The organism is Streptomyces roseoviridis (assembly GCF_039535235.1).
Taxonomy (GTDB): Bacteria; Actinomycetota; Actinomycetes; order Streptomycetales; family Streptomycetaceae; genus Streptomyces; species Streptomyces roseoviridis.
The window spans coordinates 1,484,409-1,597,452 of record NZ_BAAAWU010000001.1 but is presented as its reverse complement, the minus strand read 5'-3'; the positions used below and the strand labels follow the sequence as shown (position 1 = coordinate 1,597,452).

Annotated in this window: 100 protein-coding genes and 4 pseudogenes (1 of these 104 running past the window's edge); 55 read left to right on the top strand and 49 right to left on the bottom strand. The window is 73.4% G+C overall.

All coding sequences use genetic code 11. The features are described from left to right. Nucleotides 1-769: the 5' portion of a helix-turn-helix domain-containing protein gene (locus tag ABD954_RS07255; protein WP_345484960.1), read on the bottom strand. Its footprint begins 59 nt before the window's first position; only the first 769 of its 828 coding nucleotides appear in the window; the start codon lies at nt 767-769; its stop codon lies beyond the left edge, outside the window. Between the two features lie 129 nt (nt 770-898). On the opposite strand from ABD954_RS07255, the gene ABD954_RS07250 reads away from it, so the two are divergent. Beyond that, nucleotides 899-1,363: an ATP-binding protein gene (locus ABD954_RS07250; RefSeq protein ID WP_345484959.1), complete on the top strand. Its 465-nt coding sequence runs from the start codon at nt 899-901 to the stop codon at nt 1,361-1,363. Next, nucleotides 1,360-2,103, top strand: a complete 744-nt coding sequence (locus tag ABD954_RS07245) for a hypothetical protein (protein ID WP_345484958.1) — start codon at nt 1,360-1,362, stop codon at nt 2,101-2,103. The genes ABD954_RS07250 and ABD954_RS07245 overlap by 4 nt, the downstream gene beginning before the upstream one ends. Before the next feature lie 440 nt (nt 2,104-2,543). Here ABD954_RS07245 and ABD954_RS07240 read toward each other — a convergent pair whose 3' ends face one another. The 3 genes from ABD954_RS07240 to ABD954_RS07230 all read right to left on the bottom strand — a co-directional run bounded on the left by ABD954_RS07240 (nt 2,544) and on the right by ABD954_RS07230 (nt 4,031). Continuing rightward, nucleotides 2,544-2,897 carry a hypothetical protein gene (locus ABD954_RS07240; RefSeq protein ID WP_345484957.1) on the bottom strand — a complete coding sequence of 118 codons (354 nt, stop codon included), beginning with the start codon at nt 2,895-2,897 and terminating at the stop codon, nt 2,544-2,546. An 82-nt stretch (nt 2,898-2,979) separates the two neighbouring features. Beyond that, nucleotides 2,980-3,384 (bottom strand): VOC family protein, encoded by a 405-nt coding sequence (locus tag ABD954_RS07235; protein ID WP_345484956.1) that lies wholly within the window; start codon nt 3,382-3,384, stop codon nt 2,980-2,982. Between the two features lie 74 nt (nt 3,385-3,458). Beyond that, on the bottom strand, nt 3,459-4,031 hold the full coding sequence (locus ABD954_RS07230; RefSeq protein ID WP_345484955.1) for a GNAT family N-acetyltransferase: 573 nt from the start codon (nt 4,029-4,031) through the stop codon (nt 3,459-3,461). 1,050 nt (nt 4,032-5,081) lie between these two features. Here ABD954_RS07230 and ABD954_RS07225 point away from each other — a divergent pair. The 4 genes and pseudogenes from ABD954_RS07225 (at nt 5,082) to ABD954_RS07210 (ending at nt 7,142) form a co-directional block, all read left to right on the top strand. Further along, nucleotides 5,082-5,597 carry a hypothetical protein gene (locus ABD954_RS07225; RefSeq protein WP_345484954.1) on the top strand — a complete coding sequence of 172 codons (516 nt, stop codon included), beginning with the start codon at nt 5,082-5,084 and terminating at the stop codon, nt 5,595-5,597. Nucleotides 5,598-5,697: 100 nt separating this feature from the next. Continuing rightward, nucleotides 5,698-5,790: pseudogene (locus ABD954_RS07220) on the top strand (IS5/IS1182 family transposase); the annotation flags it as partial. 103 nt (nt 5,791-5,893) lie between these two features. Continuing rightward, the gene (locus ABD954_RS07215) at nt 5,894-6,529 is read left to right on the top strand and encodes a nucleoside/nucleotide kinase family protein (RefSeq protein ID WP_345484953.1); all 636 of its coding nucleotides are present in this window, start codon (nt 5,894-5,896) and stop codon (nt 6,527-6,529) included. 52 nt (nt 6,530-6,581) lie between these two features. Next, nucleotides 6,582-7,142 carry an isochorismatase family protein gene (locus ABD954_RS07210; RefSeq protein WP_345484952.1) on the top strand — a complete coding sequence of 187 codons (561 nt, stop codon included), beginning with the start codon at nt 6,582-6,584 and terminating at the stop codon, nt 7,140-7,142. On the opposite strand, the gene ABD954_RS07205 is transcribed toward ABD954_RS07210, so the two are convergent. Continuing rightward, nucleotides 7,114-7,908, bottom strand: coding sequence for a CTP synthase C-terminal region-related (seleno)protein (locus ABD954_RS07205; RefSeq protein WP_345484951.1), 795 nt, complete (start codon nt 7,906-7,908; stop codon nt 7,114-7,116). The two genes, ABD954_RS07210 and ABD954_RS07205, sit on opposite strands and share 29 nt — an antisense overlap. Nucleotides 7,909-8,005: 97 nt before the next feature. Here ABD954_RS07205 and ABD954_RS07200 point away from each other — a divergent pair, with 97 nt between their 5' ends. The 4 genes from ABD954_RS07200 (at nt 8,006) to ABD954_RS07185 (ending at nt 11,851) form a co-directional block, all read left to right on the top strand. Further along, complete coding sequence (locus ABD954_RS07200; protein WP_345484950.1) at nt 8,006-8,539, top strand: tetratricopeptide repeat protein; 534 nt, start codon at nt 8,006-8,008, stop codon at nt 8,537-8,539. Nucleotides 8,540-8,738: 199 nt separating this feature from the next. Next, nucleotides 8,739-9,629 carry a LysR family transcriptional regulator gene (locus ABD954_RS07195; RefSeq protein ID WP_345484949.1) on the top strand — a complete coding sequence of 297 codons (891 nt, stop codon included), beginning with the start codon at nt 8,739-8,741 and terminating at the stop codon, nt 9,627-9,629. A 51-nt stretch (nt 9,630-9,680) separates the two neighbouring features. Next, on the top strand, nt 9,681-10,640 hold the full coding sequence (locus tag ABD954_RS07190) for a DUF1444 domain-containing protein (protein WP_345484948.1): 960 nt from the start codon (nt 9,681-9,683) through the stop codon (nt 10,638-10,640). A gap of 71 nt (nt 10,641-10,711) precedes the next feature. Further along, complete coding sequence (locus ABD954_RS07185) at nt 10,712-11,851, top strand: aminopeptidase P family protein (protein ID WP_345484947.1); 1,140 nt, start codon at nt 10,712-10,714, stop codon at nt 11,849-11,851. Between the two features lie 202 nt (nt 11,852-12,053). Here ABD954_RS07185 and treZ read toward each other — a convergent pair whose 3' ends face one another. Together treZ and ABD954_RS07175 are read right to left on the bottom strand one after the other, a co-directional pair. Continuing rightward, complete coding sequence (treZ, locus tag ABD954_RS07180; protein WP_345484946.1) at nt 12,054-13,805, bottom strand: malto-oligosyltrehalose trehalohydrolase; 1,752 nt, start codon at nt 13,803-13,805, stop codon at nt 12,054-12,056. Between the two features lie 134 nt (nt 13,806-13,939). Next, entirely contained in the window at nt 13,940-14,914 is a 975-nt protein-coding gene (locus ABD954_RS07175; protein WP_345484945.1) for a GNAT family N-acetyltransferase, read from the bottom strand. 142 nt (nt 14,915-15,056) lie between these two features. Between ABD954_RS07175 and ABD954_RS07170 the strand changes: the two genes are divergently transcribed. Together ABD954_RS07170 and ABD954_RS07165 are read left to right on the top strand one after the other, a co-directional pair. Further along, nucleotides 15,057-15,614: an FHA domain-containing protein gene (locus tag ABD954_RS07170; RefSeq protein ID WP_345484944.1), complete on the top strand. Its 558-nt coding sequence runs from the start codon at nt 15,057-15,059 to the stop codon at nt 15,612-15,614. A 161-nt stretch (nt 15,615-15,775) separates the two neighbouring features. Further along, entirely contained in the window at nt 15,776-16,867 is a 1,092-nt protein-coding gene (locus ABD954_RS07165; RefSeq protein ID WP_345484943.1) for a cytochrome P450, read from the top strand. 176 nt (nt 16,868-17,043) lie between these two features. Here ABD954_RS07165 and ABD954_RS07160 read toward each other — a convergent pair whose 3' ends face one another. After that, nucleotides 17,044-17,556 (bottom strand): SsgA family sporulation/cell division regulator, encoded by a 513-nt coding sequence (locus ABD954_RS07160; RefSeq protein WP_345484942.1) that lies wholly within the window; start codon nt 17,554-17,556, stop codon nt 17,044-17,046. A gap of 186 nt (nt 17,557-17,742) precedes the next feature. On the opposite strand from ABD954_RS07160, the gene ABD954_RS07155 reads away from it, so the two are divergent. Continuing rightward, a complete protein-coding gene (locus ABD954_RS07155; RefSeq protein WP_345484941.1) occupies nt 17,743-19,920 on the top strand; it encodes a TerD family protein in 2,178 nt (725 codons plus the stop codon). A 110-nt stretch (nt 19,921-20,030) separates the two neighbouring features. Here the strand turns inward: ABD954_RS07155 and treY are convergent, their stop codons facing one another. Beyond that, nucleotides 20,031-22,382 carry a malto-oligosyltrehalose synthase gene (gene treY / locus ABD954_RS07150; protein WP_345484940.1) on the bottom strand — a complete coding sequence of 784 codons (2,352 nt, stop codon included), beginning with the start codon at nt 22,380-22,382 and terminating at the stop codon, nt 20,031-20,033. 81 nt (nt 22,383-22,463) lie between these two features. Between treY and ABD954_RS33585 the strand changes: the two genes are divergently transcribed. Next, a complete protein-coding gene (locus tag ABD954_RS33585) occupies nt 22,464-22,997 on the top strand; it encodes an MFS transporter (protein WP_382746070.1) in 534 nt (177 codons plus the stop codon). Between the two features lie 8 nt (nt 22,998-23,005). Continuing rightward, the gene (locus ABD954_RS33580) at nt 23,006-23,710 is read left to right on the top strand and encodes an MFS transporter (RefSeq protein WP_382746071.1); all 705 of its coding nucleotides are present in this window, start codon (nt 23,006-23,008) and stop codon (nt 23,708-23,710) included. Here ABD954_RS33580 and glgX read toward each other — a convergent pair. Continuing rightward, the gene (gene glgX, locus ABD954_RS07140) at nt 23,679-25,799 is read right to left on the bottom strand and encodes a glycogen debranching protein GlgX (RefSeq protein WP_345484939.1); all 2,121 of its coding nucleotides are present in this window, start codon (nt 25,797-25,799) and stop codon (nt 23,679-23,681) included. The genes ABD954_RS33580 and glgX overlap by 32 nt on opposite strands. A 201-nt stretch (nt 25,800-26,000) precedes the next feature. Here glgX and ABD954_RS07135 point away from each other — a divergent pair, with 201 nt between their 5' ends. The 4 genes from ABD954_RS07135 to ABD954_RS07120 all read left to right on the top strand — a co-directional run bounded on the left by ABD954_RS07135 (nt 26,001) and on the right by ABD954_RS07120 (nt 30,325). Continuing rightward, nucleotides 26,001-26,774 carry a Tat pathway signal sequence domain protein gene (locus ABD954_RS07135; protein WP_345492009.1) on the top strand — a complete coding sequence of 258 codons (774 nt, stop codon included), beginning with the start codon at nt 26,001-26,003 and terminating at the stop codon, nt 26,772-26,774. A gap of 50 nt (nt 26,775-26,824) precedes the next feature. Continuing rightward, a complete protein-coding gene (locus tag ABD954_RS07130; RefSeq protein WP_345484938.1) occupies nt 26,825-28,129 on the top strand; it encodes a copper amine oxidase in 1,305 nt (434 codons plus the stop codon). Nucleotides 28,130-28,260: 131 nt separating this feature from the next. Then, nucleotides 28,261-29,511: an SAV2148 family HEPN domain-containing protein gene (locus tag ABD954_RS07125; RefSeq protein ID WP_345484937.1), complete on the top strand. Its 1,251-nt coding sequence runs from the start codon at nt 28,261-28,263 to the stop codon at nt 29,509-29,511. Nucleotides 29,512-29,599: 88 nt separating this feature from the next. Then, on the top strand, nt 29,600-30,325 hold the full coding sequence (locus ABD954_RS07120; RefSeq protein ID WP_345484936.1) for a 3'-5' exonuclease: 726 nt from the start codon (nt 29,600-29,602) through the stop codon (nt 30,323-30,325). A gap of 4 nt (nt 30,326-30,329) precedes the next feature. Here ABD954_RS07120 and ABD954_RS07115 read toward each other — a convergent pair whose 3' ends face one another. Then, on the bottom strand, nt 30,330-31,160 hold the full coding sequence (locus tag ABD954_RS07115; RefSeq protein WP_345484935.1) for an alpha/beta fold hydrolase: 831 nt from the start codon (nt 31,158-31,160) through the stop codon (nt 30,330-30,332). A gap of 62 nt (nt 31,161-31,222) precedes the next feature. Then, on the bottom strand, nt 31,223-32,080 hold the full coding sequence (locus tag ABD954_RS07110) for a phosphotransferase enzyme family protein (RefSeq protein ID WP_345484934.1): 858 nt from the start codon (nt 32,078-32,080) through the stop codon (nt 31,223-31,225). A gap of 145 nt (nt 32,081-32,225) precedes the next feature. Here ABD954_RS07110 and ABD954_RS07105 point away from each other — a divergent pair, with 145 nt between their 5' ends. The 7 genes and pseudogenes from ABD954_RS07105 (at nt 32,226) to ABD954_RS07075 (ending at nt 39,332) form a co-directional block, all read left to right on the top strand. Next, nucleotides 32,226-33,170 carry a carbohydrate ABC transporter permease gene (locus ABD954_RS07105; RefSeq protein ID WP_382746073.1) on the top strand — a complete coding sequence of 315 codons (945 nt, stop codon included), beginning with the start codon at nt 32,226-32,228 and terminating at the stop codon, nt 33,168-33,170. Then, nucleotides 33,167-34,006, top strand: coding sequence for a carbohydrate ABC transporter permease (locus tag ABD954_RS07100; protein ID WP_345484933.1), 840 nt, complete (start codon nt 33,167-33,169; stop codon nt 34,004-34,006). The genes ABD954_RS07105 and ABD954_RS07100 overlap by 4 nt, the downstream gene beginning before the upstream one ends. Next, entirely contained in the window at nt 34,006-35,319 is a 1,314-nt protein-coding gene (locus ABD954_RS07095) for an ABC transporter substrate-binding protein (protein WP_345484932.1), read from the top strand. Before ABD954_RS07100 ends, ABD954_RS07095 begins: the two co-directional genes overlap by 1 nt. Nucleotides 35,320-35,347: 28 nt before the next feature. Continuing rightward, a pseudogene (gene mgt, locus ABD954_RS07090) lies at nt 35,348-36,599 on the top strand (macrolide-inactivating glycosyltransferase). 191 nt (nt 36,600-36,790) lie between these two features. Further along, complete coding sequence (locus ABD954_RS07085) at nt 36,791-38,002, top strand: S8 family peptidase (RefSeq protein WP_345484930.1); 1,212 nt, start codon at nt 36,791-36,793, stop codon at nt 38,000-38,002. Nucleotides 38,003-38,110: 108 nt separating this feature from the next. Beyond that, nucleotides 38,111-38,659 carry a DUF1697 domain-containing protein gene (locus ABD954_RS07080; protein WP_345484929.1) on the top strand — a complete coding sequence of 183 codons (549 nt, stop codon included), beginning with the start codon at nt 38,111-38,113 and terminating at the stop codon, nt 38,657-38,659. Nucleotides 38,660-38,726: 67 nt separating this feature from the next. Continuing rightward, entirely contained in the window at nt 38,727-39,332 is a 606-nt protein-coding gene (locus ABD954_RS07075; RefSeq protein ID WP_345484928.1) for a mycothiol-dependent nitroreductase Rv2466c family protein, read from the top strand. Between the two features lie 10 nt (nt 39,333-39,342). On the opposite strand, the pseudogene ABD954_RS07070 reads toward ABD954_RS07075, so the two are convergent. From ABD954_RS07070 to ABD954_RS06985, 19 genes and pseudogenes are all read right to left on the bottom strand, one after another. Continuing rightward, nucleotides 39,343-39,556 (bottom strand): annotated as a pseudogene (locus tag ABD954_RS07070) (IS630 family transposase); the annotation flags it as partial. A 115-nt stretch (nt 39,557-39,671) separates the two neighbouring features. Next, entirely contained in the window at nt 39,672-40,340 is a 669-nt protein-coding gene (locus ABD954_RS07065) for a phosphotransferase (protein WP_345484927.1), read from the bottom strand. 63 nt (nt 40,341-40,403) lie between these two features. Further along, nucleotides 40,404-41,138, bottom strand: coding sequence for a DUF6193 family natural product biosynthesis protein (locus ABD954_RS07060; RefSeq protein ID WP_345484926.1), 735 nt, complete (start codon nt 41,136-41,138; stop codon nt 40,404-40,406). Nucleotides 41,139-41,308: 170 nt separating this feature from the next. Then, complete coding sequence (locus tag ABD954_RS07055) at nt 41,309-41,686, bottom strand: hypothetical protein (RefSeq protein ID WP_345484925.1); 378 nt, start codon at nt 41,684-41,686, stop codon at nt 41,309-41,311. Nucleotides 41,687-41,765: 79 nt separating this feature from the next. After that, nucleotides 41,766-42,548, bottom strand: coding sequence for a sirohydrochlorin chelatase (locus ABD954_RS07050; protein WP_345484924.1), 783 nt, complete (start codon nt 42,546-42,548; stop codon nt 41,766-41,768). A gap of 5 nt (nt 42,549-42,553) precedes the next feature. Next, nucleotides 42,554-43,450 carry an ABC transporter permease gene (locus tag ABD954_RS07045; protein ID WP_345484923.1) on the bottom strand — a complete coding sequence of 299 codons (897 nt, stop codon included), beginning with the start codon at nt 43,448-43,450 and terminating at the stop codon, nt 42,554-42,556. Next, nucleotides 43,437-44,234 (bottom strand): ABC transporter ATP-binding protein, encoded by a 798-nt coding sequence (locus ABD954_RS07040; protein WP_345484922.1) that lies wholly within the window; start codon nt 44,232-44,234, stop codon nt 43,437-43,439. The genes ABD954_RS07045 and ABD954_RS07040 overlap by 14 nt, the downstream gene beginning before the upstream one ends. Before the next feature lie 36 nt (nt 44,235-44,270). Further along, entirely contained in the window at nt 44,271-45,380 is a 1,110-nt protein-coding gene (locus ABD954_RS07035; RefSeq protein ID WP_345484921.1) for an aliphatic sulfonate ABC transporter substrate-binding protein, read from the bottom strand. A gap of 204 nt (nt 45,381-45,584) precedes the next feature. After that, nucleotides 45,585-46,937 (bottom strand): sulfate adenylyltransferase subunit 1, encoded by a 1,353-nt coding sequence (locus ABD954_RS07030; RefSeq protein ID WP_345484920.1) that lies wholly within the window; start codon nt 46,935-46,937, stop codon nt 45,585-45,587. After that, nucleotides 46,937-47,872, bottom strand: coding sequence for a sulfate adenylyltransferase subunit CysD (cysD, locus tag ABD954_RS07025; protein WP_345484919.1), 936 nt, complete (start codon nt 47,870-47,872; stop codon nt 46,937-46,939). Before cysD ends, ABD954_RS07030 begins: the two co-directional genes overlap by 1 nt. Continuing rightward, on the bottom strand, nt 47,869-48,435 hold the full coding sequence (gene cysC, locus ABD954_RS07020) for an adenylyl-sulfate kinase (protein WP_345492005.1): 567 nt from the start codon (nt 48,433-48,435) through the stop codon (nt 47,869-47,871). Before cysC ends, cysD begins: the two co-directional genes overlap by 4 nt. Continuing rightward, nucleotides 48,435-49,142 carry a phosphoadenylyl-sulfate reductase gene (locus ABD954_RS07015; protein ID WP_345484918.1) on the bottom strand — a complete coding sequence of 236 codons (708 nt, stop codon included), beginning with the start codon at nt 49,140-49,142 and terminating at the stop codon, nt 48,435-48,437. Before ABD954_RS07015 ends, cysC begins: the two co-directional genes overlap by 1 nt. Further along, the gene (locus ABD954_RS07010) at nt 49,139-49,318 is read right to left on the bottom strand and encodes a hypothetical protein (protein ID WP_345484917.1); all 180 of its coding nucleotides are present in this window, start codon (nt 49,316-49,318) and stop codon (nt 49,139-49,141) included. The genes ABD954_RS07015 and ABD954_RS07010 overlap by 4 nt, the downstream gene beginning before the upstream one ends. A gap of 37 nt (nt 49,319-49,355) precedes the next feature. Further along, nucleotides 49,356-51,053 (bottom strand): nitrite/sulfite reductase, encoded by a 1,698-nt coding sequence (locus tag ABD954_RS07005; protein WP_345484916.1) that lies wholly within the window; start codon nt 51,051-51,053, stop codon nt 49,356-49,358. 125 nt (nt 51,054-51,178) lie between these two features. Continuing rightward, on the bottom strand, nt 51,179-51,262 hold the full coding sequence (locus ABD954_RS33575) for a putative leader peptide (RefSeq protein WP_352077884.1): 84 nt from the start codon (nt 51,260-51,262) through the stop codon (nt 51,179-51,181). Between the two features lie 173 nt (nt 51,263-51,435). Continuing rightward, on the bottom strand, nt 51,436-52,005 hold the full coding sequence (locus tag ABD954_RS07000) for a GNAT family N-acetyltransferase (RefSeq protein WP_345484915.1): 570 nt from the start codon (nt 52,003-52,005) through the stop codon (nt 51,436-51,438). Nucleotides 52,006-52,271: 266 nt separating this feature from the next. After that, the gene (locus ABD954_RS06995; RefSeq protein WP_345484914.1) at nt 52,272-52,781 is read right to left on the bottom strand and encodes a hypothetical protein; all 510 of its coding nucleotides are present in this window, start codon (nt 52,779-52,781) and stop codon (nt 52,272-52,274) included. A gap of 190 nt (nt 52,782-52,971) precedes the next feature. Next, nucleotides 52,972-54,291 carry a helix-turn-helix domain-containing protein gene (locus ABD954_RS06990; RefSeq protein ID WP_345484913.1) on the bottom strand — a complete coding sequence of 440 codons (1,320 nt, stop codon included), beginning with the start codon at nt 54,289-54,291 and terminating at the stop codon, nt 52,972-52,974. Nucleotides 54,292-54,817: 526 nt separating this feature from the next. Beyond that, the gene (locus ABD954_RS06985) at nt 54,818-56,482 is read right to left on the bottom strand and encodes an acyl-CoA dehydrogenase family protein (RefSeq protein ID WP_345484912.1); all 1,665 of its coding nucleotides are present in this window, start codon (nt 56,480-56,482) and stop codon (nt 54,818-54,820) included. A gap of 17 nt (nt 56,483-56,499) precedes the next feature. Here ABD954_RS06985 and ABD954_RS06980 point away from each other — a divergent pair, with 17 nt between their 5' ends. Together ABD954_RS06980 and ABD954_RS06975 are read left to right on the top strand one after the other, a co-directional pair. Beyond that, on the top strand, nt 56,500-57,624 hold the full coding sequence (locus ABD954_RS06980; RefSeq protein ID WP_345484911.1) for a YihY/virulence factor BrkB family protein: 1,125 nt from the start codon (nt 56,500-56,502) through the stop codon (nt 57,622-57,624). A 204-nt stretch (nt 57,625-57,828) separates the two neighbouring features. Beyond that, nucleotides 57,829-58,683, top strand: a complete 855-nt coding sequence (locus ABD954_RS06975) for a helix-turn-helix domain-containing protein (protein WP_345484910.1) — start codon at nt 57,829-57,831, stop codon at nt 58,681-58,683. Here the strand turns inward: ABD954_RS06975 and ABD954_RS06970 are convergent. Beyond that, nucleotides 58,674-59,168: pseudogene (locus ABD954_RS06970) on the bottom strand (VOC family protein); the annotation flags it as partial. The gene ABD954_RS06975 and the pseudogene ABD954_RS06970 overlap by 10 nt on opposite strands. A 126-nt stretch (nt 59,169-59,294) precedes the next feature. Then, on the bottom strand, nt 59,295-60,239 hold the full coding sequence (locus ABD954_RS06965; RefSeq protein WP_345492003.1) for a helix-turn-helix domain-containing protein: 945 nt from the start codon (nt 60,237-60,239) through the stop codon (nt 59,295-59,297). Nucleotides 60,240-60,399: 160 nt separating this feature from the next. Here ABD954_RS06965 and ABD954_RS06960 point away from each other — a divergent pair, with 160 nt between their 5' ends. From ABD954_RS06960 to ABD954_RS06950, 3 genes are all read left to right on the top strand, one after another. Then, nucleotides 60,400-60,795 carry a cupin domain-containing protein gene (locus tag ABD954_RS06960; RefSeq protein ID WP_345484909.1) on the top strand — a complete coding sequence of 132 codons (396 nt, stop codon included), beginning with the start codon at nt 60,400-60,402 and terminating at the stop codon, nt 60,793-60,795. Nucleotides 60,796-61,057: 262 nt separating this feature from the next. Continuing rightward, nucleotides 61,058-62,176: a ribosome small subunit-dependent GTPase A gene (gene rsgA / locus ABD954_RS06955; protein ID WP_345484908.1), complete on the top strand. Its 1,119-nt coding sequence runs from the start codon at nt 61,058-61,060 to the stop codon at nt 62,174-62,176. A gap of 1,343 nt (nt 62,177-63,519) precedes the next feature. Continuing rightward, nucleotides 63,520-64,944 carry a DNA-3-methyladenine glycosylase 2 family protein gene (locus tag ABD954_RS06950; RefSeq protein ID WP_345484907.1) on the top strand — a complete coding sequence of 475 codons (1,425 nt, stop codon included), beginning with the start codon at nt 63,520-63,522 and terminating at the stop codon, nt 64,942-64,944. A gap of 296 nt (nt 64,945-65,240) precedes the next feature. Here ABD954_RS06950 and ABD954_RS06945 read toward each other — a convergent pair whose 3' ends face one another. The 3 genes from ABD954_RS06945 to ABD954_RS06935 form a co-directional block, all read right to left on the bottom strand. Then, the gene (locus ABD954_RS06945) at nt 65,241-65,723 is read right to left on the bottom strand and encodes a DUF456 domain-containing protein (protein WP_345484906.1); all 483 of its coding nucleotides are present in this window, start codon (nt 65,721-65,723) and stop codon (nt 65,241-65,243) included. A gap of 63 nt (nt 65,724-65,786) precedes the next feature. Next, nucleotides 65,787-66,221, bottom strand: coding sequence for a hypothetical protein (locus ABD954_RS06940; protein ID WP_345484905.1), 435 nt, complete (start codon nt 66,219-66,221; stop codon nt 65,787-65,789). A 110-nt stretch (nt 66,222-66,331) separates the two neighbouring features. Then, nucleotides 66,332-67,315 (bottom strand): helix-turn-helix domain-containing protein, encoded by a 984-nt coding sequence (locus tag ABD954_RS06935; RefSeq protein ID WP_345484904.1) that lies wholly within the window; start codon nt 67,313-67,315, stop codon nt 66,332-66,334. Between the two features lie 234 nt (nt 67,316-67,549). Here ABD954_RS06935 and ABD954_RS06930 point away from each other — a divergent pair, with 234 nt between their 5' ends. The 4 genes from ABD954_RS06930 to ABD954_RS06915 all read left to right on the top strand — a co-directional run bounded on the left by ABD954_RS06930 (nt 67,550) and on the right by ABD954_RS06915 (nt 75,028). Continuing rightward, nucleotides 67,550-71,326, top strand: a complete 3,777-nt coding sequence (locus ABD954_RS06930) for a S8 family peptidase (RefSeq protein WP_345484903.1) — start codon at nt 67,550-67,552, stop codon at nt 71,324-71,326. Between the two features lie 135 nt (nt 71,327-71,461). Next, nucleotides 71,462-72,766 carry a protein phosphatase 2C domain-containing protein gene (locus ABD954_RS06925; protein ID WP_345484902.1) on the top strand — a complete coding sequence of 435 codons (1,305 nt, stop codon included), beginning with the start codon at nt 71,462-71,464 and terminating at the stop codon, nt 72,764-72,766. A gap of 27 nt (nt 72,767-72,793) precedes the next feature. Beyond that, nucleotides 72,794-74,536 (top strand): pyruvate dehydrogenase, encoded by a 1,743-nt coding sequence (locus tag ABD954_RS06920; protein ID WP_345484901.1) that lies wholly within the window; start codon nt 72,794-72,796, stop codon nt 74,534-74,536. 87 nt (nt 74,537-74,623) lie between these two features. Next, nucleotides 74,624-75,028 (top strand): ATP-binding protein, encoded by a 405-nt coding sequence (locus tag ABD954_RS06915; RefSeq protein WP_345484900.1) that lies wholly within the window; start codon nt 74,624-74,626, stop codon nt 75,026-75,028. A gap of 22 nt (nt 75,029-75,050) precedes the next feature. On the opposite strand, the gene ABD954_RS06910 is transcribed toward ABD954_RS06915, so the two are convergent. Together ABD954_RS06910 and ABD954_RS06905 are read right to left on the bottom strand one after the other, a co-directional pair. Continuing rightward, nucleotides 75,051-76,139 carry a DUF2637 domain-containing protein gene (locus tag ABD954_RS06910; RefSeq protein ID WP_345484899.1) on the bottom strand — a complete coding sequence of 363 codons (1,089 nt, stop codon included), beginning with the start codon at nt 76,137-76,139 and terminating at the stop codon, nt 75,051-75,053. A gap of 208 nt (nt 76,140-76,347) precedes the next feature. Then, on the bottom strand, nt 76,348-77,205 hold the full coding sequence (locus ABD954_RS06905) for a (2Fe-2S)-binding protein (protein WP_345484898.1): 858 nt from the start codon (nt 77,203-77,205) through the stop codon (nt 76,348-76,350). Between the two features lie 150 nt (nt 77,206-77,355). Between ABD954_RS06905 and ABD954_RS06900 the strand changes: the two genes are divergently transcribed. Both ABD954_RS06900 and ABD954_RS06895 read left to right on the top strand, forming a co-directional pair. Beyond that, the gene (locus ABD954_RS06900) at nt 77,356-78,138 is read left to right on the top strand and encodes a GntR family transcriptional regulator (RefSeq protein ID WP_345484897.1); all 783 of its coding nucleotides are present in this window, start codon (nt 77,356-77,358) and stop codon (nt 78,136-78,138) included. A gap of 47 nt (nt 78,139-78,185) precedes the next feature. After that, nucleotides 78,186-79,715, top strand: a complete 1,530-nt coding sequence (locus tag ABD954_RS06895) for a WD40 repeat domain-containing protein (RefSeq protein ID WP_345484896.1) — start codon at nt 78,186-78,188, stop codon at nt 79,713-79,715. Nucleotides 79,716-79,835: 120 nt separating this feature from the next. On the opposite strand, the gene ABD954_RS06890 is transcribed toward ABD954_RS06895, so the two are convergent. Beyond that, complete coding sequence (locus ABD954_RS06890; protein WP_345484895.1) at nt 79,836-80,585, bottom strand: hypothetical protein; 750 nt, start codon at nt 80,583-80,585, stop codon at nt 79,836-79,838. A gap of 219 nt (nt 80,586-80,804) precedes the next feature. Continuing rightward, nucleotides 80,805-82,499: a PucR family transcriptional regulator gene (locus tag ABD954_RS06885; protein ID WP_345484894.1), complete on the bottom strand. Its 1,695-nt coding sequence runs from the start codon at nt 82,497-82,499 to the stop codon at nt 80,805-80,807. A gap of 312 nt (nt 82,500-82,811) precedes the next feature. On the opposite strand from ABD954_RS06885, the gene ABD954_RS06880 reads away from it, so the two are divergent. From ABD954_RS06880 to ABD954_RS06860, 5 genes are all read left to right on the top strand, one after another. Beyond that, a complete protein-coding gene (locus ABD954_RS06880) occupies nt 82,812-83,702 on the top strand; it encodes an FAD binding domain-containing protein (protein ID WP_345484893.1) in 891 nt (296 codons plus the stop codon). Nucleotides 83,703-83,704: 2 nt separating this feature from the next. Further along, entirely contained in the window at nt 83,705-84,307 is a 603-nt protein-coding gene (locus tag ABD954_RS06875) for a (2Fe-2S)-binding protein (protein WP_345484892.1), read from the top strand. Between the two features lie 2 nt (nt 84,308-84,309). Then, nucleotides 84,310-86,709: a xanthine dehydrogenase family protein molybdopterin-binding subunit gene (locus ABD954_RS06870; protein WP_345484891.1), complete on the top strand. Its 2,400-nt coding sequence runs from the start codon at nt 84,310-84,312 to the stop codon at nt 86,707-86,709. A gap of 242 nt (nt 86,710-86,951) precedes the next feature. Further along, nucleotides 86,952-88,418, top strand: coding sequence for an NCS2 family permease (locus tag ABD954_RS06865; protein ID WP_345484890.1), 1,467 nt, complete (start codon nt 86,952-86,954; stop codon nt 88,416-88,418). Between the two features lie 42 nt (nt 88,419-88,460). Continuing rightward, nucleotides 88,461-89,612, top strand: a complete 1,152-nt coding sequence (locus ABD954_RS06860; protein WP_345484889.1) for an XdhC family protein — start codon at nt 88,461-88,463, stop codon at nt 89,610-89,612. A gap of 329 nt (nt 89,613-89,941) precedes the next feature. Here the strand turns inward: ABD954_RS06860 and ABD954_RS06855 are convergent, their stop codons facing one another. Further along, entirely contained in the window at nt 89,942-90,547 is a 606-nt protein-coding gene (locus tag ABD954_RS06855) for a TetR/AcrR family transcriptional regulator (protein ID WP_345484888.1), read from the bottom strand. 134 nt (nt 90,548-90,681) lie between these two features. Between ABD954_RS06855 and ABD954_RS06850 the strand changes: the two genes are divergently transcribed. The 4 genes from ABD954_RS06850 to ABD954_RS06835 all read left to right on the top strand — a co-directional run bounded on the left by ABD954_RS06850 (nt 90,682) and on the right by ABD954_RS06835 (nt 94,140). Continuing rightward, nucleotides 90,682-91,830 carry an acyl-CoA dehydrogenase family protein gene (locus tag ABD954_RS06850; protein ID WP_345484887.1) on the top strand — a complete coding sequence of 383 codons (1,149 nt, stop codon included), beginning with the start codon at nt 90,682-90,684 and terminating at the stop codon, nt 91,828-91,830. A gap of 246 nt (nt 91,831-92,076) precedes the next feature. After that, the gene (locus tag ABD954_RS06845; protein WP_345484886.1) at nt 92,077-92,838 is read left to right on the top strand and encodes an SDR family NAD(P)-dependent oxidoreductase; all 762 of its coding nucleotides are present in this window, start codon (nt 92,077-92,079) and stop codon (nt 92,836-92,838) included. Between the two features lie 75 nt (nt 92,839-92,913). Then, a complete protein-coding gene (locus tag ABD954_RS06840) occupies nt 92,914-93,618 on the top strand; it encodes a TetR/AcrR family transcriptional regulator (protein WP_345484885.1) in 705 nt (234 codons plus the stop codon). Between the two features lie 120 nt (nt 93,619-93,738). After that, on the top strand, nt 93,739-94,140 hold the full coding sequence (locus ABD954_RS06835; protein ID WP_345484884.1) for a Zn-ribbon domain-containing OB-fold protein: 402 nt from the start codon (nt 93,739-93,741) through the stop codon (nt 94,138-94,140). Between the two features lie 71 nt (nt 94,141-94,211). Here the strand turns inward: ABD954_RS06835 and ABD954_RS06830 are convergent, their stop codons facing one another. Genes ABD954_RS06830 through ABD954_RS06820 form a run of 3 tightly spaced genes read right to left on the bottom strand, consistent with a single transcriptional unit; the run spans nt 94,212 to nt 97,167 of the window. Continuing rightward, nucleotides 94,212-95,168: an electron transfer flavoprotein subunit alpha/FixB family protein gene (locus ABD954_RS06830; protein ID WP_345484883.1), complete on the bottom strand. Its 957-nt coding sequence runs from the start codon at nt 95,166-95,168 to the stop codon at nt 94,212-94,214. Between the two features lie 33 nt (nt 95,169-95,201). After that, entirely contained in the window at nt 95,202-95,987 is a 786-nt protein-coding gene (locus ABD954_RS06825) for an electron transfer flavoprotein subunit beta/FixA family protein (protein ID WP_345484882.1), read from the bottom strand. 28 nt (nt 95,988-96,015) lie between these two features. Then, nucleotides 96,016-97,167, bottom strand: a complete 1,152-nt coding sequence (locus tag ABD954_RS06820; protein WP_345484881.1) for an acyl-CoA dehydrogenase family protein — start codon at nt 97,165-97,167, stop codon at nt 96,016-96,018. Nucleotides 97,168-97,340: 173 nt separating this feature from the next. Here ABD954_RS06820 and ABD954_RS06815 point away from each other — a divergent pair, with 173 nt between their 5' ends. Both ABD954_RS06815 and ABD954_RS06810 read left to right on the top strand, forming a co-directional pair. Beyond that, nucleotides 97,341-97,679, top strand: a complete 339-nt coding sequence (locus ABD954_RS06815) for an ArsR/SmtB family transcription factor (protein ID WP_345484880.1) — start codon at nt 97,341-97,343, stop codon at nt 97,677-97,679. A 70-nt stretch (nt 97,680-97,749) separates the two neighbouring features. After that, nucleotides 97,750-99,315, top strand: a complete 1,566-nt coding sequence (locus tag ABD954_RS06810; protein WP_345484879.1) for an MFS transporter — start codon at nt 97,750-97,752, stop codon at nt 99,313-99,315. Nucleotides 99,316-99,390: 75 nt separating this feature from the next. Here the strand turns inward: ABD954_RS06810 and ABD954_RS06805 are convergent, their stop codons facing one another. Next, entirely contained in the window at nt 99,391-100,836 is a 1,446-nt protein-coding gene (locus ABD954_RS06805; protein ID WP_345484878.1) for a glyceraldehyde-3-phosphate dehydrogenase, read from the bottom strand. A 309-nt stretch (nt 100,837-101,145) separates the two neighbouring features. Here ABD954_RS06805 and ABD954_RS06800 point away from each other — a divergent pair, with 309 nt between their 5' ends. The 3 genes from ABD954_RS06800 (at nt 101,146) to ABD954_RS06790 (ending at nt 104,001) form a co-directional block, all read left to right on the top strand. After that, nucleotides 101,146-102,333, top strand: coding sequence for a hypothetical protein (locus tag ABD954_RS06800; RefSeq protein ID WP_345484877.1), 1,188 nt, complete (start codon nt 101,146-101,148; stop codon nt 102,331-102,333). Between the two features lie 157 nt (nt 102,334-102,490). Next, entirely contained in the window at nt 102,491-103,198 is a 708-nt protein-coding gene (locus ABD954_RS06795; RefSeq protein ID WP_345484876.1) for a phosphoribosylanthranilate isomerase, read from the top strand. 86 nt (nt 103,199-103,284) lie between these two features. Further along, complete coding sequence (locus ABD954_RS06790) at nt 103,285-104,001, top strand: alpha/beta fold hydrolase (protein WP_345484875.1); 717 nt, start codon at nt 103,285-103,287, stop codon at nt 103,999-104,001. Nucleotides 104,002-104,335: 334 nt separating this feature from the next. On the opposite strand, the gene ABD954_RS06785 is transcribed toward ABD954_RS06790, so the two are convergent. Beyond that, entirely contained in the window at nt 104,336-104,746 is a 411-nt protein-coding gene (locus ABD954_RS06785) for a DUF4345 domain-containing protein (protein ID WP_345484874.1), read from the bottom strand. Between the two features lie 86 nt (nt 104,747-104,832). On the opposite strand from ABD954_RS06785, the gene ABD954_RS06780 reads away from it, so the two are divergent. Continuing rightward, on the top strand, nt 104,833-105,474 hold the full coding sequence (locus ABD954_RS06780; RefSeq protein WP_345484873.1) for a TetR/AcrR family transcriptional regulator: 642 nt from the start codon (nt 104,833-104,835) through the stop codon (nt 105,472-105,474). A 349-nt stretch (nt 105,475-105,823) separates the two neighbouring features. On the opposite strand, the gene ABD954_RS06775 is transcribed toward ABD954_RS06780, so the two are convergent. Continuing rightward, entirely contained in the window at nt 105,824-106,141 is a 318-nt protein-coding gene (locus ABD954_RS06775) for a DMT family transporter (protein WP_345484872.1), read from the bottom strand. 60 nt (nt 106,142-106,201) lie between these two features. Continuing rightward, nucleotides 106,202-106,684: a DMT family transporter gene (locus ABD954_RS06770; RefSeq protein WP_345484871.1), complete on the bottom strand. Its 483-nt coding sequence runs from the start codon at nt 106,682-106,684 to the stop codon at nt 106,202-106,204. A gap of 103 nt (nt 106,685-106,787) precedes the next feature. Between ABD954_RS06770 and ABD954_RS06765 the strand changes: the two genes are divergently transcribed. Further along, nucleotides 106,788-107,219, top strand: coding sequence for a MarR family winged helix-turn-helix transcriptional regulator (locus ABD954_RS06765; RefSeq protein ID WP_345484870.1), 432 nt, complete (start codon nt 106,788-106,790; stop codon nt 107,217-107,219). A gap of 73 nt (nt 107,220-107,292) precedes the next feature. After that, nucleotides 107,293-108,714: a chondroitinase-B domain-containing protein gene (locus ABD954_RS06760; RefSeq protein ID WP_345484869.1), complete on the top strand. Its 1,422-nt coding sequence runs from the start codon at nt 107,293-107,295 to the stop codon at nt 108,712-108,714. Between the two features lie 88 nt (nt 108,715-108,802). Here the strand turns inward: ABD954_RS06760 and ABD954_RS06755 are convergent, their stop codons facing one another. After that, entirely contained in the window at nt 108,803-110,098 is a 1,296-nt protein-coding gene (locus tag ABD954_RS06755) for a serine hydrolase domain-containing protein (RefSeq protein ID WP_345484868.1), read from the bottom strand. Between the two features lie 485 nt (nt 110,099-110,583). Here ABD954_RS06755 and ABD954_RS06750 point away from each other — a divergent pair, with 485 nt between their 5' ends. Continuing rightward, on the top strand, nt 110,584-113,031 hold the full coding sequence (locus ABD954_RS06750) for a SpoIIE family protein phosphatase (protein WP_345484867.1): 2,448 nt from the start codon (nt 110,584-110,586) through the stop codon (nt 113,029-113,031). The last annotated feature ends 13 nt before the right edge of the window (nt 113,032-113,044 follow it).

Genomic DNA, 113,044 nt, shown 5'->3' with positions numbered 1-113,044 from the left:
GTGACCGCATCCTGGCATACCGCATCTGGAGGATGCCGACGACTTTGGAGTCCGAGATCAGCACGCCGCTCTCCTGGCCTTCGGCGTAGGCGTACCAGCGGTTCTCGGGCGTCTCCAGTAACCGCATCGACCCATCGAGTCCCGCATGGTGCGCGCGGCTCAGCGGCATCACCTGGATCTCGATGTTGCGCTGCTCGGACATCCGCAGGATGTGCTCGATCTGCGCCCGGTGCACCTCCGGTCCGCCCGTCTCCCTCCGCAGCACGTGCTCCTCGATGATGAAGCTGTACGAGGTGTTGGGCCGCTCCGTGAGGAGTTTCTGCCGCTTCATGCGCGCGACGAGGTTCTCCTCGATCTCGGCGTCGCCCATCGGCGGCAACTGCTCCTCGAAGAGCGTCCGCGCGTACGGCTCGATCTGGAGCAGACCGGGAATCAACCGGCTCTCGTACGTGTAGAGGCACAGCGCGTTCCTCTCCAGCGCCGCCCACCGCCGGAACCAGTTCGCGAGCCCCGGTTCCCGCGACAGGTGCTTCGCCGCCCCCTTGATCGCCCCGAACCCGTCGAGGACCTCCTCCGACTTGTCCACGAGCTTCGGCGAGGGAAACCGCCGGCCCTGCTCCACGGAGGAGACCGTCTCCACCGAGTAGCCCACCTGCGGCGCGAACTCCTCCTGGGTGAGCCGCGCCCGCTTGCGGAACGCCTTGAGCACCTCCCCGAAGGTCTTCAGGCTGTCCGAGGTCTCAGGCTCCGCGTTGTCGTCCGTCGTCATCACGCACACCTCCCACCCCGTATGGTCACGGGCCGTGATGAGTACTGTCCACACTTCGTACCCGTACGCTTACGCAGCGTACGAGTTTCTGACCTGGGAGACCGCCCCGCACGGCGCCACATTGGCCCCATGACCCCCTCGCAGACCCGCCAAGAGCCGGTTACCGTACGTGTGTTCACCCAGCGCTTCAGCTCCACCCCGCGCGGCGCCCGCCTCGCCCGCCGGCTCGCGCTCCACCAGCTCGACCGCTGGGGCCTCGCCCACGGCACCGCCGTCTCCGACGCCGCCGCCCAGATCGTCGCCGAACTCGCCGCGAACGCCGTCACCCACGGCCGCGTCCCCGGCCGGGACTTCGAGCTGGCCCTCGCGTACGAGCCGGAGCGCCGGCTCCGCGTCGACGTCTCCGACACCCGCACCGAACGCCGCCCCGGCCTCTCCCCTTCGTCGCTCCTCTCGGAGGCCGGCCGCGGCCTCCTCCTCGTCGACGCGCTCGCCTCCCGCTGGGAGACCCTGGACCGCCTCCCCGTCGGCAAGACCGTCCGCGCGGAACTCGACCTCCGACGGGGTCCGGGCGGGCTAGTCTTGATCAAATGACGCGCAGTCACATAGCCCTGGTCTCGGCCCTGGTGGCCTGTTTCGCCCTCTCCGCCTGCTCGACGGACAAGGCCCCGCAGGCCCCGGCGCCGCCCTCGCACGCCGGGAAGCCGTCGGGTGGTGCGAGGGGTGGCGCGGGTGGTGCGACGGGCGAACCGCAGCCGTTCAAGGACGACTCCGACGTACCGCTGGCCAAGCAGCTCCGCCTGAGCGACTTCACCCTGGCGGTCCCGGACGCCGGGGACGTCGTCCCGGGCTACTACCCCGGCAGCCTGCACAAGAGCATGCCGGGCGAGGCCGACGACTGCGCCCCGTCGGACGGCCCCGCGTCGCCCGGCTGGCAGCGGTCCGTCCGCGGCGACTACGACTACCAGGGCTCGACCGTCTCGCGCGGGATCGACCTGGACGTGTGCCAGTTCGACACCGTCGCGCACGCGAAGGCGGCGTACGACCGGATGCCGGACAGGAGCGAGACGGCGCCGCCGGTCGAGGCGCCCACCCCGGTCGGCGAGGAGTCCCTCTTCCTCCAGCACACCGGATCGAGCGGCACGGTCTACGGATACACGCGGTCCGGCACCGTCGTCGCGCGGGTCGAGGTCGAGGACGCCTCCGGCGACGCCACCGACGCCCGCCACGTCCTCGCCGCCACGATCAAGCGCCTCCAGCAGGTCCAGGCGGGCCGGCCCCCGACGGCGACCGCGGTCGAGATCGCCGACCTCGACCGCGCTCGCCGGCGGTGACCTGAGCCGCCCGCGCCGCCTGAGCCGCCCGCGCCGCCCGCGCCGCCTGAGCCGCCTGAGCCGCCCGCGCCGCGCGCGCCGGCGGCGCGGCGGGGCATGAGCGCGGCCGGGTGCCACGGGCCGCCCCGCTCGCGGAGGCCGTGTCTCGTTGCCGGGCCGTCGCCCGTCCCGTTCGTGACGGATGCGTGCGTGCCGTACGAGTGGACCGGGGCGGTCCCGCGGTCCGTACGCTGCCCGAGCCGGCCCGCGCCCATCTGCGCGCGAGCGGCCGGCGCCGCCCCCTGCTGACGGACCCCTGGCGGGGAAGGCGTGCCGCGGCTTCCGTGCGGGCGGACACCTGGTGCCGCACCGGGCGGACCGGCGCGTCACCTTCGAGGAGTTCCTCGCGCGGCGGGGCCGGCAGGACGGGGCCGAGCCGGTGGGGCGGGGCCCGGCGGCCGTCAGCGGAACTCGTGGACGACCTCGATCGTGCCTACGATGTGGGCGTTGAACGCGTCGAGCTCCTCGGCCGGCACCCACAGCTCCAGGATGGTCTCGCCGCCCGCCTGTCGGACCGGATAGCGGGCCAGGAACGCGGTGTCGACCTCGAAGCGGGTCACGTAGCCGACGCCGCTGTGCGGCACGTTCCAGTCCCGCGCGATCCGGACCGCGTAGTCCTCGTTCAGGACCGGGTAGAAGATCGGCTGCTCGGGCAGCCGCGGCGGCCACGCCCGCCACTCCAGCTCGCGCACGAGCTCCAGCTCCTCGGGGCCCGTGGGGCGCCAGAGGGTGGTGGTCGCGGGGCGGCTGGTCATGGCTGCGCTCTCTCTCGTGCAGAGGGGGGAGCGGGGACGTTACCGGGGCGCCGGGGACGGGGCCACGGAGTTTCCCGCCCGGTCACCCAGCGGCGGGCTGGAGCAGGTCCCAGCGGTTGCCGTACAGGTCCTCGAAGACGGCGACCGAGCCGTACGGCTCGTGGCGCGGCTCCTCCAGGAACCGCACTCCTGCGGCGGTCATCCGGGCGTGGTCGCGGCCGAAGTCGTCCGTGTGGAGGAAGAACCCGACCCGACCGCCGGTCTGCGCGCCGACGGCCGCCGCCTCCGCCTCGTTCTTGGCCCGGGCGAGCAGCAGCCCGGTGCCCTGCCCGGCGCCCCGGGGCCGTACGACGACCCAGCGGCTGCCGTCACCGCGGTCGGTGTCCTCGACCAGCTCGAAGCCGAGGGCGCGGGTGTAGAAGTCGACGGCCTCGTCGTAGTCGCGCACGACGAGGGTGACGAGGGCGAGGATGGAGGAGGAGGTCATGGAGCCAACGTAATACGTATGACGACCGGCGTGCCAACCCGTCGTCGGGGAGGGCGGGCGGCGGGCGGGGGCGGTCAGCGCAGGTCGAGGCGCATCAGGACGCGGGGATGCCCCGCGAGCACCGACGTGGTGTCGGTGACGTGCACGAACCCGGCGCGCTCGAAGTTCTTCCGCAGCCCGGGATACGCCATGGTCAGGTCCACGCGTGCGTCGCCGTTGTCCAGCGGATACGCCTCGACGGCCGGGGCGCCGTGCGCGCGGGCGAACTCCACCGCGCCGGCGATCAGGGCGTGCGAGACGCCCTGCTTCCGGTGGCCGGGCCGGACGCGGACGCACCACAGCGACCACACGGGCAGGTCGTCGACGTGCGGGATCTTCCGGTTGCGCGCGAACGTCGTCTCCGCGCGCGGCGCGACGGCGGCCCAGCCGACCGGCTCGTCGCCGTCGTACGCGAGCACTCCCGGCGGGGTCCCGGCCCGGCACAACTCGGCGACGTAGGCGCCCCGGGCTGGGCCGACCAGCTCCCTGTTCTCCTTGGAGGGGATCCGGTAGCTCAGGCACCAGCAGACGTTGGCCGTGGGGGACTTCGGGCCGATGACGGCACGGACGTCCTCGAAGGCCGAGGCCGGGCGGACTTCGATGGTCATGACACCACGATGGCACGGAGCGCGTGGGGACGGAGGGCGAGGGGGGTGAGAGGGGTGCCGGGGACGGGAGGGGTACGAGGGGCGCCTGGGCCCACGAGGTCACCTGAGATGCCGGGGCACCGCTGGTGCCACAGGCACGACAGACTTTTCCATGCCGATGTCAACCGCAGTGGGTGCTGACCAAACGGGGTTACGCATCTGGTGCAACGCTCACCGCGATGGCTCGTCCACGAAGGTGAACCGCCAGGATCTCCATCTCGACGAGCGTGCCGATGAGACCGGTCCCGGCAAGTTCCGCGGCCTGCGCGCGTGCTTCCCCCACGGACAGCTCTCGCGCACTCCGGAGGGCTCGCAGCACGGGAACGAGGCTCGACACGTCTCCAGACAGGCGAAGCCTCGCGGGCCCATGCGCTTTCAGCAGTGCTTGCCGAATGTGCTCGGGCGTGACGGGACCGCTGTCCTGCTCGCACCACCCATGAGGGCAGTCCGCGCACCGTCCTTCGGTGCCCCAGCGAAGCATGCCACGGTCGAAGAACTGACCGATGTCGCAGGTCGTGATCCCTCCGCAGGCACTGCAGCGGCCTGTGACCCGTACTCCTTGCGTGATCACAGGCGGCTCCTCGGCGTCATTGGTCCATGCTGACGGGATCCTGCCCTGAGAAGTGGGCTCACGTCGATCAGGTTTGCGATCGGCGAGCAGCTCTATGGGGCTGTCGCCGCTGGTGGCGGGAGTTCGTAGTGCCGCTGGTCTCGGAGAAGTGCCCACCGTACGTCGACTCGCCGAGTACCGAAGTGATTCCGACACCAGGTGATGCTTCGCATGGCTGCCAAGGGCTGTCCCGTAACCGTTGGTCACGGGTGGGATGAGACCGAGCAGCCCGGTTGGCATCTGCGTACTCGGATCGGCAGCCGTACGCATTCCAGTCGGCACGGGGGCTCCTGCACGCTGCACTGGGTAATTTGCAGGCATCCCGTCCGGCGTTCCTCCTATCCTGTCCGCTGCCGTCCATGCCGGGACGGGCTCGACGAAGGGGCGGCGGAGTGCCGGACGTGTACAAGATCATGCTGGATGCCGAGTTGAGTAAGGCGTTCGACGTGTGGTCCGGCTATCTGAACGCCCGGATCGGCGAGGATCCCCAGGTCCGTGCGCGACTGCGCTCCACGTTGGAGTCGGCCCGCGAGGCAGCGGCCGAGGGCGATCTGGCGTCTGCACGCGCCTTGGTGACGGAGATGTACGACGACGCCCGAGAGGCCGGCCTTCGCTGGGCTCCCGTGCAGCCCGGACCCTGCATGGCGGACCGGCAGGCGCGCGACTACGCCAAGGACGGACTGCGGCAGGTGCTTCCTGTGCAGCTGCGTGAGGATCTCGAGAGCATCGCGCTCTTCCTGCGCGTCACGGGCCGCCGCCTCCAGACCGCCCCCGGCCTCGACGCCGCCACGCGCCAGGACATCCTCTACATCTCGGCCCGCGCCGAGATGGCTCTTGATCTCGCCCACCCGACGGCAGCGCGACGGGAGCTCGAACGCCTCAAGGTAATTGCGCGACGCTGCAACGTGGCGGCCTGAGAGCCGAGCAGCCCGGTTGGCGCGATGCCCACTCGGATGCCCAGTCACATGGGACGATCTCGGTGTCGCTGGTGTGATCACGGCGTCGGATTCATCCCGGATGGCCCCGTTCAGCGGGCTGCGCCCTCGCAACTTCGGCAAGCTGGTGACCGTCCTGCGGCGGGCAGGCGGGGATGGAGTCCGCTCGCGGCGGAGGTCACCCCAGGCGCCTGGGCACCGCTGGTGCCGTAAGGGCCACGGACATCACCCGCATCACTGGCATCATCCGCGCCCCCTCCCGGCCTCCTGGTGGGAGAATGCCCCGCATGGACGCGCGGGACATGGAAGGACTCACCCGGCGGGCCCGCGAGCTCGCCGGTGACGGGCGGCGGCGGGTGCTCGGGATCACCGGGCCGCCCGGAGCCGGCAAGTCCACGCTCGCCGGACGGCTCGCCGACCGGCTCGACGGGCTCGCCGTCCTCGTCCCCATGGACGGCTTCCACCTCGCCCGAGCCGAGCTGGAACGGCTCGGCCGCGCCGGACGCAAGGGCGCGCCCGACACCTTCGACGCGGCCGGGTACGCCGCCCTGCTCACCCGCCTCCGCGCCCCCGAACCCGGCGTCACCGTCTACGCCCCCGCCTTCGACCGCGCCCTGGAGGAACCCGTCGCCGGAGCGGTACCCGTGGAGCCCGAGGTCCCGCTGGTGATCACCGAGGGGAACTACCTGCTCCACGACGAGGGCCCCTGGGCCGCCGTACGCCCGCTGCTCGACGAGGTCTGGTACCTGGACCTGGACGACCGGTGCCGGGTGCCCCGGCTCGTCGCCCGGCACGTCGCCTTCGGCAAGGAGCCCGCGCACGCCGAACGCTGGGTCGCCGAGTCGGACGAGGCCAACGCCCGCCTGGTGGCGCGCGGCAGGGACCGCGCGGACCTCGTCGTACGGATGACCTGAGCCCGCGCCCGACTCCGTGCCGCGGCCGCTCCCCGGTCGGTAGCGTGGCGCCATGACCCACGCGCCGGCGCTCCTCGTCATCGACATGCAGAACGCCCTCGCCGACCTCGCCCACCGGGCCGGCGACACCATCGCCGTCATCGCCGCCCTCCGGGCCCGCGCCCGGACCGCCGGGGTCCCCGTCGTCACCGTCCAGCACCACGGCGGCGGCCTGGCACCCGGCACCGACGGCTGGCGGATCGTGCCCGAACTCGCCCCGGCGGACGGCGAGCCGGTCATCGCCAAGACCAGCGCCGACAGCTTCCTCGACACCGACCTGGACTCCACCCTCCGGGCCCTCGGCACGACCGAGCTCGTCGTCACCGGTTTCGCCACCGAGATCTGCGTCGACACCACCGCCCGTCAGGCGCTCAGCCACCGCTACGACCTCGTGCTCGTCGCCGACGGCCACACCACCTCCGTACGGGACGCCACCGGGCCGTACGCGGCACCCGACGCGTCCGTCGCCCACCACAACGAGATCTTCCGCCACCTCGACTTCCCGGGACGGTCGATCCGCGTACTGCCCGGCGCGGAGGTGGACTTCAGCCCACCGGGACCGGCGTCTTGGTGACCGCGCCCCGGGCGGGCGCCGCCGCCCGCTCGGCGGCGGCCCGCGCGAAGGCCCGGACCACCGGGTGCGGCCGGGTGCCGTCGCCCGCCAGTTCCGGCTGGAAGAGCGTGGCCATGAAGAACGGGTGGCCGGGCAGTTCCAGGATCCGCACCTGCCCGTCCTCGTCCTCGCCCGTGAACCGCATCCCGTGCGCCCGCAGGGTGTCCAGGTGGCGGCTGTCGGGACCGTAGTTGCAGTGGTAGCGCTCGGTCGTCCGCTCGGCGCCGAGGACGGAGGCCGCGAGCGAGCCGGGGGTCACGCGCACGGCCCCCTCGTGGCCGACGAGCGAGCAGGCGAGCGGGGCGACGAGGAGATCGCCGGCGTCGGCCGCCGGGTCGTTCTCGGCGTGCGCGGCCCGGGTCAGACCGCACACGCCCCGGGCGTACTCGATGAGGGCGTGCTGGAAGCCCGCGCAGGTGCCGAGGAAGGGGACGCCCTCCTCGCGGGCCGTACGGACGGCGGCGAGCGCCCCCGCCTCGCTCGCGTACGGGCTGCCGGGGATCAGCCACACCGCGTCGAACCCCCGCACCGCGCCCGGATCCCGCGCGTCGCCGCTCGGGATCCAGTACGCGTCGAGGACGAGCCCGTCGCGCTCACCGAGCGCGTCCAGCAGCCGGGGGATGCGGACGTGGGACTTCACGTGCGGGGACCGGTCGCCGACCAGGGCGATGCGGGGGACGCGGGGAACGGGGGGAGTGCCGTCGGGGGCGGGGATGCGTGTGTTCATGGGCACCATCCTTGGCGCGCCCGCCCGTTCACGTCCAACGATGAAGACTGCACCCGTCATCAGGAACGCTTATGCCGCCCGGGGATAGGGTGCCGCCATGACCACCAGCGACATCGAGGACTGGGAGCGGCGCCTCGCCGCCCTGTGGGACGAGCTCGACACGTACGAGGACCCCGCCGCGTTCCGCGCCCGGGTCGCGGAGCTCGCGGGGGAGCGTCCCGCCGACGACCCCGTCGGCCTCTTCGAGCAGGGCGCCGCCCACGACTCCACCGGGCAGCCGGAAGAGGCCGTACGGTTCTACCAGCGGGCCCTCGACGGAGGACTCACCGGACTGCGCCGCCGCCGGGCCGTCATCCAGCTCGCCAGCAGCCTGCGCAACCTCGGCCGCCCCGACCGGAGCGTCGAACTCCTCACCGAGGAAAGGGCCGTTCCCGCCGACCGGCTCGACGCCGAGGAGGCCGCGCTCTCCGCAGCGGTCGACGCCTTCCTCGCCCTCGCCCTCGCCGACACCGGCCGCGACCGCGAGGCCGCCTCCCTCGCCCTGGGCGCCCTCGCCCCCCTGCTGCCCCGCTACAACCGCTCCCTCGCCCACTACGCGAAGGACCTGCTGGCCGGCCCGGACGGCTCCTGAGGACCGGCCGGACGGCAGCGTGTCGGACAGCGGCCCGCCCGGGGTAGCCCGTCGCCTCGGCCCGCCCCGGTTCAGCCCGTCGCTTCGGCCTGCCGCTTCGGCCCGTCGCCTCGGCCCGCCCCGGTTAAGCCCGCCGCTTCGGCCCGCCAAGGCTCAGCCCGCTGCTTCAGCCCGACCGAAAGCAGTCCGCACCCCGCACATGGACCCGCACCTCCTCCGTACGTACGTCACCGTGGCCCGGCTCGCCTCCTTCTCGGAGGCGGCCCGCGTCCTCGGCTACACCCAGTCCGCCGTCTCCCAGCACATCGCCGCCCTGGAGGGCGACCTCGGCCTGCCGCTGCTCACCCGCAGGCCCGTCGCCCCCACCCCGGCGGGGGAGCGGCTGCTGGAACACGCGGGCTCGCTGCTGCTGCGGCTCGACGCGGCACGCGCGGACCTCGCCCGGTTCGCCGCCGCGCCCCGCGAGACGCTGACCCTCGTCGCCTCCCCGCTCGCCCTCCCACCCCGTACGCTCGCCGCCCTGCCCGCCTCCGGGGTCACGCTGCGGACCCTGCCGCGCGACGAGGTACCGGCCGCCGTCGCCACCGGAGCCGCCGACCTGGGGTTCGTCGACGGTGCCGTCGCGCCCAGCGACCCGCTCCGGCTCCCCGACGTCGCGCCGCTCACCGCCCGCAAGGTCGCCGAGGAACCCCTCGCGGTCGTCCTGCCCGCAGGCCACCCGCTCGCCGGACGCGCCGGGCTGGACCTCGCCGACCTCGTCGACGCCCGCTGGCTGGACGCCCCCGACGCGGGCATCCCGCTCGACCGGCTGCGCGCCGCGCACGGCGGCCCGGCAGGGCACGGGTTCCGGGCCGCGCTGCGCTTCGAGGGCACCGAGCCCCGTACCGTCGCCGCCCTCGCCGCCGCGGGCCACGGCCTCGCGCTGCTGCCCCTCTCCGCCGCGCACGGGACCCCCGGCGCGGCCCTGGTCCCGCTCGCCGCGCCACGCCTGGTCCACCGGGTCGAAACGCTCCACGCGGGTGGCGAACCCGTCGGCCCGGCCGTCGAGTTGGTCCGCCGGCTCACCACCCGCCCGGGCGGTGGTCGCTAGGCTGGCGGGGAAGGCGGAGAGAACGGCGACGGCGAGGAAGGGCGGGGTGACGTGGGGTGGTTGCGACGAGGGCCCAGGCGGGACGGCGAGGACGCGCCGCGGGACCCCGAGTTCTCCTTCTTCTCCGAGCGCGAGGCCGCCCTCTTCCGCGGCCGCGTCCGCACGGCCTTCGCGGAACAGGGCCTTGAGGTCACCGTCTACGCCGACTCCGTCGTCGACGACGCCGGCCGCCGCTTCGGCCTCGGCAACCTCGCCGCGGTCTGCCACCAGGACCCGCGCGGCACCCGGATCTGGCCCCAGCTGATCGCCCGGCACGTCCGGCTCGTGGTCCGGGCGCTCGACGGGCCCTCCGCCCTCGACACCCTGCCGCCCGAGCAGATCCGCGCGCAGCTCTACCCGCGGGTCGTGAGCGGCGAGGGCATCGACCCCGGCACCTTCGGGTACGCGCGGGCGGTCGCCCCGGGACTGTACGAGGTGCTCGCCCTCGACCTGCCGGAAAGCGTCATGACCCTCACCGACGAGGCCCTGGAACGCCTCGGCGATCCGGCCCGGCTGCGCGAGCGGGCCCTGAACAACCTGCGCGGTCTGCCGGTCGAGGGGCACGAGACGGTCAAGGACGCCGACGGCATGCGCTTCGAGGTCATCCTCGGCGACTCCTTCTACACCGCGAGCCGCGTCCTGGACCTGGACGCCGTCGTCCGCCGGGTCACCGGGCGCCCGCTCGGCGAGGACGGCGCGCTTGTCGCCCTGCCGTTCCGGCACCAGCTCGCCTTCCACCCCATCCGGGACACCACCATCGTGCCCGCGCTGGGCGCGATGGCCTCCTTCGCCGCGTCGGGCTACGAGGACACGCCGGGCGCCATCAGCCCGTACGTTTTCTGGTGGCGGGCGGGCACGCTCACCCAGCTCAGCGAGCACGACGAGGAGGACGGCAGGCTGCGGATCGTGGTGGGGGAGGAGTTCCAGGAGCTCCTGGAACGGCTCATCGTGCGGAACCCCGAAGCGTCCTGAGCCGGTCGGGATTCCCGGTCGCGGCGGCCCGGACCGCCCGGCAGGATGCTGTACGTCGAGGAGGAGATCCCATGCCCGAGAGCCCCGCCCCCGCCCCCGCCCCCTTCACGGCCGACGACTACGGGGCCCGGCTGGCCCGCGCCGCCGACGCCGCCGCGCAGGCCGGTCTCGCCGGGATCCTCGTCGCCCCCGGCCCGGACCTGGTCTACCTCACCGGCTACCAGCCCACCGCGGTCACCGAGCGGCTCACCGTGCTCGTCGTCGCCCCCGGGCAGGACCCGGTCCTCGTGGTCCCCGCCCTGGAGGCCCCGGACGCCGAGAAGGCGCCGGGCGCCGCGGCGCTGACCCTGCGCGACTGGACCGACGGCAAGGACCCGTACGCCGTCACCGCGCCGCTGCTCGACGTCGACGGCCGCTTCGGCGTCAGCGACAACGCCTGGGCCATGCACCTGCTCGGCCTCCAGCGCTCCCTGCCGGGCACCTCGTACGTGTCGCTCACCGAGGCGCTGCCGATGCTGCGGGCCGTCAAGGACGAGCACGAGCTGGCCCGGATCGCCGCGGCGGGCGCCGCCGCCGACCGGGCGTACGAGGAGATCCTCCGCGTCCGCTTCGCGGGCCGCAAGGAGACCGACGTCGCCGCGGACCTGGCCCGCCTGCTCCTGGAACACGGCCACTCCCAGGTCGACTTCACCGTCGTCGGCTCGGGCCCCAACGGCGCGAACCCCCACCACGAGGCCGGCGACCGGGTCATCCGGCCCGGCGACATGGTCGTCCTCGACTTCGGCGGCCTCAAGCACGGCTACGGCTCCGACACCACCCGCACGGTCCACGTCGGCGAAGCCACGGCCGAGGAACGCCTCGTCCACGACATCGTCCGGGCGGCCCAGCAGGCCGGCTTCGAGGCGGTCCGCCCCGGCGCCGCCTGCCAGGACGTCGACCGCGCGGCCCGCGCGGTCATCACGGACGCGGGCTACGGCGAGTACTTCATCCACCGCACGGGCCACGGCATCGGCGTCACCACCCACGAACCCCCGTACATGATCGAGGGCGAGGAACGTCCCATCGTCCCCGGCATGTGCTTCTCCGTCGAACCGGGCATCTACCTCCCCGGCCGCTTCGGCGTCCGCATCGAGGACATCGTCACCCTGACCGACCAGGGCACGGGCCACCGCTTCAACGACACCCCGCACGAGATGGCGATCGTGGAGTGACCTCCACGGCCCGGGGCCGAGCAGGGAGCGGTGTCAGACGGTCCGGACCGACCCACCGCCCCGTCCCCGACGTCACCATCATCGGCTTCGCGGAACGCCGCGCCGAGGCCCTCTACCGCCTGGACCAGGAAAAGTTCCGGCACCCTCCCCGTGGTCGACCTGACGGGCACCGAGACCTTCGTCCCCAGTCGGAGGCCGGTGCTCAGCCGTCCGTCAGGACCACCGCCGACTCCGCGGCAAGGTGCAGGAGGCCGTCCGGGCCCGGGGGGTCGGTGGGGGTCCAGGTGGCGAGGATGCGGTCGTGGCCGTTGGAGCCGAGGGGGACGGCCGCGGGTTCCTTGCCGAGGTTGACGGCGACGCGGATGTCACCGCGGCGGAAGACCAGCCAGCGGGCGTCCTCGTCGTAGGCGACCTTCACGCCCGCGAGGTCGGGGTCGGTCAGGTCGGGCTGGGCGCGGCGCAGGGCGATGAGTTCGCGGTGCCAGGCGAGCAGGCGCTTGTGGGGGTCGCGTTCGCGCTCCGTGCGGTCCAGGACCGAGCGGTCACGGGTGGCCGGTTCCTGGGGGTCGGGGATGTCCTCCTCGGCCCAGCCGTGGGCCGCGAACTCCCGGCGGCGGCCGCGCCGTACGGCCTCGGCGAGCTCCGGGTCGGTGTGGTCCGTGAAGTACATCCAGGGCGTGCCCGCGCCCCACTCCTCGCCCATGAAGAGCATCGGCACCGAAGGGCCGGTCAGCACCAGCGCCGCCGCGCAGGCGAGCAGGCCGGGGGAGAGGGTGGCCGAGAGGCGGTCCCCGGTGGCCCGGTTGCCGATCTGGTCGTGGGTCTGCGCGTAACCGAGGAAGCGGTGCGCGGGCGTGCGCTCGCGGTCGACCGGGCGGCCGTGGTGGCGGCCCCGGAAGGAGGAGTAGGTGCCGTCGTGGAAGAACACCCGGGTGAGGGTCTTGGCGAGCGCGGCCATCGGGGCGCGCGCGAAGTCGGCGTAGTAGCCCTGGGCCTCGCCGGTCAGGGCGGTGTGCAGGGCGTGATGGAAGTCGTCGTTCCACTGGGCGTGGATGCCGAGGCCGCCGGCCGTGCGCGGCGTGGTGGTGCGGGGGTCGCCCTGGTCGGACTCGGCGATGAGGAAGTGCTGCCGGCCCTGCTCCTTCGCCAGCTCGTCCACGGCCGCCGACAGCTCCTCCAGGAAGGTCAGGGCGCGGGTGTCGGCGAGCGCGTGCACCGCGTCCAGGCGCAGGCCGTCGACGCGGTAGTCCCGCAGCCAGGCCAGCGCGCTGCCCAGGAAGTACGCGCGCACCTCGTCCGAGCCGGGCGCGTCCAGGTTCACGGCGGCGCCCCACGGCGTGTGGTGGGTGTCGGTGAAGTACGGGCCGAAGGCCGGCAGGTGGTTCCCGGACGGGCCGAGGTGGTTGTGCACCACGTCCAGGACCACACCGAGCCCCAGCCCGTGCGCGGTGTCCACGAACCGCTTGAGCGCCTCCGGGCCGCCGTACGGCTCGTGCACCGCCCACGGCGCGACCCCGTCGTACCCCCAGCCGTGCACCCCGGGGAACGGGCACAGCGGCATCAGCTCCACATGGGTGATGCCGAGGCCCGCGAGCTCCCCGAGGCGCTCCGCCGCCGCGTCGAGCGTGCCCTCGGGGGTGAAGGTGCCGACGTGCAGCTCGTACAGGACGGCACTGCGCAGCCGTAGCCGCGGGGTGTCGTTCCGCCAGGCGTACGTGTCGTGGTCGACGACCGCGGCGAGACCGTCCGGGCCGTCCGGGAGGCGGCGGGCCCGCGGGTCGGGCAGCAGCGGCCCGTCGTCCAGGGCGAAGCCGTAGCGGTCGCCGTCGGCCGCGGGTGCGGTCCCGGTCCACCAGCCGGGGCGTTCGGCGTCCCGCTCCAGCGGGTGACGCTCGCCGTTGAGTTCCAGCGTCACCCGGTCACGGGCGTGCGGCGCCCACACTTCGAACAGCACGCGACGGTCCCCTCGTCGATGGCGCGCGGATGAGTGGATCCCTTCCCTCGGATAAGGGTTCCACCTATCGGATCCCCTATCCGGGATCCGATATCCGCACACCTGGATCCACGGCTACGGGACCATCCTGGCAGTCAGTCGCCCGACGTGCCCGGCGCGTCCCAGACGAAGTTGATCGCGCGCCCGAAGGTGACGTAACCGGCCCGGGCGAAGGACTGCGCCATCGGCACGTTGCCGACGTCGGTCGCCGCCCGGATCCGCGGCACGTCCTGGGCGGCGAGGACACGGGTGCCCTCCGCCAGGATGTCGTCGATGTGGCCCCGGCCGCGGTGCGCGGGCAGCACACCGATGTACGCGATGATCGCGTGGTAGTTGTTCCGCGCCGGGACGACGAAGCCGACCGGCTCACCGGTGCCGGGCAGCTCCGCGATCCGCCACCAGTCGCGGGGCGTGGTGTAGTGCGCGAGCTCCTCGTCGTAGTGCAGCTCGGCCGCCTCGCGCGGGGAGAGGCCCGACGCCAGGTCGGCCCGGCCGTGGGCGTCGAGGGTGCCCTCCATCACCGGAGTCATCAGCGCGAGGAGGTCCTCGCGGTCCCTCACCGGACGGAAGACCAGGCGGTCGCCCGGCGCCGGCACGGGCGTGCCCGGCCGCCACTCCAGGCGCAGCCGCTCCACCAGCGGGCGCGCGCCCGAGGCCGCGAGGACCCCGAACAGCGTCTCCAGCCGCGCCCGGGTCTCCGGCACCTCGTGCCAGTCCGCCGGCATGAACCGCCCGAACTCCGGCCGGGGCCCGTCGCCGAGGACGGCGGCGGTCGCCGTCTCCAGCAGGCGGCGGCCGATCTCGGCGGCCTCCTCGGCGGGCAGTTCCGGATCGAGGTCCAAGACGTCCAGGGCCTGCGGCTCGGTCCCGGGCCGTCCGGTCCACCAGCCGATGCGGCCGACGAGCCGGTCTCCGCGCAGCGCCACCCACATCCAGTCCGGGACGCGGCGGCCGGTGGCGAGGTCGTCGGCGAGCTCGTCGTCGAGCACGTAGTCGAGGCGGTTGAAGAGGTCGAGCTCCTGCGGTCCGGACAGCGGCCGGACGACGAGCGGCGCAGGGTCATGCGTCATGTAAGGGTTCCCCCAGGTAGTCGAACAGGCGGCCGACCGTAGCAGTGATCGCCGCCAGAAGCGCGGGAGTTGTGGGGCGGGCCGAGGGGCTGTCGGGGACCCTTCTGGACACTCGCGGCCCTTCCGGCCGACAATCCTGGATGTGACGACCCCATTCGAGCTCCCGGCGGGCCCGCCGGACGCCCCTCGGCTGACCGACGCCGAACGGGAACGCGCGCTCGCGGTGCTGCGCGAGGGCGCCGCGCAGGGGCGTCTGTCGCACGACACGTTCCTCTTCCGGATGGAGCGGGTGCTGGTCGCCCGCCGCCCCGACGAACTCGCGCTGCTCACCGCCGATCTCACGACCGAGTCCACCTGGACCCGCCGGGTGGTGGGGGCCGTCGAGAAGATGTCCGCGTTCACGGCGAAGCTGGGCCGCGCCTGGCAGGCCGAGCGGCTGCCGAAGCTGCTCCTTCCGCAGCCGGGGCCGCACCCGCTGCGCATCGGGCGCGACCCGGTGAACGGCCTGAGGCTCAGTCACGAGACGGTCTCCCGGCTGCACGCCGAACTCTTCCAGCAGGGCGGCATGTGGGTGCTGCGGGACCTCGGGTCCACCAACGGCACGACGGTCAACGGGCGCCGGGTGACCGGCGCGGTGGTGGTCCGGGCCGGGGACGCGGTGGGCTTCGGCCAGATGGCGTTCCGGCTGTCTCTGAACTGACGGCCCGGGGCGGGGCGGCTCGGAGCGGGGCGGCCCGGGGTGGGATGGGGAGGCATGGAGTCGGCCCCGTAATTCACCCGTTCGGCGGTGTACCTGCTGCGACCCTCGCCACCCGGTGGTGGGCTGGGGTGACGCACGCCGCTGACCTACGAGGGGGCCGGATGAGCGACGAGTCGAAGCCCGTACCGCGCCACGCGCCGCACGACCCTGCTCGCCGTGCGCCGCACGACGCCGCCCGCCCCGGGATGCACCGTCCGCCCTGGCGGGACCACTGGGCGGCCCTGCCCTCCATGGCCCGCGCCGCCGGCCCGGCCGCCACGGCCGCGGTGGACCGCACCGCACGCCGGGTCGCCCCGAGCCCCCTGGAGCCGGGCGCCGGCCGCGACCCGTACCGCACCTACCGGGTGCTGCGCGAGGAGTTCCCGCTCACCCACGACCCGCTGCTGCGGGCCTGGGTGCTCAGCCGGTACGCGGACGTGGCGAGCGCGCTCACCGACGCCCGCTTCACCCACGGCCACCGGCCCGGCGACCCGCCGTGCGCCGAAACCCACACCGACGTCGACGAGGCCGAGCTGCGGGAGGTCGCCGAACGCACCGCGCTGGTCCTCGCCCGCCGCATCGCCGACCGGCCGCAGGCCGATCTCGTCGCCGACTTCTGTCACTGGCTGCCCGCCGGCACCGTCGCCGCCGCCGTCGGCGTTCCCTACCGGGACATGATGCGACTGGTCCGGGGCCGCGCCGCGTCCGCCCTCGCCGGGCAGTGCACGGGCCAGATCGCCGTACGGGAGAAGGCCCTGGCCGGTTTCCTCGCCGACGTCCTCACCGACCCCGACCTGGTCGCCGCGCTCCGCGACGCCCCCTCAAGCCTCGTCGCCCGCGCCTGGACCGAGTCCCTGCGGCGCGAGCCGCCCGTGCAGGTGGTCGTGCGCCGCACCCGCGGCGACGTCCGGGTCACCGGCGGCACCATCCCCGCCGGCGCCTCCGTCGCCCTCCTGATCGGCGCCGCCGGCCGCGACCCCGAACGCTTCCGCGAACCGGACCGCTACGACCTGCTGCGCGACGACTCCGGCCAGCTGACCTACGGCTCCGGATACTGCCCCGCCGTCACGCTCGCCGCCCTGGAGGCCGAGTACGCCCTGCGCGCCCTCTTCGACACCATGCCCCGCCTCCGCCTCGCGGACGGCTTCCGGCCCGAACGCACGGGCCTCATCACCCGGGCGCCCAGGAGCCTCATGGTCCGCCCGAGGGGCTGACCGACCGGCACTCCTCGGCGGGGCCGGCTCCTCGGGCGATGTTCCTCGGCGCGGCACGTTCCTCAGCGCGGCCGGCTCCGCGACGGGGCCGGCTCCGCGACGGGGCCGAGCCCCCCGGGCGGGACCGGCCTCCTCCGAGGCCCGCCGCCACCTGCCGCCGCCCGCCTCAGATGTCCTCAGATGTCCCCGTACCCCGACGCCTCGCCCCGGCCCGCGTCGCGCTCCACCTCCGGCGCGACGCCCGGACCGATGTGCTCCGCCTCCGCCGCCCAGTCGATCCGCGCCGACTCCGTGCCCGCCGGGACCGCGTGGAAGGTGGCCGACAGCCAGCTGCGCAGCGCCGAGCGGTCGACGTCGACGAGGACCGGAACTCCCGTACCGCCGAGCCGGATCCGCAGCCGGCCCTGCAGGCCGCCGCGCCGCATCGGCCACAGCTGGACGTCACCGACCCCGCACGACGTGCGGGTGCCGGCGTGCAACAGCTCACGCGAGAGGGTCCAGTCGACCGCCCCGCCGACCTGTCCGAAGCTGGCCCGGACCGCCCACGGGTCGGCCGGGTCGTAGGAGAACACCACCTCGATGGGGACCTCGAGGTCGCCGTGCACCCGGTGTCCCGTCGTACGCCACGGGGCCACCGGGGACTCCGCCGTGCGCCCCGCCCTGTCGTCGCGCCGCCGCGGCTCGGACATGTCGCTCTCCTTTCTCCGCCTGCTCTCGCCTCCTGTGCGCGTAACCGCTGCGGCCTGACCTATGCGTACACGTGAGGGGGAAATGCGGGGGACGGGGTGCGCGGCGGTCGACGAGGCGGAAAGCACGGGGGAAAGCGGGACGAAAACCGTGTGCGGCGGGAGGCCCGCGCCTGGGAGCATGCGCGCATGGTTTCCGCACTCGAACGCCTGGTCGTCGCGCACACCCTCCGGCTCCCCGCCCCGGCCGGGCCCGCCGGGGACGGGGCAGCCGCCGCACGGCAGTTCGACGTCGCCCTGATGTCCGTCGGGTTCAAGCTCTCGGCCCGGCTCCTCGCCGAGCTGTCCGGACGGTCCGAGGAGACCGTCGTCGCGACCGCGGCCCGCACCTTGGACACCGTCCGCGTCCTGGTCGGCGACCACGTCCGGCACAACGTCTACTTCGTCGACTTCCCGGCCAACGTGCCGGACACGGCCGACTTCTGGGCCGAGTGCGTCGCCCAGGCCCTGTCCGCCGACGACACGACCCGCGCCCGGACCCTCGCGCAACTGCGCGCCGGGCGCGTGAACCTGCTGACCCTGCCCGCGTACGGCCGCTACCGGCACAGCTACGAGGAGATGGCCGCCGCCCACGACGAGCTGATCGCCTCGGCGGCCGACCGCGTCACCGTGCTGCACCCCGGTGCGTCCCTGGACGAGGAGGTCACCGCCCTCTACCTGGCCCTCGCCGGCAGCGTCACCCCGCTCGGCCCGGAGCACCTGGCCGACCTGGCCGTGCTCGCCGAGCACCGCGCGGACGGTCCCCGCCCCGGGGCGATCCCGGTCCGCGAGAGCCGCGCCGTCGTCAACCGGGCCCTGCTCCGCGCGGGTCGGGACCTCTTCCTGGACACCGTCACCGACGTCCTGCGCCTCGCGTGCGCCCTGTCGGACGGCGACGTCACGCTGCGGGAGCGCACCCGCTTCCGCGCGCCGTCCCGGCCCCACCGCCGTGCCCTCCTCGCCGGACTCGACGCGGTCGTCGCCGCGAACCCGGCCAAGCTCGCCGACGTCGCCGCCCACCGCGAGGCGTGGAAGCGGCTCGGGGAGCGGCTGCACCCGCACGAGTACCCGCAGTGGCCGCACGCCGCCGAGGTGTTCGCGGTCGCCCGCGGTGAGCGGAGGGTGCCGACGCTCGCCGGACGCGTCGAGGACGTGCTCGGCCGGGACGGGGCCGCGGGGGCGGCCGGACTCCTCGCCGACGCGGCCCCCGGCATGCTGTTCCGCTCGCTGGACCGCCTCCTGCGCAGCGCCGCCGACGACAAGGAGCGCGACGGCGTCCTCGCCGCCGCCGAGCGGGCCGCGCCGCGCGTGTCCGGCCGGCTGGTCCTCTCGCTGCGCGAGCACGTCCAGAACCGTACGGGGCGGGGCGCGCCGCGCCGCGTGTTCGTGAACCGGACGGGCGGCGCGTGGGTCACCGACGACACCCGCGACCCCCTTCCGCCCGCCGTCGCGGACCGGCTGACGGCGCTGCTGGACGCCGAGACCCTGCGCCGCCTGGACGTCCCCGAACGGCTGCTCGTCGACCCCGCCGTCCTCGACGTGGCCCTGCCCCTGAGCGGCCGGGCGAGCGCGGCCGGCCTCGGCGTCCTGCCGCGCGGCTCGGTCTCGCCGGTCGAGGGCGACCTGCTGCGGTTCTTCACGTACTGGAAGCAGGCCGTGCAGAGCACCGACCACGACCTCTCCGCGCTCGTGCTGGACGAGGACTACGACGCCGTCACCTGGCTCTCGTACACCTCCCTCGCGACCGTCGAGGGCGTCCACTCCGGTGACGTCACGGACGCGCGCGACGGCGCCTCGGAGTTCATCGACCTGCGTCTCGGGGCCGTGCGCGGCTCCTTCATCGTCCCGCAGGTGCACGTCTACAGCGGCGAGCGCTTCGACCGGGTCCAGGAGTCCTTCTTCGGCTTCATGCTGCGCGACGCCGGCCAGGAGGGCCGGCCCTTCGAGCCGCGCACCGTCCGCATGAAGTCCGATCTGCGCGGGCCCGGCCGGATCGCGCTGCCGCTCGCCTTCCGGCGGGACGAGGACGGTCGCTGGCAGGCCCGCTGGCTGCACCTCTACCTCAAGGGCGAGCCGGCGGAGAACCGCGTCGAAGGGCACCTGGTGACCTTCGGGGTGCTGGTCCGCGCGCTCGTCGAGCGGACCCCGCTGACGGTCCGGCACCTCACGGAACTGATGGCCGCGGCGGGGACCCCGGTCACGCCGTGGGAGGGAGGGACCCCGCCCGGGGAGCCGGTCACCTTCATCGGTCTGGAGCGCCCCGACGGACTGGCCCCCGGCTCGCGCGTGATCACCCCCGAAAATCTGCGCGACCTGATACCGGCCTGAGTGTTACGGTCCTGGAGGGGCGAGGCCATGAAGGGGCTTCCTTCTACGAAACCAATCGTCCGCAGTCCCTTCGCTCTCCTCGCCCCCTCAGCCCCTGCTCAGTCCCCCCCTCACGCCCGTACGAGCAGCGCCACCGGCCGCTCCTCGAACAGCTCCGCGAGCTTCACGGGCGTGTCGGGGCCGCCGGTGAACTCCCGGATCCCGTCCAGGAGATCGGTCCAGCGGCCCTCCGGAAGCCGCAGCGCGGTGTCCTGCCAGCCGCCCGCCTCCGCCAGCCGCAGCGACAGCCTCGTCACGGCGGTCAGCACCCGCTCCGCGCGCGTGAAGGCCAGGCAGTGCGGGGCCGCCGGACCGGTCGCGGCCAGCGGGGCGTAGCCGCTCCCGGGACCGAAGAGCTCCGGGTAGGCGTGGCGCAGCCGCAGGGCCGCCCGCACCACGGCCGTCTTGTCGTCGTCGGGCCCGACCGCGAACGGCGTCCGGTTGTCCGGGTCGACGAGCGCGCGGTACTCCCGCTCGGTGTTCTGGTACAGCTCCGGCACGCCCGGCATCGTCAGCTGGACGAGGGCCGCGCCCAGGACGTGGGAGCGGATGTGGGGCTCCAGGGCGAACGCGGCCTCCGACGCCTGCCGCAGCGGGATGCGGCCGGGCCCCGCCGCCACGAACTCGGCCACGGCCCGCTCGTAACCGGCGTCCTGCTCGGTCCAGCTGGTGTGCAGCCCCGCCTCCCGTACGGACTTGAGGATCGCGGGCCCGAGCCGCGCCGCGTCCGGGGTGCCGAGACCGAACGCGGTCTGCCACGCCGTCCACGCCAGATGCGGATCGGGCGCGGGCACCCCGGCGACCTCCTCCAGCAGCTCCGCCCAGCGCTGCGGGCACTGGGACAGGACCGCGATCCCGGCCCGTACGTCGCCGCTCCGCTTGGTGTCGTGGGTGGTCAGCACCGTGCCGGTGCCGGGCCAGTCGCGGGCGATCCGGGCGCAGAAGGCGTGGAACTCGTCGGGCGCCACGGCCGGCCGGCCCGGGTCGCCGCCCACCTCGTTCGCCGACAGCAGCGGCGTGTACCGGTAGAAGGCGGTGTCCTCCACGGACTTGGCCCGCAGCGCCGACGAGGTCTGCGCGAAGCGGGCCCGGAAGGCCCGGTGCTGCGGCCCGTCGCCGCGCAGGCCGAGGGCGAGGTCCCGGACCACGTCCACCGCCGCCGCCTCCTCCGGCACCGCGAACGCGGCCTTCGCGCCCCGCGCCGCCTCCGGTGTGAGCACCCGCTCCCCGCCGGTGCGGTACGGGCGGTAGACCGGGACGCGGACGAGGAGTTCGCGCACCGCCGTGTGCAGCGCCCAGGGCGCGTGGTCGCGCAGGGCCGGGTCGGCGGCGCAGATCCGCTCCGCGATGCGGGTCAGCGCGGCGGTCTCGGCGGCCAGTTCGTGGGTCACCACCTTGTACGCGGCGCGCCGGGCGGTCGCCTCCCAGTAGCCGCCCCGGTCCCCGGCGCGGCCGGCGAACTCGCGGTAGACGTCGGCGAGCTCGTCGGCTCCCACCGGGTCGGTGAACAGGCCGTCCACGTACCGCAGGGCGTCGTAGCCGGTGGTGCCGTCCACGGGCCAGGACGGCGGCAGCGGCTCGGTGCCGGTGAGGATCTTCTCCACCACCGTCCAGCACCGCCCGCCGGTCGCCTCGGCGAGCCGCTCCAGATAGCCCTCCGGGTCGGCGAGGCCGTCCGGATGGTCGATCCGCAGCCCCTCGACGACCCCGTCCCGCACCAGCTCCAGGATCTTCCCGTGGGTGGCCTCGAAGACCTCCGGGTCCTCGACCCGCACCCCGATGAGGTCGGAGATGGTGAAGAAGCGGCGGTAGTTGAGCTCGGTGCGGGCGAGCCGCCACCACGCGAGCCGGTACCACTGGGCGTCGAGCAGCTCCTCCAGCGGGAGCCGCTCGGTGCCCTCCCGCAGCGGGAACTCCTGTCCGTCCAGGCTGAGCCCCCGGTCCGTGACCCGCATCCGCTCCCGCACCTCGGAGAGCCGGCCGGGCAGCACCGGCAGCAGCATGCGCCCGCCGCCCGCCGCCCAGTCGATGTCGAACCAGCGGGCGTACGGCGAGTCGGGACCCTCGCGCAGCACCTCGCGCAGGGCGTGGTTGTGCCGTGGCGAGGCCGCCATGTGGTTGGGCACCAGGTCGACCACCAGGCCGAGGCCGTGGGCCCGGGCGGTGGCGGCGAGTGCCCGCAGGCCCGCCTCGCCGCCCAGTTCGGCCCGCACACTGCGGTGGTCGGTCACGTCGTAGCCGTGCGTGGAGCCGGGGACCGCCTCCAGGACCGGCGACAGGTGGAGGTGCGAGACCCCCAGCGCGGCGAGGTGGGGCACGGCCCGCTCGGCCGCGGCGAACGGGAACTCCGGCTGCATCTGGAGCCGGTAGGTGGCGGTGGGCAGCGTCCGCTCAGAGGAGGGGCCCGGCGAAGAGGACGTCATGCGAACGTACGTACCCCGCGCGGAGGCTTCCGTGTCATCGCCCCATGCATCCGTTCGTGTGCATCGCGTTACGTTCGCGTGATGCTCCGGATGTATCGCGACACCCTCTCGCTGCTCGGCCCGGTCCTGCCCGCGGTGTCCTTCCTCGGCCGGCTGCCGACCGCCATGTGCCAGCTCGGCAGCCTCCTGCTGGTCGCCGAGACCAGCGGCTCGCTCACCACCGCGGGCCTCGCGGGCGGGGCGCTCGCCGCCGGCCAGACCGTCGCCGGACCGCTCGTCGGACGGCTCGCGGACCGGCGCGGCCAGCGGCCGGTGGTCCTCGCCGCGTCACTCGCCAACGCCGTCGCCGTCACCGCCCTGGTGCTCGCCGCCCTCGGCCAGGCGGCGACCGGCCTGCTCGTGCTGCTCGGCGCCCTCGCCGGGGCCACCGTCCCGCAGGTCGGCCCGCTCGCCCGGACCCGCTCGGTCCGCCTGGCCCGCGCGGCCGGCGCCGACGACCGCGCCGTGGCCACCGTGCTGTCCTTCGAGGGCACCCTCGACGAGGTCTCCTTCGTCCTCGGCCCGCCCTCGTCGGTCTCGCCGCCGCCGTCGCCCACCCCGCGGCGGCGCTGCTGACCGCCGCCGTGCTCCTCGCGGGCTGCGGCACCGCGTTCGCCCTCCACCCCACCGCCCGGGCGTCGGCGACGGACCCCGGGGCCGTCTCGAAGGCCACCCGAACGAGTGCCGCCGAACGGAGCAGGCTGCCCGCCGCCACGTACGCCCTGCGGGCCACGATGGTCCTCCAGGGCGCGATGTTCGGCGCCTCGCAGGCCGGGATCACCGCCCTCACCGAGCGCCTCGGCACGCCCGGCCAGGCCGGCCTCGTCTACGCCGCCATGGGCGTGACCAGTGCCCTCGCCGGGTTCGCGACGGCCGCCGTGCCCGCCCGGATCGGCCTGACCGCCCGCTGGCGTGCCTCGACCGCCGCGCTCGTGGTGCTCGCCGCGCCCCTGGTCCTCGTCGACGGCCTCGGCGGGCTGTACGCGGGCGTGGTGGTCCTCGGCGTCGCCTACGCCCCGCACCTCATCACCGTCTTCGGCCTCACCGAGCGGACCGTGCCGCCCGCCCGGCTCGCCGAGTCCATGGCGTTCCTCACCAGCGGCATCGTCGGCGGACAGGCCCTCGCGCTCGCCGTGTCGGCCCGGCTCGCCGACACGCACGGCGCCCCGGCCGCCTTCACGGTGGCGGCCGGGGCGGCCGTGGCGTGCGCCGTGCTGTCCTGGACCGTGCGGGTCCCGGCGGCCCGGGGTCAGGAGGTCAGGCCGGCCGTCTCAGCACCGTCAGCGTGAGCGGCGGGAGCGTCACCCGCTCGCCGGCCGTCACCCGCGGGCCGTCCTCCGGCGGCATGCCCTCCGGGTGGGAGGTGTCCACCACGACCCTCCAGCACTCGCCGTGGCTGTCCGGCACCTCGAACTCCAGCTCCTGCGACGAGGCGTTGAACATCAGCAGGAAGGAGTCGTCCGCGATCCGCTCGCCCTGCGGGCCGGGCTCGGAGATCGCGTTGCCGTTGAGGAAGACCGTCAGCGCCTTGGCGTGCGCGGCCTGCCAGTCCCGTGCCGTCATCTCCTCGCCCTGCGGCGTGAACCAGGCGATGTCGGTCAGCTCGTCGTGGGTGCCCTCCACCGGCCGCCCGTGGAAGAAGCGGCGCCGCCGGAAGACCGGGTGCTCACGGCGCAGCCGCACCATGGCCCGGGTGAACCGCAGCAGCGTGGCCTCCGGTTCGCTGCCCGCCTTCGGCCAGTGCACCCACGCGATCTCGCTGTCCTGGCAGTAGGCGTTGTTGTTGCCGCCCTGGGTGCGCCCGAACTCGTCGCCGTGGCTGAGCATGGGCACCCCCTGCGACAGCATCAGCGTGGCCAGGAAGTTGCGCATCTGGCGGGCCCTCAGCTCACGGATCCCGATGTCGTCCGTGTCGCCCTCGGCGCCGCAGTTCCAGGACCGGTTGTGGCTCTCGCCGTCCCGGTTGCCCTCCCCGTTGGCCTCGTTGTGCTTCTCGTTGTACGACACGAGGTCCCGCAGCGTGAAGCCGTCGTGGCAGGTCACGAAGTTCACCGAGGCCAGCGGCCGCCGCCCGTCGTCCTGGTAGAGGTCGGAGGAGCCGGTCAGGCGCGAGGCGAACTCGGCGAGCGTCCGCGGCTCGCCGCGCCACAGGTCCCGCACGCAGTCCCGGTACTTGCCGTTCCACTCGGCCCACTGCGGCGGGAAGTTGCCCACCTGGTAGCCGCCCTCTCCCAGGTCCCACGGCTCGGCGATCAGCTTGACCTGGCTGACCACCGGGTCCTGCTGGACCAGGTCGAAGAACGACGACAGCCGGTCCACCTCGTGGAACTGGCGCGCCAGGGTGGCCGCCAGGTCGAAGCGGAAGCCGTCCACGTGCATCTCGGTCACCCAGTACCGCAGGCTGTCCATGATCATCTGGAGCACGTGCGGGGACCGCATGAGCAGCGAGTTCCCGGTGCCGGTGGTGTCCATGTAGTAGCGCGGGTCGTCGGTCAGCCGGTAGTACGAGGGGTTGTCCAGGCCCCGGAAGGAGAGCGTCGGCCCCAGGTGGTTGCCCTCGGCGGTGTGGTTGTAGACCACGTCGAGGATCACCTCGATGCCCGCCCGGTGCAGCGCCCGCACCGCCGACTTGAACTCCAGGACCTGCTGGCCCCGGTCGCCCCAGGAGGCGTAGGCGTTGTGCGGGGCGAAGAAGCCGATCGTGTTGTAGCCCCAGTAGTTCGCGAGCCCCGCGTCCGCCAGCCGGTGGTCGTTCACGAACTGGTGCACCGGCATCAGCTCGAGCGCGGTGACTCCCAGTTCCTTCAGATGGCCGATCACCGCCGGGTGCGCGAGCCCCGCGTAGGTGCCGCGCAGCTCCTCCGGGAGGTCCGGGTGGAGCATCGTCAGGCCCTTCACATGGGCCTCGTAGATCACCGTGTGGTGGTACTCGGTGCGCGGGCGCCGGTCGTCGCCCCAGTCGAAGTACGGGTTGACCACCACCGAGGACATCGTGTGCGGCGCCGAGTCCAGGTCGTTGCGCGAGTCCGGCCGCCCGAAGTGGTAGCCGTACACCGCCTCGCCCCAGTCCACCGTGCCCGACACCGCGCGCGCGTACGGGTCGAGCAGCAGCTTCGCCGCGTTGCAGCGCAGCCCGCGCTCCGGCGCGTACGGCCCGTGGACCCGGAAGCCGTAGCGCTGGCCGGGCATCACGCCCGGCAGATAGGCGTGCCGCACGAAGGCGTCGGTCTCGCGCAGCTCCACCGCCGTCTCCGAACCGTCGTCATGGAGCAGACACAGCTCGATCCTGTCGGCGGCCTCCGAGAAGACCGCGAAGTTGGTACCGGCGCCGTCGTAGGTGGCGCCCAAGGGGTACGCCTGTCCCGGCCAGACCTGCATAGACGAAACTCTTCCATTTCCGATCCGCGGACAAGGGTCCTGCTTCGGCCAGATCCTGCCCGAAACAGGAGCAACCTCCTAGGACTTCGACCCGTCCTACCGGGTGACCATCGCTCCATAGGGGGAAAACGTGAACATATGGGGGGAAGTGTGTTGAAAACAGTGCGCCGTCACCTGGGGAAGGTGGTGGCGGGCGCCGCCATGGCCGTCACCGGGACGGCCGTCGCCGTCGCGGTCACCCTGCCGGGCAGCGCCGGCGCCGACGAGGCCCCCGGCGCGCCGCCCGGCGGCACCGGACAGGCCGCGTCCGGCACGCCGGGGAGCGACCCCTCGGCCGACGGCCGGCCGCCCGGCCCCGCCACCCTGGCCTCCGCGCCGCCCGAGGGGAAGAAGGGCATCGGCACCGACCCGCTCACCGACGACGAGCTGAAGCGGGCCGAGGCCCTGGCGCTGACCCCGCCCGCCGCCTCGGCCCAGAGGAACGCCGAGGGCGGCCGGGGCCCGCAGCACCTGGCCACCGAGCTGGCCGACCCCCGGCCCGGCGAGCAGGCCGGCGCCCCGCGCCGCGCGCAGGTCCGCTTCTACGACTACACGAGCGACACCCTGCTGACCCGCACCGTCAACCTCGACACCGGCAAGGTCGAGGAGAGCGGCGCCCAGCGCGGGGTGCAGCCCTCCGCCCATCCCGAGGAACTGCGCGCCGCGCTGCGGCTGATCCTGGACAGCCCGCTGGGCAAGGGCGTCAAGGAGGACTACAAGGACGCCACCGGTAAGGACCTCACCTCCACCGACCAGCTCTGGTTCAACGGCGACGTCTACCGCACCTACCGCGAGAAGGACGTCCCCGCGAGCCTCGCGAAGTGCGGCGAGCACCGGTGCGTCCGCCTCGTCACCAAGGTCCTGAACGGCTCCTGGATCGACACCCGCAACCTGATCGTCGACCTCAGCGCCCAGACCGTCACCCGCGTCGGCTGACCACCGCCGCGGCCCGCTCCGCACGCCCGTACCGAGGGAGTACACGACCCATGTCCTCTTCGCGACTTCGGCATGCCCGCACACCGGGCACCGTCCTCGCCGCCGGCGCCCTGCTCGGCACCGTCGCCCTGACCGGCGCCTCGCCCGTGAGCGCCGCCGCCCCGGCCGCCCCCGCCCCGCCGCCGGCCGACTGCTCCGCCGCGTACCGCATCGAGCAGAAGCTCGACGGCGGCACCGTCTGGCGCATGTGCTGGCGCTACTCCACCGACTCCGGGCTCATCCTGGACAAGGTGACCTACCAGCCGCCCGGCGAGCGCGCCCCCATCCGGGTCCTGAACAGCGCCAAGCTCGCCCAGATCCACGTCCCGTACGACGACGGGAACGCCGAGTACGACGACCTCACCGGCGCCGGATTCGGCTGGGGCCTGCAGGGCCTGAAGCCCGGCGAGTGCCCCGGCGGCACGATCACCTCCGTCAAGGTGCCCGAGGTGGGCAAGGTCAACGGCCTGTGCACCACCACCCGGGCCCGCGGCCACGCCTACCGCATGGCCGCCGACGAGGGCGGCAAGGTGTGGGCCGCCCAGGGCAAGGACCTGCTCGTCTACACCGTCAACAAGGTCGGCTGGTACGAGTACATCACCGAGTGGCGGTTCTCCTCCGACGGCACCATCGGCGCCAACGTCGGCGCCACCGGCAGCCTCTCGCCGGTGGACTACAACGCCACCGACGGCCGCGGCTGGCCCATCGGCAAGGGCGCCCGCGACTACGCCACCAGCCACGCCCACAACGTCTTCTGGAAGCTGGACTTCGGGCTGGACGGCAGCTCCAAGGGCCGGATCGAGCAGTACGACTCCAAGGTCACCCCGCCCGCCCGGGGCGGCAGCCCGACCGTGAAGACCACCCGCACCACCGTCACCAAGGAGCTCGCCGGTGACGCGAAGAACATGCGCTGGTGGCGGGTGGTGAGCGAGACCGGCAAGAACAAGGACGGCCACCCGCGCTCGTACGAGATCGTGCCCGGCCACACCAACACCTACGGCGGGCGCCCCTACACCCGGCACGACGTCTACTTCACCCAGGCGCGGGCCTGTGAGCAGTTCGCCAGCAACAACATCCTGAACTGCGGTCAGGGCGCCCCGGACAGCGTGGACAAGTGGGTCAACGGGGAGACGCTGAAGAATCCGGCGGTCTGGGTCAACATCGGGTTCCACCACGTCGCCCGGGACGAGGACCAGCAGCCGATGCCGGTCCACTGGCAGGGATTCCAGCTGGCGCCCCGGGACGTAACCGCTATGAATCCGCTCACTCCGGCCGATCTCGCCGGCCAGAACGGAGCTCCGCGCCAGGGCAGTTGAGCAACGGGCCGGTCGATCCTGCTGCGTCGCCTCCCGCTCCCGGAGTACCCTTCCTTGATCGTTGTCGATCATTGTCAGATGGTGGTCCAGTCGGCCGGAACGGGTGTCCGGGAGCAGAAGGCGGTGCGTGGGTGAGCTCGGGAGGTCTGGAGCTGCCCCCAGGTGAGGCGGGTCACGACGGCGGACCGGCCGAGCCCGCGGAGGCGCCGCCCGGCGCGGTGTCCGTCGCCCGGCCGGTGGAGATCGGGGCCGAGCTCGACTGGGGTCCGGAGGCGTGGAGCGAGGTGCGCACCCGCGCCCAGCGGGCCGGCCGCGCCTACATCTGGCTGAATCTCGTCGAGCAGCGGCTGCGGGCCGTCGTCGCGGCGGTGCTGCGGCCGGTGTACGAGCCGGTGCACGGCGAGGAGTGGGTGGTGGCCGCCGCCGGGCCGGCCGGGCAGGAGTGGGTGCAGCGGGCGGTGGCCGTCCGCGAGGTCTCCCGGCGCAAGGGCTACCTGCTGGACCCGGCCGACGACAACGTGCTCAGCTTCCTCACCCTCCCGCAGCTGCGGGAGCTGATGGTGCAGCACTGGCCCTGCTTCGAGCCCTACTTCGACGACCGGCGCGAGGTCGAACTCGCCCTGGACGAGCTGGAGGTGACGCGCAACGTCGTCTCCCGCAACCGGGCCCTGTCGCTGACCGTCCTCGCCCAGTCCGAGCGGGCCTCCGCCCGGCTCCTGGAGATCCTCGGGAGCGGGGCGGGGGTGCCGTCGGCCGACCGGCTGCCGGTCGACGCCGTCGAGGACCTGGTGGGCGACCGCTACGCGGACGTGGTGTCCGTCCACCCCGACCGGGTCAGGCTCCAGCGGCAGCTGCCGGCCGAGGACCTGTTCGGCGGGGCCCGGCGGCTCGACGCGACGGGCATAGGTCTCAATCTGCTCGTGCAGAACTTCTCCGGGCGGCGCATGGTCCGCCTCGCCGAGTCCGGCTGCCGCATACGGCTGCTCTTCCTCAACCCGGCCAGCAGCGCGGTCAAGCGGCGCGAGCGGGAACTCGGCCTGAAGAAGGGCGAGCTCAGCCGCTCGGTCGAGATGAACATCCTGCACATGCGCCGGGTCCGCTCGAAGCTGCGCGATCCGGGCGCCTTCCAGATCCACGTCTTCGACGAGACCCCGCGCTTCACCGCCTATCTCGTCGACGGCGACGGCCCCGACGGCGTCGCGGTCGTCCAGTCCTACCTCCGCAAGGCGCGCGGCATGGAGGCGCCGGTCCTGGTGCTGCGGGGCGGCGGGCGGAACGTGGTGCGCTCGGGGCAGCACGACCGCGACGGAGACAACGGACTTTTCGCGACATACCGGGAGGAGTTCGAGTCGGTGTGGCTCGACTCCCGCCCCGTCTCCTGACCTCCGCGACCCGGGCGCCGACCGGATTGTCAGTGGCGCGTGCGAGGGTGTGCATCACCACGGGGGGAGATCAGTGAAGGAGGACCCGATGGCTTGGTACGGGGAAGAGCTGGCCGGCTTCGACCTGGAGACGACCGGTACGGACCCGCTGGAGGCCCGCATCGTGACGGCCTCGATCGTCGGAGTCCACCAAGGACGGGTGGTGCGGCAGCACGACTGGCTCGCCGACCCGGGCATCCGCATCCCGGCACAGGCGTCCGCGATCCACGGCATCAGCAGCGAGCGGGCCGCGGCCGAAGGCCGCCCGGTGCGCGAGGTGGCCGACGAGATCGCCACCACGCTCGCCCGGTACTGGGAGGACGGCGTCCCGGTCGTGGCGTACAACGCCTCCTTCGACCTGACCCTGCTCTCGGCCGAACTGCACCGCCACGCACTGCCCTCGCTGAGCGAGCGGCTCGGCGGCGTGCCGATAGGCCCGGTCCTCGACCCGTACACCATCGACCGCGCCGTCGACCGCTACCGGCGCGGCAAGCGCACCCTGGAAGCGGTCTGCGCCGAGTACGGGGTGGTGCTGGACCGGGCCCACCAGGCCGCGGCCGACGCCCTCGCCGCGGTCCGGGTGGCCGTCGCGATAGCCGAGCGGCACGCCTCCGTCGCCGCCCTCGACCCGGCCGAGCTGCACGAGCGGCAGATCGGCTGGTACCGGGAGTGGGCCGAGGACTTCCAGTCCTTCCTGCGCCGCAAGGGCGAGCCGGACGCGGTCGTCGACCCGGTCTGGCCGGTGCGCGGAGCCCTGCCGGTCCACGCACCGTGACCGGCTAGCCGTTCTCCTTCAGGAACGACAGCAGCAGTTCGTTGACCTTCTCCGGCTGGTCCAGCTGGAGCCAGTGCCCGGCGTCCTCGACGCGCTCGTAGCGCCACGGGCCGCTCACGTGGGCCGCGGTGCCGGTCATCTGGCGTTCCGTGAGGAACCGGTCGCCGGTGGACCAGACGCCCATGACGGGGACGGCGAGCGGGGGCACCGCCGCCGGTGGTTCGGCCAGCTGGGCCTCGATCGGCAGCCCCGCCCGGTAGATGTTCAGAGCGGCGGTGAGCGCGCCCGGCGCGCGCAGCGGCTCCAGGACCCCGTCCGCGTCCGCGTGGTCGGCGAGCATGGTGCGCAGGTTCGCGAAGTCGTCCCGGGACAGCCACTCCTCGGCGAGCCCCTCGTGCTGGAACATCGTCACGTGCCACAGTCGCTGGCGCTGCTCCCAGCCGCCCGCGCCGAAGATCGCCGCGAGGCTGCCCACCGACATCACCGTCAGGCTCGCCACCCGGTCCGGCACGGCCTGGGCGATGCCCTGCGCGATCCCCGAGCCCCAGTCGTGGCCGACCACATGGAAGCGGTCCACGTCGAGTCGGGCGAGCAGCTCCATGACGTCGCCGACGTGCTGGGCCGGGTGGTACGCCTCGAGCCCGCCCTCCGGACGGTCCGAGCCGCCGAAGCCGCGCAGGGTCGGAGCGACCGTCCGGTACCCGGCGTCGTTCAGCGCCGGGATCTGGTGCCGCCACAGGTGGTGGGAGTCCGGGAAGCCGTGCAGCAGCAGCACGACGGGCCCCTCACCGCTCACCTCGACGTCCAGCGCGACGCCGGACAACTCCATCCGCATGACAACACCCCGTTCCGGAAGGTCCGTTCCTCGAGGGATCATGATGTCAGGTCCCCGCGAGATCAGAAGGGGTACCAGCGCACCTCGGGGTCGCCGTCCCGCAGCGAGGCCACCCGCCGCTCGAACTCGGCGAGCGCCTTCGGGTTCGTCGGCGCGTGCTGGGCCACCCAGGCGCAGCTCGCGGTCTCCCGGGCCCCGCGCAGCACCGCGCAGCCCTCCCATTCGCGCACGTCCCAGCCGTAGGCGGCGGTGAAGGCGTCGTAGGCGGCCGGGTCGAGGCCGTAGCGGTCCCGGGACAGGGCGAGGACCACCAGGTCGTGCTCGCGCAGGTCGCAGGAGAAGGTCTCCAGATCCACCAGGACCGGTCCGTCGGGGCCCACGTGGACGTTGCGGGGGAGCGCGTCCCCGTGGATCGGACCCGGCGGCAGATGAGGGACGAGCCGCGCCGCGGCCGGGGCGAAGGAGTCGCGCCGCTCGCGCAGGAAAGCCGCGTCGGCCGGGTCGATCGCGTCGCCCGCGAGCCGCAGCCAGCGCTCGACGCCGCCGAGCAGCTCACGGCGCGGCAGGGCGAGACCGGCCGGTTCGGGCAGGGCGTGCACGGCGCGCAGCAGCGGGGCGAGGTCCCGGGGCTCGGCGGGACGTACGGCCTCGGGCAGCCGGTGCCAGAGGGTCACCGGATGTCCCCCGGCCGTCCGCGGCACGGGCTCCGCGGCCCGTACGGCGGGGATGCCGGCCTTCTCCAGCCAGCCGGCCAGGGCGATCTCCCGCTCGGCGCGCGGCAGCAGCTCGGCGTCCCGGCCGACCTTGACCACCAGGTCGCCGAGGGCGAACACCGCGTTCTCGCCCAGTGCGAGCAGCGCCGCGTCGGCCGCCCGCAGTCCCGCTTCGGCCAGGATCTCCCGGGCCCGGGCCTCGTCCATCGTTCTCTCCTCAGTCTCCGGCGACAGCCGGCGCGATTGCGCCAAAGTCTCGCATCCGCGCAGGTCGCCTTGACGAACCGACGGCACGTCAGGACGATGACCGAGTCCCAGGCAAGGTCGCGAACCGGGCACAGGGGGTCGATCGGTGAGTGTGACGACCGCGCCGAAGCGGTCCGCGGAGCGCCGCACCGGCCCCGGCCGGGTCCGGTCCCGGAGCCCCGTCCACGACCACGGCGCCTGGTTCCTCGTCCTGCCCGCGCTGCTGCCCATCCTGCTGCTGAGCGTCGGCCCGCTCCTCTACGGCATCGCGCTCGCCTTCACCGACGCGCAGTCCGGCCGCACCCAGGCCACCCGCTGGGTCGGCACCCTCAACTTCCAGGACCTGCTCCACGACACCCTCTTCTGGGACTCCTTCCGCATCGGCCTGCTGTGGGCGGTCGGCGTCACCGTCCCGCAGTTCCTGCTCTCCCTCGGCCTCGCGCTGCTGCTCAACCAACGGCTGCGGCTGCGCTGGCTCGCGCGGGCGCTCGCGATCGTCCCCTGGGCGATGCCCGAGGTCGTCGTCGGCATCATGTGGCGGCTGGTCTACAACCCGGACGCCGGCATCCTCAACGAGACCCTGCGCGACCTCGGCCTCGGCGACGGACGGGCCTGGCTCAGCGGCCTCGGCACCGCACTGCCCGCGGTGATCCTGGTCGGCGTCTGGGCCGGCATGCCGCAGACCACGGTCGCCCTGCTCGCCGGCGTGCAGAACACCCCGCACGAGCTCCACGAGGCCGCCGCCCTCGACGGCGCCGGCGCCTGGCGCCGCTTCCGCACCGTCACCTGGCCCGCGCTCCGGCCCGTCGCCCTCGCCATCACCGCCCTCAACTTCATCTGGAACTTCAATTCCTTCGCCCTGGTGTACGTGCTGACGGCCGGCGGACCGGGCGGCCGGACCCGGCTGCCGATGCTCTTCGCCTACGAGGAGGCCTTCCGCTACGGCCAGTTCGGCTACGCCGCCGCCATGGGCTGCGTGCTGGTCGCCGTCGTCTCCGTACTCCTCGCCCTGTATCTCGTCGGACGGCTCAAGGGAGATCAGGACCGGTGAGCGCCTTCCGTACCAGCGGGCCCGCCCGCGCCGGCCAGTACGCGGCCCTCCTCGCGTACCTGGTCTTCCTCGCCTTCCCGTTCCTGTGGCTGGTCTCCACCGCCTTCAAGCCAGCCGCCGAACTGGGCTCCCTGCACCCCACCTGGATCCCGAAGGACCCCACGCTGGAGAACTTCCGGCAGGCCTTCGACGAACAGCCGCTGCTCAGGGCGGCCGGGAACAGCCTGTTCGCCGCGCTCACCGCCGCCCTCGTCGCGGTCGCCGTCGCCACGCCGATGGCCTATGTCCTCGCCCGGCGCCGCTCCCGGCTCACCGCCGCCGCGACCGGCTGGGTGGTGGTCAGCCAGGCGTTCCCCTTCGTCCTCCTCATCATCCCGCTCTTCCTGATCCTCAAGAACCTCCATCTGATCAACACCCTCGGCGGGCTCGTGGCGGTGTACGTCGTGTGGTCGCTGCCCTTCGCCCTGTGGATGCTCACCGGCTACGTACGGGCCGTGCCCGCCGAACTGGAGGAGGCGGCGGCCGTCGACGGCGCCGGACGGCTGCGCATCCTCGTCTCCGTCACGGGCCCGCTGCTCGCCCCCGGCATCGTCGCCACCGCCCTCTTCGCCTTCATCACCGCGTGGAACGAGTTCTTCTTCGCGCTGGTGCTCCTCAAGACCCCCGAGAAGCAGACCCTGCCGGTGGTCCTCACCCACTTCCTCGGCGCGGAGGGCGTCGCCGACCTCGGACCGCTCGCCGCCGCGGCCTTCCTCGCCACCCTGCCCTCCCTCGTCGTCTTCGCCGTCATCCAGCGGCGGATCACCGGCGGCATGCTGGCCGGGGCGGTGAAGTGATGAGGCGCCTGACGACACTCGCGGGCGCCGTCGCCGCCGTCCTCGTCCTGCTGCTCGCCGGCTGCACCGCGGGCGGCACCGGCGGGGAGCGGGGCGCCGACGGAGTGGTCCGGCTGCGCTTCCTGTCCCTGGCCTGGCAGAAGGAGTCCGTCGACGCGAACAGGGAACTGGTCGCGGAGTGGAACGCCGCCCACCCCCGTGTTCAGGTCGACTACGTCCAGGGCAGCTGGGACTCGGTTCACGACCAGCTGCTCACCTCCTTCGAGGGCGGTGAGGCGCCCGACCTCATCCACGACGCCTCCGACGACCTCGCCGACTTCGCCTACGGCGGCTACCTCGCCGACCTGCGCCCCCTGCTGTCCGAGCGGCTGCGCGCCGACATCCCCGCCCACAGCTGGCGGACGACCACCTTCGGCGACGGGATCCACGGCGTGCCGTTCCTCCAGGAACCGCGCATGATCATGGCCAACCGGAAGATCCTCGTCGAGGCCGGTGTCCGGATCCCGACGCCCGAGAAGCCGTGGTCCTGGGAGGAGTTCCGGAGCGTCGCGCGGGACCTGACGGCCCGGATGGGCCGGGGCCGGTACGCCGTCGCCTGGCCGCTGAAGGAACCGGTCTCCGTCTCGCTCAACCTGGGCCTGTCGGCCGGCGGCCGGCTCTTCCACCGGGAGGCCGACGGCAAGGTCACCCTGCGCTTCGAGGACGGCGACGCCGTCGTGCCCGGCACCATCCGGGCGATGGTCGACACCGACCGGACCGCCTCCCGGGCCACCCTCGGCAGCGGCGGCTCCGACACCCTGCCGGGCTTCTTCGGGGGCAAGTACGCGATGGTCCCGCTGGGCTTCTCGTACCGCCAGCAGATCGTCCAGCAGGCCCCGAAGGGCTTCGACTGGATGGTGCTGCCCCCACCCGCCGGGGCGGGCGGGCTCGCGCAGGGCGTCAGCCCGCAGACCCTCTCCATCGCCGAGGAGAGCCCCCACAAGAAGGAGGCCGCGGCGTTCCTCGACTTCCTCCTCCAGCCCCAGGCCACCGTCCGGCTCGCGCTCGGCGACTGGATGCTGCCCACCTCCACGACCGCCCTCGCCGACCCCGTCCTGCACACCCCACGGTTCGGATGGGCGACGGGCGCGGCGGTCGCGCGGCAGCTGCGGCCGGCGCCCGCGCAGTCGGTGCGGGGCTATCCGGAGTGGAAGGACAAGGTCGCCACTCCCGCGTTCCAGGAGTACTACAGCGGGGCCATCGGCGACGAGGAGCTGAGGCGGCGTCTGGTGGAGGACGGCAACCGGGTGCTCGCCCGCTACCAGCGGGACTGAGGGCGCGGCCGCTCCCCGGCGGGGGACGATCGCACGGAAAAGATTGGACGAGACGTCTCGTCTCGTTTAGAGTCCTCCCCATGACCGCGACCCACCGCTCCCACCTCGCCATGTTCTCCATCGCCGCCCACGGCCACGTGAACCCCAGCCTCGACGTCATCCGCGAACTCGTCGACCGGGGGCACCGCGTGAGCTACGCGATCCCCGCCGCGTTCGCCGACAAGGTCGCCGCGACCGGCGCCACCCCGGTGGTCTACACGAGCGTGCTCCCGACCGACGACGACCCCGACGCCTGGGGCACCGAACTCATCGACAACCTCGAACCCTTCCTGGACGACGCCGTCCAGGCCCTGCCGCAGCTCGCCGCGGCCTTCGACCGGGACCGCCCCGACCTGGTGCTGCACGACATCACCTCGTACCCGGCCCCCGTCCTCGCCCACACCTGGGGCGTCCCCGCCCTCTCGCTCTGGCCGAATCTCGTCCCCTGGGAGGGATACGAGGAGGAGGTCGCCGCGCCGATGCTTGCCGAGCTCAGGGCCTCGCCGCGCGGCAAGGCGTACTACGCGCGGTTCGAGGAGTGGCTCGCCGCACACGGCGTCGACACCCACCCCGACCGGCTCATCGCCCGCCCGAGACGCGCGCTCGTCCTCATTCCGAAGGTGCTCCAGCCGAACGCCGACCGGGTCGACGAGTCCGTCTACACCTTCGTCGGCTCCTGCCGTGCCGAGCAGCCGGACGCGGGGGAGTGGCGGCGCCCCGCGACGGCGGAAAAGGTGCTCCTGGTCTCGCTCGGTTCCGCCTTCACCAAACAGCCGGCGTTCTACCGCGCCTGCGTCGAGGCGTTCGGCGGGCTCGACGGGTGGCACGTCGTGCTGCAGATCGGCAGGTTCGTCGACCCGGCCGAGCTCGGCGACGTCCCCGGCAACGTCGAGGTGCGCTCCTGGGTGCCGCAGCAGGCCGTCCTGGAGGAGGCCGACGCCTTCGTCACCCACGCGGGCGCCGGCGGCAGTCAGGAGGGCCTGGCGACCGCGACCCCGATGGTCGCGGTGCCGCAGGCGGTCGACCAGTTCGGCAACGCCGACATGCTCCAGGCGCTCGGAGTCGCCCGCCACCTGCCCATGGAGGAGGTCACGCCCCAACGGCTCCGCGAGACCGTGCTCGCCCTCGTCTCGGACCCCGAAGTGGCCCGCAGGGCTCGCGAGATCGCACAGCAGATGGCGGGTGAGGGCGGGACGCGGCGCGCGGCCGATCTGATCGAGGCGGAGCTGCCGCGGTCCTGAATCACCCCGCACGAGGGGCGAGTTGCGGAGACTCGCCCCTTTTCTTATTAAGAAACCTTGTTGAAGAAGTCATAGCTCTGTGAAGACCTTGATTTGCACTCGTCAATGAGTCAGGGTTTCGAACGAGCGACCGGAGATCTTCCCGCCGGTGGCCCAACCCCCCACAAATCCTGACGAGGAGACTCCTCTTCATGGCCATACACAAGCGCGTCCGCCGGACCCGTTACATCGCCGTCACGACCGCGATCGCCGCGGCCGCCGGAATCACCGCCCTCACGAGCCCGTTCGCCGGCGCGGCCCCCACGCCCGCCGAAGGAACGGTCTACGGCCTCGGCGCCGAGAACGCCGTCGCGGGCAGCTACGTCGTGCTGCTCGACGAGAAGACCGCCCGCAGCGGCAAGAGCGAGCTGGCGAAGGAGTACGGCGGCACCCTGCGCCGCTCGTACGACTCCAGCGTCAACGGCTTCTCCGTCAACGGCCTCACGGAGACCGAGGCCAAGCGCCTCGCCGCCGACCCGGCCGTCGCCAAGGTGGTGCAGAACCGGAAGTTCACCATCAACGCCACGCAGGAGGACCCGCCGTCCTGGGGTCTCGACCGGGTCGACCAGGCCGACACCGCCGGCGACAAGAAGTACACCTACCCCGACAACGCGGGCGAGGGCGTCACCGCGTACGTCATCGACACCGGCGTCCGCGTCAGCCACCAGGACTTCGGAGGCCGCGCCACCGACGGCTTCGACGCCATCGACAACGACAACACCGCCCAGGACGGCAACGGTCACGGCACGCACGTCGCCGGCACCATCGCCGGAACCGCGCACGGCGTCGCCAAGAAGGCCAAGATCGTCGCCGTCCGCGTCCTGGACGACAACGGCTCCGGCACCACCGAGCAGGTCGTCGCCGGCATCGACTGGGTCACCCAGAACCACAAGGGCCCGTCGGTCGCCAACATGAGCCTGGGCGGCAGCGCCGACCCGGCGCTCGACGAGGCGGTCAAGAAGGCGATCGCCTCCGGCGTCACCTTCGGCGTCGCCGCCGGCAACGAGTCCTCCGACGCGGGCCAGGGCTCCCCCTCCCGCGTCACCGAGGCCCTCACCGTCGCCTCCTCCACCAAGGACGACCAGCAGTCGAGCTTCTCCAACTTCGGCTCGGTCGTGGACCTCTACGCCCCCGGCTCGGACATCACCTCGGCGTGGAACGACAGCGACACCGGCACCAAGACCATCTCCGGAACGTCCATGGCGACCCCGCACGTGGTCGGCGCCGCCGCCGTCTACCTCGCGGCACACCCCGACGCCACCCCGGACCAGGTCGCCGAGGCACTGATCTCCGGGGCCACCCCCGACAAGATCTCCGACGCGAGCCCCGGCACCGCCAACAAGCTCCTGAAGATCGTCGAGTGACGACGCCCCTCGCGGAGCACCACTGAGACCGGCGACCGCCGTGCCCTCCCCCACGGGGCACGGCGGTCGTCTCGTGCCCCTGTCTCACCCACCCCCTAAGGTGGGCCCATGACGACGACCTACGCCCTGCTGCTCCGCGGGATCAACGTCGGAGGACACCGCAAGGTCCCCATGGCGGAGCTTCGTTCGCTCCTCGAAGAGCTCGGCCACCGGGACGTGAAGACCTACCTCCAGAGTGGCAACGCCGTCTTCACCACCGAGGCGGACGGGCCCGACGAGTCCGTCAGGGAGGCCGTCGAGGCCGCGATCGAGAAGCATTTCGGCTTCCGGGTCGACTGCCTCGTCCGCGACCACGACTACCTCGCCGCCGTCGCCGCGGACTGCCCCTACCCGGCCGCCGACCTTGAGGGCAAGCAGCTGCACGCCTTCTTCCTCTCCGGCCCCGTCGACGAGGACCGCTTCGCCGGCCTCGACCGGGAGTCCTTCGCCCCCGAGTCCTTCGCGCTCGGCGACCGCGTCGTCTACCTCTACGCACCCGACGGCCTCGGCCGCTCCAAGCTAGGGGAGGCGCTGTCCCGGCCCGCGCTCTTCAAGGGCGTCACCGTGACCGCCCGCAACTGGAACACCGTCCGCAGGCTCGTCGAGATGACCGGCTGAATGGCCCAGTGCGGCGGATCAGCAATGGCCCGCTCGAAAGGGCCACCTGGCACCTAGGGTCGGATCCATGACGACCACCGTGGACTTCTACTTCGACCCCGCCTGCCCCTTCGCCTGGATCACCTCCCGCTGGATCCTGGAAGTCGAACGGCACCGCGACCTCGACCTGCGCTTCAAGGTCATGAGCCTCTACCTCCACAACGAGGGCAACGAGCTGCCCGACTGGTACCGCACCCTCGTCGACGCCTCGATCGGCCCGGTGAGAGTCGCCGCCGTCGCCGCCGAGAAGTTCGGCGACGAGATCCTCCGCCCGCTCTACACCGCCTTCGGCACCCGCATCCACGAGCGGAAGAACAAGGACTTCGACGCCGTGATCGCCGAATCCCTCGCCGAACTCGGCCTGCCCGCCGACCTCGCGGCCGCAGCCCACGACCCCGCGCACGACGAGACCGTCCGCCGCAGCCACGACGCCGGCAAGGACCCCGACGCCGACGCCTACGTCGGCACCCCCACCCTGCACGTGGACGGCACCGCCTGGTTCGGCCCCGTGCTGCGGGCCATCCCGCGCGGTGAGAAGGCCGCCGAACTCTTCGACGGCTTCCGGGTGCTCGCGGGCCACCCCGACCTCTTCGAGATCAAGCGCACGCGCACCGGCGGCCTGGACCTCAGCTAGTGCCGGATCAGCCGTCGAGGGTGGCGTGGCGCAGGGCCGTGAACTGGGCCTTGATCCGGTTCGGCCAGGAGCTGTCGGGGTGTAGGGCAGCTCGACGTTGTTCGCCTCCGCCCAGGTGCCACCCGCCGGCACTTCGTCGTGGTCAGGTGCGGGGAGAAGTTGTCACAGACGATCGCGATGCGGACCTCGGGCGGACACAGCGTCCGCAGGTGACGGCAGAACTCACCACCGACCCGGTGCCCCTGCGAATGATCCCCCGCCGCAGCCGCCGCCCCTCGTCATCGTCGAGCTCATGTACCGCAGCCGTTCCGGCACAGATCAGCAGCCTGACCGATCCGTTCAGCCCTTACCGGGTTCGTTGCCGACGGCGGCATGCCGCCGCAACCACGCTGCTTCCGTGGGCGTCAGATTCGGGTCATCCAGCTTCGCCCGGACCACCTCCGGCATCCGCCCGGCCGGGTCGGTCCGGCAACCGCTGCGGACACCGCGCAGCAACAGCCCCCGCCCGAGCCGGGCGGCGAATCCCGGCACGTCCGCACTGCCCACAGTCACCATGGTCATCGCCACATCGGCAGCCGGATCACCAGCGCCCGCGTTGCACCAGTCGATCACTACCGGTCCCCGCCGGGTCAGAATGACGTTGCCGGGGTGCAGGTCGAGATGCAGTACCCGGTCACCATCGCCCGTGCTGAACCGCTTGGGCAGCCACTCCGGCGCCGGCAGCGCGTGGAGCCGGTCGTGCAGGCGGCCCAGCTCCCGGCCAAGAGAACCCACCCGCCAAGGGCGCCGGGCCAGCTCATCCAGCATCGTCGGCCCGGCCAGCCGCTCAAGAACCATGTCGGTGTCGGTGGTCTCGTACACCCGAGGCACCGGATACCCACATGCCGCAAGGTGCGTGATCAAGCGTGACTCCAGACCGGTGGGCCCCCCGTGCCGGTATCGCCGCAGCACCCTGGACTCATCCAGGGCATACACATCAGCATCCCGGCCCTGCGCGATCAACTCCATGCGGTGCAGTCTGCATTGATGGCCGAGCCCTCGCCAACAGGTCCAACGTTGCCTGGTGCGGCACTAGGGAGCGTGTCCGCTGACCCTCGGCTCCGCCGGCCCCAGCCCCTCCGGCAGGGCGGCCACCACGACAGCGACGGCTTCCTCCGGTGTCTCGGTGCGCGTGACCAGCGCGCCTTGGTACCGCACCCCGTACAGCCCCTCGTCGTACGGGCAGATGGTGTACCCGAGCCGTGTCCTCCAGGGCTGCTCGACCCCGGTGGAGAACCAGAGGTTGAAGTGACTGTTGACCGGCATCAGCCGGCGGAGCACCGGCTGGGCGTACGCCGCCGCAAGCAGGGCGTGGGGGCGCGGGTGCCGGTCGTAGGGCGGAATGTGGACGCGGTCGAGCTTGACGCGCCACGTCAACTCGACGCGACCGAACGGCTCCCGCTCGTGGACCAGGGCCCAGGGCCTGAACCGGATGAACGGGGCGCGCGCCCTGGTCTCCTCCAGACCCGCGCCGCCCGTCCACGCAGCCGCCGCCCTGACCACGTCGACCAGGTCCGCGGTCCACCCCCAGGCCAGGGGCGTGCCGTTGTCCTTGAGGTACACCAGGAGAGCCCGATGTTCCCGGCCGGGCGGACAGACGATCGCGCGTCGTCCGTTCCGCGCGTCGACGTACTCCGCGCCTCGACACCGTTTCCCGTCCGATTCGGGCAGGGCGAGCCCCAGCCCATCGGCCGTACGCCCCAGCACGGCCCCCAGGGCCCCGTCATCGCCCCAGGGGCCCTCGCCGAGCCCCACCCCGAAGTCCATCCCACCAGTGTGCCCGGATCACGCGGGCCTCCGACCGCCGTCTTCCGATCACCGGATCGTCCGTTCGGTCGTGCCGTCGAGGACCGGCGGGTCGCCCGCGGGCCTGCGACCGTGCGGCCGCGCGCGGCGCACCACCGAAACGCCTCGGTACCGCCCCTCCCGGTACGGGGTCACCACACGAGCACCCCGCCGCCCACCTCCCGCGCACGCCGCGCCGCGTCCGTGAGGTTCGACAGCCGCTCCTCGATCCCGGACCGGTGCTCCTCGACGGCGCGCACGGGCTGCGTGCCCCGGACGATCCGCTCCTGGTTCTCCCGCAGCATCAGACACTCCGCCAGGAACGGGTCCACCGCGTAAGGAGGCACGTACAGATCGCCCTCGGCCAGCAACGGGAGGATGACGGCGCCGAGCGAGCGCACCGCGTCCGAGCCCCAGACGTCCGTCCGCCAGCTCTCGTACCCCGCCGAGTCGCCGCATCCGTCCGGGACGCCGAGCACCTGCATCTTGCCGCCGGCGTCGACGAGGAAGACCTTCACCACCAGGCTCATCAGCGGAGTGGATCATGCCGCCGGCCGTCTCGTCCATCGAGTTCCGCCCGGCCGGGCCGCCTCCGCCCGGCGACCCCGCCTACCCCGCGACCGCCACCCGCTGCACAGCGCGCGCCGCCTCCTCGTACCTCTGCAGGAGGAGGCGGGCCAGTTCGGGGGAGGGGCCGAGGACGGCGGCGAGGAGGTCGGCGTCGGCGGCGCCCGCCGCGATGCGGTCCGGGAGGCGGCCCGGGGCGATCACGTACGGGGCCACGGCCACCCGCCGGACGCCCGGCTCGGCGCGCAGGGCCCGTACCGCCTCGTCCGTGCGGGGAAGAGATGCGGAGGCGAACGCAGGCCGCACGGAGCACCAACCGGTGTCCCGCAGCTCCCGCGCCGTTTCTGCGATCGCTGCGATCGCCTCCGGGTCGGTGGAGCCCGCCGAGGCCAGGACGACCCCGGTCGTGCTCTTGTCGCCGGGCGTGAGCCCGGCCTCGTACAGCCGCCGCTCCACCGCCGCGAGCAGCAGCGGAGAGGGGCCGAGGACGTCCGCCTGCCGGATCCGCAGGCCGGCGGGGGCCTGGCGGAGCACGGCGGGGATGTCGGCCTTGGCGTGGAAGGCGCGGGTCAGCAGCAGCGGCAGCGCCACCACCTCGCGCACGCCCTCCGCGGCCAGCCGGTCCAGGGCCCCCGGCACGGACGGCAGGTTGAAGTCCAGGAACGCCGTCTCCACCCGCAGCCCCGGCCGCAGTAGACCGGCCCGGCGCACCAGCGTCTGGACGGTCGCCGCGTGCCGCGGGTCGCGGCTGCCGTGGGCCACGACAAGAAGGACAGGCGCGGAGCGCTTCCTTGGAAGGGTGGTGGGCGACGGGCGGGAGCTCATGGTGATCAGGCCTTCACCAGCAGGCCGCGGCGGCGCAGCACGGCGCGCTCCAGCGGGCTGAAGATCAGCAGGTCGATCGCGATGCCGACGAGCAGGATCAGGAAGATCGCGAGGAAGATGCCGGGCATGTCGAAGTTGTTGCGGCCGTTCTCCAGGAGCTGGCCGAGACCCAGACCCAGGTCCGGCGAGGACGCGATGATCTCCGCCGCCATCAGCGAGCGCCACGAGAACGCCCAGCCCTGCTTCAGGCCCGCGAGGTAGCCGGGCAGCGCCGCCGGCATGACGATGTGCCAGGCGCCCTTGAGACCAGTCGCGCCGAGGGTCCGCCCGGCCCGCAGGAACAGCGGCGGCACCTGGTCGACGCCCGCCACCAGGCCGTTGGCGATCGACGGGACCGCGCCCAGCAGGATCACCGCGTACATCATGGAGTCGTTGAGGCCCAGCCACAGCACGGCCGGCGCCACCCAGGCCACCGACGGCAGCGACTGCAGACCCGACAGGATCGGGCCGATCGCCGTGCGCACCACGGCGACCCGGGCCACGAGCAGGCCGAGCGGCGTGCCGATGGCGAGCGCCATCAGGAAGCCCAGCAGGGCCCGGGACACACTGGTCCACAGCACCCCGAGGAGCGTGCCCTCCAGCCACATGGTGGTCAGGCTGTCCCACACCGCGCCCGGCGACGGCAGCTTGCCCGCCTCGGTGACCTCCAGGGTCACGAGCAGCTGCCACACCGCCAGGACCAGCACGACGGCGAGGACCGGCGGCAGCACCTTCTTCAGCAGGACCTCACGCAGCGGGGTCCGGCTGATCTGCACGCTGTCGAGCGCGTCGAGCCCGGCCTCCAGGCCGGCGAGGTCGTCGGCCTTGACGGCGGCGGTGGTCGTCGTCTCAGTGCTGGCCATGGCGGCGGATCTCCCCACGCAGTTGTTCGGTGATCTCGACGGACAGTTCCGCCACGGCGGCGTCCTCGATGCGGCGCGGCTGCGGGATGTCGATGGTCCACTCCCGGGCGATGCGGCCCGGCCGGGACGACAGGAGGACGACCCGTTCGGCGAGGCGCACGGCCTCGCGCACGTTGTGCGTGACGAAGAGGACCGACAGCCGCGTCTCGCGCCAGATCCGGGTCAGTTCGTCGTGCAGCACGTCCCGGGTGATCGCGTCGAGCGCCGCGAACGGCTCGTCCATCAGCAGCAGGTCGCTGTCCTGGGCGAGGGCCCGGGCGAGCGCCACGCGCTGGCGCATGCCGCCGGACAGTTCGTGCACCCGCTTGCCGTACGAGCCGGTCAGCCGCACGAGTTCGAGCAGCCGCTCGGCCTCCGGGCGGCGCTCCGCCTTCGGCACCCCGCGCAGCTTCAGGGCGAGTTCGATGTTCTTGCCCGCGGTCAGCCACGGGAAGAGGGCGTGCTCCTGGAACATCAGGGCCGGCCGGCCGCCGGGGGTGTCGATGGACCCCGCGGACGGCCGGTCGAGCCCGGCGACCAGGTTGAGCAGGGTGGACTTTCCGCAGCCCGAGGCACCCAGGAGGGTGACGAACTCGCCCGGTGCGACATCGAGCGAGATGTCGTCGAGGACGAGCTGGCCGCCGGCGGGTCCGCCGAAGGACTTCGAGACGTGCTCGATGCGCGCGGCGTGACCCACCGCGCCGACGCGGTCCTCGGCCTTGGCGAGCGTCGTGGTCGTGGCCATGGTCGTCACCTCCTGGGTGTCAGCTGCGGACTGGGGTTACTTGGCGCCGAGGCCGGCGTCGGAGACCTCGGGCTTGCCCGCGGCCTTCAGGACCTTGTTGAGCGGCTTCAGGTCGTAGATGCCGACGAGGTCGGGCGCTTCGAGGAGACCGGCCTTGACCGCGTGGTCGGCCTGCGCCTGGAGCGTGGCGGCCAGCGGGTCGTCGGTGAACCGGATCGACGGCCACGCCCCGTTGATGACCTTGTCGCCGAGCGGCTTGCCCGTCAGCTCCTTCAGCCGGGCGTTGGCGGCGGCCTTCGCCTTCTCCGGGTTGGCGTTGATCCACTCGTTGGTCTTCACCGAGCCCCGCAGGACCGCCTCGACGACATCCGGGTGCGCCTTGAGGAACTTCTGCGACACGATGATGTTGGTGATCACGAACTGCTTGCCCGGCCACAGGTCCGCCTCGTCGAGCAGGACCTTGGCACCCTCGCTGACCAGCTTGGACGCGGTCGGCTCGGGAACCCAGGCGCCGTCGATGGAGCCGGACTTGTAGGCGTCCGGGGTGATCTTGTTGTCGGTGCGGAGCACGGAGACGTCGCCCTTGCCGCTCTGGGCGTCGACCTTCCAGCCCTTCTCCGAGATCCAGTTGAGGAAGGCCACGTCCTGCGTGTTGCCGTGCTGCGGGGTGGCGATCCGCTTGCCCTTGACGTCGTCCAGGGTCTTGATCTTCGCCGGGTTCACCACGAGCTTCACGCCGCCGGAGGCCGAGCCGCCGATGATGCGCAGGTTGGTGCCCTTGGACTTGGTGTAGCCGTTGATGGACGGCGAGGGGCCGATGAAGCCGATGTCGATCGAGCCGGCGTTCAGCGCCTCGATCTCCGAGGGACCCGCGTTGAAGGTCGTGGTGTCGAGCCGGGTGCCGCCCAGCTCCTTCTGGAAGATGCCCTCCTGGTCGCCGACCAGGGCCGTGGCGTGGGTGAGGTTGGGGAAGTACCCGATCCGTACGGTGTCGGCGGAGAGCTTCTCGCCCTCGGCTGCCACCTTCTTCTCGTCGTTCTTGGCCTGGGAGCCGTAGCCGCAGGAGGCGAGTGCCCCGATCAGCAGGGGCAGGGCGGTGGCGGCGGCAAGGCTGCGGCGCAGGGTGGTGCGGGTGGTGGCAGGCACGGGAGGTCTTCCCCTCGATTCAGCTTCTTCGATGTCGGTGTCTGTGCCGCACGGTGGCGTGCGGGTGGAGCGGCGTCGCGCCGCCGGAGCGGCGCACGGAGGTCAGCACGCACATCGCGCGACACCTCCCCGGCCCGCACCGAGGGCGCCGGAACCCACCCGGCCGCCCTCCTTGGCGAAGGTGCCGTAGACGTCCTGGACCATCTAGAAGTCCCAGCCTTCCTCGTCGTCCACCGCGGCCGTGGCCTTGGCGGTGGCGAAGGACTCGCCGGCCATGCCGGCGGCGAGCGTGGTGCCGTCCGCGGGGTCGATCAGCAGGAACGAACCGGTGCGGCGGGAGTCGGCGTACGCGTCGAGCGCGAGCGGCTCGGCGGTGCGGACCTTCACCCGGCCGATGTCGTTGGCGACGAGCCGGCCCGGCTCGGGGTGCTGGGAGAGGTCGTCCAGGGTGAGCCGGGACGGGATCTCCTTCACGATCGCCTTGACCGTGCGGGTGGTGTGCTTGAGCAGCACCCGCTGGCCGACGGTGAGCGGGGTGTCCGCGACGTGGCAGACGGTCGCCTCGACGTCCTGGCTGGTCGCCGGGGCGTCGCCGCTCGGGGCGATCAGGTCGCCGCGCGAGATGTCGATGTCGTCGGCGAGGCGGAGGGTGACCGACTGCGGCGCCCAGGCGATGTCGACCGACTCGCCGAGCGCGTCGATCGCGGTGATCGTCGAGGTCCGGCCCGAGGGCAGTACGGTGACCTGCTCGCCGACCCGGAACGCGCCGGCCGCGATCTGACCCGCGTAGCCGCGGTAGTCGGGGTGCTCGGCGGTCTGGGGACGGATCACGTACTGCACCGGGAAGCGGGCGTGGCAGGCCGTCAGGTCGTGGCTGACCGGCACCGTCTCCAGGTGCTCCAGGACGGTCGGGCCGCCGTACCAGTCCATGTTCGCCGACGGCTCCACGACGTTGTCACCGGCCAGCGCGGAGATCGGGATCGCGGTGATCTCCGGGACGCCGAGCTCGGAGGCGTACGTGGTGAACTCCTCGGCGATCGCGGCGAAGACGGACTCCCGGTACTCGACCAGGTCCATCTTGTTCACCGCGAGGACCACGTGCGGGACCCGCAGCAGAGCGGCGACGGCCGCGTGCCGGCGGGTCTGCTCGACCACCCCGTTGCGGGCGTCGACCAGCACCACCGCGAGCTCGGCGGTGGAGGCTCCGGTGACCATGTTCCGGGTGTACTGCACGTGCCCGGGGGTGTCGGCCAGGATGAACCGGCGCCGGGGCGTCGCGAAGTAGCGGTAGGCCACGTCGATGGTGATGCCCTGCTCCCGCTCGGCCCGCAGGCCGTCGGTCAGCAGCGCCAGGTCCGGCGCCTCCTGACCGCGCGAACGGGAGGCGTGCTCGACGGCCTCCAGCTGGTCGACGAGCACCGACTTGGAGTCGTGCAGCAGGCGCCCCACCAGCGTGGACTTGCCGTCGTCGACGGACCCGGCGGTGGCGAAGCGCAGCAGGGTCGTCGCCGCCAGCTCCGCGTGCCCGGCGGTGGGCTGTTCGGTGGACGTGCTCATTAGAAGTACCCCTCGCGCTTGCGGTCTTCCATCGCGGCCTCGGACAGCTTGTCGTCCGCCCTCGTCGCGCCCCGCTCGGTGAGCCGGGACGCGGCGATCTCGGCGATCACGGCCTCCAGGGTGGTGGCGTCGGAGTCCACCGCACCCGTGCAGGACATGTCGCCGACCGTGCGGTAGCGGATCAGCCGCCGCTCCACGGTCTCGTTCTCCTTCGGGCCGCCCCACGCGCCGGCCGTCAGCCACATGCCGTTGCGGGCGAACACCTCGCGCTCGTGCGCGAAGTAGATCTCCGGCAGCGCGATCTTCTCGCGCTGGATGTACTGCCAGACGTCCAGCTCGGTCCAGTTCGACAGCGGGAAGACCCGGACGTGCTCGCCGGGGGCGTGCCGGCCGTTGTACAGCTGCCACAGCTCGGGCCGCTGGCGGCGCGGGTCCCACTGCGAGAACTCGTCGCGCAGGCTGAACACCCGCTCCTTGGCGCGGGCCTTCTCCTCGTCGCGCCGGCCGCCGCCGAAGACGGCGTCGAAACGGTGCTGCTGGATCGCCTCGGTCAGCGGGACGGTCTGCAACGGGTTGCGGGTGCCGTCCGGGCGCTCGCGCAGCTTGCCCGCGTCGATGTACTCCTGCACCGAGGCCACGTGCAGGCGCAGCCCGTGCTCGGCGACCACCCGGTCGCGGTACTCGATGACCTCGGGGAAGTTGTGCCCGGTGTCGACGTGCAGCAGCGAGAAGGGGACCGCCGCCGGCGCGAACGCCTTCAGCGCCAGGTGCAGCATGACGATCGAGTCCTTGCCGCCGGAGAACAGGATCACCGGCCGCTCGAACTCGCCCGCCACCTCACGGAAGATGTGGACGGCCTCCGACTCCAGGGAGTCGAGGTGCGTCAGCGCGAACGGGCTGTCGGTCGCGTCGTGAACATGGGCAACGGTGGTCACAGCAGACCCCTCTCGGTGAGCAGCGCGTGGAGCTGCGCCGCGGACTCCTGCACGGTCTGGTTCTGGGACTCGATCCGCAGATCGGGCGTCTCGGGCGCCTCGTACGGGTCGTCGACGCCGGTGAGCCCGCTGATCTCGCCCGCGGCCTGCTTGGCGTAGAGGCCCTTCACGTCCCGCACCGAGCACACCTCCACCGGCGTGGCCACGTGCACCTCGACGTAGGGGGTGCCCTCGGTCTCGTGGCGCTTGCGGACCGCCTCGCGGCTGTCGGCGTACGGGGCGATGACCGGGACCAGGACCTTCACGCCGTGCGAGGCGAGCAGTTCGGCGACGAAGCCGATCCGCTGCACGTTGGTGTGCCGGTCCTCGCGGCTGAAGCCGAGGCCCGCGGACAGGAACTCGCGGATCTCGTCACCGTCGAGGACCTCGGCGCGGTGGCCCTCCTCGCGCAGCCGGCCGGCCAGCTCGTACGCGATCGTGGTCTTGCCGGCGCTCGGCAGGCCCGTGAGCCAGATGGTGGCACCGGTCACGTCGTTCTCCTGGGAAGTCTCGGGGGTGGTCATCAGCCGTGCAGCCCGCATTCGGTCTTGGTCCGCCCGGCCCAGCGGCCGGCCCGCGCGTCCTCGCCCTCGAGGACCCGGCGGGTGCAGGGGGCGCAGCCGACGGAGGCGTAACCGTCCATGAGGAGCGGGTTGGTGAGCACGCCGTGCTCCAGGACGTAGGACTCCACGTCCTCCTGCGTCCAGCGGGCGATCGGGGAGATCTTCACCTTCTGCCGCTTCTCGTCCCAGCCGACGACCGGGGTGTTCGCCCGGGTCGGGGACTCGTCACGGCGCAGTCCGGTGGCCCACGCGCGGTAGCGGGTCAGGCCCTCCTCCAGCGGCTTCACCTTGCGCAGCGCGCAGCACAGGTCGGGGTCGCGCTCGAACAGCCTCGGCCCGTAGGCGGCGTCCTGCTCGGCCACCGTCTGACGCGGGGTCAGCGTGATGACGTTGACGTCCATGACGGCGTCGACCGCGTCACGGGTGCCGATGGTCTCGGGGAAGTGGTAGCCGGTGTCCAGGAACACCACGTCCACGCCGGGCATCGCCCGGGAGGCCAGGTGGGCGACGACCGCGTCCTCCATCGAGGACGTGACGCAGAACTCCTTGCCGAACGTCGCGGCGGCCCACTGGAGGATCTCCAGCGCGGAGGCGTCCTCCAGATCGCGGCCGGCCTGCTCGGCGAGTGCCTTCAGGTCGGCCGCGGTCATGTCCTGAGTGACCGTCATGTCTGTTCCCCTCCAGTTGCATTGCTCGAAGTCGCCGGGGCGAGCAGCCCCAGGAACTTCAGCTGGAAGGCCCGGCTGCACGCGGCGCATTCCCAGGCGCCGTGGCCCTGCTCGTTCGGACGCAGGTCCTCGTCCCCGCAGTAGGGGCAGTGGAAGGGTGCGGCACGCTCGCTCATGCGCCCTCCCTCGTCTCGCTCGTTGCGCTCGCCCCGCTCACGACAGCGCCTCCTCCGAGGCGCGCGCCGCCCAGGTGGCGAAGCGCTCGCCGTCCTCGCGCTCCGCCTGGAAGCGCTTGAGGACCCGCTCGACGTAGTCCGGCAGCTCGGCCGCGGTGACCTTCAGGCCGCGGACCTTGCGGCCGAAGCCGGCCTCCAGGCCGAGCGCGCCGCCGAGGTGGACCTGGTAGCCCTCGACCCGGTTGCCGTCGTCGTCCAGGACCAGCTGGCCCTTGAGACCGATGTCCGCGACCTGGATGCGGGCGCAGGCGTTCGGGCAGCCGTTGATGTTGATGGTGAGCGGCTCGTCGAACTCCGGGATGCGGCGCTCCAGTTCGTCGATCAGCGAGGCGCCGCGCCCCTTGGTCTCGACGATGGCCAGCTTGCAGAACTCGATGCCGGTGCAGGCCATCGTGCCGCGCCGGAACGGCGAGGGGGTGACCCGCAGGTCCAGGGACTCCAGGGCGGAGACGATCGAGTCGACCTGCGCCTCCTCGATGTCCAGGACGATCATCTTCTGCTCGGCGGTGGTGCGGATCCGTCCCGAACCGTGCGCCTCGGCGATCTCGGCGATCTTCGTCAGCGTGGCGCCGTCGACCCGGCCGACGCGCGGGGCGAAGCCCACGTAGTAGCGGCCGTCCTTCTGCTTGTGGACGCCGACGTGGTCGCGCCAGCGGCCGGCCGGCTGCTCGGGGGCGGGGCCGTCCGTCAGCTTGCGCTTCAGGTACTCGTCCTCCAGGACCTGGCGGAACTTCTCCGCGCCCCAGTCGGCGACCAGGAACTTCAGGCGGGCGCGGTTGCGCAGCCGCCGGTAGCCGTAGTCGCGGAAGATGGAGATGACGCCCTCGTAGACGTCGGGGACCTCGTCCAGGGAGACCCAGGTGCCGAGTCGGACGCCCAGCTTGGGGTTGGTGGACAGACCGCCGCCGACCCAGACGTCGAAGCCGGGACCGTGCTCGGGGTGGTGCACGCCGACGAAGGCGATGTCGTTGATCTCGTGCGCCACGTCGAGCAGCGGGGAGCCGGAGACCGCGGACTTGAACTTGCGGGGCAGGTTGGAGAAGTCCTTGTTGCCGACGATCCGCCGCTGGATCTCCTCGATGGCGGGCGTGCCGTCGATGATCTCGTCCTCGGCGATGCCGGCCACCGGGGAGCCGAGGATGACGCGCGGGGTGTCACCGCAGGCCTCGGTGGTGGACAGGCCGACCGCCTCCAGGCGGTTCCAGATCTCCGGGACGTCCTCGATGCGGATCCAGTGGTACTGGACGTTCTGCCGGTCGGTGATGTCGGCGGTGCCGCGCGCGAACTCCTGGGAGATCTCACCGATGACCCGCAGCTGCTCCGTGGTCAGCCGGCCGCCGTCGATGCGGACGCGGAGCATGAAGTACTCGGCGTCCAGCTCCTCCGGCTCCAGGACACCGGTCTTCGTGCCGTCGAGGCCCTCCCGGCGCTGGGTGTAGAGGCCCCACCAGCGCATGCGTCCGCGCAGGTCGTTGGGGTCGATGGAGTCGAATCCGCGCTTGGAGTAGATCGTCTCAATACGTGTCCGTACGTTGAGACCGTCGTCGTCCTTCTTGAACTGCTCATTGCCGTTCAGCGGGGTGAAGTGCCCCACGGCCCACTGACCCTCGCCACGGTGGCGCCCGGCCTTGCGGCGGGCGGTGGCGGGTGTGGGGTTTTCCGGGGTGGCGGCCATGGCGATATGTCCTTCGGGACTGCGGGAGGGCGGCTCTGACCTGCACACTCGCGCTCGTACGGAGAGTGGCGCGACGGTGCGCAGGGACAGGACTTGAGAAGAGATGTGCGGCGGTGCTGGTTCTCTCAGCGCGCCGAACACATGGCGCTGGACATGCGGCCGAGGTCGACGTGCCGCCGACTCACCAAGGCAATTCCAGTTCCAGACATGACGGAAGCGTGTCACGGGAGTTTGGAACCAGTCCAGCTTCGTCCAGAATATGGACATGACTGTCTCGTTGTACGAGATGGTGTGGCGTGGGTCACGCAAAAGGGGCCCAGTTCAGGGCCCCTTTTCGCGGCCCGGAGGCCGAGGGTGGTGCGGGATCCCTGCCCGGGATCCCTCAGGCGAACGCGCCCGGCCACGGGCCGGGGTTCTCGGCGGCCTCGGTCTGCTCCACCTTGGTGTCGAAGAGCCGGAAGCCGCGGCGCTCGTAGTTGGCCATCGCGTGCTCGCCGTCGAGCGAGCAGGTGTGCAGCCACACCCGCTCGGTGGGCTCCCGGTCCGGCCAGCGCTCGGCCAGGTCCCAGGCCCGCTCGACCCCGACCGACAGGAGGTGGCCGCCGATGCCGCGGCCGCGGAAGGCCGGGATCAGGCCGAAGTACACGATCTCCACCACGCCGTCGGGCTGCGCCTCCAGCTCCACGTACCCGGCCGGCGTCCCCTTCTCGTACGCGACCCAGATCTCGGCGCCGGGCCGCTCCACTATCTCCTGCCACTGCGCGTAGGTCAGCGGCAGCCGGTCGGTCCAGCGGATGTCGCCGCCGACCGCGGTATAGAGGAAGCGGCTGAACTCCGGCGAGGGCACCTCGGCCCGCACGATCCGCAGGTCCCCGCCCTCGGGAGCGGGGACCGGGCGCAGGTCGGACGGCGAGGTCTGCTCGAGGGACCAGGTGGTGAGAGTGATGCTCATGGCTTCATCGCATCATGCGGAGGGCCGGATTCCCACTGTGTTCGGTCCTGGCGGAATGCTGTCCGCATGCCGGACGCCCTGTCCAGGCGGCGAATGCGGCGGGCGGTCTGGCCGGCGGGGCGGGTGCGGTCGGCGGGCGTGCGTCCGGCGGGTGTGTGCGGCGGGGGGTGCGTCCGGCGGGCGCGGTCGGCGGCGGGTGCGTCCGGCGGGTGTGTGCGGCGCCACGCGAAAGCCCCCGGCCTGGGCCGGGGGCTCGCTCACGGGTGTCAGCCGATGACGCGGTCGGCGTCGGTGACGACGCAGCGCGTGTACTCGGAGCCGTCGCCGCCGCCGGTGTACGGGGTGCTGGCCTCGGCCTGCTTCGACGCGCCGCCCTCGACCCGCAGGTCCTTGACCTCGGCCACCGCCGGCTTGGCGGAGCTCGAACCCTCGGCGCCCTTGAACTGCAGGGTGACGTCGTAGAGGTACGCCGACGAGTCGCTGTTGGTGATGGTGACCTTGGCGACCAGGTTCTTGCGGTCGGCGCTCAGCGCGCAGTCGTCGATGCGGACGTCGCGCTGCGCGCGGTCCTTCGACGAGCCCCCGACGCCACCCGAGGTGACGCCACCGGAGCTGGAGCCGTTGCCGTCGGAGCCGTGGTCCGAGCCGCTGCCGGAGCTGCTGGAACTGTTCGAGCCGCCACCGCTGCAGCTTCCGCCGCCGGAGCCCCGGGCGCCGGTGAGGGCGATCAGGGCGATTCCGAAGACGGCGACGGCGCGGACATGACGAAGCTTCACGCTTCAACCCCCGTTGAGTGTGTGTTGTGCGATGACGCGTGTGCGAAAAGAGGTGCTCGCCTTGACGAGCGCACGTCACCCTACTGGATCGCGGCAGGACTTCCTGACACGCGCCGTTCCGGACGTCCCCCTGTCTCGTGCGCCCGGCCCGCCGGGCCCGCCGGGCCCACCCGGGCTCCGCCCGTCCCGCCTATCCGGCCCGTCCCGCCCGTCCCGTCCGCCCCTCGCGCACCGCGCGGACCGCCGGGGCCGTGGAGTGGGGGAGGAGGTCGGCCGGGTGGGACGGGGTGACGACCTCGACCTCGACCTCCTCGCTGAAGCGGTACGGGCGGTGGGCGAGGACCCCCGCCAGATTGCGGCGCACCCGCGACAGCTCCGCCCGTACCGTCACCGTCCGGGTCCGGTCGCCGAACACGTCCTGGGCCAGGTCCGCCGCCGTCCGCCCCTCCGGGTGCAGGGCGAGCAGATACAGCAGCTCCGCATGGCGCGGGCTCAGCTCCTGCGACCAGCTGCCGGCCGCGCCCGACACCGCCACCGTCCAGCGGCGCGGCCGGCTCAGGTCGAGGACCACCCGGCTCGCCGCGCCCGAGCCGGCACCGGCCGGCGGGGTCTCCTCCTCGACCCGCAGCAGCCAGCCGCCCGGCAACGGCTCCACCGCACACATCCCCAGCGACGGCAGCCACGTCCGGCCCGCCCGGAAGGACTTGGGCAGCGCCAGCCGGTCCACCGGCGCCATCCCGGTCACCGCCGCCGTCCAGCCGTGCGTGTCCACCGCGATCGCCCGGCCGCCCACCCGGCACAGGATCGGCGCGGCCACCGACCGCAGCCGCTCGATCGACCGCAGGTGCCGCTGCCGCATCTCCGCCTCCGCCAGCTGCGCCACCGAGGCCACCAGGGCCAGCGTCGCCGGATGGAAGCTGGACGCCGGACCGCTCACGTCCACGATGCCGAGCAGCCGCTGGTCACGCGGGTCGTGGACGGGGGCGGCGGCACAGGTCCAGTTGTGCAGCTGGTGGACGTAGTGCTCGGCCGAGTGCACCTGGACGGCCCTGCCCATGGCGAGCGCCGTGCCCACCGCGTTCGTCCCGGTGTCGTGCTCGCTCCAGGCCGCCCCCTCCTCCAGGCAGATGCCGTGGGCCCGGCGCAGCACCGCCATGTTGCCCTCCCGCCACAACACCCGGCCCTGCTCGTCCGTCACCACCATGATCTGCATGGAGGCGTCGGCGATCCCCGCCAGCCCCGCGCTGAGCGTCCGCATCACCTCGCCGAGCGCCGTCGTCCGCCGCCGCTCCTCCAGTTCGTCGCGCCGCAGCAGCACGCTGCTCGTGCCCTGGTCCGGGTTCAGGCCGAGCCGGAACATCCGCCGCCAGGACGCGTCGATCACCGGGCGCGGTGCCACCGGTGGGGTCCGGCCGGACAGCGTCGCCTCGCGGACCTTGAGCAGCAGCCGGGTCGCCTGGGCGGAATCCATGGCGGCCAGCCGGTTCAGGTCGAGCTGCGTGTTGTTCATCGGTCCCTCCCGGCCACCCGCGGTGCTGCATCGGCGCTGAAGTGGTGCTGTCCTGCTGGCTGTTTTGCTGTGGTGCTGCGGTGCTGTCGTGCCGTTGTGGTGTGGTGCCGTTGTGCTGTGTGGCTGTGTGGCTGTGTGGCTGTGTCGCTGTCTGGTGTTTGGTGTTTGGTGTTTGGTGTCTGGCTGTCTGGCTGTCTGGTGTCTGGCTGTCGTGCCGGCCGGCATGCTGCCGTATCGGTGCTGTATCGGTTGTGCACTCGGTGCGTCCCGGCGCCCATCGTGCCCCTCCGCAGCGCCGCGCGCGGGGCGCTTCGGGTAATCCTGCAACCCTTTGCAACCCTGGCGACCCCCGCCCCCGTCCAGGAGGGTGGAACCGAAGCGGAGGGTGGTGCCGTGTCGGCGCAGCACCACCCTCCGCTCCTCCGCGCGCGCCGACCCCCTCAGGTCCACCCCTGGCACGCGCGGCACAAAGCACCACCGTCACCCGCGAGACGGTCCCCCCACACGCACGTTCAGCCGTCCGGCGTCAATCCGCGTCCACGGGCCGCGCCCGCGCCACCAGCGCCCCCAGGTCGAGCGTGTGCGGCAGCGTCCCGAACGCCGCCCCCCAGTCGCCGCCGAGCCGCGAGGCACAGAACGCGTCCGCGACCTCCGGCGGCGCCCACCGCACCAGCAGCGCACCCTGGAGCACCCGCGCCATCCGCTCCACCAGGCGCCGCGCCCGCGCCTCGATCCCCTCCAGGTCCGCCAGTTCGGCCAGCAGGTCCCGGATCGCCCGGTCCAGCCGGTGATCCGCCCCGCGGGCCCGGCCGACCTCCTCCAGGAACGCGTTCAGCGCCGCCGGCTCCCTCTGCAGCGCCCGCAGCACGTCCAGCGCCTGCACGTTCCCCGCGCCCTCCCAGATGGAGTTCAGCGGCGACTCCCGCAGCAGCCGGGGCAGCCCCGACTCCTCGACGTACCCGTTCCCGCCCAGGCACTCCAGCGCTTCGGCCACCAGCGGGGTGCACCGTTTCGTCACCCAGTACTTCGCCACCGGCACCGCGACCCGCAGCAGCGCCCGCTCCGCCTCCGCGTCCGCACCTCCGGCTCCGGCCGCGTCGTACGCCGCCGCCAGCCGCAGCCCGAGCACGGTGGCCGCCTCCGACTCCAGGGCCAGATCGGCCAGCACGTTCCGCATCAGCGGCTTGTCGACGAGCAGCCCGCCGAACGCCCTGCGGTACGAGGCGTGGTGCACGGCCTGCGCCACCGCCTGCCGCATCAGACCCGCCGACCCCAGCACGCAGTCGAGCCGGGTCGCCGCCACCATGCCGATGATCGTGCGCACCCCCCGGCCCTCCTCGCCGACCCGGCGCGCCCACGTCGTCCCGTCGAACTCCACCTCGGCGGACGCGTTCGACCGGTTGCCCAGCTTGTCCTTGAGCCGCTGGATCAGGAACGCGTTGCGCGCCCCGTCCGGCAGCACCCGGGGCACCAGGAAGCAGGTCAGCCCCGCCGGGGCCTGCGCCAGGACCAGGAAGCCGTCGGACATCGGGGCGGAGCAGAACCACTTGTGCCCCGTGAGCACGTACTCCCCGTCGGCCGCCAGCGGCTCCGCGCGGGTCGTGTTCGCCCGTACGTCACTGCCGCCCTGCTTCTCCGTCATGCCCATCCCGAGCAGCACGCCCGCCTTCTCCAGCGGCGGCCGCAGCCCCTGCTCGTACACCCGCGAGGCCAGCAGCGGCTCCCACGCCTCGGCGAGCTCCGGCTCGGCCCGCAGCGCCGGCACCGCCGCGTGCGTCATCGACAGCGGACACAGGTGCCCCGCCTCCACCTGCGCGGCCAGGACGAAACCGGCCGCCCGCCACACATGACCACCCGGACGGCCCCACGCGCCGCCCGAGAGACCGGCCGTCACCGCCCGGCCGAGCAGCCGGTGCCACGACGGATGGAAGTCGACCTCGTCGATCCGGTTGCCGTACCGGTCGTGGGTGCGCAGCCGCGGCGGACAGTCGTTCGCGAGCGTCCCCCATCCCTGCGCCTGTGCCGAGCCCGCCGACACTCCGAAGGAGGTCAGGTGCCCGATCGCCTCGTCGTGGACGTCCGGTGGCAGATGCCGCTCGACGGCCTCCGCGAGGGCCCGATCGGACGTGAACATGTCGTACGCCACCAGGGGCGGAGCCTGGTTGGTCACGGTGTGGGTGCCGGCTGCCATGCCGATACGGTAAGGAGGTGCAGGCAGCAAACGAAACACCCGAACGACCCGAGCGGCGGCCCTGGAGCAGGCTCCACCGAGCCCGCGTCCTGTACCGCAACGTCTCCAAGCGCAAAATGGTCTGGCTGCTCCTCAAGGACACGGTCAACTCGTGCATCGAGTACCGCATCCTCGGCCTCGCCGCCGAAGCCGCCTTCTTCACCCTGCTGTCCCTGCCGCCGCTGCTGCTCGGCCTGATCGCCCTCCTCGGCTACGCCGACGAATGGACCAACACCGACACCGTCGCCAGCATCGAGGAGAACATCCTCCACGCCGCCCGGACGGTCCTGTCCGACCGGGGCGTCAACGAGATCGCCCGCCCCCTCCTGGAGGACGTCACCCACGGCAAGCGCCCCGACCTGATCTCCCTCGGCTTCGCCATCGCCCTGTGGTCCGGTTCCCGTGCCGTCAACGTCTTCATCGACACCATCACCGTCATGTACGGCCTCGACGGTCACCGCGGCATCGTCAAGACCCGGCTGCTCGCCTTCCTGCTCTACATCATCGCCCTGATCATCGGCGCCGTCGTCCTGCCGCTGGCGGTCGTCGGCCCGGACCGGGTGGTGGAGTTCGTCCCCTTCGGCACGGAGGTCGTCTCCGTCCTGTACTGGCCGGCCGTCATCCTGCTGTCCATCGCCTTCCTGACGACGCTGTACCACGTGTCCGTGCCGGTCCGCTCCCCGTGGATCGAGGACATCCCGGGCGCCCTCGTCGCCCTCGCGATGTGGGTCCTCGGCAGTTTCCTGCTGCGCATCTACCTGACCAGCCAGGTCGAGGGCCCCACCATCTACGGTTCCCTCGCCGCCCCCATCGCCGTCCTGCTCTGGATCGGCATCTCCGCCTTCGCCGTCCTGGTCGGCGCCGCCGTCAACGCGGCCATCGACCGCGTCTGGCCCTCCGTCGCCACCGCCGCCGCGCGCGAGGCCAACGAACGCGCCCGCGCCGTCCAGGCCGCCGAACTGATGGCCCGCCTCCGGGCGGAGGCGGAGGACGTGGACGAGGACGACCCGGACATGCCGTCCGAGTTCCCCGAACGCTGGTCGCGGTTCCTGCCGCCGGACGACGTGAAGTCACGGCTGCACGCGGGGTGGGAGAAGGACTGACGACCGTGCGCGGAGGCGGACGGAACCGGACTGACGGCCGTGCGCGGAGGCGGACGGAACCGGACTGACGGCCGTGCGCGGAAGTGGACGGAACCGGACTGACGACCGCGCGCGGAGGCGGACGGAACCGCCCGGCCCGTCGGCTCGCGCACCACTCCGTCCGGCCGCTCGGGCGGTGTCGGACGGCCCGCCTACCCTGGAGCGGTGTACGAGGAACGTCCCTCCCGCCTCGACGGCGCCGTCGTCTGGACCCGGCTCACCGGTCCCGCCGACCCGGCGGACTCGGGGACCCGGCCGGTCCTGCCCGACGGCTGCATGGACCTGATCTGGGCCGACGGCACGCTGCTCGTGGCCGGGCCCGACACGCGGGCGTACGTGCCCGGGAGTCCCGCCCACGCGTACGCCGGAGTACGGTTTGCGCCCGGTGAGGCCCCGTCCGTGCTCGGCACCGAGGCCAGCGCCCTGCGCGACCGGCGGGTCGAGCTCGCCGACCTGTGGGGCGCCCGCGCCGCCCGCCGGCTCGCCGACGAGGTCACGGGGGCGGCCGACCGGGCCGCCGCCCTGGAGGCGCTGGTGCTGCGCAGGGCGGCCGACGCGCCCGCGCCCGATCCGCTGCTGCGGGCCGTTGTCGCCCGGCTCGGGGCGGGAGAGCCGGTCGGGGCCGTGGCCGACGCGGTGGGCCTCGGGGCGCGGCAGCTGCACCGGCGCTCGCTCGCCGCGTTCGGCTACGGCCCGAAGACCCTGGCCCGGATCCTGCGCCTGCGGCGCGCCCTCGACCTGGTGGCCCGCGGAGTGCCGTACGCGGAGGCGGCCCACCGCGCGGGCTGTGCCGACCAGGCCCACCTGGCCCGCGAGATGCGCGCCCTGACGGGCACGACCCTGACCCGTCACACGGCGTCCGTGCGGTCCGCGTCCTTCGAGCGGTCCCCGTCCTTCGAGCGGTCCGCGTCCTCCGTGCCGTCCCCGTCCTTCGAGCGGTCCCCGTCCTTCGAGCGGTCCGCGTCCTCCGTGCCGTCCCCGTCCTCCGTGCCGGCGGCCTCGCCGGCACGGTCGGCGTAGAGGGACACCGCGGACCCGTCCGGGTCGAGCACGACCGCGTATCGCTGGCCCCAGACGGCGTCCCACGGCTCGAGGTGGCCGCGATGACCGGCGGCGGTCAGCGTCTCGTACAGCGCGTCGACCTCGCCCGGCTCCCGTAGACGGAAGGCGAGCGTCACCCGCTCGCCCCCGCCGGCCGGCCGCGTCCACGCCGGGTCGTAGGACCGTACGACGTCCTCGCTGTCCCACAGCACCCACATCCCGCCCGGCAGCGCCACCTCCACGTGCGGCCTGTTCTCGGCACCGTCGGGCACGTCGAGCCCAAGCAGCCGGTAGAAGGCGAGGGACGCCGCCATGTCGGCCGTGACGAGGCCGATGACGTCGAGACGGGGAGCGGGAAGGGGGGAGGAGGAGGGGGAGGGTCGGTTCGTGTCGGAGGGTCGGTTCGTGTTCATGCCGGCACGGTAGGAGGGGCGGCGCGGCGCCGTCTTGTACGGATCGGACACGACGGACGGGCCGGCGCGCGGCCGGCCGGGGAGGCGCGGGCGGCGGCGCGGGGCGCGCGGCCGGCCGGAAGGAGCGGCGCGCGGCCGTGTCCGGTGCGGTGACGCTCCTGTCGGGGCCGTCAGGGCTCAGCGCCCGGCCGGGGGAGGTCCGAAGCGGTGGCGGTACTCCGATGGGGTGATGCCGATCTCGCGCCGCATCAGCATCCGCAGATGGGCCGCCGTGCCCAGGCCGCTGTGCCGGGCGACCACCTCGAAGCGGGACTCGCCCCGCTCGATCAGCCGGCACGCGAGCGTCAGCCGTTCCCCCGTCAGCCACGCGAGGGGCGTCGTGCCCAGCTGGGCCTGGAAACGCCGGTGCAGCGTCGCCGGGCTCACGGCCGCGCGGGCGGCGAGGTCGGCCACGGCGAGCGGGGCGTCCAGGCGTTCCCGCGCCCAGGCCAGGACCGGTGCCAGGGACTCGTCCCTGAGCTCGGGCATCGGATGCTCGACGAACTGCCGCTGCCCGCCGTCCCGGTGCGCCGCGAAGACCAGCCGCCGGCTGACCGCGTTGGCGACCTCGGCGCCGTGGTCCCGGCGGACCACGTGCAGACCCAGGTCGAGCGCTGCCGCGCTGCCCGCCGCGGTCAGGATGTCGCCGTCGTCCACGAACAGCACGTCGGGCTCCAGCCGCACCGAGGGGAACCGGGCACGGAAGTCGTCCGCCCACTGCCAGTGCGCCGTGGCCCGACGCCCGTCCAGGACCCCGGCCTCGGCCAGCGTGAACGCCCCGCTGCAGAAGCCGATCAGCCGCGCGCCCCGCGCGTGCGCCCGCCGCACCGCGTCGAGCACGGCCGGGCGGCGCGGCACCTCGACGTCGGGCCGGTTGGGGACGACGAGGGTGTCCGCCGTGTCGGCCGCCTCCAGACCGGCGACACCCGTGAGGGTGAAGAAGCCGTCTCGCATCGGTGTGCGGGGCTCGGGCGAGCACAGCGAGAACGCGTACAGGTCACGCCCCAGTTCCGGGCGGCGCAGTCCGAAGACCTCGGTGGCGCAGCCCAGTTCGAACGGGTTGGAGTTCTCGTCCACGATCACGACGACCCGGTGCAGCGCCTCCCCGGCCGCCGCCTCGCCGTCCGCCCCTCCGTCCGTCGCGCCGTGCGCCCCTCCGTGCGCCCCTTCGTGCGAGGATCCTTTCGCCATGCGCGATTTCTAGCACTCACGGCCTACCGGCGGAACCGCCGAGGATCGGCCCATGAGCAACGAACCCATCGCCCTGGCCCACGCCCTCGCCTCCTTCGACGCCCTGTGGAGTCCCCGGATCGTCACCCGCGTCAACGACTACGACGTCCGCGTCGCCAAGGTCGAGGGCGAACACGTCTGGCACGCGCACGACGACACCGACGAGTTCTTCCTCGTCCTCGACGGGGAGCTGCGGATCGCCCTGCGCGAGCGCGGCGGTGAGCGCACCGTCGTCCTGAACCGCGGCTCCGTCTTCACCGTGCCGAGGGGTACGGAACACCGGCCGTCGGCCCCGGCCGGCGCCGCGATCCTGCTGTTCGAGCCGACCGGGACGCTCTCCGTGGGCGACCGTCACGACGAACTGCCGGACCACGTGGACGCGACGACCGGGCATTCCCTCACCGCCTGACGGGCCGTTCAGGACCGCCGGAAAAATACGTGGCACGTCGGGCCGTCCGCCCGCTACGTTCTTCTGGACCGCGAAGATCCACGATCGTGGTCCAGAAGTGTGTGCCGGACCTTTCGACCAGGAGGTGTGACCGATGGCTGTCGTCACGACGGGCGTTGCCCGCATCCAGATGCTCGTCCACTCCACCTCCGTGGCCACCGGCTGATCTCTTCCACCAGCTGCGCCGGGCGCAGCGCCGGGGCCACCCCCTGAAGGGTTCCCCTTGTCTTTCTCCACCACCACCGGCTCCACCTCCACCGACACCTCCTCCCTGCGCGCCTACGGCTGGGACGACGCGTGGGCGGCCGACTTCGCCCCGTACGCGGCGCAAGGTCTGCTGCCCGGCCGCGTCGTCCGGGTCGACCGCGGCCAGTGCGACCTCGTGACCCCCGAAGGGCTCGTGCGCGCCGACACCGCGTTCGTCACTCCGCACGACCCCCTGCGGGTGATCTGCACCGGCGACTGGGCGGCCGTCGACCCGGAGGGGGCCGGTGACCCCCGTTACGTACGGGCGTGCCTGCCGCGACGGACCGCGTTCGCCCGCTCCACCTCGTCCAAGCGGTCGGAGGGGCAGATCCTCGCGGCCAACGTCGACCACGCGATCATCACCGTGTCGCTCGCGGTCGAGCTCGACCTCGGTCGCATCGAACGCTTCCTGGCGCTGGCCTGGGAGTCCGGTGCGCAGCCGCTGGTCGTCCTCAGCAAGGCCGACCTGGTGCCGGACCCGGTCGGGCTCTCCTATCTCGTCGAGGACGTCGAGACGGTCGCGCCCGGCGTCCAGGTCCTGCCCGTCAGCTCGCACACGGGGGAGGGACTGGACGTGCTCCGCGCGGTCGCCGGAGGCGGGACGAGCGTGCTGCTCGGCGTCTCAGGCGCGGGCAAGTCGACCCTCGCCAACTCGCTGCTCGGCGCGGACGTCATGGACGTCCAGGCCGCCCGCGACGTGGACGGCAAGGGCCGGCACACCACCACCACCCGCAACCTGCTCGTCCTGCCCGGCGGCGGTGTGCTCATCGACACGCCCGGTCTGCGCGGCGTCGGCCTGTGGGACGCGGAGGCGGGCGTCGGCCAGGTCTTCGCCGAGATCGAGGACCTCGCGGCCGAGTGCCGCTTCCACGACTGCGCCCACGAGTCCGAACCGGGCTGCGCCGTGACCGCCGCCATCGCCGACGGCTCCCTGCCCGAGCGCCGTCTCGACAGCTACCGCAAGCTCCTGCGGGAGAACCAGCGCCTCGTCGCCAAGACCGACGCCCGCGTCCGCGCGGAGATCCTCAAGGACTGGAAGCGCAAGGGCGCGGAAGGCCGCGCGGCGCTGGACGCGAAGCGGGGCCGCGTCCGCTGACCGAGGCCGGACCGCTGCCGCGGGCCTGGGGGGCGGACGGGTCCTGGCCCGGCCACCGGCGGGTCGGGACCCTGCCGCTCGCCCTCGCGGCCCGGCGCCGGGCGGCGCCTGCGCCTGGGGTCGGTCCCCTGGTTGTCCCAGGGGGTCGGGGGCTGCGTTGCTGGCCCTGCCCTGAGTGGCGTCGGGCGGTGCCTGTGGTTTGGGGGTGCGTCCCTGGTTGGCCCGGGGTTCGGGGCCGTGTCGCTCGCCCTGCCCGAGGGGCGCCGGGCGGCCCCTGCGCCCGGGGACCGGACCAGGTCCTGGTTGTCCCGGAGGTCCGGGGCTCGCGTCGCTCGCCCTCGCGGTCTGTGCTGGACGGCGCCTGCGCCCGGGGACCGGACCAGGTCCTGGTTGTCCCGGAGGTCCGGGCCTCGCGTCGCTGGCCCTCGCGGCCCGGCGCCGGGCAGCTCCTGCGCCCGAGGACGAGGTCCTGGCTGTCCCGGGGGGTTCGGGGCCGCGTCGGTCGCCCTGTGCTGACGGGCGCCGGGCAGCGCCCGCACCGGGGCCCGCCCGGGCCGTCCCGGGTGGTGAGGGAGCCGCGTCGCTCGCCCTCCGCAGGGCGCGGCGGTGCCGGGGCCCGGCCAGGAGCCCGGGCCGTCCCGGCGGGTCCGGCCGGGCCCCGTCCTGGCCTTCCCGCCAGCCCACCGGCCCGCGCCGGCCCGCGGCCGGTCTGCCGTCGTCGGACTGGTCGGGCGGCACCCCGACGGGTTCCCGTCCGTCCGCCCTGCCCGGGTGGCGCTGCGGCGGTCGGCAGGCCGGCCCCCGCCTCCCGCCTGCCGGCAGTCCGGGTCCGCCGGGCGGGCGTTCGGCGGGGCCCGTCGGTCCCGCCCCGCCGGTGGTCCCGACCCGCCCTGCCCGGGCGGCGCTGCGGCGGCCGGCAGGCCCGCTCCCGCCTCCCGGCCCCCCGCCGTCCGGGTCCACCGGGTGGGCGTTTGGCCGGGCCCGTGGGCCCCGCCCCGCCGGTGGTCCCGACCCGCCCTGCCCGGGTGGCGCTCCGGCGGCCCGCAGGCCCGCCTCCCGCCTGCCGCCGTCCGGGTCCACCGGGTGGGCGTTCGGCCGGCCCGTCGGTCCCGCCCCGCCGGTGGTCCCGACCCGCCCTGCCCGGGTGGCGCTGCGGCGGCCAGCAGGCCCGCTCCCGCCTCCCGGCCCCCCGCCGTCCGGGCCCACCGGGCGGGCGTTCCGCCGGGCCCGTCGGCCCCGCCCCGGCGGTGGTCCCCGACCCGACCCCCCACCCGCCCCGTTCCATCCGCCTCCGTGTCCGAAAACCGCCAGCCTGGCACCGTGGCCTCCCGCACACTGGAGGCATGACGAACACGGCGACGCTCTCCGCGACGCGCACCGCGACGACCGACACCGCCCCCGGCGCGGTCGCGGGGCGGGCGGGGGACGACGAGACGCGGTATCGGGCCGTGAGCAGCAGGGACGCGCGGTTCGACGGGGTGTTCTTCTTCGGGGTGTCGACCACCGGGATCTACTGCCGGCCCAGTTGCCCCGCCGTCACGCCCAAGCGGCGCAACGTCCGCTTCTTCCCGACCGCCGCGGCGGCCCAGGGGCACGGGTTCCGGGCCTGTCGGCGCTGTCGGCCCGACGCCGTGCCCGGATCCGCCGAGTGGAACGTGCGGGCGGACGTCGTGGGGCGGGCCATGCGCCTGATCGGTGACGGGGTCGTCGACCGGGAGGGCGTCCCCGGCCTCGCCGGACGGCTGGGCTACAGCGCCCGGCAGGTCCAGCGGCAGCTCACCGCCGAGCTGGGGGCCGGGCCCGTGGCCCTGGCCCGAGCCCAGCGGGCGCACACCGCGCGCCTGCTGCTCCAGACCACCCCGCTCCCGGTCACGGACATCGCCTTCGCGGCGGGCTTCGCCAGCGTCCGGCAGTTCAACGACACCATCCGCGCCGTCTACGCCCGGACCCCCACCGAACTGCGCGCCGAGTCCGGCACCGGTGCGGGCCCGCGCACCGCGCTCGCCGCCGGGGTGCCGCTGCGGCTCGCCCACCGTGGGCCGTACGCGGCGGGGGAGGTCTTCGACCTGCTGGCCGCCGAGGCGGTGCCGGGCGTCGAGGAGGTGGTCGGCGAGCCCGGCGCCCGTACCTACCGGCGTACGCTCCGCCTCCCGTACGGCACCGGGATCGTCTCCGTCGACGAGCGTTCCCCCGGGGCCTGGCTGGAGGCCCGGATCCATCTCGCCGAGCTGCGCGACCTCACCACCGCCGTGCAGCGGCTGCGCCGGCTGCTCGACCTGGACGCCGATCCGTACGCCGTCGCCGAGCGCCTCGGCGCCGATCCGGTCCTCGCGGCGGAGGTCGCCGCCCGCCCCGGCGTCCGGTCACCGGGCACGGCGGATCCCGAGGAGTTCGCGCTGCGGACGCTCGTCGGCGCCGAAGGGGCCGCCCGCCTCGTCGCCCGGTACGGCACCCCCCTGGAAACCCCCTGCGGCACGCTCACCCATCTGTTCCCCGAGCCGTCCGCGCTCACCGGCCACCCGGTGGCGGGTCCGCTCGCCGCCGCGCTCGTCGACGGCACCGTCCGCCTGGATCCCGGCGCGGACCGGGCCGCCTCCGCCGCTGCCCTGGCCGTCGTACCCGGGGTGAGCGCGCGGGCCGCCGCCGTCATTCGGATGCGGGCCCTCGGCGACCCGGACGTGCTCCCGGACGCGGAGGGCGCCCCCGGCGCCCACCCGGAATGGCGGCCCTGGCGCTCCTACGCCGCCCGCTACCTGCGGACGGCATGACGCCGCGGGAACCGCATGTGCCCTGCGGACGGCATGACGCCGCGGGAACCGCATGTGCCCTGCGGGCCGCACGCCCCCCCGGGGACCGCATGACGCCCCGGGGACCGCATGTGCCCCGCGGACCGCGTGACTTTCCGCGTCCGGTCTGAGCCGTGATCCGGCGCCGGACGACCGCCGACCGGCGATCGTCAGCCCCAGGTCCCGGTCGGCCCCCGTCAGCCCCAGGTCCCGGCCTGTGCCCGTCAGCCCCAGGTCCCGGCCTGTGCCCGTCAGCCCCAGGTCCCGGACGGCGCCCGTCAGCCCCAGATCACCGCTCCCGCCCACGCCCCCACGATCAGCAGGCACGCGAACAGCTCGACCAGGACGCTCGTCCCCGCCGCCCGCATCACCGTGCGCGTGGCCGCCCGGGCCTGGCCGTGGCCGCCGAGGCGGAGGCGTTCGGAGAGGTAGATCCCGCCGACGAACCCGGGGATCGCGCCCAGCACCGGCACCAGAAGGAAGCCCAGGAACGCGCCCGCTCCCGCGTACGTCACCATCCGCCGGGTGATGCCCACGCCCCGGAAGCGGCGCGGCGGCAGCTGCCATACGACCACCTGGGTGAGGAGCAGCAGTCCGGTGGAGGAGACGAGGAGGATCCAGGCGAGGCCCGTCTGCTCGTGCAGGGACCACCACAGCATCGCCGCCCACACCAGCCACGTCCCCGGCACGCCGGGCGTCAGCACCCCGAACAGGCCGAGCAGCATCACCGTCGCGACCATCAGGAGCTGCCACACACCCATCTGCCAAGGGTGCAGGAAGACGGGTGTTCCCGCAGGTCAAGACCGGCTGACCAGCGCGGGAGGTCAGGCCGCCACCGGCAGGGCCGCCGCCACCAGGTTCCGGGCCTTGCGCTCGATCAAGGGGAAGACGATCTTCAGCGAGGTCTCGCCGTACGGGGAGCACAGGACGAAGGAGGAGTTCAGGATCCGTTCCCTGACCTCCGAGCGGAACAGACCCTCCCGCCTGATCGTCATGGTGTGCTCGACCGGCTTCGCGAACACCGGATCCGCGCGGAAGATCAGGATCCGGCGGTCGGTCAGCGCCAGGTACATCGGGGTCGGCGCCGGGATCACCGCCATCGACCCGCCGCTGGCGATCGCCGACGCGATGCCGAAGGCGGCGGTACGGCGCACGGACACCGAACTCAGGTTGACGAGGGAGGTGACCTCCACCCGCTCCCCGGGCTCGAGCATCGGGGTGACGGCGGTCAGCAGGGCGCGGCGGCGCCTTCCGTTCATCGGTGGTGCTCCTGGGTGAGAGGGCCGGGACGGGGTCCGTTCCACCCCGTCCGGAAGAGAAACCGGCCGCTCACCCTGCCACACGGCCGTTCGGCCCCCACGGGCCGCCCTCACCGACGCGCCACCCACCCCTTCTCGTACGCGTGCCAGCCCAGCTGCAGCCGGGTCGTCACGCCCGTCAGCTCCATCAGCCCCTTCACCCGCCGTTGCACCGTCCGCAGGCCCAGGTCCAGCTGCTTGGCCACGCTCGCGTCCGTCATCCCCGCGAGCAGCAGGCTGAGGATCTCCAGGTCCGTCGGGTCGGGACCCGGGACCTCGTCCTCCGTCACCTGGGCGCCCGCGCCCAGCCGCAGCGGCAGGGCCTCGCGCCAGACCGACTCGAACAGGCCCATCAGCGACTCCAGGAGCCCGCTGGCATGCACCACGAGCGCGGCGGGTTCGGCGCCGCGGCCGGTGAGCGGCACCATCGCGAGGGTCCGGTCGGCGACGACCAGCTTCGTCGGCACCCGGTCCACGATCCGGATCTCCTCCTCGCGGCCGAGCGCCGCCGACAGCTCCAGCAGGCCCGACGGCTGGGTCAGCACCTCGCGCTCGATGACCACCCGATAGCGCACGCCCCGCTCGGCGGCCATCGCCTCCGCGTCGTTCTCCAGGCCGGTCACCGCGATCGGCTTGCCCGTCACCAGCGCGCAGACCTCCTCCGTCGCGCCCAGCTGGAGTTGGAAGAAACGATGCGCCACCGCGCTCGCGCCGGTCACCACCTCCACCAGGTCGTGCACGGCCGGCTCGGTCGCCTCGGCCCGGTACTCCTGCGCGAGCCGCGCCGCCGCCAGCTCGGCCTGCTCCAGCTCGTGCCGCTGCTGCGTGAGCAGCGCGCCGAGCGCCACGCCGGGCGGGGCCGCGACCCAGCGCCCGGTACGGGCCGAGGACTGCGCCGCCAGGCCCTGCGACTCCAGGCGGCGCAGCGCCCGCTCGGTGTCGCCCACCGGCAGGGAGAGCCGGTGGGCCAGGTCGGAGACCTCGGCCGCGCCCATGGCGACCAGCGCGCGGTAGGCGGACTCCTGCCGTTCGTCGAGACCGATCGCTCCCAGCATCGCTGACCCCACCCCTCGCGCGGACGTCCCCGGACGACCCGGACATGCCCCGGGCGGCCGGCGGACGCGTTCGTTCCGTCGGTGCACTGGCGGGAATCGGCCACGGCGCATTCCCGCCGCGCCCATCCTGCCCTCACCACCCTCACCTCTGCCAATGTGGCGCCACCGCAGCACCAACAGCCTCCGGAGATGGGCACCTTGTGCCGTCATGCCCGGAAACAGATGGGGAGAGTGATGCGCCCGATTTCACGTACGGCCCTGAGGGCGGCGACCGCCGCCGTCCTGGCCGTCACCGTGGTCGCGACGTCCGCGGCGGCAGCGCCGCAGGACGCCCCCGCGACCGGCAAGCGACCGCTGGTCGGCAGCGAAGCGGCCCGGAACGCCGCCGAGCGACCGGCCACGGTCACCCTCGTCACCGGTGACCGGGTCCTCGTCACCCGGGACGCCCGGGGCAACCCGGCGGCCGCGGCGCTGCCCCGCGAGGACGGCACCGTGCCGCTCGTGCAGACCCGCCGCTCCGGCCCCGAGCTCTACGTCTACCCCGAGGCCGCCACCGCCGCCCTCGCCGCGGGCCGGGTCGACGAGGAGCTCTTCAACGTGACCGGACTGATCCGCCAGGGCTACGACGACGCCGGCTCCGCCGCCCTGCCGCTCATCGCCGTCTACGGCACCGACCTGGCCGCCGCCCGGTCCCTGCCGCCCGCCCCGCGCGGCGCCACCCGCGGCCAGGTCCTCGAGAGCGTCGACGCCGTCGCGCTCACCGCCGACAAGAAGCGGGCCGCCGCCTTCTGGGCCGACATCGACGCACCCGCCGCCCGCGCCGCGTCCCACGGCGGCCTGAAGAAGCTGTGGCTCGACCGCAAGGTGCGGGCCACCCTGGAGCGCTCCACCGCCCAGGTCCACGCCCCCGAAGCATGGGCGGCCAGCTACGACGGCACCGGCACCAAGGTCGCCGTCCTCGACACCGGAGCCGACGCCGACCACCCCGACCTCAAGGGCCGGATCGTCGCCGCCGAGAACTTCACCGACTCCGCCACCACCGGCGACCGCCAGGGCCACGGCACGCACACCCTCTCCACCGTCGGCGGCAGCGGCGCCGCGAGCGGCGGCAGGAACAAGGGCGTCGCACCCGGCGCAGCCCTCCTCAACGGCAAGGTCCTCGACGACTCCGGCTCCGGCGCCACCTCGTGGATCATCGCCGGCATGGAGTGGGCCGTCGCCCAGGGCGCCGACGTCGTCTCCATGAGCCTCGGCAACCCCTCCGAGACCGACTGCACCGACCCGATGAGCGCCGCCGCCGAGCAACTCGCCCGCCAGGACGGCACGTTGTTCGTCGTCGCCGCCGGAAACAGCGGTCCCTCGCTCAACACCGTCTCCTCGCCCGGCTGCGCCCCGAGCGTCCTCACCGTCGGCGCCACCGACCGCGACGACTCCACCGCGTACTTCTCCAGCCGCGGTCCGACCACCCTGAGCCACACCCTCAAGCCGGAGATCGCCGCCCCCGGCGTCGCCATCTCCGCCGCGGCGGCCGGCGGGCGCGGCGTGTACGCGTACCAGGCCATGTCCGGCACCTCCATGGCCACCCCGCACGTCGCGGGCGCCGCCGCCATCCTCAAGCAGCGCCACCCCGACTGGACCGCGGGGCGGATCAAGGCCGCGCTGGTCTCCTCCGCCGACAGCGGCGTCCCCGGCGACGTCCGCGAGACCGGCGGCGGCCGCCTCGACGTCAAGGCCGCCGTCGACCAGACCGTCCTCGGCGCCCCCGCCGTCCAGGGCGGCACCTTCCACTGGCCGCAGGACGCCGCCGACCGCACCACCGTCGCCGTCCCGTACACCAACACCGGCGACAAGCCCGTCACCCTCTCCCTCGCCGTGGAGCGGGTCACCGGCAACGACGGCTCCGCCGTCCGCACGCCCCTCGCCCGCCTGGGCAAGCGCACCGTCACCGTCCCGGCCGGCGCCACCGTCGAGGTCCCGCTGCGGCTCGATCCCGCCGCCCGGCTCGACCACGCCCAGTACGGCGACGTCACCGGACGCGTCATCGCCACCGGTCCCGGCGGCCTCCACGTCTCCACCCCGTTCTCGCTCCACGTCGAGCCCGAGACGGTCACCCTCCGCGTCAAGCTGATCGACCGCCTGGGCAAGCCCGCCGGCGGGACCTCGTCCCTCGACGTCATCGGCACCGACACCGCCACCGGTGAGCGCCGCTTCAACGACGGTGCCGCCGACCAGGTCTACCGGCTCCGGCCCGGCAGCTACTTCCTCTCCTCCTTCGTCATCACCCCCGACGCCACGCCCGGGGCCACCCTGGCGGACTCGCTCGGCTACCTCGGCCGCCCCGAGCTGAAGCTCACCGAGGACACCCTCGTCGTCCTCGACGCCCGCAAGGCCCACCGGCTCTCCGTGCGCACCGACCGGCCCTCCGAAGTGCGCGCCGCCACCCTCGCCTTCGCCCGCTCCTGGGACGGCAGCTGGCTGCACGCCGGCAGCCTCGCCGCGGGCCGAACCGTCCGCGGCTACTACGCATCGGTCGAAGGCGAGCCCGAGAACGGCGACTTCGAGTTCGGCAGCCACTGGCGCACCGCCGCCCCGCAGATCTCCGCGCTCACCACCGGCGACGGCCTCGCCCTGCACCCGGTCACCGGCTCCACCGGCTCCGACAACCTCGACGGCACCGGAAGCGCGCGCCTCGTCGACGCGGGCACCGGCACCCCGGCCGAGCTGACGGCCGCTCAGGTCAGGGGCCGCATCGCCCTGGTGCGCTTCCCCGAGGGCCAGGAGTTCTCCGGAACCGTCGCCCGTGACGCCAGGGCCGCCGGCGCCATCGCCGTCCTCGCCCACCGCACGGCACCCGGCCGCTGGTACCCGAACGCCGGCTTCGGCAGCGCCGCCCTCCCGGTCCTCGCCGTCGAGTCGGCCGAGGCCGCCACGCTGTCGGGCAGGCTCGCGGCCGGCGAGGTCACCCTCCGCTGGAAGGCCACTGCGAAGAGCCCGTACGTCTACCAGCTGGCGTTCCCCGAGTCCGGCACGATCCGCGGCGAGCGGACCTACCGGGTCCGCGACGCGGCCCTCGGCAGCACCCGTTCCACGTACACCGCCATGGGTGTCGCCGGCGGCTTCGTGGACTTCGGCCTCGCCCGGCGGCCGAGCGGCCTCTCCGCCGCCTTCGCCGGCCTGGAGCCGGCCCCCGCGCCCGGCACCCGCACCGAGTACTACACGGCCGGGGACACGGTCTGGGAGAAGACGCTCTGCTCCAGCTTCCCCTTCGGCGAGCTGATGATCGGCACCCCGCACGCCTACCGGCCCGGCGAACGGCGCTCCGAGAGCTGGTACGACGGGGTCGTCGCCCCCACCGCCCCGCGCGACGCGACCGGAAAGCCGGTCCTCGTCGCCGAACGCCAGGGCAACCTGATCGGCTTCGCCGACGCCCTGTGGGGCGACACCGTCCACCACGCCCAGTCCGGCTCCTTCGGTGACGTCGGCAGCCTCCGGCTCAGCCGCGACGGGCAGGAGCTCGACCGGACGGCCTGGCCGTTCGGAGTGTTCGAGGTGCCGGCCGAACCCGGCAGGTACACCCTCGAACAGCGCACCGCGAAGATCGGCAGCAAGGTGTGGGCCCGCTCCACGGCCGTCAACTCCGTGTGGGAATTCACCTCCGGGCTCGACGAGAGCGTCTATTCTCAGGGCATCCCGATTCTCTTCCCCCGGTACGACCTTCCGGAGGACGGACTCAAGACCCTCGCCGCGACCGACGGCCAGCGGATCGGCCTCTCCGTGACGGGCCACGCGGGCTACACCCCCGCGCCCCTCACCTCGGCCCGGCTCTCCTACTCCTACGACGGCGGCGAGACCTGGACCGAAGCGCCGGTCTCCCGCCAGGGCGACGCCTGGAGCGCCACCGTCGACCACGCGGGCGCCACCGGCAGGCAGGTCACCCTGAAGACCGAACTGACGGACGCCCGCGGCAACTCCGTCACCCAGACCGTGGTCCGCGCTTACGACGTGCGCTGACCACGCGGTCCGCCGGACGACCTTCCCGTGGGGGGTGGGGTCGTCCGGCGGACCACCCTTTCCCCGCCCCGGAATTCCGCGACACATTTCCGGATGTCCCGTTTTCTGGCGGCCTGTGCGGTGGACAATAAGGGCATGACTCAGCAGGGGGACACCAACTGGTGGGACAAGCTCTACGACGAGGCGGCGCCCGACACCGCGCCCGCCCCGACGTCCGACAGCCTCGACGAGCGCTACGCCTCCGCCGCCCGCACCACCAGCGCCGACCCGCCGCCCGCCGCCCCGCCCGATGAGGCCATGCCCGCCGAGGCCGCTCCCGCCCAGGCCCCGTCCGCCCGGGCTCCGTCCGGCGAGGCCCCCACCGTCCAGGTCCCCGCGCCCCGCCCCCGTACCGGACACGTCGGCAGCCGGCCGCCCACCTACGAGGGCGAACCGACCGCCCTGCCCGCCGCCCGCCCCGGCGAGCTCGACGCGCTCGTCGCCGACACCGTCCTCGACGGCGCCCGCTACGGCGCCTACACCCTGCGCGCCGCCTCCGTCCGCGGCGACTCCGCCCGCTTCCGCGGCGAACCCCGCCGCGACGCCCTGCTCACCGCCCGCTTCGGCCAGGACGAGGCCGCCCTCGTCCTCGTCGCCGTCGCCGCCGGCCGGCGCACCGCCGACCACGCCCACCTCGCCGCCGCCGACGTCTGCCGCTGGATCGGCGAGTCCGTCGGCCGCAGCCACGCCCGGCTCTCCGAGGACATCCGCTCCGGCCGCCGCGGGGACCTCAAATCCGGGCTCCACCGGCTCACCGACCGCACCTACGGCAAGCTGCGCGCCCGCGCCGCCGAACGCGGCCTCGACCCCGACGCGTACACGGCGGGCCTGCGCTGCCTGCTGCTCACCGCCGACCCCGCGTGCCGCACCCGGGTCTTCTTCGGCGTCGGCCCCGGCGGGCTCTTCCGCCTCCGCGACGGCGCCTGGCAGGACATCGAGCCCCTCCTCCCCGAACCGGCCGCCACCGCCGGCGCGCCCGTCGTGGGCTTCGGCTCACCGCCGCCACCCCCGGCGGCCCCGGACGACCCCCGCGATCCCCGCGAGCCCCGTGACGCCCCGGAGGCCGCCGACGTCCCCGAGGCGACCGAGAACGGCGACCGGCTCACCCTGAAGCTGGGCGTCACCGACGCGCCCGGCCGTCCCTTCGTCGAGGACCCCCCGCCCCCGCCCGCCGAACCCTTCCGCTTCCGCGCCTCCGTCGCCCGCCCCGGCGACACCCTGCTGCTCGCCTCGCACGGCCTCGCCGAGCCGCTGCGCGGCGAACCCGCCCTGGCCCGCGAGCTCGCCGCCCGCTGGGGCGGCGCCGAACCGCCCGGACTCGCCGCATTCCTCGCCGACACCCAGCTGCGGGTGACCGGTTACGCCGACGACCGTACGGGGGTGGCCGTCTGGGAGGCGTAACCTCCACGGCCGTGGGGTGATGGACCCATGGCCAAACAGAACGTCGCAGAACAGTTCGTCGACATCCTCGTCCGCGCGGGCGTGCGGCGCCTGTACGGAGTCGTCGGCGACAGCCTGAACCCCGTCGTCGACGCCATCCGCCGCAACGCCGCCATCGACTGGATCCAGGTGCGGCACGAGGAGACGGCGGCCTTCGCCGCCGGCGCCGAGGCCCAGATCACCGGCCGGCTCGCCGCCTGCGCCGGCTCCTGCGGCCCGGGCAACCTCCACCTCATCAACGGCCTGTACGACGCCCACCGCTCCATGGCCCCGGTCCTGGCCCTCGCCTCCCAGATCCCCTCCAGCGAGATCGGTCTCGGCTACTTCCAGGAGACCCACCCGGACCAGCTGTTCCGCGAGTGCAGCCACTACAGCGAGCTGATCTCCAGCCCGCAGCAGATGCCCCGGCTGCTCCAGACCGCGATCCAGCACGCCGTCGGCCAGGGGGGCGTCAGCGTCGTCTCGCTCCCCGGCGACCTCGCTTCCGAACCGGCCCCCGACAAGGCGGCGGAGACCGCGCTCGTGACCACCCGGCCCACCGTGCGGCCCGGTGACGCCGAGATCGACGCCCTCGTGCGGATGATCGACTCCGCCGACCGGGTGACGCTCTTCTGCGGCAGCGGCACCGCCGGCGCCCACCCGGAGGTCATGCAGTTCGCCGAACGGGTGAAGGCACCCGTCGGCCACGCCCTGCGCGGCAAGGAATGGATCCAGTACGACAATCCGTACGACGTCGGGATGAGCGGTCTCCTCGGCTACGGCGCCGCCTACGAGGCCACCCACGAGTGCGACCTGCTGATCCTGCTCGGCACCGACTTCCCGTACAACGCCTTCCTGCCGGACGACGTCAAGATCGTCCAGGTCGACGTGCGGCCCGAGCGCCTCGGCCGGCGCTCCAAGCTCGACCTCGCCGTGTGGGGCGACGTGCGCGAGACCCTGCGCTGCGTCATCCCGCGCGTGCGGCCCAAGACGAACCGCCGCTTCCTCGACAAGATGCTGAAGAAGCACGCCGACGCCCTCGAAGGCGTGGTCAAGGCCTACACCCGCAAGGTCGACAAGCACGTGCCGATCCACCCCGAGTACGTCGCCTCCGTCCTCGACGAACTCGCCGACGACGACGCCGTGTTCACCGTCGACACTGGCATGTGCAACGTATGGGCGGCCCGCTACCTGACCCCCAACGGACGGCGCCGGATCATCGGTTCGTTCAGCCACGGCTCCATGGCCAATGCCCTGCCGCAGGCCATCGGCGCCCAGTTCACCGACCGCCGGCGCCAGGTCGTCACCCTGTCGGGCGACGGCGGATTCTCCATGCTCATGGGCGACTTCCTCACCCTCGTGCAGTACGACCTGCCGGTGAAGGTGGTGCTGTTCGACAACTCCTCGCTCGGCATGGTCGAGCTGGAGATGCTGGTCGCCGGAATGCCCTCGTACGGAACGTCGTACAAGAACCCCGACTTCGCCGCCGTCGCCCGCGCGGCCGGCGCCTACGGCGTCCGCGTCGAGAAGCCCAAGCAGCTCGCCGGCGCCCTGAAGGACGCCTTCCGGCACAAGGGTCCGGCGCTGGTCGACGTGGTCACCGACCCCAACGCCCTGTCCATCCCGCCGAAGATCAAGGCCGACATGGTGACCGGCTTCGCCCTGTCCGCCAGCAAGATCGTCCTCGACGGGGGAGTGGGCCGCATGCTCCAGATGGCTCGATCCAACCTGCGGAACGTGCCCAGGCCCTGACCGTCCGTGCACCCGGATGAATGCCCGCGTGCCCCCGGGGCATGCATCCCCGTGAGCCTGTTCGACGCGACGACGGGGTGGGGGGACATGGCCGGGGAGGCGAAACAGCCGACGGGGCTGCTCAGAAAGGTGGGATGCGCGGATCTCGCCGCGGTGCCGGAGGTGCGGCACGCCCTGCGGGCGATGCTCGGGACGTGGGGCGGGCCGGGCGCCACCGACGTCGCGGAACTGCTGACCAGCGAGCTGGTGACCAACGCCCTGGTCCACACCGACCACGGGGCGGTGGTCAGCGCCACCGTCGCCCCCGAGCACCTGAGGGTCGAGGTCCGCGACTTCGTCTCCGGACTGCCCGCCCCGCGCGTACCGCACGCCGACGACGGTACGCACGGCAGGGGACTCGTCCTCGTCCAGGCGCTCGCCGACTCCTGGGGAGTGGAGAACCACGGGGCGGGCAAGGTCGTCTGGTTCGAACTGAACGGCGAGGCCGCCTGAGGCGGCCCCGCCACCATCGTGCTCAGCCGAACTGCTGCTCCAGGTCCGCGAGCTTGCGCTCCAGGGAGTCGAGCCGGGGCAGCGTCTGGGTGTCGTCCTCGGCGGTGAGGTCCACCGTCCGGGGCTCCGCCGTGCGGGACTCGCCCGGGCGCGGCTCAGCGCCCTTCACGGCTTGGAGGGAGGGCCGGGTGCGAAGCGGCAGCTGTCCGGGGTCCGCTATGGCGGGCTCCGCGACGGCGGCCTGCACCGTGCCCGTCGCGGAGCCCGCGCCCGAGGCGGCACCCAGCGCCGCCATCTCGACCTGCCGGCCGGACCGGCCGAAGGCGCGGTGCTGACGGTTCAGCGCCTTCAGCCGCGCCCGGTCCAGCTTCGCCTGCTCCCGCCTGCGGATCCGGTTCTGCTCCTTCTCCCGGCGGTCCTCGCGCACCTCGTCGACGGCCTCGTCCAGGGTCCGTACGCCTTCCAGGAGCATCAGCGACCAGGCGCCGAAGGTCTCCCGGGGCGCCCGCAGCCAGCGGACCATCCGGATCTGCGGCAACGGCCGCGGGATCAGGCCCTGTTCGCGCAGCGCCGCCCGCCTGGTCTGCTTCAGCGCCCGGTCGAAGAGCACCGCCGCCGACAGCGACATGCCGGCGAAGAACTGCGGAGCGCCCGCGTGGCCCAGGCCGCGCGGGGCGTGCACCCAGTTGAACCAGGCCGCGGCGCCCGCGAACGTCCACACCAGCAGGCGGGAGCCGAGGGCCGCGTCGCCGTGACTGGCCTCCCGGACGGCCAGCACCGAGCAGAACATCGCGGCGCCGTCGAGGCCGAAGGGGACCAGGTACTCCCAGCCTCCCGAGAGGTTGAGGTTCTGCCGGCCGAAGCCGACGAGCCCGTGGAAGGAGAGCGCCGCCGCGACCGCGGCGCAGCAGAAGAGCAGGACGTAGGAGGCGGTGCCGTACACGGCCTCCTTGCGTCTGCGGCGCTCCTCGCTGCGCTCCCAGGAGTCCTCGGCCGCGGCCTGGTCACCGGCGCGCTTGCCGCGCGCGAGCACCGCCACCGCCGTCAGGACTCCCGCCACCATCACGCCGCCCGGAAGCAGCCAGTCCAGCGATATGTCGGTCAGTCTCATTGCGGTGTCCCTTGCCTCGCAGTAGTGCCTCGCAACAGGGCGATACGGCCGCCCATACTGGCCGACCGGGCGGGGCGGGCAGGGGGTTTCGCGGCAAGAGCACGCCAACGGGGTCGCACGGCATGCGAATAGGTGCGATCTGGTCGAACTCCCGCGCGACGGCAGGGGGTTGTGTTCGAGTCACGTCACCCGGGGCAGTGGTGTGGTCTCAGGCGGTCGCCGCCAGCCGGCGGACCCGCTCCGCGTCGGCGGTCCGCGGGCACGTCAGGCAGGTGTCCTCGGGGCGCAGCGTGTAGAAGAGGCAGCACGTCGCCCGGTCCCGCGTGGAGCGTGCCGTCCCGCACGCCTCCGCCGAACCCGGCAGCTCCCGGAAACCGGCCGCCCCCACGTAGGGCCTGGCCGACCCCGGCATCAGCCGCTCCAGCTCCGCCAGCGCCCGCCGTTCCTCGCCCAGCAGCGCGGCGACGTACCACAGGCCCTCGACGATCTCGTCCGTGACCATGCCCCACAGCGCCCGCCGGCCCCGGCGCATCCGCGGCCCGAAACCGGCCAGGACCTCCTCGAAGTGCTCGGCCAGCGCCTCGCGCACCTCGGCCCGCAGCGCCTCCTCGTCCGCGACCACCCGTGCGCCCGGCAGCGCGGCGGCCGGGTCGCCCGGCAGGCACGCGAACTCCTCCACCCGCACCGCGAGCCGGCCGAGGGCCCGCTGGAAGGCCACGTTCCGGGCCGGAAGGCGGGGCACCCTGCGGTGCAGGAACCACGGAAGGGTCACCATCAGGCAGACCGGCCAGGCGTACCGGTGCAGACCGAAGCTCGCCACCACGTCGGGGCGGGCCGGCCGCCCGTAGTCCCGGCGCACCTGTGTGTCGTCCCAGGCGAGGAAGGCGTCCAGGCCGTCTCCACCCGCGCCGAGAGCGTCCGAGGCCACCCAGCCCGTCCCGCGCGGCATGCCCTCGTCACTCGCCCGTTCGTCCACGCGAAGAGCGGTGAACACCTCGCCGAGCCGGGCGTACGCGGCCGCGACGGGCGAGGCGGGAGCAGACGGCAGCAGAGCGGGCACGGTCATGCGGGGACCACCGAATCGCGATCGTTAGCAGGTAAGCCTTACCTTACCCGATGCGTACGGTGTTTGAACTGCGACGCCGTCCGCCTATCGTGCACGGAGGACCCCGCCACCGCGAGCCGGGGCCCGGCACGACAGCGCAGGAGGACCCGGGTGGAGCACGGCGACACGCGCGGACGGACCACCGACGGGTCCGCGCCCGCGCCCCACGGCGACCCCGCGGCCCCGTACGACGGCGCCGCGAGGGTCCCCGGGCAGACCCGCGCCCACGACGTACGCGGCGAACACACCCACGGCGAACCCGCCCCCAGGACCGTCCGCCGGCACTCCGTCCGCGGCCAGGTCCTCCAGGCGCTGCGCACCGCCCTCGTCGGCGGCGAACTCCGCCCCGGCGAGGTCTACTCCGCCCCCGTCCTCGCCGAACGCTTCGGCGTCTCCGCCACCCCCGTCCGCGAAGCCATGCAGCAACTCGCCACCGAGGGCGCCGTCGAAGTCGTCCTCAACCGCGGCTTCCGCGTCATCGAACGCACCCCCCGCGAACTCGCCGAACTCGCCGAGGTCCGCGCTCTCATCGAGGTCCCCGTGATGCTCCGGCTCGCCCGCACCGTCCCCGCTGCCCGCTGGGCCGAACTCCGCCCCCTCGCCGAGGCCACCGCCACCGCCGCCGCCCGCGGCGACCGCGCCCACTACGCCGAAGCCGACCGCGCCTTCCACCGCGCCGTCCTCTCCCTCGCCGGCAACGAACAGCTCCTCCACATCGCCGACGACCTCCACCGCCGCTCCCAGTGGCCCCTCGTCAGCGCACCCGCCACCAGTCACGGCCGGCTCGTCGCCGACGCCGCCGAACACACCGCCCTCCTCGACGCCCTCGTCGCCCAGGACCTCCCCGTCGTGTCGTCCCTCGTACGGGAGCACTTCACCGGAGCGCAGGACTGACGACTAAGGTCTCCCGTACGTCCGACCGCGCCGACCGAGAGGTGCCCATGCCGTCCGTCCGCGCGGAGCGCCCCGGGGCCCCGGCCCTGCTCGGCTGGCTCACCGACCCCGACGCCCCCCGCCTCTGCCTCGTCACCGGCGCCCCCGGGCTCCTCGACTGGCTCGCCGCCCACGGCCCCCGCGTCGCCGGACGCCGGCGCACCACCCGCGCCCTCGTCCCGCTCACCGGCCGCACCGCCCTCGGCACCGCCTGGGCCGTCGCCGACCACCTCGGCGTCGTCGCCGGCTCACCCGACGACCTCGTCCGCGCCCTCGCCACCACCGACGACGGCCGCACCGCCCGCACCGTGCTGCTCCTGCCCGCCCTGCACACCGCCGCCGAACCGCTCGCCGTGGCCCGCCTCCTCAAGGACCTCGCCGGCCTCGGCCGGGTCCGCGTCGTCGTCGAGACCCTTCCCGGCACCCCCGAACACGACGTCCTCGCCGAAGGCCGCGTCGCCGTCGTCGACGAGGACCAGGCCGCCGAACCGTCCCACGGCATCCCCGCCCCCGCGCCACCGGACCTCTCCGACCCGCACGCCGTCTGCGCCGCCGACCCCGTCGCCGTCACCACCGGCTACGTCCTCGACCCGGCCGACGACCACGGCGGCCTCCGCCCCGCCTGGCTGCGGGCCGGCCAGGCCCTGTGCGCCGCCGCCACCCCCGCCGACCGGGCCCTCGGCCTGCTCGCCCTCCTCGGCGACGGCGCCGACCCCCGGCTGCGGCCCGCACTGCACGAACTCGCCGCGGGCGCGCCCTGGCGGGTGCGCTGGACCCGGGTCGCCGGAGACGTCGCACCGCCCTGGCCCGGCCCCGTCGCCGCCCTCGCCGCCCAAGACGGCACCCTCCTCGTCGCCGGCCTCGCCGGCACCGTCCACCTGCTCGCCGCGGCCGACGCCCGACCCCTCGGGCGGCTCGACCACCCCGTCACCGGACGCGTCACCTCCCTCGCCCCCGCACCCGACGGGACCGTGCTGCTGCTCGACGAACGGGGCCGGCTGCACACGGTGCGGGGCACCCGGCCCCGCCCGCCCTACCTCCAGCGCCTCACCGAGGCGGTCTCCGCCACCCTCACCCGCCACCCCGGCACGGCACTCGCCGCCATCGCGGGCTCCGTGGTCGTCGGCGACCGGCTCGGCTCCGTCCACGCCTTCGGCCTCACCGGCCTCCACCAGGCCGCCCTGCACAGCGGCCGCGTCACCGCCGTGGCGGCGGTCGAGTCGGCGACCCCGTTCGTCTGCAGCGGCGGCACCGACGGCGCGGTCCGCCGTTGGACCCCGGGCCGCGCCCCGGACCCGGCCCCCCTGGCCGAGCGCCCCTCCCCGGTCGTCTCCCTCTCCGCCACCGAGACCCCGCAGGGCCCCGCCCTCGCGGTCGCCTGGGCCGACGGCACGGTGCGGCTCGACCGCCCGGAGCAGGGTGACCGCCTGGACTTCCGCCCCGGGCCCCCGGTCCGCTCGGTTGCCGTCACACCCGACGGTGCGCTGGTCATCGGCATGGACGAGGCAGTGGTCCGCCTGGAGCGGGTCAGTGGGTAACGCGCGCGTCGTGGCACGGCTCGCAGGCACCCGACGGCCCGGAGCGGAACCCGCGCCACCCCCTACCGCGCTCCCGCGGCCCCCGCGAAACCCGCGAAGCCCGCGCCCCGCGCGAAACCCTCAGATCGCCGCGCGCGGCGCCAACTGCCCCGCCAGCCACGTCGGTACGCCTCCGAGAAGCCGGAAGAGCCGTCCCGCCTCCGCCCGTAGCCGTCCCGCTTCCGGTTCGGTCTCCGCCTCCGCGAGGGAGGCCAGCGCCGGGACCGTGCCCACCAGGTAGCCCAACTCCTCGCGGATGCGCAGGGATTCGGTGAAGCCGTGCCGTGCCTCCGCCAACTCGCCCTCGCGCAGGGCGAGACCGGCCAGGTGCCGCCAGGTGAAGGAGAGCAGCAGGGTGTCGCCGTGGGCGGTGGCGCCTTCGTGGGCGCGGCGGTAGGCGGCGCGGGCCGCCTGGGGGGAGTCGCCGAGGTTCTGGGCGACGAGGCCGCGCCGGAAGTCGAGCAGGGCGCGCCGGGGCGTCTCGGGTCCGATGAGGGCCGCCGCGCGCCCGAGCGCGGCGCGGGCCTCGTCGGCACGGTCGCGGACGCCGAGCAGGGTGGAGGCGTAGGCGAGGTAGCCGCGTTCGCAGGCCGCGGCCCCGCGCTCCTCGTCGCTCGTCGCGACGGCTTCGGCCGCGCGGAGGGCCTCCTCGGCGTCGGCCCAGCCCTGCTCGGTGTAGAGGCAGCGTTCGATCAGGAGGGCCGCCCGTTCGAGGGCCACGGCGGGTTCGGCCGCTTGTGGGGCGAGGAGTTCGGCCGCGTCGGTCCAGCAGCCGCGTGAGCGAAGTCTCCAGACCGCGGTCTCCAGTGGGGTGCCCCGGCCGTACTCCACATTGCCCTCCCCGAGCGCGCCATCGAGCTGTTGAGTAGGACGGCATCTCAGCACGGATCGGAAGGCCGGGCCAAGGGGTCGGGTGAAACTTTTCACAAAGGGAGGGGTGGCGGAAACGGGGCCCGGCATGGCAAAGGGGCGGCAGTCGCCTGCCGCCCCTCGGTCCGCTTGATCACCCGATGAGATGAACGGGCTCCCCGCGGACGCGGTCTCACCCGTTCAGCTCATGCGCAGGGCGAGGAAGAAGTCGAGCTTGTCCTCCAGACGGGCCAGGTCCCGTCCGGTGAGCTGCTCGATCCGCCCGACCCGGTAGCGCAGCGTGTTCACGTGCAGGTGGAGGCGGGTGGCGCAGCGGGTCCAGGAGCCGTCGCAGTCGAGGAAGGCTTCCAGGGTGGGGATGAGCTCGGCGCGGTGGCGGCGGTCGTAGTCCTTGAGCGGGTCGAGCAGCCGCGCGGTGAAGGCGCGCCGCACGTCGTCGGGCACGAACGGCAGCAGCAGGACGTGGGAGGCCAGCTCGTGGTGTCCGGCGGCGCAGACCCGGCCGGGGCGGGCGGCGGCGACGCGGCGGGCGTGCCGGGCCTCTTCGAGGGCGCCGCGCAGACCCTCGGCGGAGTGGACGGCGGCGCTGACGCCGAGGGTGAGCCGGCCGTCGCCGTCGAGCCCGGCGGAGAGGGGGGCCCGGACGGAGGCGAGCAGGGTGTCGGCGTGCAGGCCGACGACGGCGGCGGGGACCTCGTCCTCGCTGTCGGGCAGCGGCGCGGTGGCGAGCGGGACGAGGGCGATGGCCTCGTCGCCGCTGTGGGCGACGGCGATGCGGTCGGCGGAGTCGGCCCCGGAGGTCGCCGGGTCGACGAGGATCTCCTCCAGGAGGGACTGGGCGATGGGGCCGGTGTCGACGGCGGTCTGACCGGGCTCCTGGTCCCATTCGACGCGGGCGACCACGACCTGCCAGTGCGGGGCGGTGCCGAGGCCGGGCAGGAGGACGGGGGCGGCGACGCGCAGGCGGGCGGCGATCTCGGCGGGCGCGGCGCCGGTCTGGACGAGCTCGAGGACTTCCTGGGCGAGCCGGCGGCGTACGGTGCGGGCGGCCTCGCGCCGGTCGCGCTCGACGGCGATGAGCTGGGTGACGCCCTGGAGCAGGTCGAGGCGGGCGGCGGGCCAGTCGCCGGCGTCGGCCTCGACGGCGAGCAGCCAGTCCGACAGGACGGTTTCGCGCACGTCGCGGGTGGCGGGGGCGGCACCGCGGCCGGTGTTGCGGATCGGGAACAGCGAGTAGGGCGATCCGGCGATCGTGAGGCGGTGCGGGCCGCGCCGTCCGGTGCGGGTGGCGGCCAGGTGCTCGCCGGCCAGGGTGGCGGCCAGGCCGGGTTCCAGGGGTTCTCCGGCACCGGCGATCTGGCGCCCGGTGGGGGACAGCACCCAGGCCCGCAGGTCGAGGTCGGAGCCGAGCAGGTCGAGGACGACCTCGGGGCCGCCGCCGGCGGGACCGGAGGTCATCAGGCGCCTGTGCCGGTCGACGACGGCGGCGAGGTCGCCGGCGCGCTCGCCGGAGACCTGTCGAACAACGTGCTCGGTGATCGTCGCGAACGCAACGGATTCGTTGACCGCGAACAGCGGCAGCCGGTGGCGAGAACACGCCTGTACGAGATCGTCGGGGATGTCGCCGAGCTCGGCCTCTCCGGCGGCGAGGGCGGCCACTCCGGCGGACGCGAGGATCCGGACGAAGGGTTCGGCGTCGGCGGGCTCCCGCAGCCAGGCGAGGCCGGTGAGGACCAGCTCACCGCCGGAGAGGTAGCGGCTGGGGTCCTTCAGGTCCGTCGTCATCACGCCCCGGACGGTGCGGTCCAGCTCGTCGTCGCCCCCGAGCAGGCGCAGCCCCAGCGCGTCGTTCTCCAGCAGTGCGCGCAGCCGCATGATGTCGCCGCCGTTCCTTTTCGTCAGGGGTGGATGGGTGTCGCGTTGTCGCCGGTGGCGTGGGGCCACCGTTTCCGGGGGGAAACAGTGAGGTGACTGTTTCCCGCCTTTCGTTCGAATCTACAAGACGAGGATGGCAGCCAGCCAACCGCTTCATGGTTTCTGTCACTGCACCCCGAGGTCGGGGGCCTTGTGTACTAGGCCACACACCACGTGAACAGCACATGAACTGCATGTCGAGGGCCGGCCGTCCCCTTTGGCCCGTACGAACGACACCCCCCTGATCACTAGAAGCACAAGAAGAGAGCCACCATGGACTTCCTTCGCCCCGCCAGCTGGGAGGAGGCGCTCGCCGCCAAGGCAGAGCACCCCACGGCCGTGCCCATCGCAGGCGGTACGGACATCATGGTCGAGATCAACTTCGACCACCGGCGTCCCGAGTACCTCCTGGACCTCAACCGGATCGAGCTGCTGCGCGAGTGGGAGGTCGGCGAGGAGAACGTCCGCCTCGGCGCCTCCGTCCCGTACACCCAGATCATGGAGAACCTGCGGGCCGAGCTCCCGGGTCTGGCGCTCGCCTCGCACACGGTCGCCTCCCCGCAGATCCGCAACCGCGGCGGCGTCGGCGGCAACCTGGGCACCGCCTCCCCGGCCGGCGACGCCCACCCCGCGCTCCTCGCGGCGGGCGCCGAGGTCGAGGTCGAGTCGGTGCGCGGCAGCCGGTTCATCCCCATCGACGAGTTCTACACGGGCGTGAAGCGCAACGCGCTGGAGCCCGACGAGCTCATCAAGACCGTCCACATCAAGAAGGCGGACGGCCCCCAGCAGTACTCCAAGGTCGGCACCCGCAACGCGATGGTGATCGCCGTGTGCGCCTTCGGCATCGCGCTGCACCCGGAGACCCGGACGGTGCGCACCGGCATCGGCTCCGCCGCGCCGACGCCGGTGCGGGCGACGGCCGCCGAGGAGTTCCTGAACGCGGCTCTCGAAGAGGGCGGCTTCTGGGAGAGCGGCAAGATCATCACTCCCTCGATCGCCAAGCAGTTCGCGGAACTCGCCTCCGGCGCCTGCAACCCGATCGACGACGTCCGAGGCACCGCCAAGTACCGCCGGCACGCGGTGGGCATCATGGCCCGCCGCACGCTGGGCTGGACCTGGGAGCAGTACCGCGGCACCGGCCGCACCCTTGAAGGAGCTGCATAACCATGCGCGTGAATTTCACGGTCAACGGTCGTCCGCAGGAAGCCGACGACGTCTGGGAGGGCGAGTCGCTCCTCTACGTTCTGCGTGAGCGCCTGGGTCTGCCCGGCTCCAAGAACGCCTGCGAGCAGGGCGAGTGCGGTTCCTGCACGGTCCGCCTCGACGGGGTGCCGGTCTGCTCGTGCCTGGTCGCCGCCGGCCAGGTCGAGGGCCGCGAGGTCGTCACCGTCGAGGGCCTTGCGGAGTACGCCAAGCAGCGCGAGGAGCACGGCCACGGCGGCTGCGCCTCCGGCGCCTGCGGCACCTCGCTCGACGAGGCCAAGCGGTGGGAGGCCAAGCCCGGCCAGGACTCGCAGACCGGCGAGGGCGTCGAACTGTCCCCGATCCAGCAGGCGTTCATCGACGCGGGCGCCGTCCAGTGCGGCTTCTGCACGCCCGGTCTGCTGGTCGCGGCCGACGAGATGCTGGAGCGCAACCCGTCCCCGTCGGACGCGGACATCCGCGAGGCGCTCTCCGGCAACCTCTGCCGCTGCACCGGTTACGAGAAGATCCTCGACGCGGTCCGCCTCGCGGCCGCTCGCCAGGAGCGCCAGGGAGAGGCGGTCTGACGATGGCTCAGAACACACGTACCGTACCGGCCGGCACGCCGACCAACGTCACCCAGAACCACACCAAGGGCGGCGTCGGCGAGTCCACCCTGCGCCCGGACGGCACCCTCAAGGTCACCGGCGAGTTCGCCTACTCCTCGGACATGTGGCACGAGGACATGCTGTGGGGCCAGGTCCTGCGGTCCACCGTCGCACACGCCGAGATCGTCTCCATCGACACCTCCGAGGCCCTCACGATGGACGGCGTCTACGCCGTCCTGACGCACGAGGACCTGCCGGCCGCCAAGAACTACGGCCTGGAGTTCCGCGACACCCCGGTGCTCGCCTACGGCAAGGTCCGTCACCACGGCGAGCCGGTGGCCCTCGTGGCCGCCGACCACCCGGAGACCGCGCGCCGCGCCGCCGCCAAGATCAAGGTCGAGTACCGGGAGCTCCCGGTCATCACGGACGAGGCCTCGGCCACCGCCCCCGACGCGATCCTGGTCCACGAGAACCGCGACGACCACCACGCCGCGTACGTCCCGCACCCGAACATCGTGCACCGCCAGCCGATCATCCGCGGCAACGCGGACGAGGCCGCCAAGCGCGCCGACGTGATCGTCAAGGGCGAGTACACCTTCGGCATGCAGGACCAGGCCTTCCTCGGCCCCGAGTCCGGCCTCGCGGTGCCGGCCGAGGACGGCGGCATCGACCTGTACGTCGCCACCCAGTGGCTGCACGCGGACCGCGAGCAGATCGCGCCCTGCCTCGGCCTGCCCCAGGACAAGGTCCGCATGACCATGGCCGGCATCGGTGGCGCCTTCGGCGGCCGCGAGGACATCTCCATGCAGATCCTCGCCTCGCTGCTCGCGCTGCGCACCGGCAAGCCGGTCAAGATGGTCTACAACCGGTACGAGTCCTTCTTCGGGCACGTCCACCGGCACCCGGCGAAGCTCTACTACGAGCACGGCGCCACCAGGGACGGCAAGATCACGCACATGAAGTGCAAGATCGTCCTGGACGGCGGCGCCTACGCCTCCTCGACGGTCTCCGTCGTCGGCAACGCCTCGTCGCTCTCGGTCGGCCCGTACGTCATCGACGACGTGGAGATCGAGGCGATCGGCCTCTACACCAACAACCCGCCCTGCGGCGCCATGCGCGGCTTCGGCGCGGTCCAGGCCTGCTTCGCCTACGAGGCCCAGATGGACAAGCTCGCGGCGAAGCTGGGCATGGACCCGGTGGAGTTCCGCCAGCTCAACGCCATGGAGCAGGGCACGATCATGCCCACCGGCCAGGTCGTGGACTCGCCGGCCCCGGTCGCCGAGCTGCTGCGCCGGGTCAAGGCCCGCCCGCTGCCGCCGGAGCGCCAGTGGGAGTCCGCCGGCGAGGGCGCGGACGTCCGCGCGCTGCCGGGCGGCCTGTCCAACACCACGCACGGCGAGGGCGTGGTGCGCGGTGTCGGCTACGCGGTCGGCATCAAGAACGTCGGCTTCTCCGAGGGCTTCGACGACTACTCCACCGCCCGCATCCGCATGGAGGTCATCAACGGCGAGGCCGTGGCCACCGTCCACACCGCCGCGGCGGAGGTCGGCCAGGGCGGCGTCACCATCCACGCGCAGATCGCCCGCACCGAGCTCGGTGTCCAGCAGGTCACCATCCACCCCGCCGACACGCAGGTGGGCTCGGCCGGTTCGACCTCCGCGGGCCGCCAGACGTACATGACCGGCGGCGCCATCAAGAACTCCTGCGCACTCGTCCGCGAGAAGGTGCTGGAGATCGGACGGCGCAAGTTCGGCTCGTACCACCCGGCGTGGGCCACGGCCGAACTGCTCCTGGAGGGCGGCAAGGTCGTCACCGACGGCGGCGAGGTCCTCGCGACCCTCGTGGACGTCCTCGGCGACGAGGCCGTGGAGGTCGAGGAGGAGTGGCGGCACCGCCCCACGCAGGCCTTCGACCGCGTCACCGGCCAGGGCAACGGCCACGTCCAGTACGCCTTCGCCGCGCACCGCGCGGTGGTGGAGGTCGACACCGAGCTCGGTCTCGTCAAGGTGATCGAACTGGCCTGCGCCCAGGACGTCGGCAAGGCGGTCAACCCCCTGTCCGTCATCGGCCAGATCCAGGGTGGCACCACCCAGGGCCTGGGCGTGGCGGTGATGGAGGAGATCATCGTCGACCCGAAGACCGCGAAGGTGAAGAACCCCTCCTTCACGGACTACCTGATCCCGACCATCCTCGACACGCCGACCATCCCGGTCGACTACATCGAGATGGCCGACCCCAACGCGCCGTACGGCGTGCGGGGCATCGGTGAGGCCCCGACCCTGTCGTCGACCCCGGCCGTCCTCGCGGCGATCCGGAACGCGACCGGGCTGGAACTCAACAAGACGCCGGTCCGCCCCGAGGCGCTCACCGGCACCCTGTAGGACCTCTCCGGACGGTGCGTGCCTCCCCGGAACGTCACACTTCCCCCGCCCGCACCGTCCGGAGACACCGCGGTATCCCACCACCACACAGAGCCGCACCACGCAGTACCGCAGTAACGCAGTACCGATTCACCCGTTCGTCTCGGGCCGTCCCCCGGGTCGTGCAGCCAACTTGATATCCCAAATCCCGCAATCCCCAACGCTTTCTGCGGGTGCCCCTTTGAACCTTGGGAGTAGGCCCCATGACCCAGTCGTCAGTGGAGCCCAAGACCACGGTCGAGGACGCGGGCAACGGCTCGCGCAACCCCGCCGGCAGGTCTTGGCTCGACCGGTACTTTCACATCTCGGAGAGAGGATCCACCGTCGCGACGGAGATCCGCGGCGGCGTCACCACCTTCATGGCGATGGCGTACATTCTCCTGCTCAACCCCCTGATCCTCTCCGGCAAGGATGTGGACGGCAACGTCCTCGGCCAGCCCGCGCTGATCACCGCCACGGCGCTGTGCGCGGCCGCCACGACCCTCCTGATGGGTTTCTGGGGCAAGGTCCCGCTGGCCCTCGCGGCCGGTCTCAGCGTCTCCGGCGTGATGGCCTCGCAGGTCGTCCCCGTCATGACCTGGCCGCAGGCCATGGGCATGTCGGTGGCCTACGGTGCCGTGATCTGCCTCCTGGTGGTCACCGGCCTCCGTGAGATGATCATGAACGCGATACCGCTCGCGCTCAAGCACGCCATCACCATCGGCATCGGTCTGTTCATCGCGATCATCGGCTTCGTGAAGGCCGGCTTCGTGCACGAGAACCCCGCCCCCGGCGGCGGCCCCGTGTCGCTCGGCCCGGCCGGCGAACTCCAGGGCTGGCCGGTCCTGATCTTCGCCGTCACCCTGCTGCTGATCTTCGCCCTGCAGGCCCGCAACATCCCCGGCGCCATCCTCATCGGCATCGTCGCCGGCACGATCGTCGCGGTCGTCCTCAACGCGGTCGCCGACATCCCGGGCAAGGCCTGGTTCTCCGGCGCGCCGGAGCTCGACGGCAGCGCGGTCTCCGCACCGGACTTCTCGCTCCTCGGCGACGTGTCCTTCAGCGGCTGGGGCGACGTCGGCTACATCACGATCACCATGATCGTCTTCACCCTGGTGCTGGCCGGCTTCTTCGACGCCATGGCCACCATCCTGGGCGTCGGCACCGAGGCGAAGCTCGCCGACGACAAGGGCCGCATGCCGGGCCTGTCCAAGGCCCTGTTCATCGACGGCGCCGGCGGCGTCATCGGCGGCGCGGGCGGTGCCTCCGGCCAGACCGTCTTCGTCGAGTCCGCCACGGGCGTCGGCGAGGGCGCCCGTACGGGTCTGGCCTCCGTGGTCACCGGCGGCTTCTTCGCCCTGTGCCTCTTCTTCACGCCGCTCACCGCGATCGTGCCGCAGGAGGTCGCCGCCGCGGCCCTGGTCGTCATCGGCTCGATGATGATGCAGAACGCCAAGCACGTCGACTGGAGCGACCGCTCCGTGGCGATCCCGGTGTTCCTCACCGTGGTCCTGATGCCCTTCACGTACACCATCACCACCGGTGTCGCGGCCGGCGTCATCTCCTACGCGGTCATCAAGACCGCGCAGGGCAAGGCGAGGGAGGTCGGAGCCTTCATGTGGGCCCTGACGGCCGTCTTCGTCGTCTACTTCGCGATCCATCCGATCGAGAGCTGGCTGGGCGTCGGCTGACGCACCTGACGCCGCCTCTCCACACATCACGAGGAGTTCGAGATGCTGGACATCGCCGAGGAGCTGCACCGGTGGGTCGAGCAGGGACGTGACTTCGCCGTCGCCACCGTGGTGGCCGTCGGCGGGAGCGCGCCCCGGCAGCCGGGAGCCGCGCTCGCCGTCGACAGCGACGGCACGGCGATCGGATCCGTCTCCGGCGGATGTGTGGAGGGCGCCGTCTACGAGCTGTGCCAACAGGCCATCGAAGACGGCCGCACGGTCGTCGAGCGCTTCGGCTACAGCGACGAGGACGCCTTCGCGGTCGGTCTGACCTGCGGCGGCGTCATCGACATCCTGGTCACCCCGGTCCGCGGCGGGGTCTACCCCGCCGCGCTGGCCGCCGCCGTCTCGAAGGAGGCGGCGGCCCTGGCCCGCATCGTGTCCGGCCCCGAGGAGCTGATGGGCCGGGCGCTCCTGGTCCGCCCCGACGGCTCGTACGAGGGCGGGCTCGGCGGCCACCCCGAGCTGGACCGCACCGCGGCCGGCGAGGCCCGCGCGATGCTGGACGCGGGCCGCACCGGCACCGTCGAGATCGGCGAGGACGGCAGCCGCTGCGGACAGCCGCTCACCCTCCTCGTGGAGTCCTCGGTCCCCGCCCCCCGCATGATCGTCTTCGGCGCGATCGACTTCGCGTCCGCGCTGGTCCGGGTCGGCAAGTTCCTCGGCTACCGCGTCACCGTCTGCGACGCCCGGCCCGTCTTCGCGACGAAGCCGCGCTTCCCCGACGCCGACGAGATCGTCGTCGAGTGGCCCCACCGCTACCTGGAGTCCCAGGCCGCCGCGGGCGAGGTCGACGGCCGCACCGTGCTCTGCGTCCTCACCCACGACGCCAAGTTCGACGTGCCCCTGCTCCGGACCGCACTGCGGCTGCCCGTCGCCTACATCGGCGCGATGGGCTCCCGCCGCACCCACGAGGACCGCAACGAGCGCCTGCGCGAGGTCGGCGTCACCGAACTCGAACTGGCCCGCCTGCGCTCCCCGATCGGCCTCGACCTCGGCGCCCGTACGCCGGAGGAGACGGCCCTGTCCATCGGCGCCGAGATCGTCGCCAACCGCCGCGGCGGCAGCGGCGTCTCCCTGACCGGTGCGCACACCCCGATCCACCACGACGGCCCGCACGCACCCGCCGGCCGCCGCATCGGCTCGGTGGCCTGACGGCCGCCCGGCACGGGCCCCGGCCTGCGGGCGCCCTCCGCCCACGGCACGGGCCCCGGCGGGCGGGCGCCCTCCGCCCGTCCTCGCCCGTCGGGCACTCCGGTCTCCCGGAGTGCCCGACGGGCTTTTCGCGTGCGGGCGTCACCCTCCGAGGCACGAGCGTGACCCTCCGAGGCGCGAGGCGCGAGGCGCGAGGCGCGAGGCGCGAGGCGCGAGGCGCGAGGCGTGAGGTGTGAGGCGTGCGGCGACGGTGCACGGGCACATCCGGGGGAGGTGTGCGAACGCACCCGGGGGCGGGGTGCCGGCCCTGCCCGGGGAGCGGGGCGGGCTCAGCCCTTGCGGAGTCCGCGCAGCAGCAGCTCGGCGAGCTGCTCGTACGCGGCCGCGTCGGCGAGGCCGGTCGCGGCGGCGACCTGGCGCCGCTGGATGCGGACCATCACGGAGGCGATGACGTCGGCCGCGAAGGTGACGTGCACCTCGCGGAAGACACCCGCCGTCACGGCTTCCTCGATCAGCTGCTGGACGCGGCCGGCAGCGGCGCGCGTGTTGCGCTCGTACACCTCGGCGGCCGGTTCGAAGGCCGCCACGTCGTCGAAGAACTCCCGCGAGACCGGGGCCAGTTCGGCCGAGACGGCCCGCAGGTAGGCGGCCAGCCGCTCGGCCGGGTCGGTCTCGGCGGCGAGGACCGACTCGACGCGGACGGTGGCGCGCCGGAAGAAGTGGACGACGGCGGCCCGGACGAGCTGCTCCTTGCTGCCCGCGAGGCCGTAGAGGGTGCGCTTGGAGCAGTGCAGCCGGGCGGCGAGGTCGTCGAGGGTCAGCTGGGCGAAGCCCTCGTCGACCAGGAGCGCCACCAGTTCCTCGAAGAGCTCGGAGCGCCGGGCGGCACCCCGGCCGGTGAGCCGGGGCGCGTCGGCGGCGGAGGTCTCGATCACCCGAACAGTATGCCGGGTCGACCCGTTCGGGGGGTTACGCGGGCCCTCTTCTGCGCTACGCTAACCGGTACTGCGGTACCCTTCGCAGTACCGTTTCGTTCTCGCAGCACCGACTGCGTCGTGATGGAGTCGCCATGGATGTCGACCGCCTGCTTCCCACCCCCGAGGCAGCGGACCTCATCGCTCTCGTGCGGGAGATCGCCGACAAGGAGCTCGCCCCCCGCGCCGACGAGCACGAGGCCGCCGAGACCTATCCGGAAGGCCTGTTCGCGACCCTCGGCGAGGCCGGGCTGCTCGGTCTCGCCTATCCCGAGGAGCTCGGCGGCGGAGGCCAGCCCTACGAGGTCTACCTCCAGGTCCTCGAAGAGCTCGCCGCCCGCTGGGCCGCCGTCGCCGTCGCCACCAGCGTCCACACGCTCGCCTGCCACCCGCTGTACGCCTTCGGCACCCCGGAGCAGAAGGAGCGCTGGCTGCCGGACATGCTGGAGGGCCGGCTGATCGGCGGCTACAGCCTCTCCGAGCCGCAGGCCGGCTCCGACGCCGCCGCGCTCGCCTGCAAGGCGGAGCTGACCGAGGACGGCGCCGCCTACCGGGTCACCGGCACCAAGGCGTGGATCACCCACGGCGGCCGGGCCGGCTTCTACGCCCTGTTCGCCCGCACCGCCCCCGGCAGCCACGGCATCTCCTGCTTCCTCGCCCCCGGCGCCGCCGAGGGCCTGAGCTTCGGCAGACCCGAGCGCAAGATGGGCCTCCAGGCGGTCCCCACCACCTCCGCCTTCTGGGACGGCGCGCTCGTCGGGGCCGACCGGCGCATCGGCGCCGAGGGACAGGGCCTCCAGATCGCCTTCAGCGCCCTCGACAACGGCCGCCTCGGCATCGCCGCCTGCGCGACCGGACTCGCCCAGGCCGCCCTGAGCGCCGCCGTCGCGTACGCCAACGAGCGCACCACCTTCGGCCGGAAGATCATCGACCACCAGGGCCTCGGCTTCCTGCTCGCCGACATGGCCGCCGCCGTCGACACGGCCCGCGCCACCTACCTGGACGCGGCGCGCCGCCGCGACCTCGGCCGCCCCTTCAGCCGGCAGGCCAGCGTGGCGAAGCTGATCGCCACCGACACGGCCATGAAGGTCACCACGGACGCGGTGCAGGTGCTCGGCGGCTACGGCTACACGCGTGACTTCCCGGTCGAGCGCTACATGCGCGAGGCGAAGATCATGCAGATCTTCGAGGGCACCAACCAGATCCAGCGGCTGGTCATCAGCCGCGGCCTGACCGCCGCCTGACGCGGCCCGGCCGGGGCCCGACCGGTGTGCGGCCGCCCGGCCCGGGCCTTCGCCCGGCCGCGGCGGGACACCCGCGGCCAGGAGCCCGGATGCCGGAGCCCGGAGCCGGGAGCCAGGAGTTGGGAGCCCGAGCCCGGAGCCGGGAGCCGGGCGTCAGGAGCCCGGCGTCCCGCGTCCGGGAAGGGAAGCAGGAGTCCACCCATGAGGCGGCCCGGAGGCGGGCCGCAGGTTCGTACGAGGAGTTCCATGGACATCGCAGGTTCCGCCGCGCTCGTCACCGGGGCCGCTTCCGGGCTCGGGGCCGCCACCGCCGCCGCGCTCGCCGCGAAGGGGGCCACCGTCTACGGCCTCGACCTCGACAAGGCCGTCGCCGGGGCCGAGGTCCCCGCCGACGGCGTCACCCTGATCGCGGCCGACGTCACCGACGAGGAGCAGGTACGGGCCGCGCTCGCCCGCGCCGAGGAGGACGGGGCCGTGCTGCGGCTCGCCGTCAACTGTGCCGGGATCGCGCCCTCCGCGCGGATCCTCGGCCGCAAGGGGCCGCACGACCTGGCCCTGTTCCGCACGGTCCTGGACGTCAACCTGGTCGGCACCTTCAACGTGATGCGGCTCGCCGCCGAGGTCATCGCGAAGCAGGAGGCCGACGGGAACGGGCAGCGCGGGCTGGTCGTCAACACCGCCTCCATCGCCGCCTTCGAGGGCCAGGTCGGCCAGATCGCGTACGCCGCGTCCAAGGCCGGCGTCGCCGGGATGACCATCACCGCCGCCCGCGACCTCGCCCAGTTCGGCATCCGGGTGGTCACCGTCGCCCCCGGTATCGTCGACACCCCGATGATGGCCGGGTTCTCCGAGGAGATCCGGGCCGGGCTCGCCGCCGGAGTCACCTTCCCGCAGCGGCTCGCCCGCCCCGAGGAGTACGCCCGTCTCGTCACCATGATCGCCGAGCACGACTACCTCAACGGGGAGACCATCCGGATGGACGGCGCCCTGCGCATGGCCGCCCGCTGAGCCTTCGTACCCCTCTGACCTGGTGCTTGGCACCAAGTGCCGCCGCACGAGGGATCCGAGTGCTAGGTTCGGGACATGAGCACGAACCCCGCCAAGCCCTCGATGCGTGACTCCCTCGTCGCGGCGGCCTTCCAGCTCTTCCTGGAGCGCGGCTACGAGCAGACGACGATCGACGACATCGTCAGGACGGCCGGGGTCGGCCGCCGCTCCTTCTTCCGCTACTTCCCCTCCAAGGAGGACGTGGTCTTCCCCGACCACGAGCAGAGCCTGGCCGACATGACGGCCTTCCTCGCCGCGAGCGAGGACTCCGACGACCCGCTGGTCCGGGTCTGCGAGGCCACCCGGCTCGTGATGCGGATGTACGCCGAGAACCCGACCTTCTCCGTCCAGCGCTACCGCCTCACCCGCGAGGTGACCGGACTGCGGACGTACGAGCTCTCCGTCGTCTGGCGGTACGAGAAGACCCTCGGCGACTATCTCCGCACCCGCTTCGCCGACCGCCGGGACGGCACCCTGCGGGCCAACGTCGTGGCCGCCGCCGTCGTCGCGGCCCACAACCACGCCCTGCGCCACTGGCTGCGCTCGGGCGGCCAGGGCGACCCGCTGGCGGAGGTCGACCGGGCCCTCGCGTTCGTCCGGGAGACCTGGAGCCCGGACGCCGGTCCGGCCGGCCCGGCGGGGGAGCAGGAGACCGACGACGTGGTGGTGGTGATCGCCAAGCGCTCCACCCCGATGTGGCGGGTGGTGCGCGAGGTCGAGGCGAGCCTGGGAGACAGCTGAGAGGACACGGAGGGGTCTCAGTATCGTCAATTGAGGGAACTCAGGTCTTTATTTGCTGGCACTCAGTGCCATATCTTTTCTCTATGCACGGTTGAGCCGCCGAGTGCAAGGAGAAGCATCGTGTTCCCCACCGGATCCGGATCCACGGGCCTGCGGAACGGGACCAGCGTCCTGGCCGACGAGTCGGCCGCCGAGCCCGAGCTCTACTTCCAGCGCTGCCGCTGGTGCCACACCACCACCTTCCAGCGCCTGCTCTGCCCGACCTGCGGGTCGACGGACCTCGCCCCCGAACTCAGCGCCGGAGAAGGCGTGATCTCCGTCCGGCGGGCCTTCACCGCCGCCCAGGCGGACCTCTGGCCGGTGCACATGGCCGAGGGCTTCGTCGTGCGCTGCCGGGTCGACGGGCCGCCGCACGCGGTGCGTCCGGGAGCCCGGGTGAGGCTCGCCCACCACGGTGCCGGCGCCGACCGCAGGCCGGTCGTCCGGCTCTGCGAGGAGGTCGCGCTCGACGGCTGGTTCTGAGGGACGGACGGCAACGACGAGAGGGGCGGGTGGCACAGAGTGCCACCCGCCCCTCTCGTTCCGGTGGGGGATCAGCGGGCGCCGATCTCCTCCGTCAGCTGCGGCAGCACCTCGAAGAGGTCACCGACCACGCCGTAGTCGACCAGGTCGAAGATCGGGGCCTCCGGGTCCTTGTTGACCGCGACGATGGTCTTCGAGGTCTGCATGCCGGCCCGGTGCTGGATCGCGCCGGAGATGCCCGCCGCGATGTACAGCTGCGGCGAGACCTGCTTGCCGGTCTGGCCGACCTGGTTGGAGTGCGGGTACCAGCCCGCGTCCACCGCGGCGCGCGAGGCGCCGACGGCCGCGCCGAGCGAGTCGGCCAGCTTCTCGACGACCTCGAAGCCCTCGGCCGCGCCGACGCCGCGGCCGCCCGAGACCACGATCGCCGACTCGGTCAGCTCCGGGCGGCCGGTGGAGACCCTCGGGGTGCGCGAGACGACCGTGGCGGCGTTGCCCGAGAAGGCGACCGACACGTTCTCCACCGTGCCCGCGGCCGGAGCGGCCTCGGGGGCAGCCGAGTTCGGCTTGACGGTGATGACCGGCACACCGTGCGAGACGGCCGACTTCACCTGGTACGAGGCGGCGAACACCGACTGGGTGGCGACCGGGCCGTTCTCGCCGGCCTCCAGCTCGACGGCGTCGGTGATCAGGCCGGAGCCCAGGCGCAGCGCCACGCGCGCCGCGACCTCCTTGCCCTCGCCCGAGGACGTCACCAGAACGGCGGCGACACCCTTGTCCTTGGCGATCTGGGTCAGTGCGTCGACCTTCGGCACGACCAGCCGCTCGCCGAACTCGGCGCCGTCCGCGACGTACACGGTCGCCGCGCCGTACTCGCCGGCCGTCGCGGCGATCGAGGCCGCGGCCTCACCGGCGCCGAGGACGACCGCCGAGGGCTCGCCGAGCCGGCGGGCCAGGGTGAGCAGTTCGAGGGCCGGCTTGCGGACCGCACCGTCGGCGTGGTCCACGAGAACCAGGATCTCAGCCATGATTCCTTGCTCCTGAGGGGTGGTGACGGTGGGTCAGATGAACTTCTGGGCGGAGAGGAACGCGGCGAGCTGCTTGCCGCCCTCGCCCTCGTCCGTGACGATCGTGCCCTGCGTACGGGCCGGGCGGGCCGCGACCGACTCGACGAGGGTCCAGGAACCCGCGAGGCCGACCTCGTCGGCGTCGATGCCGAGGTCGTCCAGGTCCAGCTCCTCGACCGGCTTCTTCTTGGCGGCCATGATCCCCTTGAAGGAGGGGTAGCGGGCCTCGCCCGACTGGTCGGTGACCGACACCACGGCCGGCAGCGGCGCCTGGAGCTGCTCGCTGGCGGCGTCGCCGTCCCGGCGGCCCTTCACGGTGCCGTCCTCCACCGAGACCTCGGACAGCAGCGTCATCTGCGGCAGGCCCAGCCGTTCCGCCAGCAGCGCGGGCAGCACGCCCATGGTGCCGTCCGTCGAGGCCATGCCGCACACGACCAGGTCGAAGCCGGTCCGCTCCAGGGCCTTGGCCAGGATGGCCGAGGTGCCGATGACGTCCGTGCCGTGGATGTCCTCGTCGTTGACGTGCACCGCCTTGTCGGCGCCCATCGACAGCGCCTTGCGCAGCGCGTCCTTGGCGTCGTCCGGGCCCACCGTCACGACGGTGACCTCGGCGTCGTCCGCCTCCTCGGAGATGCGCAGGGCCTGCTCGACCGCGTACTCGTCGAGCTCCGAGAGCAGGCCGTCCACGGCCTCGCGGTCGGTGGTCAGATCGTCGGCGAAACCGCGGTCGCCGGTGGCGTCGGGAACGTACTTCACACAGACAGCGATCTTCAGGGTCACGGCCTGTCTCCTTTCGACGGGCAGGTGGTTACGGGAGGTTGCGGGCCATGACGATGCGCTGGACCTGGTTGGTGCCTTCGTAGATCTGGGTGATCTTGGCGTCGCGCATCATGCGCTCGACGGGGTAGTCGCGGGTGTAGCCGTAGCCGCCGAGGAGCTGGACGGCGTCGGTGGTGACCTCCATGGCGACGTCGGAGGCGAAGCACTTGGCGGCGGCGCCGAAGAAGGTCAGGTCGCCGTCGACGCGTTCGGACTTGGCGGCGGCGGCGTAGGTGAGCTGGCGGGCGGCTTCGAGCTTCATGGCCATGTCGGCGAGCATGAACTGCACGCCCTGGAAGTCGGCGATGGGCTTGCCGAACTGCTTGCGCTCGGTGACGTAGCCCTTGGCGTAGTCGAGGGCGCCCTGGGCGATGCCGATGGCCTGGGCGGCGATGGTGATGCGGGTGTGGTCGAGGGTCTTCATCGCGGTGGCGAAGCCGGTGCCCTCGGCGCCGATCATGCGGTCGGCGGGGATGCGGACGTTGTCGAGGTAGACCTCGCGGGTCGGGGAGCCCTTGATGCCGAGCTTCTTCTCCGGGGCGCCGAAGGACACGCCCTCGTCGTCCTTCTCCACGACGAAGGCGCTGATGCCCTTGGACCGCTTCTCGGGGTCGGTGACGGCCATCACGGTGTAGTACTGCGACACGCCGGCGTTGGTGATCCACCGCTTGACGCCGTTGAGGATCCAGTGGTCGCCGTCGCGCACGGCGCGGGTCTTCATCCCGGCCGCGTCGGAGCCGGCGTCCGGCTCGGACAGGCAGTAGGAGAACATCGCGTCGCCCTTGGCCAGCGGGCCGAGGTACTTCTTCTTCAGCTCCTCCGAGCCGGACAGGATCACCGGCAGCGAGCCCAGCTTGTTCACGGCCGGGATCAGCGAGGAGGAACCGCAGGCACGGGCGACCTCCTCGATCACGATCACCGTGGCCAGCGCGTCCGCGCCCGCGCCGCCGTAGGTCTCCGGCACGTGCACCGCGTGCAGGTCGGCCGCGACCAGCGCCTCCAGGGCCTCCTGGGGGAACCGGCCCTCCTCGTCCACCGCCGCGGCGAACGGCGCGATCTTCGCCTCCGCCAGCGCACGGACCGTCTCACGGAGCATGTCGTGCTCCTCCGACGGGCGATACAGGTCGAAGTCCTTGGCCATGGTCTGGGGCTCCCCTAGCAATGCGTGCGGCACTTTTGGCACTGTCTTGGCACTGAGTACCCTCAGCAAAGCACACTCAGTACCACGATGCTAGTGGCTCCCGCGTGGCCCCGGTGACAGGGGCGGCGGGAAGGCACCGCCGCCCCCGCCGGGCGCGTGCCTACGATGAGCGCATGCCGGAACGCCAGACCCACGAGCGGACGCCAGGGCCCGCCGAACTCGGCGCCGCGGCGGCGGTCTTCGCGCTGCTCGCCGACCCCACCCGCCTCCAGCTCGTCTGGCTGCTCACCAGGGGCGAGGCCGATGTGAGCGCGCTGACGCAGGCGTGCGGAGCCTCCCGACCGGCGGTCAGCCAGCACCTGGCCAAGCTGCGGATCGGCGGTCTGGTGCAGTCCCGGCGGGACGGGCGCCGGGTCGTGTACGCGATGCCGGACGGGCACCTCAAGCGCCTGGTGGTCGAGGCGATCAGCCGGGCCGACCACGAGGTGAGCGGAGAGCCCTGGCACGACTGAGGCCGGATTCCCGCCTCTCCGCGACCGTCAACATGTGCGCAATCGTGCACACGTCCGCTACCGTGGAACCGTGCTGTCCGTGCTGCGCCAGCCCGCCTTCCGGCGCCTGTTCACCGCCCAGGTCGTCGCCCTCCTCGGCACCGGCCTCGCGACCGTCGCCCTCGCGCTGCTGGCCCACGACCTCGCCGGCTCCGACGCCACGGCCGTCCTGGGCACCGCCCTCGCCCTGAAGATGGCGGCCTACGTCACCGTCGCGCCGCTCGCCGGCGCCCTGGCCGGCCGGATCTCCCGGCGCGCGCTCCTCGTCTCGGCGGACCTGGTCCGCGCCTGCGCCGCCCTCGCCCTCCCCTTCGTGCACGAGGTATGGCACGTCTACGCCCTGATCGTGCTGCTCCAGGCCGCCTCCGCCGCCTTCACCCCCGTCCTCCAGGCCACGGTCCCCGACGTGCTGCCCGGCGAACGCCCCTACACCGAGGCGCTGTCCCTCTCCCGACTCGCCCACGACCTGGAAAGCCTCGCCTCCCCGGCCCTCGCCGCCCTGCTCCTGATCGTCGTCCCCTACCCCTGGCTCTTCACAGGCACGGCGACCGGCTTCCTGGCCTCGGCGGCACTCGTGCTGTCCGCGGCCCTGCCGGGTGCGCGGCCACCGGCGCGCGCCGGCCGGGGGGAGGAGGACTCGGGTTCGGGTGCGGGTGCGGGCAGGGGCTCGGCTTCGGGTTCGGGTGCGGGCAGGCGTTCGCAGTCCGGTCCGGGCGCGGGCAGGGGCTCGGAGTGCGGTCCGGTCGGGGGCTCCGGCCGGGGCTTCGGGGACCGCTCCGGGCCCCGGCCCCGGACCCGGGTGCTCACCCGGCTCCGCCCACCGGGCCGTACGGGTGCGGGCGCCGGTGCCGCCTTCGGGGTCCGGCCGTTCCTCGCCACCCCGCGGCTGCGGGCCCTGCTCGCCCTCGACCTGGCCGTGGCCGCGGCCGGCGCCATGGTCCTGGTCGGCACCGTCGCCCTCGTCCGCGACACCCTGGGCCGCCCGCAGGGCGACGTGCCGCTCGCCCTCGGCGCGTACGGCGCGGGCTCCATGGCCGTCGCGCTGCTGCTGCCCCGTGTGCTGGACCGGGTCGACGACCGGCGCGTCATGCTGGCCGGCGCCTTCGCGCTGCCCGTGCTCCTTGGCGCGCTCGCCCTCGGGCTCGCCGCCCCGGCCGGGGCCGTCCCGCCGTGGCCGGGGCTGCTCGTCGTCTGGCTGCTCACCGGAGCCGCGACCTCCGCGGTGCTCACCCCCTCCGGCCGGGTGCTGCGCCGCTCGGCGGGCCCGGCGGACCTGCCCGCCGTCTTCGCCGCCCACTTCTCCCTCGCGCACGCCTGCTGGCTGCTCACCTATCCGCTGGCCGGCCTGCTCATCGCCCGTACGGGACCGGCGCTCCCGGCGGCGCTCCTCGGCACGCTCGCGCTGGCGGGCGCCCTCGCCGCGGCCCGCCTGTGGCCCCGGGCGGATCCGGTCGCCCTGCCGCACGACCATCCGGAGCTGCCGGCCGGGCACCCTCATCTGGCCGGGGTCCCCGGCGCCACCGGGGCCGCAGGGGGGCACGCCCACCCGTTCCGCATCGACGCCCTGCACCGCCACTGGCCGACGACGGCCCCGTAGCAACGCCGAACGGCGGCGGGCCGGGGCCCACCGCCGTTCGACGTGTGCGTGCTGCCGCTTCCTTCAGCCGGTCGGTCAGACCGCCGGAGCCGGGAAGGTCGGGTACTCGACACCGGAGACGTGCTGGACGACCCGGATGACCTGGCAGGAGTAGCCGAACTCGTTGTCGTACCAGAGGTACAGGATCGCGTTGTCGCCGTCGACCTTGGTCGCACCGGCGTCGACGATCGAGGCGTGGCGCGAGCCGACGAAGTCCATCGAGACCGCGTCGGGAGCCGTCGTGAAGTCGATCTGGCGCTTCAGCGGCGAGTGCAGCGAGACGTCGCGGAGGTACTCGAGGACCTCGTCACGGGTGGTCTCGCGGCCCAGGCGCAGGCTCAGGATCGCGATCGAGACGTCCGGGACGGGGACGCGGATCGAGCTGCCGGTGATCGGCGCCTTCAGGTCGGGCAGCGCCTTGGCCACGGCGGAGGCGGCACCCGTCTCCGTGATGACCATGTTGAGCGGCGCGGAACGGCCGCGGCGGTCCGCCTTGTGGTAGTTGTCCAGCAGGTTCTGGTCGTTCGTGAACGAGTGGACGGTCTCCACGTGACCGCGCAGCACGCCGAACTCGTCGTCCATCGCCTTCAGCGGGGGAACGATCGCGTTCGTGGTGCAGGACGCGCAGGACAGGACCCGCTCGTCCGGCTTGATCGTGTCGTGGTTGACGCCGTGCACGATGTTCGGCACGTCGCCCTTGCCGGGCGCCGTCAGGACGACCTTGTCGATGCCCGGGCGCAGGTGCTTCGACAGACCCTCGCGGTCGCGCCACTTGCCCGTGTTGTCGATGAGGATGGCGTTCTCGATGCCGTACGCCGTGTAGTCGACCTCGGACGGGTCGTTGGCGTAGATCACCTTGATCGTGTTGCCGTTGGCGACGATCGTGCCGTTGGCCTCGTCGACGGTGATGGTGCCCTGGAACTGGCCGTGGATGGAGTCACGGCGCAGCAGCGAGGCGCGCTTCACCAGGTCCTGCTCGCCGCCGCCGCGCACGACGATGGCGCGCAGCCGCAGGCCGTTGCCGGAACCGGCCTTCTCGATCAGCAGGCGGGCGACGAGCCGGCCGATGCGGCCGAAGCCGTACAGGACGACGTCGCGGCCGTCACGCCGCTCGATCTTGTTGGCCCCGGTGGCACCCGCGACGGCCTCGGCGGTGAACTCCGCGACCGAGAGGCCGCGGTTGTCCGTCTTGTACTCCGCGGCGAGCATGCCGATGTCGATCTGGGACGGGCCCAGGTCGAGGGTGGTGAGCGTCTCCAGGAACGGCAGGGTCTCGGTGACCGAGAGCTCCTCGCCGGCGATCTGGCGGGCGAATCGGTGGGTCTTGAGAATGCTGACCACCGACTTGTTCACCAGGGAGCGGCTGTGAACGAGGACCGTGACGTCCTGCTCTCGGTGCAGCTTCCCGATGATCGGAATCATGGACTCCGCGATCTCCTCGCGGTTCTTCCAGTTTGTGAACGAGTCCTCGTTGACAGTCACAGTGCATCTTTCGAGCTAGGCGGTGCTCATATGCTAACCCGACCGTTTTCGCGGGCGGCAGGGGGGTCCCGTGTGGTTCCGGACACGGGGCGCGGTTTTTGGACACGGGGAGGGCGTCGGGGCGGGTTCACGGCAGCGGCTTCCGTACCGGGCGGACCTGACGCCCTGTCACCGTCGGTCCCGGGCGGACGGACGGGGCCGGGGGACGGTCAGGGCGGGGTCAGGGGTTGACCAGGTCCTGGTCAAGGGCGGACGGGAGATTCCCCGATCGGGCCGAACCGCCCGTGCCCGCCTGGCACCCTTGCCGTCGTGACGTACGTGGTGACCGTGGAGACGTGCATACCCGACGACGCCCCCGACCTCGACGAACTGGGCCGGGTGGGGGCCGTCGTCCTCATCGAGCGGGGTTTCGGCTCCGTGGCCGGGGCCGAAGGACCCGACGGCGTGGAGGTCGACGTCTTCGACGTCGCCGTCGTGGCCCACCCGAGAGGCGCCGAACTCACCCTGACCGTGGCGGCCCCGACCCTCGAAGCCGCCGAGGACGCCGTGGGGGCCGTGGCCCAGGAGATCCTGGACCGCAGCGAGCCGCTGGCCGCGTGGGTGGTGGTCAACAGCGAGGTCAGACTCCAGCCCGACCGGGCCCGGGCGAGCCTGGAAGCCGCCGACGGGCCGGACGCGCCGCCCGCCGACCCCGCCGCCCGCCGGGCCCTGCACGCCGCGGCTGCCGCAGCCGCTGCCGCCCGCGCCGCCCGCGCCGCCCGCGCCGGCAGCGGCGCGAGCGGGGCCGGTGAGGGCGACGAGCACGGCGGCGGGGGGCACGGGGGCGCCGGGGATCCGGGGGGCCTCGAAGACCTCGGGGGAGCCGGGGTGGCCGGGGAAGCCGGGGACGACGAGGTATGGGCCGACGTCGTCGAGGAGAGCACCGACCCGGAGGCCGGGATCCGGGCCATGGCCGTACGGCTGCGCTCCTTCGACCCGGCCGTCTTCGGCGCGAGCCCCGACACCGCCGAACTGGCCGCGGGCGCCCTCGTCCACGGCGCGGAGGTCCTCATCGACGAGTTGTACGACGACGTGCTGGCCCTCGCCGAGGAGGACACCCACGTCGCCGCCTGTCAGGGACACCTCTGGCACCTGGACCGGCTGCCCGACCGGCACGCGGACCGCTACGACGAGCTGTTCGCCCGCCGGTTCCTGGTCACCGCCGTCGCGCTCACGACCCGGTTCACCGACGGCGGCTTCCGCCGGCTCGGCTGCCCCGCCGAAGAGCTCGTCCTGCGCTTCCTGCTGGAACAGGCCCATGTGGCCCTCGACCTGTACGGCCTCCTGGACGACGACGTGGCGGCCGCCCTCGACCGCTTCCTCACCCACGTCCGCGCCGACACCGGCCGGGAACCGGTGCCCGTGGGCTTCGGTGCCTGGTTCACCCCGTACGGGGAGGACCGGTACGTCCACCCGTACGCCGCCGACATCCCGGCGGAGGAGACGGAGGGGGCGTAGGGCGGCCGGGCAAGGGGCCGGACAGGATCCGCTGCCGGTCCGGAGCCGGTCCGGAGCCGGGCAAGGAGCCGGTCCGGCCCCGGTTCACGCGGCATAGGATCGGCCGGAGACGGCGGGGGACCGACCCGGCGGCGGCCGAAGGCGCGGAGGAGAGACAGTGTTCGTCAAGGTGTGCGGGCTCGCCACGACCGCCGACATCGACGTGGCCGCCGAGGCCGGGGCAGACGCGATCGGCCTGGTGATCAGCGGGACCAGCGTCCGCGGCCTGGACCGCGACGTGGCCGCGCGGCTCGCCGCCCACGCCCGCTCCCACACCCCCGCGCACGTGCTGTGCGTCCTCGTCGTCAACGACACGCCCGCCGAGGAGGCGGCCCGGCTCGCCCGCGAGCTGGACGTCGACGCCCTCCAGCTCCACGGCCCGTACACCGGGACCGACTTCGAGCGGGCCGCCCGCGTCTTCCCGCGCCTGTGGCGGGCCACCTCCCTGAAGGAGCGCCCCGACACCCGCGTCGGCGCCCTCGGCGAGGAGGTCCTCCTGCTCGACTCGCCCCGCGCCGGCTCCGGCGCCCGCTGGGACCTGTCCCTCCTGGACGGCGCCCGCCCCGACGGCGCCTGGCTCCTGGCGGGCGGGCTGGCCCCCGAGAACGTCGCCGAGGCGATCGACCGGGCCCGGCCCTGGGGCGTCGACGTCTCCAGCGGCGTCGAGTCCGCGCCCGGGGTCAAGGACCACGACCGCGTCCGCGCCTTCGTCGCCGCGGCGAAGGCGACCGGGGCCGCGACGGCCGCGGTGACGGATCCGGCCGTGGTGACGGCTCCGTCCGAGGTGACGGCTCCCGCGGCGAAGGCGGCCGGCGCGGAGGACTGAGCCGCGCCCGTTGTCGGGCCCTCGTTGTCAGACCCTCCCGCTAGCGTCACACCGGACCGATCCGTACGCGCTCCAGGAGGACACCCGTGGACATCCTGCTCATCGCCGGACTCTGGCTCGACGGCTCCGCGTGGGACGACGTCGCCTCCGAGCTCACGGCCCTCGGCCACCGTCCCGTGGCGCTCACCCTGCCGGGGCAGGGCGACGGCGACTCCGCCGCCACCCTGGACGACCAGCGGACCGCGGTCGTCGCCGCCGTGGACGCGGCGCCCGGCAGGCCGCTGGTGGTGGGACACTCGGCCGCGGCCGGTCTGGCCTGGCTGGCCGCCGACGCCCGGCCCGAGAAGGTGGCGAAGACCGTCCTGATCGGCGGCTTCCCGGCCGCCGACGGGAGCGCCTACGCCGACCTCTTCCCGATCGAGGACGGCGTCATGCCCTTCCCGGGCTGGGGGCCCTTCGAGGGGCCGGATGCCGCCGACCTCGACGCCGAGGCCCGGCAGCGGCTGGCGACCGCCGCCGTCCCCGTCCCCGAGGCCGTCGCCAGAGGGACGGTGCGGCTTCGCGACGAGCGCCGCTTCGACGTGCCGGTGCTGCTCGTGTGCCCCGAGTTCACCCCGGCCCAGGCGAAGGAGTGGATCGCCGGCGGCGAGAGCCCCGAGCTCGCCCGCGTGCGGGACCTCGCCTACGCGGACCTCGACTCCGGCCACTGGCCGATGACCACCCGCCCCCGCGAACTCGCCCGCCTCCTGGCCGAGGCGGCGGAGCGCGGCCAGGAGGCGGTCACGCCCCCAGGCGACCGGTGATCCCGGGACGTGCCGGTACGAGCCGTCGGGGACGAGGCCGCGGTCGGCGGGGGTCTCGGTCGTCGCCGAGAAACCGAGCCACGGGCCTCTCGCCCGGGTGGGCCGCCGGCCGGGTGCCGGTGCTCGCCGTGCCGTTGTTCCCGGCCGGGACGGTGACGGTCTGTCCGTACGCGTCAGTGCCGCCGCTCAGGTGGATGGTGCCGCCGGGGAAGACGCGGGAGATGGCGGAGAGGGGGAGAGGCGGGAGGAACGGCGCTCGCGGCTCGTGCGCGGGGGTCCGGGTCCGACGGTTCGGACAGGGGCCTTTCGCCGGGCGCGGTACCGTCCTTGACTCCTAGGGGGTGGCGGGCGGGAGGGAGCGGTCGCGGAAGGCGCGTTCGTCGGCGTCCGCGAGCCAGAACCAGAGCGGCGGGAAGGCCAGTTCCATCGCTGTCAGTACGATCTGGAACCAGTGCGGCCAGCCGTGTACGGCCACGGAGAGCAGGCGTCCCAGGCCGCCGAGCAGGAAGACCGCGGCGAGCCAGCGCACCACGCGCGCGGGGACGGGGCTCTGGCGCACGGCCCACAGCCAGACCAGGCCGTAGCCGGCGAAGATCGCGCCGAGGAAGCGGCCCAGGCTGTCGACGGTCGGGCCCGCGTCGGCCTCGCCGGGGATGGCGGCGTTGCCGCCGAGCACGTGGAGCAGCCCGATCGCCACGCACGCGAGGCCCATCGTCCACGCGAACACCCGGAGCGTCTTGTCCATGACTCACACCTCGGCTTAGTTGACATGTGTCTACTAAAATGCAGCCTAGGGCCCGCTGGTAGACACATGTCAAGTAGTCTGCGGGTGTGCCGCCCCGCCGACGTCTGTCCCCCGCCGACCGCCGCGCCCACCTGCTCGCCGTCGGCGCCGAGCTCTTCGCCGCAGCGCCGTACGAGAACGTGCTGATGGAGGACGTCGCCGAACGGGCGGGCGTGTCCCGCGCCCTGCTCTACCGGCACTTCCCGAGCAAGCACGCCCTCTTCGCGGCGGTTTACAAGGAGGCGGCCGACCGGCTGCTCGCCGCCACCCGCCTCGATCCCGAGGCGACCTTCGTCGAACAGCTCGCACAGGGCCTCGACGCCCATCTCGACTACTTCGTCGCGAACCGCCACGCCGTCCTGGCCGCGAACCGGGTGCTGGCGGGAGACCCCGTCATTCAGACGATCATGACCGACGAACTCGACGCCCTGCGCGCCCGGTTGCTCGGCGTGCTGCCGCTCGCCGACGACCGCACCCGCGAGGCCGTTTCCGCGGCGCTGAAGGCATGGCTGGTCTTCGTCCAGGTGCTGTGCGTGGACTGGCTCACCCACGAGAACTGCGAGCGCGCGGAGCTGCGCGACGCCTGCATCGGCGCCGCGGTCGGCGCCCTCCGCCCCCTCCTCCCCGTGGACCCGGCCCCCGACTGGCCCGACGAGGACCGCAGGAGCGGATTCGAGCGCGGCGGGTGATCCCCGCCGCTGTTCGACGACGAGGCCGAGGCGTTCCTCGGCGCGGTCTACCGGCGCGCCGACGCGTTCCTGTTCGGCCGGCGGACGTACCAGGTCTTCGTCGGGTCCTGGGGGTCGGGCGCCCGTCGTCGTGGGCCAGGGCGCGCGACTGTTCCCCGGCTCCGGCCCTGACGCGGCGCTCGGCCTGATCGACGCGCGAACCACCCCGAAGGGCCTGACGATCCACGTCTGCCGGCCCACCGGCCGCCCGCGGTACGCGACGGCCACGCCGGTCCGGGACGCGTGAGGGACAGGGCCCCGCGTCCCGGGGCCCTGTCCCTCACGGTCCGGTGGGCCTGCGCCGTGCTGCTCAGACGGAGGTCACCCGCAGGATGACCGCGCCGCCGATGATCGACGCGAAGGAGAGCAGGCGGGCGAGGGTGATCTTCTCCTTGAAGAGGATCGCGCCGAAGGCGACGGTGCCGACCCCGCCGATGCCCGTCCACAGGGTGTAGCCGACCGAGACGTCGAGGTCGAGCAGGGCCAGGGACAGGGTGTAGATGCCGCCGGCGGCGGCGAGCAGGGTCAGCACGCTGGGCCACAGGCGGGTGAAGCCCTGAGTGGCGTTGGTGCCGAGGGCGAAGACGATCTCGAAGACGATGGCGATGCCGAGGAACACCCAGGTCATGGGAGGCGACTCTCTCTGTGAGGGGGGAGTGGGGCGGGCTGTGGCGCTCGGGTGCGGTGGTCAGACCGCTGCTCGGTCCCCGGCGCTCCGCGCGGCCTTCGCCGCGGCGGCCTTGTCGGTGATCCGCAGCGCCGTGCCGCCGCCGATGATCAGGACGAAGGCGACGACCTTCCAGACCGTCATGGGCTCGTCGTACAGGAGCGTGCCGAAGACGACGGTGCCGACGCCGCCGATGCCCGCCCAGACCGTGTAGCCGACGCCCACGTCCACGTACCGCAGGGCGCGGGAGAGCGTGTAGATGCCGGCGGCGGCCGCGGCGGTGGTCAGCAGGGACGGGCCGAGGCGGGTGAAGGCGTGGGTGGCCTCGGTGGAGAGCGCGAAGGTGATCTCGAACAGGGAGGAGAAGAGCAGCCACGCCCAGCCGACGTTCTGGTTGTCCCTCCGGCCCTGGCCCTGGCCCTGGCCCCGGCCCCGGCCCCGGACCTGGCCCTGACCCCGGCCCTGCTCCGAAGGGACTCCTGCTGCTGCGACCTCGGTGGACATGAAGAAGACCCCCAACATGATTGCTTGTACGTGCAAGTTCTTGTCGCCGAGGAGCTTGCATGGTCATATAACCTGTTGTCAAACACCTTGAAAGGACGGGCCGATGGACGACCCCGCCGTCTGGGAGCGCGTGCTCACCGTGCACGCACGGGTGGAGCGCGAGCTCGCCGCCGCCCTGCAGCGCCGCCACGGCATCGGCCTCTCGGAGTACCGGGCCCTGGAGAACCTCGCCGCCTCGCCCGACGACGAGCTGCGCATGCAGGAGCTCGCGGACCGGATCGGCCTCAACCAGTCCTCGGTCACCCGCCTGGTCGACCGGCTCAAGGGCGCCGGTTACGCCTTCAAGGACCTCTGCCCCTCCGACCGGCGCGGTGTCTACGCCGTGATCACCGCCGAGGGCCGCGGCCGCTACGAGGACGCCCGCGGCACGTACGCCGACGTCCTCTCCGGCACCCTCGACGCCCTCGGCGCCGAGCCCGAACTCGCCGCCACCGTCGCCGCACTGCGCGCCGGCCGCGGCGCCGGAGCGCGTTAGCGGGACGCCAGCGGAACGACAAGGGCGTGCCGCAGGCTGGGGCGGACCTCATCCGCCTTTCCCAAGGGGCATCATGCGACGACGTACGTTCCTCACCGGCACCGCGCTCGGGGCGGCCATCGCCACCGTGCCGTCCTTCGTCACGGCCTCCGCCGCGACCACGGTCACCGTCGGCTCCCTCGCCGAACTCCAGCGGGCGATCGACCGGGCGGTGGCCGGCGACCGGATCGTCCTCGCCAACGGCACGTACACCGTGCCCTCCGGAGGCGCCATCACCGTCTCCGGCCGCCACGGCACCGCCGCCGCGCCCATCACGATCGTCGCCGAGTCCCGCGGCGGCGCGGTGCTCCAGGGCGAACGCGGCTTCGTGTTCGTCGACTCCAGCGACATCGTCGTCAGCGGTTTCGCGCTCCGGCAGAGCACCACCCTGGAGATACCGGCGAACTGTCCGCGCATCCGCCTGACCCGCAACGACCTCCGCTTCGCCGACGTCGCCGGCCTCGACTGGGTGGTCGTGCGCGGCGACGACGCCAAGATCGACCGCAACCGTTTCCACGACAAGACCACCGAGGGCATCTTCCTCGTCGTCGACGGCCCCGGCAGCACCGCCATGGCCCAGCGGACCCAGATCCTCCGCAACCACTTCGCCGACCACTCCTACACCGGCGCCAACGGGGGCGAACCGATCCGCCTCGGCGTCAGCTCCCGCGCCCTGTCCAGCGCCTCCGCCGTCGTCGAGCACAACCTGTTCGAGCGGTGCGACGGCGACCCCGAGGCCGTCTCGGTGAAGTCCTCCGACAACACCGTCCGCTACAACACCGTCCGCGACAGCCGCGGCGGCATCGTGCTGCGCCACGGCAACCGCACCACCGTCGAGGGCAACCACCTCCTCGGCGGCGAGGACGGCGTCCGCCTCTACGGAAACGACCACCTGGTGGTCAACAACTACTTCGGCGGCCTCACCGGCCGCGCCCTGGTGATCGGCAGCGGCACCACCCGCGACCACCACTCCGGCGAGACCACCGAGCAGCGGCGCGGCAACGACGCCTGCGACCGTGCGGTGATCGCCCACAACACCCTCGTCGGCAACGCCCGCACGCTCTCCGGCGAGAGCCGTACCCACGCCCCCAGCGACGTGGTGATCGCCGACAACATCATGGTCTCCGGCACCGGGACCCTGGTCGACCTCGACCAGACCATCGGCTTCATCTGGCAGGGCAACATCCTGTGGGGCGCCGCCGCCGACGGCACCCTCCCGTCCGCCGGCTACCGCCGGGTCGACCCGCGGCTGCGCCTGGACACCGACGGGGTGCACCGGCTGGCGGCCGGCAGCCCGGCCATCGACGCGGCGACGCTGACCGAGCCCGCCGTCACCCAGGACCTCGACGGACACGCCCGTACCGGCGCCCGTGACGTCGGCGCCGACGAGTACTCCACCCTCGCCCCGGTCCGCCGCCCCCTCACGCCGTCCGACGTGGGCCCGAACGCGGCCTGAACGGCCGAGCGGCGCGACGGGCGCGGTGTGGCGGGAGGGGTCCCGCCACACCGCGCCGCGTCCGTCACGGCCCCGCGGGGGCCACGCGTCAGTGGCGCTCGGGCAGGTCACGCTCCGCCGGGCGGTCCAGTGCCCCGTCCCGCGCTCCTTCCAGCGCACCCTCCGGAGCACGCTCCGGCGCCAGGCTCCGCGCGCTCGGCTTCGCCGCCGGCCCGGTGCCGCAGAACGCGGCCTCCAGCGTCCGGCCGAGCGCCGTGTTCGCGGCGCCGTGGTTCGAGGTGTTCGCCAGTGCCGACAGGCTGCGCCGGCCGTCCCGGGTCGCGAAGGCGTACGTGTAGTAGCCCTGCACCGTCCCCGTGTGGCCGAACACCCGCTCCCCGCACGACAGTTCGTAGCGACGCAGCCCCAGGCCGTAGGACCGGGTCCCGGTGGCGTCCGTCGGCGTCACCGTCGTCATGGCGTCCAGCATCGCCGGGGAGAGCAGCCGGCCGCGCATCAGCGCGCTCATGAAGGTGTTCAGGTCGGCCGGCGTGGACAGCACGGCACCCGCCGACTGCGCCCAGGACACGGTCTGTTCGGTGGAGTCGACGAGCGGTGCGCCCGCCTCGTCCGGGTGCAGGTGACCCCGGACGTGCAGGCCCTTGATGCGGGTGTCGGGGTGCACGTACGAAGTGCCGCGCAGTTTCAGCGGCTTGATGATCCTGCGCTCGTACGCGTCCGCCACCGGCCGCCCCGTGAGCTTCTCGATCAGCATGCCGACCACGACGAAGTTGGTGTTCGAGTACGCGTACGAGACGCCCGGCTCGGTGGTGCGCGGCTCGGCGAGGGACAGGTCGACGAGCTCCTGGTAGGAGAACACCCGGTTCCGTACGGCCTCGAAGCCCGGGACCGTGTGCTCGAACATCGCGTTCGTGTAGTCCGCGAGACCGCTGCGGTGCGTCAGGAGGTGACGGACCGTCACCCGGTCGTCGGGCAGGAGACCCGGCAGCAGACGGTTCACCGGGTCGTCCAGCCGCAGCCGGCCCTCCTCCACCAACTGGAGCAGCACGACGGCCGAGAACGTCTTGCTGACGCTGCCGATCCGGAAGCGGGCGCGGATGTCCATGGGCGCGCCCGTCGACAGGTCCCGGACCCCGACCGTCCGGCTGCGGACGCCGTCCGGGCCGGTGTACCGGGCCATCGCGCCGGGCGCGCCCTCCGCCAGAGCGGCGTTCAGCGCGGCGACCACGCCGTCCATGTCGGGTGCGGGCACGGTGTCGGAACCCGCCGCGGCGGCGGGGGCGGCGGACGCGGCGGTGGCGGGAGCGGCCGGGAGGAGACCTCCGGCGAGCGCGGCGAGCAGGGCGGCGCCCACGGCCAGGCGTCGGTGCGGCGAACGGAGCACGGGCTTCCTCGACTTCTTCCCCGGAGGGGATGTCTCTCGGTGGGATGCGCCTCGGCGACGGCCTCGGCGGAGCGACCGGTCCGGACCACCCGGCCGACCACTCACCGATCAGGAGGGGTGCGGAGCGGGAAAGGTTCCGGAGCGGACCGGACATTCGCGCCGGCACCTCACCCGTTCGGCGCAACCGGTCCCGAGTGACGCGCGCTGCACCTGCGCCGACCGCGCGCTCCCGCCCCGTCGCGCGCGGCGCTGCCCCCGCGCCGACCGCGCGCTCCCGCCCCGTCGCGCGCCGCACGCGGCGACGCCGCCCGTCCGCCGGCCCGCCCCGGCCGCCATCGACGCCGACCCGCCCGCGGCCGCCCGGGCCGCCACCGGTCAACCCGGCGGGACGGCGCCCCGGCAGCGGGGGCGTCCGCTCATCCCCGCCCCGCTGCTCCCGCGCGGGTAGACTCCGAAGAGGCAGAGCGCCTGTTCCGGAGGTCGTCTTGACCCGTTCCGCAGGGCCCGCGGGGACGCCCGTGGAGGCGTCCGCCGAGGCGTCCGCGGAGCGGTCCGCCGCCTGGGCGGACTCGGCGTTCGCGGGACTGGCCGCGGAGAACCGGCGGCTGCGGGCCGAGCTCGTCCGCCGTCACCTGCTCGACCTCGCCACCGGCGTGCTCGCCGTCCAGCTGGGCATCTCCACCGCCGACGCCGCCGAGCATCTCACCGCCCTCGCCGGGGCGACCGGTCTCGCCGCCGAGGACCTCTCCGCCGACATCGTGAACGCCGTCGCCACCAGCGGCAGCCTGCTGACCACCCCCGGCGACCCCCGCGACCGTCTGGTGCCCGAGGTCCTGACCGCCGAGGACCTGCCCCCCGTCCTGGGCCGCCGCCTGCGCCGGACCGCCGCCGCCGCGGAGATCGCGGACGGCGTCGCCGAGGGCGCCAGAACCCTTCTGCGGGGAGGGCTCGCGCCGCTCGGCGCCGAAAGCCTGTGGCTGTGGCGGTACGCCGAGGCCGGGTCGCTGCGGCTCGCCGGGCACGCCGGCGTCGGGGCGACGGAGGCGGCGGCCTGGTGGTCGATCCCGCCGGCCGCGCCGGCGCCCATCCGCGCCGCCCTCGCCGGGAACGCCGCCGTATGGCTGGAGCACGGCACCGACACCGACGCCGGCCCGCTCCCCGGAACCGGCCCGGACGCGGCCCGGGCGGTGCTGCCGCTGCGGCGGCGCGGGGCGACGGTCGGCGTGGCCCTGGTCTGCTGGCCCGGGCCCACTGAACTCGGCACCTCCGTACGGCGGGCCGTCACCGGACTGATGGACGTGGCCGTCGCCGTCCTCGACCGCCCCGACGCCGAGGAACCCGGCGCGCCGGCCCTCGTCGACGTGCTCGACGCCCTCGTCCACCCCGGCGCCCTGCTCCGCACCCACCCCACCACCGGCGCACCGGCCCTGGACCACGTCAACGAGGCCGGCGCGGCGGCCCTCGGCGGTGCCCTGCCCGCCGACGACCGCTCCCTGCACCACGCCTTCCCGCACGCCCACGAGGAGCTCGCCCGCCTGGTGCGGCGCGCCCGGCACACCCGCCGCCCCCAGCACGCCGCCCGCCTGCCCGCCGGACGGCCCGGCGGCGCGCCGGGCCCCCTCCTCGACGTACGCGTCCTGCCGGCCGGAGCCGACCGGTCCGTGGTCCTGTGGCACACGGTCGGCGACCCCGGCGTCGCCGCCGGGCGGGCCGTCGCGCGGCTGCAGAGCGTCGCCACCTTCCAGGACAGCCTGACCGGCGGCGACACGGTCTGGTCCGAGCAGGCGTACGGCATCTTCGGCATGTCCCGGCACGAGGCGCCGCTGCCGCTGCTCGCGCTGCGCGGCAGGGTCCACCGCGAGGACGGCGAGGCCCTGACCACCCTGCTCCGGACGCTGACCGAGCGCCGCTCGGGTGCGCAGACCGTGCTGCGGATCGTGCTGCCCGACGGCGCCGTGCGCCATGTGCGGGTGGCGGCCGAGCCGCTGCTCGAAGGGGACACCGTCACCGGCTTCGTCGGCGTCTACCAGGACGTGTCGGCGACCCGGCGCACCGAGCTCGCCCTGACCGCGACCTTCGACCACCTCACCGCCGTCCGTGACCAGGCGGAGCTGCGCCACCAGCTCGCCCTCCAGCTCCAGCAGGCGATCGTCCCGGAGGTGACCGCCCTGCGGGAGCTGCCCGGCGATCTGGCCGTCGCCGCCCGCTACCGGCCGGCCGCCAAGGAGTACCAGGTCGGCGGCGACTGGTACGACGTGCTCCCGCTGCCCAGCGGCAAGGTCCTGGTGGCCGTCGGCGACATCGCCGGGCACGGCATCGACACCGTCACCGGCATGGTCTCCCTGCGCAACGCCCAGCGGGCGCTGGCCTTCACCGGCAGCCCGCCGCGGCAGCTGATGAGCTGGCTCAACGAGGTCACCCTGCGCACCGGCGGCGGCGCGACCGCCACCGCCGTGTGCGCGCTGTACGACCCCGAGGACGGCGGTCTCCTCTGGTCGAGCGCCGGCCACCTGCCGCTCCTGCTGCTCCGGGACGGGCGGGCGCGGCTGCTCGAACCGCCGCACGACATCCTGCTGGGGGCGGTGCCCTCGTACACGTACGAGGAACGGCGCACCGTGCTGCGGCCGGGCGACACGCTGCTGCTGTACACCGACGGCCTCGTGGAGCGGCGCCGTGACGGCCTCGCCACCGGGCTCGCCCGGCTCGTCGCCACGGCCGGGCGGCTGGCCGGCCGGGAGAGCCCCGAACTGCTGGTGGACGGGCTGCTCGCCGCCGCGCTGGGGGACACCGACGACGACACGAGCATCGTCGCGGTCCGGGTCCGGCGCCCCGGCGAGGCGGAGGCCGAGGCCAGGGCGGAGGCCAGGGCAGAGGCGGTGCCCGGAGCCGCGACCGGTCCGCGTACCGGCGGCGGAACCGGCACCGGCGGCTGACGCGACCGGGAGG

Bases quoted from the DNA above. Each gene is read 5' to 3' on its own strand.
- ABD954_RS06775 (WP_345484872.1), bottom strand. From the start codon at position 106,141: ATGACCTGGGTGTTCCTCGGCATCGCCATCGTCTTCGAGATCGTCTTC.
- ABD954_RS07115 (WP_345484935.1), bottom strand. From the start codon at position 31,160: ATGCGGATGGAGTTGTCCGGCGTCGCGCTGGACGTCGAGGTGAGCGGT.
- ABD954_RS07195 (WP_345484949.1), top strand. From the start codon at position 8,739: ATGGACCCGCACCTCCTCCGTACGTACGTCACCGTGGCCCGGCTCGCC.
- ABD954_RS07010 (WP_345484917.1), bottom strand. From the start codon at position 49,318: ATGAGCGAGCGTGCCGCACCCTTCCACTGCCCCTACTGCGGGGACGAG.
- ABD954_RS07165 (WP_345484943.1), top strand. From the start codon at position 15,776: ATGAGCGACGAGTCGAAGCCCGTACCGCGCCACGCGCCGCACGACCCT.
- ABD954_RS07040 (WP_345484922.1), bottom strand. From the start codon at position 44,234: ATGGCCACGACCACGACGCTCGCCAAGGCCGAGGACCGCGTCGGCGCG.
- glgX (WP_345484939.1), bottom strand. From the start codon at position 25,799: ATGCAGGTCTGGCCGGGACAGGCGTACCCCTTGGGCGCCACCTACGAC.
- ABD954_RS07250 (WP_345484959.1), top strand. From the start codon at position 899: ATGACCCCCTCGCAGACCCGCCAAGAGCCGGTTACCGTACGTGTGTTC.
- ABD954_RS07120 (WP_345484936.1), top strand. From the start codon at position 29,600: ATGGCTTGGTACGGGGAAGAGCTGGCCGGCTTCGACCTGGAGACGACC.
- ABD954_RS06865 (WP_345484890.1), top strand. From the start codon at position 86,952: ATGACCCAGTCGTCAGTGGAGCCCAAGACCACGGTCGAGGACGCGGGC.
- ABD954_RS06815 (WP_345484880.1), top strand. From the start codon at position 97,341: ATGCCGGAACGCCAGACCCACGAGCGGACGCCAGGGCCCGCCGAACTC.
- ABD954_RS06870 (WP_345484891.1), top strand. From the start codon at position 84,310: ATGGCTCAGAACACACGTACCGTACCGGCCGGCACGCCGACCAACGTC.
- ABD954_RS06760 (WP_345484869.1), top strand. From the start codon at position 107,293: ATGCGACGACGTACGTTCCTCACCGGCACCGCGCTCGGGGCGGCCATC.
- ABD954_RS07005 (WP_345484916.1), bottom strand. From the start codon at position 51,053: ATGGCCGCCACCCCGGAAAACCCCACACCCGCCACCGCCCGCCGCAAG.
- ABD954_RS07205 (WP_345484951.1), bottom strand. From the start codon at position 7,908: ATGAACACACGCATCCCCGCCCCCGACGGCACTCCCCCCGTTCCCCGC.
- ABD954_RS33575 (WP_352077884.1), bottom strand. From the start codon at position 51,262: ATGTCTGGAACTGGAATTGCCTTGGTGAGTCGGCGGCACGTCGACCTC.
- ABD954_RS06840 (WP_345484885.1), top strand. From the start codon at position 92,914: ATGAGCACGAACCCCGCCAAGCCCTCGATGCGTGACTCCCTCGTCGCG.
- ABD954_RS06770 (WP_345484871.1), bottom strand. From the start codon at position 106,684: ATGTCCACCGAGGTCGCAGCAGCAGGAGTCCCTTCGGAGCAGGGCCGG.
- ABD954_RS06925 (WP_345484902.1), top strand. From the start codon at position 71,462: ATGACTCAGCAGGGGGACACCAACTGGTGGGACAAGCTCTACGACGAG.
- ABD954_RS06820 (WP_345484881.1), bottom strand. From the start codon at position 97,167: ATGGCCAAGGACTTCGACCTGTATCGCCCGTCGGAGGAGCACGACATG.
- ABD954_RS07080 (WP_345484929.1), top strand. From the start codon at position 38,111: ATGACGACGACCTACGCCCTGCTGCTCCGCGGGATCAACGTCGGAGGA.
- ABD954_RS07175 (WP_345484945.1), bottom strand. From the start codon at position 14,914: ATGACGCATGACCCTGCGCCGCTCGTCGTCCGGCCGCTGTCCGGACCG.
- ABD954_RS06875 (WP_345484892.1), top strand. From the start codon at position 83,705: ATGCGCGTGAATTTCACGGTCAACGGTCGTCCGCAGGAAGCCGACGAC.
- ABD954_RS07110 (WP_345484934.1), bottom strand. From the start codon at position 32,080: ATGGACGAGGCCCGGGCCCGGGAGATCCTGGCCGAAGCGGGACTGCGG.
- ABD954_RS07065 (WP_345484927.1), bottom strand. From the start codon at position 40,340: ATGGAGTTGATCGCGCAGGGCCGGGATGCTGATGTGTATGCCCTGGAT.
- ABD954_RS07240 (WP_345484957.1), bottom strand. From the start codon at position 2,897: ATGACCAGCCGCCCCGCGACCACCACCCTCTGGCGCCCCACGGGCCCC.
- ABD954_RS07155 (WP_345484941.1), top strand. From the start codon at position 17,743: ATGGTTTCCGCACTCGAACGCCTGGTCGTCGCGCACACCCTCCGGCTC.
- ABD954_RS06765 (WP_345484870.1), top strand. From the start codon at position 106,788: ATGGACGACCCCGCCGTCTGGGAGCGCGTGCTCACCGTGCACGCACGG.
- ABD954_RS07210 (WP_345484952.1), top strand. From the start codon at position 6,582: ATGACCCACGCGCCGGCGCTCCTCGTCATCGACATGCAGAACGCCCTC.
- ABD954_RS07045 (WP_345484923.1), bottom strand. From the start codon at position 43,450: ATGGCCAGCACTGAGACGACGACCACCGCCGCCGTCAAGGCCGACGAC.
- ABD954_RS06850 (WP_345484887.1), top strand. From the start codon at position 90,682: ATGGATGTCGACCGCCTGCTTCCCACCCCCGAGGCAGCGGACCTCATC.
- ABD954_RS07030 (WP_345484920.1), bottom strand. From the start codon at position 46,937: ATGAGCACGTCCACCGAACAGCCCACCGCCGGGCACGCGGAGCTGGCG.
- ABD954_RS07135 (WP_345492009.1), top strand. From the start codon at position 26,001: ATGGCCGTCACCGGGACGGCCGTCGCCGTCGCGGTCACCCTGCCGGGC.
- ABD954_RS06830 (WP_345484883.1), bottom strand. From the start codon at position 95,168: ATGGCTGAGATCCTGGTTCTCGTGGACCACGCCGACGGTGCGGTCCGC.
- treY (WP_345484940.1), bottom strand. From the start codon at position 22,382: ATGACGTCCTCTTCGCCGGGCCCCTCCTCTGAGCGGACGCTGCCCACC.
- ABD954_RS06950 (WP_345484907.1), top strand. From the start codon at position 63,520: ATGACGAACACGGCGACGCTCTCCGCGACGCGCACCGCGACGACCGAC.
- ABD954_RS07185 (WP_345484947.1), top strand. From the start codon at position 10,712: ATGCCCGAGAGCCCCGCCCCCGCCCCCGCCCCCTTCACGGCCGACGAC.
- ABD954_RS07055 (WP_345484925.1), bottom strand. From the start codon at position 41,686: ATGAGCCTGGTGGTGAAGGTCTTCCTCGTCGACGCCGGCGGCAAGATG.
- ABD954_RS06885 (WP_345484894.1), bottom strand. From the start codon at position 82,499: ATGCGGCTGCGCGCACTGCTGGAGAACGACGCGCTGGGGCTGCGCCTG.
- ABD954_RS07130 (WP_345484938.1), top strand. From the start codon at position 26,825: ATGTCCTCTTCGCGACTTCGGCATGCCCGCACACCGGGCACCGTCCTC.
- ABD954_RS07060 (WP_345484926.1), bottom strand. From the start codon at position 41,138: ATGGACTTCGGGGTGGGGCTCGGCGAGGGCCCCTGGGGCGATGACGGG.
- ABD954_RS07085 (WP_345484930.1), top strand. From the start codon at position 36,791: ATGGCCATACACAAGCGCGTCCGCCGGACCCGTTACATCGCCGTCACG.
- ABD954_RS06915 (WP_345484900.1), top strand. From the start codon at position 74,624: ATGGCCGGGGAGGCGAAACAGCCGACGGGGCTGCTCAGAAAGGTGGGA.
- ABD954_RS07215 (WP_345484953.1), top strand. From the start codon at position 5,894: ATGCCCCGCATGGACGCGCGGGACATGGAAGGACTCACCCGGCGGGCC.
- ABD954_RS07160 (WP_345484942.1), bottom strand. From the start codon at position 17,556: ATGTCCGAGCCGCGGCGGCGCGACGACAGGGCGGGGCGCACGGCGGAG.
- ABD954_RS06945 (WP_345484906.1), bottom strand. From the start codon at position 65,723: ATGGGTGTGTGGCAGCTCCTGATGGTCGCGACGGTGATGCTGCTCGGC.
- cysC (WP_345492005.1), bottom strand. From the start codon at position 48,435: ATGACCACCCCCGAGACTTCCCAGGAGAACGACGTGACCGGTGCCACC.
- ABD954_RS07230 (WP_345484955.1), bottom strand. From the start codon at position 4,031: ATGACCATCGAAGTCCGCCCGGCCTCGGCCTTCGAGGACGTCCGTGCC.
- ABD954_RS06930 (WP_345484903.1), top strand. From the start codon at position 67,550: ATGCGCCCGATTTCACGTACGGCCCTGAGGGCGGCGACCGCCGCCGTC.
- ABD954_RS06845 (WP_345484886.1), top strand. From the start codon at position 92,077: ATGGACATCGCAGGTTCCGCCGCGCTCGTCACCGGGGCCGCTTCCGGG.
- ABD954_RS06985 (WP_345484912.1), bottom strand. From the start codon at position 56,482: ATGGCAGCCGGCACCCACACCGTGACCAACCAGGCTCCGCCCCTGGTG.
- ABD954_RS07200 (WP_345484950.1), top strand. From the start codon at position 8,006: ATGACCACCAGCGACATCGAGGACTGGGAGCGGCGCCTCGCCGCCCTG.
- ABD954_RS07000 (WP_345484915.1), bottom strand. From the start codon at position 52,005: ATGAGCATCACTCTCACCACCTGGTCCCTCGAGCAGACCTCGCCGTCC.
- ABD954_RS07235 (WP_345484956.1), bottom strand. From the start codon at position 3,384: ATGACCTCCTCCTCCATCCTCGCCCTCGTCACCCTCGTCGTGCGCGAC.
- ABD954_RS06920 (WP_345484901.1), top strand. From the start codon at position 72,794: ATGGCCAAACAGAACGTCGCAGAACAGTTCGTCGACATCCTCGTCCGC.
- ABD954_RS06990 (WP_345484913.1), bottom strand. From the start codon at position 54,291: ATGAACAACACGCAGCTCGACCTGAACCGGCTGGCCGCCATGGATTCC.
- ABD954_RS06960 (WP_345484909.1), top strand. From the start codon at position 60,400: ATGAGCAACGAACCCATCGCCCTGGCCCACGCCCTCGCCTCCTTCGAC.
- ABD954_RS06880 (WP_345484893.1), top strand. From the start codon at position 82,812: ATGGACTTCCTTCGCCCCGCCAGCTGGGAGGAGGCGCTCGCCGCCAAG.
- ABD954_RS06910 (WP_345484899.1), bottom strand. From the start codon at position 76,139: ATGAGACTGACCGACATATCGCTGGACTGGCTGCTTCCGGGCGGCGTG.
- ABD954_RS06785 (WP_345484874.1), bottom strand. From the start codon at position 104,746: ATGGACAAGACGCTCCGGGTGTTCGCGTGGACGATGGGCCTCGCGTGC.
- ABD954_RS33585 (WP_382746070.1), top strand. From the start codon at position 22,464: ATGCTCCGGATGTATCGCGACACCCTCTCGCTGCTCGGCCCGGTCCTG.
- ABD954_RS07245 (WP_345484958.1), top strand. From the start codon at position 1,360: ATGACGCGCAGTCACATAGCCCTGGTCTCGGCCCTGGTGGCCTGTTTC.
- ABD954_RS06860 (WP_345484889.1), top strand. From the start codon at position 88,461: ATGCTGGACATCGCCGAGGAGCTGCACCGGTGGGTCGAGCAGGGACGT.
- ABD954_RS07050 (WP_345484924.1), bottom strand. From the start codon at position 42,548: ATGAGCTCCCGCCCGTCGCCCACCACCCTTCCAAGGAAGCGCTCCGCG.
- ABD954_RS06895 (WP_345484896.1), top strand. From the start codon at position 78,186: ATGCCGTCCGTCCGCGCGGAGCGCCCCGGGGCCCCGGCCCTGCTCGGC.
- ABD954_RS06940 (WP_345484905.1), bottom strand. From the start codon at position 66,221: ATGAACGGAAGGCGCCGCCGCGCCCTGCTGACCGCCGTCACCCCGATG.
- ABD954_RS07075 (WP_345484928.1), top strand. From the start codon at position 38,727: ATGACGACCACCGTGGACTTCTACTTCGACCCCGCCTGCCCCTTCGCC.
- ABD954_RS07095 (WP_345484932.1), top strand. From the start codon at position 34,006: ATGAGGCGCCTGACGACACTCGCGGGCGCCGTCGCCGCCGTCCTCGTC.
- ABD954_RS06905 (WP_345484898.1), bottom strand. From the start codon at position 77,205: ATGACCGTGCCCGCTCTGCTGCCGTCTGCTCCCGCCTCGCCCGTCGCG.
- ABD954_RS07015 (WP_345484918.1), bottom strand. From the start codon at position 49,142: ATGACGGTCACTCAGGACATGACCGCGGCCGACCTGAAGGCACTCGCC.
- ABD954_RS06935 (WP_345484904.1), bottom strand. From the start codon at position 67,315: ATGCTGGGAGCGATCGGTCTCGACGAACGGCAGGAGTCCGCCTACCGC.